At 39.8% G+C, this 92425-nt stretch carries 105 protein-coding genes; 38 read left to right on the top strand and 67 right to left on the bottom strand.

Annotated features, from left to right (window positions below; translation table 11 throughout):
- Positions 1-315: 315 nt before the first annotated feature.
- The gene (locus J2X07_RS17995; RefSeq protein ID WP_310261993.1) at positions 316-1179 is read right to left on the bottom strand and encodes a nucleotidyltransferase-like protein; all 864 of its coding nucleotides are present in this window, start codon (positions 1177-1179) and stop codon (positions 316-318) included.
- Positions 1180-1298: 119 nt separating this feature from the next.
- Between J2X07_RS17995 and J2X07_RS17990 the strand changes: the two genes are divergently transcribed.
- Entirely contained in the window at positions 1299-1667 is a 369-nt protein-coding gene (locus J2X07_RS17990; protein WP_310261989.1) for a YgzB family protein, read from the top strand.
- A gap of 40 nt (positions 1668-1707) precedes the next feature.
- Here J2X07_RS17990 and perR read toward each other — a convergent pair whose 3' ends face one another.
- From perR to J2X07_RS17970, 4 genes are all read right to left on the bottom strand, one after another.
- Positions 1708-2139 (bottom strand): peroxide-responsive transcriptional repressor PerR, encoded by a 432-nt coding sequence (gene perR / locus J2X07_RS17985; protein WP_310261985.1) that lies wholly within the window; start codon positions 2137-2139, stop codon positions 1708-1710.
- A 106-nt stretch (positions 2140-2245) separates the two neighbouring features.
- Positions 2246-2794 (bottom strand): cob(I)yrinic acid a,c-diamide adenosyltransferase, encoded by a 549-nt coding sequence (locus J2X07_RS17980; protein WP_310261982.1) that lies wholly within the window; start codon positions 2792-2794, stop codon positions 2246-2248.
- Position 2795: 1 nt separating this feature from the next.
- The gene (locus tag J2X07_RS17975; protein ID WP_310261980.1) at positions 2796-3746 is read right to left on the bottom strand and encodes a D-2-hydroxyacid dehydrogenase; all 951 of its coding nucleotides are present in this window, start codon (positions 3744-3746) and stop codon (positions 2796-2798) included.
- Positions 3747-4009: 263 nt separating this feature from the next.
- Positions 4010-5119 carry an aminopeptidase gene (locus J2X07_RS17970; RefSeq protein WP_310261978.1) on the bottom strand — a complete coding sequence of 370 codons (1110 nt, stop codon included), beginning with the start codon at positions 5117-5119 and terminating at the stop codon, positions 4010-4012.
- A 142-nt stretch (positions 5120-5261) separates the two neighbouring features.
- Here J2X07_RS17970 and J2X07_RS17965 point away from each other — a divergent pair, with 142 nt between their 5' ends.
- The gene (locus tag J2X07_RS17965) at positions 5262-5441 is read left to right on the top strand and encodes an H-type small acid-soluble spore protein (protein ID WP_310261975.1); all 180 of its coding nucleotides are present in this window, start codon (positions 5262-5264) and stop codon (positions 5439-5441) included.
- Positions 5442-5468: 27 nt separating this feature from the next.
- Here J2X07_RS17965 and bcp read toward each other — a convergent pair whose 3' ends face one another.
- From bcp to J2X07_RS17950, 3 genes are all read right to left on the bottom strand, one after another.
- Positions 5469-5939, bottom strand: coding sequence for a thioredoxin-dependent thiol peroxidase (gene bcp / locus J2X07_RS17960; RefSeq protein WP_310261972.1), 471 nt, complete (start codon positions 5937-5939; stop codon positions 5469-5471).
- A 69-nt stretch (positions 5940-6008) separates the two neighbouring features.
- A complete protein-coding gene (locus J2X07_RS17955) occupies positions 6009-6425 on the bottom strand; it encodes an ion channel (RefSeq protein ID WP_310261969.1) in 417 nt (138 codons plus the stop codon).
- A 329-nt stretch (positions 6426-6754) separates the two neighbouring features.
- The gene (locus J2X07_RS17950; RefSeq protein ID WP_310261966.1) at positions 6755-7291 is read right to left on the bottom strand and encodes an NADPH-dependent FMN reductase; all 537 of its coding nucleotides are present in this window, start codon (positions 7289-7291) and stop codon (positions 6755-6757) included.
- Positions 7292-7457: 166 nt separating this feature from the next.
- Here J2X07_RS17950 and J2X07_RS19995 point away from each other — a divergent pair, with 166 nt between their 5' ends.
- Positions 7458-7682, top strand: coding sequence for an ArsR/SmtB family transcription factor (locus J2X07_RS19995; protein WP_396194587.1), 225 nt, complete (start codon positions 7458-7460; stop codon positions 7680-7682).
- 19 nt (positions 7683-7701) lie between these two features.
- Here J2X07_RS19995 and J2X07_RS17945 read toward each other — a convergent pair whose 3' ends face one another.
- Genes J2X07_RS17945 through J2X07_RS17935 form a run of 3 tightly spaced genes read right to left on the bottom strand, consistent with a single transcriptional unit; the run spans position 7702 to position 10297 of the window.
- Positions 7702-8490, bottom strand: coding sequence for an ABC transporter permease (locus tag J2X07_RS17945; RefSeq protein WP_310261963.1), 789 nt, complete (start codon positions 8488-8490; stop codon positions 7702-7704).
- Positions 8491-8496: 6 nt separating this feature from the next.
- Positions 8497-9288: an ABC transporter permease gene (locus J2X07_RS17940; RefSeq protein ID WP_310261961.1), complete on the bottom strand. Its 792-nt coding sequence runs from the start codon at positions 9286-9288 to the stop codon at positions 8497-8499.
- Positions 9281-10297, bottom strand: a complete 1017-nt coding sequence (locus J2X07_RS17935; protein ID WP_310261958.1) for an ABC transporter ATP-binding protein — start codon at positions 10295-10297, stop codon at positions 9281-9283. The genes J2X07_RS17940 and J2X07_RS17935 overlap by 8 nt, the downstream gene beginning before the upstream one ends.
- Positions 10298-10500: 203 nt before the next feature.
- Between J2X07_RS17935 and J2X07_RS17930 the strand changes: the two genes are divergently transcribed.
- From J2X07_RS17930 to J2X07_RS17920, 3 genes are all read left to right on the top strand, one after another.
- A complete protein-coding gene (locus tag J2X07_RS17930; protein WP_310261955.1) occupies positions 10501-11787 on the top strand; it encodes a glutamate-1-semialdehyde 2,1-aminomutase in 1287 nt (428 codons plus the stop codon).
- A 194-nt stretch (positions 11788-11981) separates the two neighbouring features.
- Positions 11982-13052, top strand: a complete 1071-nt coding sequence (locus J2X07_RS17925; protein WP_310261953.1) for an FUSC family protein — start codon at positions 11982-11984, stop codon at positions 13050-13052.
- A 352-nt stretch (positions 13053-13404) separates the two neighbouring features.
- Positions 13405-14340: a nuclease-related domain-containing protein gene (locus J2X07_RS17920; RefSeq protein ID WP_310261950.1), complete on the top strand. Its 936-nt coding sequence runs from the start codon at positions 13405-13407 to the stop codon at positions 14338-14340.
- 37 nt (positions 14341-14377) lie between these two features.
- Here J2X07_RS17920 and J2X07_RS17915 read toward each other — a convergent pair whose 3' ends face one another.
- The 8 genes from J2X07_RS17915 to J2X07_RS17880 form a co-directional block, all read right to left on the bottom strand.
- The gene (locus J2X07_RS17915; protein WP_310261947.1) at positions 14378-15289 is read right to left on the bottom strand and encodes an ABC transporter permease; all 912 of its coding nucleotides are present in this window, start codon (positions 15287-15289) and stop codon (positions 14378-14380) included.
- Positions 15290-15302: 13 nt separating this feature from the next.
- Positions 15303-16307: an ABC transporter permease gene (locus J2X07_RS17910; protein ID WP_310261944.1), complete on the bottom strand. Its 1005-nt coding sequence runs from the start codon at positions 16305-16307 to the stop codon at positions 15303-15305.
- 101 nt (positions 16308-16408) lie between these two features.
- The gene (locus J2X07_RS17905; protein ID WP_310261942.1) at positions 16409-18004 is read right to left on the bottom strand and encodes an ABC transporter substrate-binding protein; all 1596 of its coding nucleotides are present in this window, start codon (positions 18002-18004) and stop codon (positions 16409-16411) included.
- Positions 18005-18060: 56 nt separating this feature from the next.
- Positions 18061-19035 (bottom strand): ABC transporter ATP-binding protein, encoded by a 975-nt coding sequence (locus J2X07_RS17900; protein WP_310261939.1) that lies wholly within the window; start codon positions 19033-19035, stop codon positions 18061-18063.
- Positions 19010-20020, bottom strand: a complete 1011-nt coding sequence (locus J2X07_RS17895) for an ABC transporter ATP-binding protein (RefSeq protein WP_310261937.1) — start codon at positions 20018-20020, stop codon at positions 19010-19012. Before J2X07_RS17895 ends, J2X07_RS17900 begins: the two co-directional genes overlap by 26 nt.
- 511 nt (positions 20021-20531) lie before the next feature.
- Positions 20532-22265 (bottom strand): ABC transporter ATP-binding protein, encoded by a 1734-nt coding sequence (locus J2X07_RS17890; RefSeq protein ID WP_396194595.1) that lies wholly within the window; start codon positions 22263-22265, stop codon positions 20532-20534.
- Positions 22266-22463: 198 nt separating this feature from the next.
- Positions 22464-22991 carry a nucleoside tri-diphosphate phosphatase gene (gene ntdP, locus J2X07_RS17885; RefSeq protein WP_310261932.1) on the bottom strand — a complete coding sequence of 176 codons (528 nt, stop codon included), beginning with the start codon at positions 22989-22991 and terminating at the stop codon, positions 22464-22466.
- Between the two features lie 360 nt (positions 22992-23351).
- On the bottom strand, positions 23352-23522 hold the full coding sequence (locus tag J2X07_RS17880; protein ID WP_310261930.1) for a gamma-type small acid-soluble spore protein: 171 nt from the start codon (positions 23520-23522) through the stop codon (positions 23352-23354).
- Between the two features lie 144 nt (positions 23523-23666).
- Between J2X07_RS17880 and J2X07_RS17875 the strand changes: the two genes are divergently transcribed.
- Positions 23667-23891 (top strand): hypothetical protein, encoded by a 225-nt coding sequence (locus J2X07_RS17875; protein WP_310261926.1) that lies wholly within the window; start codon positions 23667-23669, stop codon positions 23889-23891.
- A 223-nt stretch (positions 23892-24114) separates the two neighbouring features.
- Here the strand turns inward: J2X07_RS17875 and J2X07_RS17870 are convergent, their stop codons facing one another.
- From J2X07_RS17870 to J2X07_RS17860, 3 genes are read right to left on the bottom strand one after another with little or no spacing between them, the layout of a single operon-like run.
- Positions 24115-24870, bottom strand: a complete 756-nt coding sequence (locus tag J2X07_RS17870) for an SDR family NAD(P)-dependent oxidoreductase (RefSeq protein ID WP_310261923.1) — start codon at positions 24868-24870, stop codon at positions 24115-24117.
- Entirely contained in the window at positions 24867-25982 is a 1116-nt protein-coding gene (gene mutY / locus J2X07_RS17865; RefSeq protein ID WP_310261919.1) for an A/G-specific adenine glycosylase, read from the bottom strand. The genes J2X07_RS17870 and mutY overlap by 4 nt, the downstream gene beginning before the upstream one ends.
- Before the next feature lie 2 nt (positions 25983-25984).
- The gene (locus J2X07_RS17860) at positions 25985-26299 is read right to left on the bottom strand and encodes a hypothetical protein (RefSeq protein WP_310261915.1); all 315 of its coding nucleotides are present in this window, start codon (positions 26297-26299) and stop codon (positions 25985-25987) included.
- 33 nt (positions 26300-26332) lie between these two features.
- On the opposite strand from J2X07_RS17860, the gene J2X07_RS17855 reads away from it, so the two are divergent.
- Complete coding sequence (locus J2X07_RS17855; RefSeq protein WP_310261912.1) at positions 26333-27334, top strand: metal-dependent hydrolase; 1002 nt, start codon at positions 26333-26335, stop codon at positions 27332-27334.
- A gap of 14 nt (positions 27335-27348) precedes the next feature.
- Here J2X07_RS17855 and J2X07_RS17850 read toward each other — a convergent pair whose 3' ends face one another.
- On the bottom strand, positions 27349-27615 hold the full coding sequence (locus tag J2X07_RS17850; protein ID WP_310261909.1) for a YfhJ family protein: 267 nt from the start codon (positions 27613-27615) through the stop codon (positions 27349-27351).
- A gap of 101 nt (positions 27616-27716) precedes the next feature.
- On the opposite strand from J2X07_RS17850, the gene sspK reads away from it, so the two are divergent.
- Positions 27717-27872 (top strand): small, acid-soluble spore protein K, encoded by a 156-nt coding sequence (sspK, locus tag J2X07_RS17845; protein ID WP_310261906.1) that lies wholly within the window; start codon positions 27717-27719, stop codon positions 27870-27872.
- Between the two features lie 39 nt (positions 27873-27911).
- Positions 27912-28079 (top strand): YpzG family protein, encoded by a 168-nt coding sequence (locus tag J2X07_RS17840; RefSeq protein ID WP_077364736.1) that lies wholly within the window; start codon positions 27912-27914, stop codon positions 28077-28079.
- Positions 28080-28318: 239 nt separating this feature from the next.
- Here the strand turns inward: J2X07_RS17840 and J2X07_RS17835 are convergent, their stop codons facing one another.
- Positions 28319-28630, bottom strand: coding sequence for a YfhH family protein (locus tag J2X07_RS17835; RefSeq protein WP_310261901.1), 312 nt, complete (start codon positions 28628-28630; stop codon positions 28319-28321).
- 66 nt (positions 28631-28696) lie between these two features.
- On the opposite strand from J2X07_RS17835, the gene J2X07_RS17830 reads away from it, so the two are divergent.
- A complete protein-coding gene (locus J2X07_RS17830) occupies positions 28697-29368 on the top strand; it encodes an SDR family NAD(P)-dependent oxidoreductase (RefSeq protein ID WP_310261897.1) in 672 nt (223 codons plus the stop codon).
- On the opposite strand, the gene recX is transcribed toward J2X07_RS17830, so the two are convergent.
- The 3 genes from recX to J2X07_RS17815 form a co-directional block, all read right to left on the bottom strand.
- The gene (gene recX / locus J2X07_RS17825; protein WP_310261894.1) at positions 29355-30170 is read right to left on the bottom strand and encodes a recombination regulator RecX; all 816 of its coding nucleotides are present in this window, start codon (positions 30168-30170) and stop codon (positions 29355-29357) included. The two genes, J2X07_RS17830 and recX, sit on opposite strands and share 14 nt — an antisense overlap.
- A 178-nt stretch (positions 30171-30348) precedes the next feature.
- Positions 30349-30558, bottom strand: coding sequence for a CstA-like transporter-associated (seleno)protein (locus tag J2X07_RS17820; RefSeq protein WP_310261891.1), 210 nt, complete (start codon positions 30556-30558; stop codon positions 30349-30351).
- Positions 30558-32657: a carbon starvation CstA family protein gene (locus J2X07_RS17815; protein WP_310261888.1), complete on the bottom strand. Its 2100-nt coding sequence runs from the start codon at positions 32655-32657 to the stop codon at positions 30558-30560. The genes J2X07_RS17820 and J2X07_RS17815 overlap by 1 nt, the downstream gene beginning before the upstream one ends.
- Positions 32658-32755: 98 nt before the next feature.
- On the opposite strand from J2X07_RS17815, the gene J2X07_RS17810 reads away from it, so the two are divergent.
- From J2X07_RS17810 to J2X07_RS17790, 5 genes are all read left to right on the top strand, one after another.
- On the top strand, positions 32756-33664 hold the full coding sequence (locus tag J2X07_RS17810; protein WP_310262004.1) for a TIGR01777 family oxidoreductase: 909 nt from the start codon (positions 32756-32758) through the stop codon (positions 33662-33664).
- A gap of 32 nt (positions 33665-33696) precedes the next feature.
- Positions 33697-34827 carry an amidohydrolase gene (locus J2X07_RS17805; RefSeq protein WP_310261886.1) on the top strand — a complete coding sequence of 377 codons (1131 nt, stop codon included), beginning with the start codon at positions 33697-33699 and terminating at the stop codon, positions 34825-34827.
- A gap of 253 nt (positions 34828-35080) precedes the next feature.
- The gene (locus J2X07_RS17800) at positions 35081-35641 is read left to right on the top strand and encodes a GNAT family N-acetyltransferase (protein WP_310261883.1); all 561 of its coding nucleotides are present in this window, start codon (positions 35081-35083) and stop codon (positions 35639-35641) included.
- A 443-nt stretch (positions 35642-36084) separates the two neighbouring features.
- Positions 36085-36243, top strand: a complete 159-nt coding sequence (locus tag J2X07_RS17795) for a hypothetical protein (RefSeq protein ID WP_310261880.1) — start codon at positions 36085-36087, stop codon at positions 36241-36243.
- Between the two features lie 119 nt (positions 36244-36362).
- The gene (locus J2X07_RS17790; protein WP_310261878.1) at positions 36363-36524 is read left to right on the top strand and encodes a YfhD family protein; all 162 of its coding nucleotides are present in this window, start codon (positions 36363-36365) and stop codon (positions 36522-36524) included.
- 234 nt (positions 36525-36758) lie between these two features.
- On the opposite strand, the gene J2X07_RS17785 is transcribed toward J2X07_RS17790, so the two are convergent.
- The 5 genes from J2X07_RS17785 to J2X07_RS17765 form a co-directional block, all read right to left on the bottom strand.
- Positions 36759-37316: a maltose acetyltransferase domain-containing protein gene (locus J2X07_RS17785; protein WP_310261873.1), complete on the bottom strand. Its 558-nt coding sequence runs from the start codon at positions 37314-37316 to the stop codon at positions 36759-36761.
- Between the two features lie 18 nt (positions 37317-37334).
- Positions 37335-38726 (bottom strand): 23S rRNA (uracil(1939)-C(5))-methyltransferase RlmD, encoded by a 1392-nt coding sequence (gene rlmD / locus J2X07_RS17780; RefSeq protein ID WP_310261870.1) that lies wholly within the window; start codon positions 38724-38726, stop codon positions 37335-37337.
- 134 nt (positions 38727-38860) lie between these two features.
- On the bottom strand, positions 38861-39673 hold the full coding sequence (gene pdaA / locus J2X07_RS17775; RefSeq protein ID WP_396194573.1) for a delta-lactam-biosynthetic de-N-acetylase: 813 nt from the start codon (positions 39671-39673) through the stop codon (positions 38861-38863).
- A gap of 421 nt (positions 39674-40094) precedes the next feature.
- Positions 40095-41642 (bottom strand): fumarate hydratase, encoded by a 1548-nt coding sequence (locus J2X07_RS17770; protein ID WP_310261867.1) that lies wholly within the window; start codon positions 41640-41642, stop codon positions 40095-40097.
- Between the two features lie 112 nt (positions 41643-41754).
- Positions 41755-41946: an SE1561 family protein gene (locus J2X07_RS17765; RefSeq protein ID WP_310261865.1), complete on the bottom strand. Its 192-nt coding sequence runs from the start codon at positions 41944-41946 to the stop codon at positions 41755-41757.
- A gap of 133 nt (positions 41947-42079) precedes the next feature.
- On the opposite strand from J2X07_RS17765, the gene yfkAB reads away from it, so the two are divergent.
- Positions 42080-43198, top strand: coding sequence for a radical SAM/CxCxxxxC motif protein YfkAB (gene yfkAB / locus J2X07_RS17760; RefSeq protein ID WP_310261863.1), 1119 nt, complete (start codon positions 42080-42082; stop codon positions 43196-43198).
- Between the two features lie 100 nt (positions 43199-43298).
- Positions 43299-43628, top strand: a complete 330-nt coding sequence (locus tag J2X07_RS17755; RefSeq protein ID WP_310261860.1) for a winged helix-turn-helix transcriptional regulator — start codon at positions 43299-43301, stop codon at positions 43626-43628.
- A 32-nt stretch (positions 43629-43660) separates the two neighbouring features.
- On the opposite strand, the gene J2X07_RS17750 is transcribed toward J2X07_RS17755, so the two are convergent.
- Both J2X07_RS17750 and J2X07_RS17745 read right to left on the bottom strand, forming a co-directional pair.
- The gene (locus tag J2X07_RS17750; protein ID WP_310261857.1) at positions 43661-44497 is read right to left on the bottom strand and encodes a YfkD famly protein; all 837 of its coding nucleotides are present in this window, start codon (positions 44495-44497) and stop codon (positions 43661-43663) included.
- A 332-nt stretch (positions 44498-44829) separates the two neighbouring features.
- Positions 44830-45213, bottom strand: a complete 384-nt coding sequence (locus tag J2X07_RS17745; protein ID WP_310261854.1) for an OsmC family protein — start codon at positions 45211-45213, stop codon at positions 44830-44832.
- 88 nt (positions 45214-45301) lie between these two features.
- Between J2X07_RS17745 and J2X07_RS17740 the strand changes: the two genes are divergently transcribed.
- Entirely contained in the window at positions 45302-46480 is a 1179-nt protein-coding gene (locus J2X07_RS17740; RefSeq protein ID WP_310261851.1) for an MFS transporter, read from the top strand.
- 121 nt (positions 46481-46601) lie between these two features.
- Positions 46602-47051, top strand: coding sequence for a TlpA disulfide reductase family protein (locus J2X07_RS17735; RefSeq protein WP_310261849.1), 450 nt, complete (start codon positions 46602-46604; stop codon positions 47049-47051).
- 85 nt (positions 47052-47136) lie between these two features.
- Here J2X07_RS17735 and J2X07_RS17730 read toward each other — a convergent pair whose 3' ends face one another.
- From J2X07_RS17730 to J2X07_RS17720, 3 genes are all read right to left on the bottom strand, one after another.
- Positions 47137-47607 (bottom strand): VanZ family protein, encoded by a 471-nt coding sequence (locus tag J2X07_RS17730; RefSeq protein ID WP_310261845.1) that lies wholly within the window; start codon positions 47605-47607, stop codon positions 47137-47139.
- 92 nt (positions 47608-47699) lie between these two features.
- Positions 47700-48296, bottom strand: coding sequence for a DedA family protein (locus J2X07_RS17725; RefSeq protein WP_310261843.1), 597 nt, complete (start codon positions 48294-48296; stop codon positions 47700-47702).
- 266 nt (positions 48297-48562) lie between these two features.
- Complete coding sequence (locus tag J2X07_RS17720) at positions 48563-49438, bottom strand: YihY/virulence factor BrkB family protein (protein ID WP_310261840.1); 876 nt, start codon at positions 49436-49438, stop codon at positions 48563-48565.
- Positions 49439-49607: 169 nt separating this feature from the next.
- Between J2X07_RS17720 and J2X07_RS17715 the strand changes: the two genes are divergently transcribed.
- A complete protein-coding gene (locus J2X07_RS17715) occupies positions 49608-49862 on the top strand; it encodes a GlsB/YeaQ/YmgE family stress response membrane protein (protein ID WP_310261837.1) in 255 nt (84 codons plus the stop codon).
- A gap of 219 nt (positions 49863-50081) precedes the next feature.
- Here the strand turns inward: J2X07_RS17715 and J2X07_RS17710 are convergent, their stop codons facing one another.
- From J2X07_RS17710 to J2X07_RS17645, 14 genes are all read right to left on the bottom strand, one after another.
- The gene (locus J2X07_RS17710) at positions 50082-50507 is read right to left on the bottom strand and encodes a GNAT family N-acetyltransferase (protein ID WP_310261834.1); all 426 of its coding nucleotides are present in this window, start codon (positions 50505-50507) and stop codon (positions 50082-50084) included.
- Between the two features lie 27 nt (positions 50508-50534).
- Positions 50535-51005 carry a low molecular weight protein-tyrosine-phosphatase gene (locus tag J2X07_RS17705; RefSeq protein WP_310261998.1) on the bottom strand — a complete coding sequence of 157 codons (471 nt, stop codon included), beginning with the start codon at positions 51003-51005 and terminating at the stop codon, positions 50535-50537.
- Positions 51006-51210: 205 nt separating this feature from the next.
- The gene (locus tag J2X07_RS17700) at positions 51211-51918 is read right to left on the bottom strand and encodes an ABC transporter ATP-binding protein (protein ID WP_310261831.1); all 708 of its coding nucleotides are present in this window, start codon (positions 51916-51918) and stop codon (positions 51211-51213) included.
- Between the two features lie 11 nt (positions 51919-51929).
- Positions 51930-52706: an ABC transporter ATP-binding protein gene (locus J2X07_RS17695; protein ID WP_310261828.1), complete on the bottom strand. Its 777-nt coding sequence runs from the start codon at positions 52704-52706 to the stop codon at positions 51930-51932.
- Between the two features lie 12 nt (positions 52707-52718).
- Entirely contained in the window at positions 52719-54008 is a 1290-nt protein-coding gene (locus tag J2X07_RS17690) for a branched-chain amino acid ABC transporter permease (RefSeq protein ID WP_310261826.1), read from the bottom strand.
- A 10-nt stretch (positions 54009-54018) separates the two neighbouring features.
- Positions 54019-55005 carry a branched-chain amino acid ABC transporter permease gene (locus tag J2X07_RS17685; protein ID WP_310261824.1) on the bottom strand — a complete coding sequence of 329 codons (987 nt, stop codon included), beginning with the start codon at positions 55003-55005 and terminating at the stop codon, positions 54019-54021.
- 93 nt (positions 55006-55098) lie between these two features.
- Positions 55099-56286 carry a branched-chain amino acid ABC transporter substrate-binding protein gene (locus J2X07_RS17680; RefSeq protein ID WP_396194592.1) on the bottom strand — a complete coding sequence of 396 codons (1188 nt, stop codon included), beginning with the start codon at positions 56284-56286 and terminating at the stop codon, positions 55099-55101.
- 282 nt (positions 56287-56568) lie between these two features.
- Positions 56569-56970, bottom strand: a complete 402-nt coding sequence (locus J2X07_RS17675) for a secondary thiamine-phosphate synthase enzyme YjbQ (RefSeq protein ID WP_310261818.1) — start codon at positions 56968-56970, stop codon at positions 56569-56571.
- Positions 56971-57092: 122 nt separating this feature from the next.
- Entirely contained in the window at positions 57093-58154 is a 1062-nt protein-coding gene (gene rsgA, locus J2X07_RS17670) for a ribosome small subunit-dependent GTPase A (protein ID WP_310261815.1), read from the bottom strand.
- A 575-nt stretch (positions 58155-58729) separates the two neighbouring features.
- A complete protein-coding gene (locus J2X07_RS17665; RefSeq protein WP_310261814.1) occupies positions 58730-59788 on the bottom strand; it encodes an SDR family NAD(P)-dependent oxidoreductase in 1059 nt (352 codons plus the stop codon).
- A 707-nt stretch (positions 59789-60495) separates the two neighbouring features.
- A complete protein-coding gene (locus tag J2X07_RS17660) occupies positions 60496-60669 on the bottom strand; it encodes a hypothetical protein (RefSeq protein WP_310261812.1) in 174 nt (57 codons plus the stop codon).
- 2 nt (positions 60670-60671) lie between these two features.
- A complete protein-coding gene (locus J2X07_RS17655) occupies positions 60672-61277 on the bottom strand; it encodes a redoxin domain-containing protein (protein ID WP_310261808.1) in 606 nt (201 codons plus the stop codon).
- A gap of 282 nt (positions 61278-61559) precedes the next feature.
- Positions 61560-62552 carry a hypothetical protein gene (locus J2X07_RS17650; RefSeq protein WP_310261807.1) on the bottom strand — a complete coding sequence of 331 codons (993 nt, stop codon included), beginning with the start codon at positions 62550-62552 and terminating at the stop codon, positions 61560-61562.
- A 62-nt stretch (positions 62553-62614) separates the two neighbouring features.
- Complete coding sequence (locus J2X07_RS17645) at positions 62615-63469, bottom strand: hypothetical protein (protein ID WP_310261805.1); 855 nt, start codon at positions 63467-63469, stop codon at positions 62615-62617.
- Positions 63470-63699: 230 nt separating this feature from the next.
- Here J2X07_RS17645 and J2X07_RS17640 point away from each other — a divergent pair, with 230 nt between their 5' ends.
- Positions 63700-64431: a Bax inhibitor-1/YccA family protein gene (locus tag J2X07_RS17640; RefSeq protein WP_310261803.1), complete on the top strand. Its 732-nt coding sequence runs from the start codon at positions 63700-63702 to the stop codon at positions 64429-64431.
- Positions 64432-64710: 279 nt separating this feature from the next.
- Here J2X07_RS17640 and J2X07_RS17635 read toward each other — a convergent pair whose 3' ends face one another.
- The gene (locus tag J2X07_RS17635) at positions 64711-65358 is read right to left on the bottom strand and encodes a hypothetical protein (protein WP_310261801.1); all 648 of its coding nucleotides are present in this window, start codon (positions 65356-65358) and stop codon (positions 64711-64713) included.
- A 63-nt stretch (positions 65359-65421) separates the two neighbouring features.
- Positions 65422-65574, bottom strand: a complete 153-nt coding sequence (locus tag J2X07_RS17630; protein ID WP_310261798.1) for a hypothetical protein — start codon at positions 65572-65574, stop codon at positions 65422-65424.
- A gap of 470 nt (positions 65575-66044) precedes the next feature.
- Here J2X07_RS17630 and J2X07_RS17625 point away from each other — a divergent pair, with 470 nt between their 5' ends.
- Positions 66045-66233: a hypothetical protein gene (locus J2X07_RS17625; protein ID WP_310261796.1), complete on the top strand. Its 189-nt coding sequence runs from the start codon at positions 66045-66047 to the stop codon at positions 66231-66233.
- A gap of 308 nt (positions 66234-66541) precedes the next feature.
- Here the strand turns inward: J2X07_RS17625 and abc-f are convergent, their stop codons facing one another.
- The 7 genes from abc-f to J2X07_RS17590 form a co-directional block, all read right to left on the bottom strand.
- Positions 66542-68182 carry a ribosomal protection-like ABC-F family protein gene (gene abc-f / locus J2X07_RS17620; protein ID WP_310261794.1) on the bottom strand — a complete coding sequence of 547 codons (1641 nt, stop codon included), beginning with the start codon at positions 68180-68182 and terminating at the stop codon, positions 66542-66544.
- A gap of 276 nt (positions 68183-68458) precedes the next feature.
- On the bottom strand, positions 68459-68902 hold the full coding sequence (locus J2X07_RS17615; protein ID WP_310261791.1) for an Hsp20/alpha crystallin family protein: 444 nt from the start codon (positions 68900-68902) through the stop codon (positions 68459-68461).
- A 12-nt stretch (positions 68903-68914) separates the two neighbouring features.
- Positions 68915-69115 carry a spore germination protein GerPB gene (locus J2X07_RS17610; RefSeq protein ID WP_310261788.1) on the bottom strand — a complete coding sequence of 67 codons (201 nt, stop codon included), beginning with the start codon at positions 69113-69115 and terminating at the stop codon, positions 68915-68917.
- Positions 69112-69507: a spore germination protein GerPE gene (locus J2X07_RS17605; RefSeq protein WP_310261786.1), complete on the bottom strand. Its 396-nt coding sequence runs from the start codon at positions 69505-69507 to the stop codon at positions 69112-69114. The genes J2X07_RS17610 and J2X07_RS17605 overlap by 4 nt, the downstream gene beginning before the upstream one ends.
- 10 nt (positions 69508-69517) lie before the next feature.
- Positions 69518-69688, bottom strand: coding sequence for a spore gernimation protein GerPD (locus J2X07_RS17600; RefSeq protein ID WP_310261784.1), 171 nt, complete (start codon positions 69686-69688; stop codon positions 69518-69520).
- A complete protein-coding gene (gerPC, locus tag J2X07_RS17595; protein WP_310261782.1) occupies positions 69663-70292 on the bottom strand; it encodes a spore germination protein GerPC in 630 nt (209 codons plus the stop codon). The genes J2X07_RS17600 and gerPC overlap by 26 nt, the downstream gene beginning before the upstream one ends.
- A gap of 55 nt (positions 70293-70347) precedes the next feature.
- Positions 70348-70569 carry a spore germination protein gene (locus tag J2X07_RS17590; RefSeq protein WP_310261779.1) on the bottom strand — a complete coding sequence of 74 codons (222 nt, stop codon included), beginning with the start codon at positions 70567-70569 and terminating at the stop codon, positions 70348-70350.
- A 157-nt stretch (positions 70570-70726) separates the two neighbouring features.
- Between J2X07_RS17590 and J2X07_RS17585 the strand changes: the two genes are divergently transcribed.
- From J2X07_RS17585 to J2X07_RS17575, 3 genes are all read left to right on the top strand, one after another.
- Positions 70727-70945 carry a spore germination protein gene (locus J2X07_RS17585; protein WP_310261776.1) on the top strand — a complete coding sequence of 73 codons (219 nt, stop codon included), beginning with the start codon at positions 70727-70729 and terminating at the stop codon, positions 70943-70945.
- A 12-nt stretch (positions 70946-70957) separates the two neighbouring features.
- A complete protein-coding gene (locus J2X07_RS17580; RefSeq protein WP_310261775.1) occupies positions 70958-71446 on the top strand; it encodes an Hsp20/alpha crystallin family protein in 489 nt (162 codons plus the stop codon).
- Between the two features lie 186 nt (positions 71447-71632).
- Positions 71633-71974 (top strand): DsrE family protein, encoded by a 342-nt coding sequence (locus J2X07_RS17575; RefSeq protein ID WP_310261771.1) that lies wholly within the window; start codon positions 71633-71635, stop codon positions 71972-71974.
- 186 nt (positions 71975-72160) lie between these two features.
- Here the strand turns inward: J2X07_RS17575 and J2X07_RS17570 are convergent, their stop codons facing one another.
- The 3 genes from J2X07_RS17570 to J2X07_RS17560 form a co-directional block, all read right to left on the bottom strand.
- A complete protein-coding gene (locus tag J2X07_RS17570; protein WP_310261769.1) occupies positions 72161-73084 on the bottom strand; it encodes a S66 peptidase family protein in 924 nt (307 codons plus the stop codon).
- A gap of 143 nt (positions 73085-73227) precedes the next feature.
- Entirely contained in the window at positions 73228-73596 is a 369-nt protein-coding gene (locus J2X07_RS17565; RefSeq protein ID WP_310261767.1) for a YggT family protein, read from the bottom strand.
- Positions 73597-73651: 55 nt separating this feature from the next.
- The gene (locus J2X07_RS17560) at positions 73652-74470 is read right to left on the bottom strand and encodes an aminoglycoside N(3)-acetyltransferase (RefSeq protein WP_310261766.1); all 819 of its coding nucleotides are present in this window, start codon (positions 74468-74470) and stop codon (positions 73652-73654) included.
- 245 nt (positions 74471-74715) lie between these two features.
- Between J2X07_RS17560 and J2X07_RS17555 the strand changes: the two genes are divergently transcribed.
- The 4 genes from J2X07_RS17555 to J2X07_RS17540 all read left to right on the top strand — a co-directional run bounded on the left by J2X07_RS17555 (position 74716) and on the right by J2X07_RS17540 (position 79037).
- Positions 74716-75468: a DeoR/GlpR family DNA-binding transcription regulator gene (locus J2X07_RS17555; RefSeq protein ID WP_310261763.1), complete on the top strand. Its 753-nt coding sequence runs from the start codon at positions 74716-74718 to the stop codon at positions 75466-75468.
- Positions 75465-76382, top strand: coding sequence for a 1-phosphofructokinase (pfkB, locus tag J2X07_RS17550; RefSeq protein ID WP_310261760.1), 918 nt, complete (start codon positions 75465-75467; stop codon positions 76380-76382). The genes J2X07_RS17555 and pfkB overlap by 4 nt, the downstream gene beginning before the upstream one ends.
- Positions 76383-76389: 7 nt before the next feature.
- Positions 76390-78264, top strand: a complete 1875-nt coding sequence (locus J2X07_RS17545) for a PTS fructose transporter subunit IIABC (protein WP_310261756.1) — start codon at positions 76390-76392, stop codon at positions 78262-78264.
- A gap of 164 nt (positions 78265-78428) precedes the next feature.
- Positions 78429-79037 carry a GNAT family N-acetyltransferase gene (locus J2X07_RS17540; RefSeq protein WP_310261753.1) on the top strand — a complete coding sequence of 203 codons (609 nt, stop codon included), beginning with the start codon at positions 78429-78431 and terminating at the stop codon, positions 79035-79037.
- A 27-nt stretch (positions 79038-79064) separates the two neighbouring features.
- Here the strand turns inward: J2X07_RS17540 and nhaC are convergent, their stop codons facing one another.
- Positions 79065-80465 carry a Na+/H+ antiporter NhaC gene (gene nhaC, locus J2X07_RS17535; RefSeq protein WP_310261751.1) on the bottom strand — a complete coding sequence of 467 codons (1401 nt, stop codon included), beginning with the start codon at positions 80463-80465 and terminating at the stop codon, positions 79065-79067.
- Positions 80466-80640: 175 nt separating this feature from the next.
- Between nhaC and J2X07_RS17530 the strand changes: the two genes are divergently transcribed.
- On the top strand, positions 80641-80820 hold the full coding sequence (locus tag J2X07_RS17530; protein ID WP_310261748.1) for a hypothetical protein: 180 nt from the start codon (positions 80641-80643) through the stop codon (positions 80818-80820).
- Between the two features lie 299 nt (positions 80821-81119).
- Here J2X07_RS17530 and treR read toward each other — a convergent pair whose 3' ends face one another.
- The 3 genes from treR to treP all read right to left on the bottom strand — a co-directional run bounded on the left by treR (position 81120) and on the right by treP (position 85398).
- Positions 81120-81839, bottom strand: a complete 720-nt coding sequence (gene treR / locus J2X07_RS17525) for a trehalose operon repressor (protein WP_310261996.1) — start codon at positions 81837-81839, stop codon at positions 81120-81122.
- Positions 81840-81864: 25 nt separating this feature from the next.
- A complete protein-coding gene (gene treC, locus J2X07_RS17520) occupies positions 81865-83550 on the bottom strand; it encodes an alpha,alpha-phosphotrehalase (RefSeq protein WP_310261745.1) in 1686 nt (561 codons plus the stop codon).
- A gap of 438 nt (positions 83551-83988) precedes the next feature.
- On the bottom strand, positions 83989-85398 hold the full coding sequence (treP, locus tag J2X07_RS17515) for a PTS system trehalose-specific EIIBC component (RefSeq protein WP_310261742.1): 1410 nt from the start codon (positions 85396-85398) through the stop codon (positions 83989-83991).
- Positions 85399-85708: 310 nt separating this feature from the next.
- Between treP and pdxK the strand changes: the two genes are divergently transcribed.
- The 7 genes from pdxK to J2X07_RS17480 all read left to right on the top strand — a co-directional run bounded on the left by pdxK (position 85709) and on the right by J2X07_RS17480 (position 92181).
- Positions 85709-86521, top strand: a complete 813-nt coding sequence (gene pdxK / locus J2X07_RS17510) for a pyridoxine/pyridoxal/pyridoxamine kinase (RefSeq protein WP_310261740.1) — start codon at positions 85709-85711, stop codon at positions 86519-86521.
- Between the two features lie 356 nt (positions 86522-86877).
- The gene (locus J2X07_RS17505) at positions 86878-87228 is read left to right on the top strand and encodes a YojF family protein (RefSeq protein WP_310261739.1); all 351 of its coding nucleotides are present in this window, start codon (positions 86878-86880) and stop codon (positions 87226-87228) included.
- A gap of 15 nt (positions 87229-87243) precedes the next feature.
- Positions 87244-87888, top strand: coding sequence for a bacillithiol biosynthesis deacetylase BshB2 (bshB2, locus tag J2X07_RS17500; RefSeq protein WP_310261737.1), 645 nt, complete (start codon positions 87244-87246; stop codon positions 87886-87888).
- 204 nt (positions 87889-88092) lie between these two features.
- Complete coding sequence (locus tag J2X07_RS17495) at positions 88093-88368, top strand: spore morphogenesis/germination protein YwcE (RefSeq protein WP_310261735.1); 276 nt, start codon at positions 88093-88095, stop codon at positions 88366-88368.
- A 293-nt stretch (positions 88369-88661) separates the two neighbouring features.
- The gene (gene proB, locus J2X07_RS17490) at positions 88662-89798 is read left to right on the top strand and encodes a glutamate 5-kinase (protein WP_310261732.1); all 1137 of its coding nucleotides are present in this window, start codon (positions 88662-88664) and stop codon (positions 89796-89798) included.
- Between the two features lie 53 nt (positions 89799-89851).
- Positions 89852-91123, top strand: a complete 1272-nt coding sequence (locus J2X07_RS17485) for a glutamate-5-semialdehyde dehydrogenase (RefSeq protein WP_310261729.1) — start codon at positions 89852-89854, stop codon at positions 91121-91123.
- 89 nt (positions 91124-91212) lie between these two features.
- Positions 91213-92181: a nuclease-related domain-containing protein gene (locus J2X07_RS17480; protein ID WP_310261727.1), complete on the top strand. Its 969-nt coding sequence runs from the start codon at positions 91213-91215 to the stop codon at positions 92179-92181.
- The last annotated feature ends 244 nt before the right edge of the window (positions 92182-92425 follow it).

The following is a 92425-nucleotide window of genomic DNA, read 5'->3' as shown; positions in this document are numbered from 1 at the left end:
GTATTAGGCACGCCGCCAGCGTTCATCCTGAGCCAGGATCAAACTCTCCATAAAAGTGTTTGTCTTGCTCGTTTTTAAAACTGACGGAATTAATTTAATTCCTTACCTATTTCTTTTGTTCAGTTTTCAAAGAACTTGTTTTTCATTGCCGCTCGTTTTGGCGACTTTATTAGGATAGCATCTTAAAAATAAGATGTCAACCTGTATTTTTGAAAATGTTTCCCGCCTGCAACAATGTTTCCGTATGTCGCAGCGACAAGAAATAATATATCACGGGATTAATATACAGGTCAACACCTTTTTGTAAAATAGTTATTATTTTATAGCATAATAGCGATGGAACAAGCCTTTGCTCTTTGTTTCTTTTTTTATTGTCTTAATGTACCCCTTATCTTTTAAATGGGAAAGCAGCAATGGAAGGTCAATCGAATAATCACGAATCTCCCCATGCTCCATCAATTCATGGTAGGCCCATTCCTGTTTTTGTTTCAAGATTTCTAATAGATGATTAGCACCAAGTTTAGTTTTTGAAGATAGTGAGAATTCGGAAGCTAATAGAAGCAATTCAAGACGTTTATCGATTGTTTCATCTCCTGTCACGAGTTCCTCATACAGCTTGAAAATTTCCGGCTGTATCATCTTAACCTGGTTCCATACTGTAACTTCTGGATAATAACCATGTTCGATAATGGCAAGACGCGCTAAATGGTGAAGTGAATGCATTATGTTGTTAAATGCATCGAGGTACTGACCAGAATGGAATAATTCCTTCCCGTCATTATATCTTCTAATTAGTTTTGCAAACTCTAATCCGATCTTGTGCGTTCTTTCCTCTACAGGAAACTCATGCAGCCTGTCCCGTAATCTTGTAATGTACTCGTTGCGGTTAAATAGAACTTTTCCGTTCATTACCCAATCGACAGCTCTTTTATTAGAGCCAAGCATGAGCCAAGAATTCAATAAACTCTCAGTAACAATATGTAAAGCCGCTGAACCAGTTTCAAACTCATAATGTTTAATCATAAAGGACTGTTCTGCTTCTTTTACTATAATAAGAAGAATACAGTCAAAATGATCGGTTCCCGGGCTAAATGATTTGTTCTTTTCAACAAATATAACACCTAAAGTATTTTCGTTGCTGGCTCTTTCTTGATAAAGGGGGCGCAAAATATCTTCCATAAAGGTCATCTCCCATTTTCACAAAATCTTGTGTGTAATCATTCAACACGAAATAACAAAATCCTTTTTCTTTTCCTATATGTTCATATGTTATACTAATGAACGTAGGAGGGACAGGTATGATAAAGTATACGAGCAAAATTAATAAAATACGTACGTTCGCTTTAAGCCTAGTGTTCATCGGTATTATCATTATGTATGCAGGCCTGTTTTTTAAGACAAGTTTTGTAGTAATGTCTATTTTTATGCTAGTTGGATTTTTAGCAACCATCGCCAGCGCAGGAGTTTATTTTTGGATTGGAATGATTTCAACACAAGCTGTTCAAGTCAAATGTCCGAATTGCGGAACAGTGACGAAAGTCCTCGGACGAGTTGATGCTTGTATGTCTTGCAACCAGCCGCTGACATTGGACAAAAATCTTGAAGGCAAAGATTTTGATGAAAAATATAATTCCAAGCGCTCAATGCGAAAGGAACAGGTAAAATAGATAAAGCTGACATTCCGGTTAAGGAAGTCAGCTTTTTTTATTAGTGTTTTCTTTTGCAATCCGGGCAAACTCCGTAAATCTCCATCCGGTGACGCCCAACCTCAAAGCCTGTAACAGATTCAGCAAGACTTTCTACTTCGTCTAAACCAGGATAATGGAAATCAACTATCTTCCCGCAAGAATCACAGATGATATGATAGTGATCTGTAGTTACACAATCAAATCTGCTAGATGAATCTCCGTAAGTGAGTTCTTTAACAAGACCCGCTTCTTTAAAGACACGAAGGTTATTATAAACAGTTGCTACACTCATATTAGGAAATTTCCCTTCTAAAGCCTTGTATATTTCATCGGCTGTTGGATGGGACATGGATTGGATGAGATGCTCTAAGATAGCATGACGTTGCGGAGTAATCCGAACTCCAGCACCTTTTAAGTTGTCGATTGCAGCATTTATCTTAGCACTTGACATCATCATCACCCCATTTCTTTAAGAATTCTTACTTTATAATCGTTATAATTAGTCTACTTGTTATCTACAGGTTTTGTCAATTGAAGTGTATGAAAATCCCTTTGTATTATTCGTTTTCTTCGTGTAAAACGGGTTCGTTCATGTTCATTTTTTCATTCACATATCTTGCTGCTACAAACAGAAAGTCTGATAGACGATTTAAGTAAGACATGACGAGAGGATTCACACCTTCAACAGCAACTGCCAGTCTTTCAGCCCGACGCGCGATTGTTCGTCCAGTATGAAGAGCACTGGCTGCCGGAGTCCCTCCCGGCAGGATGAATTGTTTTAAAGGTTTTAACCCCTCTTGCCATCTATCAATTGTCTGTTCCAGAAACTGAACATCTTCTTCTTTTAGCTTCCACGCTACCTCTTTCCCTGCAGGTGTCGCAAGTTCTGCCCCAACATGAAATAAAACGGTCTGAACCTTTCTCATAACGGTTATGGCATCTTTTGCCCATTCTTCATCCGGGAGAAAACTGACACCCAGTCCGATCATGCTGTTCGCTTCATCACATGTACCATATGCTTCAACCCGAATATCATTTTTAGATACTCGTTCACCAAAGATTAATGATGTTGTTCCTTTATCACCTGTTTTTGTATAAATTTTCATCTTAATACCCCCGGTCGTACGGTATAATGTTTACCATGTCGGATAACTGATTTTTCAAGTACAGCTTGTAGTTCATTGAGAATATCTCTAATGCCCTTGCTTGATATTGTGGAGAAATACCTGATATATGCGGTGTAATCGTTACGTTCTCCATATCCCATAAAGGACTGTCTTCTGCCAAAGGTTCCTTTTCAAAAACATCGAGTACGGCATGACCGATTTTTTGTTCTTTTAATGCGGCAATAAGGTCACCTTCAGCTATCGTCGTACCTCTTCCTATGTTGATCAGAACACTTGTCGGCTTCATTAGTGAAAATGAATCTGCATGAATAAACCCTTTCGTCAGATCTGTCGAAGGTAGCACATTTACGATAAAATCACTTTCTTTATAAAGCTGTTCAATTCCTTCTTGGTCAACGATTATATCGAAATGGTCTACCGATTTACCGCTGCGGTTAAAACCAATCGTTTTCATTTGAAAGGCTTTTGATAATCTTGCTATTTCTCCGCCTATCGCACCGGTCCCTAATATCCCAATCGTTTGACCTGAAATCTCAGTCATCGGCACTTTGCGATCCCACGTATGCTCTTTTTGCTTTTCCATCATCTCTTTTGCTTTACGGGAAACTTGAAGCATCATCGATATCGTATATTCGGCCATAGGTGTTTTATGAATGCCTCTTGCATTTGTGATAAGGATGTTTCTTTTTTCTAGCGCATCAAACGGCATTTTATCAAGTCCGGCGGAGATAACCATTATCCACTTTAAGACTTTAGCCCGATTAACCAGTTCCTCATTTAAATCTTCTCCAAAAGTAATCAGTATTTCTGCATGCTCCAGATCTGCAGCTGCTTCTTTCATTTTATTGTAAAAACGAAACTCTGACTCCGGGAATTCTTTCTTAAGGTTCTCTTTTATATCATCCTTTAGTCTTGCACTTGAAAGTATCATCAGTAAACACCTTCTTATCTGTTTTATAAAATACAAAAAGCGGGACAGTTCATCCCGCAAATCATTGTTTTGTTAAGGCTGTTTTCGTGAACTTTGTTGCTACAAGGGCTCTTTTTCAGAAAAAACGTTTCATTTAAGTCATTTCGTAATTACACTTCTTGGGCAAACTGATTGGAGCGCCATGGAGGCTCACCTCACACCCCGCGGAAGCGAGCGACCTGGAGCGGAAATCAGTTACTAACAATTAGCAGTGCAAAAAGATTTTACTTAAGGTTTTCTGGATTTAGTCCTAGAAGTTCTGGCAGAACAAACAAACCGTCTTTTCGGATTAAGACATCATCAAAATACAGTTCTCCTCCGCCGTATTCCGGACGCTGAATTAATACCATATCCCAATGGATGGCTGATTCATTTCCGTTATTCGCATCTTGATAGGCTCTTCCCGGTGTAAAGTGGATGCTGCCGCAAATCTTTTCATCAAAAAGGATATCCCCCATCGGATGCTGGATCAGAGGATTGACACCGATAGCAAATTCTCCAACATAGCGCGCACCTTCATCTGTGTCAAAAATTTGGTTCAGCTTTTCTGAATTGTCGGAAGTCGCTTCGACAATTTTTCCATCTTTAAATGTTAAACTCACATGATTGAATGTTGTCCCGTGGTACGGGCATGGTGTGTTATATGTAATTTTTCCGTTTACACTGTCTTTTACTGGCGCTGTGAAAACTTCCCCGTCAGGAATGTTATTTTCACCGGCACACATAACAGCAGGAATCCCTTTTATAGAGAAAGATAAATCTGTACCTGGTCCTGTAATGCGGACTTTATCTGTTTTTTCCATTAGTTCATGAAGCGGCTTTTGGGCTTCCGCCATTGCTTTATAATCAACATTACAAACATCCAGCAGAAAATCAGTGAACTTTTCAAAACTCATTTTCGCCATTTGCGCTAATCCCGGTGTAGGGTAGTTTAGCAATACCCATTGACGGTCATTGATGATCAAGTTCTGAACGGGTCTGTTTAACTCACTTTTCATCTGGAATACTTCGCTTGAAACATCCGTAAACTCTGCATCATTATTTTTACATTGAATTGAGATGTATGCATCTACATCCTCCATACGTGCCAAGTCCCATTTCACTTGTGGCTCCGTATGCTCTTTTGATGAACCAAGCATCAGCTCTCTTGAGATCTCTTCGTCTGCTAACTGAACGTATGGATATGCTCCTAATGCATATGTTTCTCTTACAAGTTCTTTTACGAGCGGCTTTCCAGCAATGAACGATGTGATCAGAAGTTTCTGACCTTTTTCTAGTTTTAGTGAATGCGTTAACAATGTTTTAGCGAGTGTCGTTAACCTTTCATCTCTCATATTTTAAACCCCCATAATTATCTGTTATAAAATTCACACAATTTCATTCTATCATGCGAATTGTTTCCCTGCCTATATTTTATATTAAAAGCATAATATTCCTTATGCTGCAGCATAATAACAAGCGTGGAGGTGAATGAAAATGAACGTATCGCGTGCTCAGCAGATCATTCAATCTGAAAAAGAAATCGAAGTATTACATAACGGAACTCCGGTTTGGCTCCAATCAGTAGACGAAAGCAGCCAGACAGCAAGAGCATATACACAAGATCAGCCAGACAATGAAATGAACATTCCGGTAAATGAACTGCACGAAAGCTAAAAAGCCCCAAAGATTAGGGGCTTTTTTCTATGAAAGGTTTTCTTTTATATACTCCAATGCTTCTTGTACGTGATCCTTTACCTTTACTTTTCGATATTCCTTTGCGATATGACCTTCTCTATCGATAATAAATGTAGACCGTTCAATCCCCATGTATTCCTTGCCGAAGTTCTTCTTCATTTTCCATACTCCATATAATTCTGCTGCTTTGTTTTCTTCATCTGCTAACAGTAAAAATGGAAGACCGTGCTTTTCAATAAACTTATCGTGACGCGATATGGGGTCTGGTGAAACGCCCAATATAACTGTGTTTTGGTTTTCGAATTTTTCGTGCATATCTCTGAAATCACACGCCTGTGTCGTACAACCTGGTGTCATGTCTTTCGGGTAAAAATACAAGACAACGTTTTTCCCTTTAAAATCCGATAACTGTACTTCCTGTCCGCTGCTCGCAGGCAGTTTAAAATCAGGTGCTTTAGCTCCAATCTCAACACTCATCTGGCGACCTCCTTAAAATCATTCTGTTTTAAGGGTAGCCCATTTCCATCATTTCAAACAACTATTTTGCTATTTCGTCATTTTGTTGTGCTGAATAACAGACGTCAGCACAAAGGCGATCGGCAGCAAATATCCGATCAATGCTTCAAATGTAGCAATCCACCTTCCTAATCCAACAGGTACAATATCTCCATACCCAACAGATAAGATCGTAGAACTGCTGAAATAAATACATGCTTCAATAAAAGTAAAAAAATTAAATTGGCTCCACTCCATTTTCAAAACCGGATAGCCCATCAAAGACAGCAGTGCAAATATTAACCCAAAACCACAAATAATGGTTCCATATACAATAGCTAAAACAAGAAGGTGACTTGCCGGCATTAGATGTTCTTTAATTCCAGGATGTTTGAATAGCATCATAATACTTCTGCCAATTATCATTAAAGTTACGATAAGTAAGATTATTAATACGACGTCTTCCATAAAATCCACCTCAACACATCATATGAAGCGTAATTCAGGAATAGGACAAACATAGCTTCAAACATGGGGTCTGACCCCTAACAATTTATTCCCCTTACGTTTTTTCAGTTTTTGCTTTAGAAGATCTACTCGATTTTCAGCCTTATTTTTGCTCGTTTGGATTTCGGGCTCAATTATTAATAAGTTATTTCCCGCTTTCACTACAAGTTTTAACAACGAATCCCCATACATTCCCAAAAGGGCACTCCACTCCACCTCAACAAATGCACATAAAAAAACTCCAGGCACCGCAATCCTGCGGCCCCTGGAGTCAACTTACTCATCCGGATCTATTTTTTTGAAACGAGCTCTGTTAAATCTTTAAGCTGTGTTGCTAGTTCTTTTACACGGGTTTGTGCCAGCTCATCTACAAGCACGTTTCCTTCATCAAATGCAACTGGATCTGCTACATATTGATCTGGCAGCACGAGACTGTAAACACCGCGCAATACTGTGCGTAGATTTGTTAACGCGTTGACTCCGCCTTTTCCTCCGCCGGCTGCAACTGCAATGGCAGAAGGTTTGTTTCTAAAATGCTTTCCACCTAAGAAGTCGAGAGCATTTTTTAAAGCACCGCTAATTCCGCTATGATATTCGGGACTCGTAACGAAGAAGCCATCTGCTTCTTCTGCATAAGCTGATAACTTTTTCACGACTTCGTTCTGAGCTGTAGACTCATCCCCAGTAAATAGCGGCAGTATATCATTGCCCACATCAAAGAATAAAACTTCGACGTTCATTTCACGCAATACTTCTGCCGCATATTGTGCGATCCCTCTTGTTCTGGATTCCGCTGTCGGACTTCCACCTATAACCATGATCTTCATATATGTCACCTTCAATTCTGCTAGTTTCATCTCTAGTATTATCATAACTTGTTATTTTGTTAAAACAAAATAGCTCAAAAGTATAGATTATTGCATTTTTATTGTTGACATCTGAATCTTTAGAATGTGAATTATTTGTAATTTTGGGATTTTAAAAAACTTAGTTTTGCTATTAAAAGCTTTAAGCGGATTAAAAATACTTCAAGATTTGCTACATCACCCCTACAGCACGAAACAACTTGCTTATAGATTAGGTTTAACCGAAGCTACTGTTTCGAGTCATCTTAAGCTTTTGCTTTCCTGCGGTCTTACAGAGTCTCAAAGAAAAGGCACGCAGAGAAAAATTCAGCAAAACGAACCATGCCGCAATAAAAAACCGCTCTCCAAATGAATTGGGGAACGGTTTTATTTTAATTTCCTGCACCTCTATATTTCGTTACTCCAATGTTCCAAAGAACTACGGCGATCATGAAAAACACAAGTCCCACCACAGGTGTTAAGAAAGCAAACACATACCAGTTTTCACGCCCTAAAAAGTAAGATGCAGGATATACTCCAACAAACGCAAAAGGCAAGATCCATGTTAAGACATATTTTATAATATTGTTATAAATATTAACCGGGTATCTTCCATAGTTCCCGATATTGTACATCATTGGCATGATATCCGTTTTCGAATCTGACCAAAAACCGATTGTAGCAAGACTGATAAAAATACCCGCATATACGAGTGCACCGCCTAAAACCAGCAGAATGAATATAAATGGATCATACCAGTTTATATCCAGTCCTAAATCCCCTCCAGCATAAAACATAACGATCAAACCGGTACCCACTCCAAAAAGGGATTCCAGCTCCATCCTCTCTAAAACAATTTGAAAAAGGCTGTGAACGGGCCGAGTCAGAATTCGATCCAGCTCACCTTTTACAATATATCGATCCGTAAAATCCCAAATATTAAAGAAAGAAGAGAAAATCGAAAACGGCACGAGAAAGAATCCATAGATGAATATCATCTCATCTTTACTCCAGCCTGCAAGCAATGATGTATGACCGAAAACGACAAGTATGAAAACGAGGTTAACCGCTTGAAACAGAAAATCGGAAAAGATTTCGACCACCATATCCGCACGGTAGGTAAATCTTGTTTTTAAATATTGCCCTGCGTATTGAAAAAACACTGAAACATAATCCCTCATTGAATTCTACCCCCCTTGTACCACGAGTTGTCGTTTTGCTATCGTCCACAGCACATATATAGGAAGAATTAATATGAGCGACCATACCGCCTGAGTGGTCAGCGCTTGTAAAATTTCATTTCCTTTAAATCCTTCAGTAAAGATCATGCTTGGAATATAGCTGATCCCTTGAAACGGTAGATAACTCATGATGTTTTGTGCCCACATCGGATAAAAGCTGATTGGAAGGATCAACCCTGAAAACAGATCAATGACTACCCGCTTTGCACGAATCAATCCGTCGTTATTAAATAAGAAGAACGTTGCAATTCCGGCGAGCAAGTTAATTTGTGTATTGATAATAAAACTTAAAATAAGAGATAAAAAGAAAAAGAGCCATGTCGCTGCATGTGCAGATAAATCAACAGGAAAAACGAGCGTTACGATCACCATACCTGGAACAGAGAAGAACAAAATACGGAAAATCCCCTCACCGAGCCCTTGCATCATCTTCATATTTAAATAAGGATAAGGACGAACCATTTCTACAGCTACTTTTCCTTCCTTAATCTCCATCGCAATTTCTCGGTCGATGTTGTTAAAGTAAAAGGCGCGTGCCATCCAGGCAACGGCAAGATAAGTAGTCATCTGAGTAATGGAAAGCCCCTGGATGTTCTCTTTTCCGCCATAGATCGCATTCCACAAAAAATAATACGCTCCGATGTTGATGCTGTAGATCAAAATACCACTGTAATAGTTTGTTCGGTAAGCAAGCATCATTAAAAAGCGAATCCGGATCATTTCAATATACTTACCCATGACGAACAGCACCTTCAACGTATATGTTACGGATGATTTCTTCCGTCGAAATCTCAAGAATTTTTAAATCCGCAATTTTTTTAGCAGCTGTAACTTTTCCGATGACTCCTGAGATCACGGTTTCATCACTATCAACTGATGCTACCCAAACAAGATCACTTGCACCTTTTTCCCATACAACAAGATGTTCCTTTGTTAAGCTCTGCAGCTCTTCAATCGTTGCCTTTTCACTGAATTGGAACTGAATTTGCTTACCTTCTGCCCAGTTTTCGCGAAGTTCTTTTAATGGTCCATCATAGATGATTTTTCCCTCATCAAGCATCACAACGCGTTCACATAAAGCTTCAATATCTGAAAGATCATGTGTCGTTAAGAGTATCGTTGTTCCGTATTTTTTATTTATCTTCTTCAAAAACTCGCGAATTTTAAGCTTTACAAGGACATCAAGCCCGATCGTCGGCTCATCCAGAAACAATAGTGACGGATTATGAATAAGTGCCGCAGCCAGTTCACATCGCATTCTTTGTCCGAGCGATAATTTTCTGACAGGCTTATCGAGCAGCGGTCCGATATCAAGGGTTTCAATCACATCATTCATATGCTCCTCATACTGCTGATCAGAAACATTATATATTTTCTTTAACAGTCTGAATGATTCTTGAACGGCAATGTCCCACCAAAGCTGGGAACGCTGACCAAACACAACCCCGATCGTCTTTACAAACTTCTCCCGCTCTTTATGCGGGTTCATTCCGTTTACGACAATCTTGCCGTCTGTCGGTGTTAAAATTCCAGTAAGCATTTTAATCGAAGTAGACTTCCCTGCTCCGTTTTCACCGATATAGCCGACCATCTCTCCTTTTTTAATCGAAAAAGAAATGTCATCTACCGCTGTTTTTATTGTGTAATTCCGTGTAAAAAGGTCTCGAAAGGCACCCTTTAAGCCCTGTCTGCTCGAATAAGACTTAAATTCCTTTTTAAGATTTTGAACATCTATAATATTTTCCATATATAAAGCCTCCAAATTGAAAAAACATAATGACGATTTAAGTAAAGAAAGAAATAAGCGACTAGCATAGTTTATCCTAACACCATGTCCAAACTCAACTACTTAAGAATGTGTGGTACAGTTTCCCACCCTGTTTCCTCCGATTATTCATGCTACAATACTAATTGGTATCAATTAATCGTAATTTTAGGAGGAATACATATATGAAGAAAACTCAATCAGAAGCGCTTTATGAAGAAGCGCTTTTACATATTGTCGGGGGAGTCAACAGTCCTTCCCGTTCATTTAAAGCGGTTGGTGGAGGCGCACCTGTTTTCATGGAACGTGCAAAAGGTGCATATTTTTGGGATGAGGACGGAAATCGCTACATCGATTATCTTGCTGCATATGGTCCGATCATTACGGGACATGCGCATCCGCACATTACAAAAGCAATCACGAAGGCTGCCGAAAACGGAGTCCTCTATGGTACACCAACCTCCCTTGAGGTCAAGTTTGCTAAAATGTTAAAAGAAGCTATGCCTGCTATGGATAAAGTCCGGTTCGTGAATTCAGGGACAGAAGCCGTAATGACAACCATTCGTGTGGCACGCGCCTATACGGGACGCGATAAAATCATCAAATTTGCGGGATGCTATCATGGCCACTCAGACTTAGTTTTAGTAGCTGCTGGGTCTGGCCCCTCTACTTTAGGCACTCCTGATTCAGCAGGTGTTCCAAAAAGTATTGCACAGGAAGTCATCACTGTACCTTTTAATGATGTGGAGGCATACCGGTCCGCCATGGAAAAATGGGGCGATCAGATCGCAGCTGTTTTAGTGGAACCGATCGTCGGAAACTTCGGAATCGTGGAACCAAAAGAAGGATTTTTACAATCTATTAATGACATCACTCACGAACATGGTGCGCTTGTCATCTATGATGAAGTCATTACAGCTTTCCGTTTCATGTATGGCGGTGCTCAAGACTTGCTTGGTGTTAAACCAGACATGACCGCACTCGGAAAAATCATTGGCGGCGGCCTCCCGATCGGTGCATACGGCGGTAAAAAAGAGATCATGGAAAAAGTTGCTCCGCTAGGACCTGCTTATCAGGCTGGAACGATGGCTGGCAACCCAGCATCCATTTCAGCTGGAATTGCTTGTTTAGAAGTTTTGCAGCAAGAAGGTGTTTACGAGGAAATGGATCGCCTAGGTGCCATCTTAGAAAAAGGATTAGCTGAACAAGCTGCTAAATACAATGTTTCAGTGAGCATTAACCGCCTAAAAGGAGCATTAACGCTTTATTTTACAGACGAAAAAATCGAGAACTATGTTCAAGCTGAAGCAACTGACGGCGAAACGTTCGGAAGATATTTTAAACAAATGCTTAATGAAGGAATCAACCTTGCCCCATCTAAATATGAAGCTATGTTCTTAACTACCGCTCATACAGAAGATGATGTTATGGCAACAATTGAAGCTGCAGGAAAAGCCTTCAGCCGTCTTTAAAAATTAAGAGAGAATCCGTCCTAGCACGGATTCTTTTTTGCGTTTAAGGGCAAAACAAGTAATGAAATGTCTTTAAGATTCATAGCGTATAAATGTGTAAATTTCACAAATCCGTACTTGAAAAAACAAAAGAAACAGTATATAGTGTTTGAGATTATTAACATTTTTTTATTCAGAAAGGAATTATTTAAGCTATGAAATTAGGAGCCCGAATGATTAAAACGGGTCTAGCTATATCTTTAGCCATCTATTTGGCGATGATGTTTCATTACAATCATCCCGTATATGCGGCAATCGCTGCAACATTTGCGATACAGCCATCCATTTACAGATCTTATCAAACCATTTTAGAACAAATCCAAGGTAACCTGGTTGGTGCGATTTTTGCTATTATTTTTGTACTTTTACTTGGCAACAACCCCTTTGTCATTGGATTTGTAGTCGTTCTTGTCATTGCAGCCCACTTAAAGATGAAGATTGAAAAAACAATTCCATTATCGATCGTAACCGTAATCGTAATAATGGAAAGTCATTCAGTAAACTTCATCAGCTTTGCTGTTGATCGCTTTTTACTCGTAATGCTCGGTGTCTTTTCAGCATTCATCGTTAACTTGGTGTTTATGCCGCCTAAATATGAAACAAAACTCTATTACAAAATCTCAGGTCATACCGACGAAATTATCAAGTGGATTCGCATGATTACGAGACATGCCTCAGAACATATTGCGATCAAAGAAGATTTAAATCATTTTAAAGAAAATCGATTTAAAATGGATCAATATTATCTTTTATATCAAGAAGAGCGCACTTATTTTAGAAGCAACAAATATTCAAAAACGCGGAAACTTGTGCTTTACCGTCAGATGATCCACACAACCAACAAAGCACTGGAATTATTGAAAAGCCTGCATCGTCATGAAAATGAATTGTATAACATGCCGGAACCTCTTCAAGAACTGATTCAGATCAAACTCGACGGGCTTACAAATTTTCATGAGCAGATGCTTTTGAAATACACAGATAAAATTAGAGCACAGCATACGATTGATATGGATGAAGAAATCAGTAAAAAATCACTGATGAAATGTTTTATGAACTATTACAGCAGTCCGGAAAATGAAGAGTGGATTAATCTATTCCCAGTCTTTGCTCTCATTATGGATTATAGTGATCAGTTGGAACATCTGAACCGACTAGTCGAAAGCTTTAAGAATTATCATCAAGACGACAGTGAAGTACAGCTTCCTCAAAGGGAAGATTTATAGAAGCGGAGACCAGCTTTCAATTGCGAAAGCTGGTTTTTTGTTGTGGATTTGTTTTGTGGGGTGTCGATTTGATGGTCATTTGAGTTTGTCGATTTTTGTATGATTGTGTCGACTCGGGAGTATTTCATAAAAACTCGGTGGATTATGAATAAATGTCGGTGGTTTATCTGCATTTTCCGGTGGATTATAGCTAAAACTCGGTGGATTAATCTAATTACCCTTCAATTTTGAGCAAATCCCTTTTTGTATTTTATAAAAATATGCAGCAATATTAAGTTCTACATTTCAACTAAAAACGAAAGGAGATGTTTTTATAAAAAAACAACGAAAAACACCAATATTTATTATTAAATTGTCTGCTTTAGCTAATAGACTGCCTTTAACTCATATTAAAAAGCAAGAAATTCTAGAAGATTTGCGTAATTTCACTTCGGGATTTAAAGGGGAGCAATCATTAGAATTTTTTTATCGATACTTACCTAAAGATCAGTTTCAGCTTCTACACGGTATAAGAATTGAATATGATGATTTTCACTTTCAAATGGATTCGCTCATAGTTACTCCTTCGTTTATACTGAATCTTGAAATTAAAAACTGGGGTGGCAACATTTACTTCGATGACCGCTTTTCACAAGTGATACGAACATTAGATGGAAAGCAGCAGTCTTTCACAAATCCTATTGAACAGGTTAAACGGCAAAATTACCATCTCTCACAACTTTTACTTCAGCATAAGTTTCGGTCCATTCCCGTTGAACACCTTGTTATAATGACAAATCCAAATGTAATTATAGAAGCTTCTTCTACTTATAAAGAAGCATACAAAAGTGTAATTAAAAGCCATGTGCTTCAAAAAAAATTTCAAGAATTCACTCACTTATATGAAACCCCAATCTTTTCCTCAAAACAAACTAAAAAATTCATTAAATTACTTAGTAAACTTCATTGTGAGTATAATCCGGATGTATGTGAAAAATATCAAATTACCAAAGATGAATTAATCACCGGTGTTCTTTGTCCAAGTTGCGATCACTCTGTAATGAATTATGTAAAAGGTAATTGGTGGTGTTCTATTTGTAGTTTCAAGTCAAAAACAACACATATCTATGCTTTAAAAGATTACGCTCTCTTAATCTCATCGATGATCACAAATCAAGAATGCAGGAATTTCTTACTCTTGGATTCTAGGAGCAAAACTAATCATCTCTTATACGCTCTTAACCTCCCATCCACTGGTTCAACTAAATCACGTCAATATGACCTTGCGCCACTTATAAAAGAAAAATAAAAAAGGCTTGGCATCTGCCAAGCCTCGTTATCCTTTTTTAGCTCTTCATCCGTGGATCCAGTGCGTCCCGCAATCCATCCCCCATCAGGTTGAATCCGAGTACGGTCAGCATAATGGCAAGTCCCGGGAACAATACAGTCCACGGTGCCTGAAGGATGTAGTCTTTAGAATCTGCAAGCATTTTACCCCATTCTGGTGTAGGCGGCTGTGCACCCATTCCCAGAAATCCAAGAGCAGCTGCTTCAATAATAGCTGTTGCAATTGCGAGGGTTCCTTGAACAATAATCGGAGCCAGGCTGTTCGGTAGAATGTGGTGAACGAGAATCCGCGTATCACTCATACCGATCGCTTTTGCAGCGGTAATATACTCTTCTTCTTTTACGCTAAGAACTCTCGAACGGAGCAAACGCCCGAATGTCGGCACGTTAATAATCGCAATGGCGATCAGCGCATTTTTTAAAGATGGCCCAAGAACCGATACAACTGCAATTGCCAGCAGGATACTTGGGAATGCCAGCAAAATATCAAAAATACGTGAAATGATGCCATCCACCCATTTTCCATAAAAGCCTGCTAAAATGCCAAGCAATGAACCTACCATAACGGATCCCGCTACTGAGAAAAAGCCAACCCATAACGAAATTCGAGCTCCATAAATGATTCTGCTTAATATATCACGCCCGAACTCATCGGTACCAAACCAATGTGCAGCATTCGGTGCGATATGTTTATCACCTAATTCAACATCACTATAATTATATGGTGCTAAAAGAGGGGCCAAAATGGCGATCAATATAAACATAGCAACAATTGATAGACCAACGAGTGCTATTTTATTCTTTTTGAAACTTCTCCACGCATCTTTCCAAGGAGAGACAACTTTATCTTCTACTGGTACCACTACATGCTGAGGAACTACGGGAGGTGTTGATCTGGCTAGTTCTGACATGCTCTAATCCCTCCTACTTAAATTTAATTCTCGGATCAATTGCTGCATACAGCAAATCAACGAGTAGATTAATGAGTACGAATATTGTAGCTACGACAAGGATACCGGATTGAATAACAGGATAATCCCGATACGAAATGGCATCGTAAATGTACGTTCCAATACCCGGCCAGCCGAAAATGGTTTCAGTTAGAATCGCTCCGCCTAGAAGCAAACCTGTCTGTAATCCGATAACTGTTACAACTGGAATCAGGGCATTCTTTAAGGAGTGCTTGTACACGACCCAGAACATTTTCATCCCTTTTGCTCTAGCTGTACGAATATAATCAGAACGCATTACTTCAAGCATGCTTGAACGTGTCATTCTCGCAATAATCGCCATTGGAATCGTTCCAAGTGCCACACCTGGCAGGATAAGATGGCGAATAACATCTAAGAACTGATCCATTCTGCCTTGCAGCAGTGTATCAATTAAATATAAATGCGTAATCGGATCTACCGGAACACGGATATTATCCCGTCCTGTTGTAGGCAGCAGATCTAAATGGATCGAGAATACATATTGTTCCATCAAACCTAACCAGAAGATCGGCATAGAAATACCGATTAGTGCAACTACCATTGCGATATAGTCGAACCATGAGTTTTGGAACCACGCTGAAACGATACCCGCATTAACACCGATTACGATAGCAATAATCATAGCTACAAGTGCTAACTCGATCGTCGCTGCTAAATATGGCCAAACTTCTTCAGAGATTGGTACATTCGTCTTAAGGGATACACCTAAGTCTCCTGTAAAAAGACCTTTTAAATAAGAAACAAATTGTGTATACCATGGCTGATCTAAACCAAGCCGATGAGTTAAAGCTGCAACCGCATTTTTTGTGGCCTGCTGACCTAAAATTAATTGTGCTGGATTCCCCGGAATAGCACGAATCATCATAAAAACAATAAATGTCATCCCTAAAAGTACCGGGACAAGTGCTGCTAACCGCCTGATGGTATAGGCAAACATAAGGTCACCTCTTTCTTCGAAGTATTACGAATGTGGTAGGTATTATGTGAGTTAAATAAAAAGGGGAGCAGGCTTATAAAGTCCATACTCCCCGCCATTTCTTATTTGAAATATGTGTCCGCGAAAGACTGAGAACCTGTAGGATGTGGAACAAATCCTTTGATTTTGCTCGCTCCAGCTAACTGAGGCTTAGAGTGAACAAGCGGTACCCACGGTGCATCTTCATGAATGATTACTTGTGCTTGTTTGTAAAGTTCAGCACGCTTGTCTTCATCAGCTGTAGTTTGAGCTTCTAAAAGCAGCTTGTGAACATCTTCATTTTTGTAGCGAGAGTAGTTGTTAGAGTCGATTGTGTCTTTATCAAGAAGCGTATAAAGGAAGTTATCCGCATCTCCGTTATCACCAGTCCAGCCTAGCATGAACATTGGCGCTTCACCTTTTTGTACTTTTTCAAGGTAAGTACCCCACTCAAACGTTACGATGTTAGCTTTAATGTTAACTTTTGCAAGCTTTGCCTGGATTGCCTCAGCCACTTTTTGGCCGTTCGGCATGTATGGACGTGATACTGGCATTGCCCAAAGATCCATTGTGAATCCTTTTTCTAAACCAACGCTCTTTAGAAGTTCTTTTGCTTTTGCTTCATCATACTCATAATCTTGAATATCATCATTGTATCCAGCGATTGAAGGAGGCATTGGGTTTTTAGCCGGCTCTGCAGTTCCTTCATAGAAGTTATCAATAATCGCTTGCTTGTCGATTAAGTGGCTGATCGCCTGACGAACTTCTTTTTTATCGAATGGCGCTTTTTCAACGTTAAATCCTAGGTAACCAACGTTCATTGAAGGACGTTCGAACAATTGAAGTTTGCTGTTTCCAGAAACAGATTTCATATCAGATGGATTTAATCCATCCATTAAATCGATCTCACCTTTAGTTAAAGCGTTAAGACGAGAAGAGTTATCTTTAATTACTTTGAAAGTTACCCCATCAAGCTTAGGAAGATCTTTATCCCAGTAATCGCTGTTCTTTTCTAAAACGATTGTATCGTTTTGTTTCCAGCTCTTGAATTTGAAAGGTCCAGTACCAACTGGATTTTTGCTTAACTTATCACCATCAAATGATTTCGGGCTCGCGATTGCGAACGGGCTCATTGCGATGTTCTTTAAGAAAGGAGCTTGAGGCTTGCTCAAAGTGAACACTACTTTGTAATCACCATCAGCTTTTACATCTTTAATAACATGACCTGGGTCTCCTTCAAATCCGCCAAACATAGATCCGTAGTAAGCGAATTTTTCCCCATCTTTACTTTGTGCCCAACGGTCAAAGTTCTTTACAACCGCATCAGCGTTGAATTTTTCTCCATCATGGAATTTAACGCCTTCACGAAGTTCGAATGTGTATGTTAAACCATCTTTTGAAATATCCCATTTTTTCGCTAGACCAGGCACGATTTCCATGCTGTCTTTTGCGTAGTTTACTAGAGGCTCATAAATTTGTTCTGTTACGATGAAAGATTCGCCATCTGTAACAACCGCAGGGTCAAGTGCAACAGAGTCACCGCCGCGTCCATAAATCATGACATTGTTTGGATCGACTTTATCGTCTCCGCCTTTGCCGCTCTTACTTGAAGAACATCCAGCTAAAGCAAGAGATAAAGCAAGCATTAAAGCAAATAATGTTACTAAACTTTTCTTCATCTTCTTTCCCCCAGTTCTCATTGTTTTAGTGCCCTTTTTATATGTACGCAATGTGCCTATTCGTATAAATGGCATGATGCGTAATGGCCTTCAGCTACTTCCTTCAATACAGGTTTAACAGTTCCGCAATGATCCATTGCCTGCGGACACCTTGTGTGGAAAGGACAGCCCTTTGGCGGATTAGACGGACTTGGTACATCACCTTGCAGAATGACACGATCCTTTTTATGTTCAACATCAGGAACAGGAACGGCGGACAATAATGCTTGAGTATATGGATGCTTCGGGTTGTCATAAAGCTTTTCACTATCTGCTAGCTCTACGATATGCCCTAAATACATAACACCTACTCTGTCACTTATGTGCCGCACAACTCCTAAATCATGTGCAATGAACAAATAGGTAAGATCGAATTCCTTCTGTAAGTCTTGCAAAAGATTCAATACTTGAGATTGAATGGAAACATCCAATGCTGAAACCGGCTCGTCCGCTATGATCAGCTTCGGATTTACAGCAAGTGCTCTCGCAATCCCTATTCGCTGACGCTGTCCTCCAGAAAACTGGTGCGGATAGCGTTTGGCATGCCAGCTGTTAAGTCCAACAACCTCCAGCAATTCTTTTACACGCTTCTTTCGTTCGGCTTTATTTTTGACTCCATGAACGATCAAAGGTTCTTCTAAAATTTTCTCTACCGTATGACGAGGATTTAAGGAAGCAAAAGGATCCTGAAACACCATTTGCATTTCCCGGCGTTTCTTTCTCATTTCACTTGTGGATAATTTTGTAATATCTTCGCCCTCGAAATAGATATTTCCTTCTGTCGGTTCTAAAAGTCTGAGAAGCATACGGCCAGTTGTTGATTTTCCGCATCCGCTTTCACCTACAAGCCCGAGGGTTTCACCTTTGTTTATAAAAAAGGAAATCCCATCAACCGCTTTTACTTCACCGACCTGTTTGCTGAGCACCCCGCCCTTTATCGGAAAGTGCATCTTTAAATTTTCTACTTTAACTAATGGCTGCGTCTGACTCATGCAGTTCCACTCCTTTCTCATCCTCATAAAGCCAGCATCTCACTTGATGATTGCCATCATGAGTTTTGAGTTGAGGAGTTTCTGCGATACATCTCGTGCCTGCATGCTCACATCGAGGTGCAAATGAGCACCCGGTTTGAATCGTTCCCGGTTTCGGAACGTTCCCTGGAATGGAGTAAAGTCTTCCAACTTTCTCTCTCATATCCGGAACAGACTTAATCAGACCCACCGTGTAAGGGTGCTTCGGGTTCTGGAAGATCGTCTTCACATCCCCCTCTTCCACCACTTTTCCTGAGTACATTACGACGACACGCTCACATATTTCAGCAACAACGCCTAAATCGTGTGTAATCATCATGATCGCTGTATCAGTTTCTTTATTTAATCGTTTCATAAGGTCTAAAATTTGGGCTTGGATCGTCACATCTAGTGCAGTTGTAGGCTCGTCCGCGATGAGAAGCTTAGGCTCACAGATCATCGCCATGGCAATCATGACACGCTGGCGCATACCGCCAGATAGCTGATGCGGGTATTCCTTTACAAGCTCTTCTGCTCGAGGAAGTCCGACGAGTTTTAGCATTTCAACCGCTTTTCCCCATGCTTCTTTTTTTGACCATTTTCTATGTATGCGTAATGATTCGATAAGTTGATCACCAATTGTAAAAACCGGATTCAAACTTGTCATAGGCTCCTGAAATATCATTCCGATTTCATTGCCTCGTATTTGCCGCATTCTCTTTTCTGGTGCCGAAGCAAGATTTTCGCCTTTAAAAAGGATTTCTCCTTCGATTTTCCCAGGTGGGGTAGGCACAAGTCCCATTACAGATAAAGAAGTCACGCTTTTTCCACAGCCCGATTCTCCTACAATGCCCAGCACTTCACCAGGATTGACATGAAAATCGACACCGTCTACAGCTGGAATCTCTCCATCATCTGTCAAAAAAGAAGTTCTTAAGTTCTTTACTTCTAAAACGGGGTTCCCCATTGAGATCTCACTCCCTTCTCTAAGCTGCCAAATTTCCTAGAATATTACTTCTCTGTTGAGAATTATGACACTACTCTGACATTTTGACAATATTTAATTTTCAGAATAATCGACAAATACATCATTAGGTGTAGTTCGTAAGTATTAGGTTTTCCTGTAAAAAATACCCTTTTTTGCACAAAAAAAGATTGGCCGGAGTCAACCTGGAAGTAATTGATTTCCGTTTCAGGATAATCGCTTTCCGGGTGGTGTGCGGTGAGCCACCTTGGAGCTTTGCACCTTTAGGGGTCTCACCTGTCAAACTTCTCCCGCATCGCAGAACACGGGAGGCTACGGCAGCGATTATCGCACGAAGAAAATGTGAATTTCATTTTCGAGGAGTCTCACACATTAAACTTCAATCAACTTTTCAATGAAGATTCTTTACGAAAGTGACCTAATAGCAACAATCTCCTATTAAAAAAAGAGAGAAAATAAAATGGCCCAAAGCGGTTCATGCCGCTTTGAGCCTTTAAGTCAATTGCTGGAAAGTAAAGAGGTCGTAATACGCTCCTTGTTTTTCCATTAGTTCTTTATGTTTTCCGATTTCTGAAATTTTGCCATGTTCGATTACAACGATTCGATCTGCATGCGTAATGGTTGATAATCGGTGAGCTACAATAAAAGTCGTGCGATCTTTAGCTAATTTTTCAAGCGCTTCTTGTATCAGATGCTCACTTTCAAGATCTAGTGCGGATGTTGCTTCATCTAAAATTAATATTGGCGGATTCTTCAAGAAAACCCTGGAGATCGCCACACGCTGCTTTTGACCGCCAGACAATTTCACACCGCGTTCGCCTATTTTCGTGTGATATCCATCAGGAAGATTCATGATAAATTCATGGGCATTTGCTGCCTTAGCAGCTTGAATTACTTCTTCATCTGTAGCCTCGGGATTTCCCATTAATATATTGGCACGGACAGATTCACTGAAAAGAATATTATCTTGAAGCACCATACCGATGTTGTCCCGAAGTGTTCTCATCTGATAGGAACGGATATCTGTTCCGTCGAGAAGAATGCTTCCTTCCGTCACATCATAAAAACGCGGAATCAAACTAATTAGTGAAGATTTACCTCCTCCGCTCATTCCGACAAGCGCAATCGTTTCACCTGGTTGTACAGATAAAGAAATATGATGGAGCACATCTTCTTCCTCATCATTATAAGAAAATGATACATTTTGAAATTCTATAGCTCCCTGAACATTTTGCAGTGGTTTAGCTCCTGGCGAATCCTCAATATCATATTTCTCGTCCAAAAATTCAAACATCCGGTCCATTGAGGCAACAGATTGTGTAAGTGTTGTTGAAGAATTCACAAGCCTTCTAAGCGGATTATAAAGTCTGTCCATATACGCGACAAAAGCAACGAGCGCTCCGATCGAAAGGTCTCCTTTTATCCCTTGATAAGCAGCAAATCCGATAACAAGCAAAGGCGCAACGTCTGTTACAGTGTTTACGATCGAAAAGGTTTTCGCATTCCATCTCGTATGATCCATTGCACGATCTAAAAAATTCGTATTTCGTTTATCAAATTGAGTTTGTTCATAATCTTCAAGCGCAAAACTTCGAATAACAGACATGCCTTGAACCCGTTCATGCAAATGACCTTGCACTTCTGCTAACGCTTGCGAACGGTCTTTCGTCAATTGACGGAGCCGTGCGTAAAAATATTTTACTGAAAACGCATAGACTGGAAGCATGGATAATGCCACGATTGTCAGCCAAAAATCCATCGAAAACATAATAGCAACAGCGATTACAATCGTCGCCATATCCAGCCAAACATTCATAAGTCCTGTTATGACAAAAGTTTTCGTTTGTTCCACATCATTAATCACACGTGAAATAATTTCTCCTGATTTGTTGTTCGAATAAAAACGAAGGCTCAATTTCTGGATATGATCAAACATTTTATCTCGAATGTCATACAAAATTTTGCTTCCTACCCACTGTGCGTAATATTGTCTCCAATATTCAATCGGCGGCCTTAAAACAACAAAAACAACAGATGCTCCACCCATCAGCCAAAGCAGCTTCGTCATTTTTACATCCATCGGCAACTTGGTTTGAATAATATTATCTACAACGTATTTTAAAATAAGCGGCGTGAGTAAGGGAATCCCAAACTTCGCAAGACCAATTAGGATTGTCCAGAAAATCTGCCACTTATATGGTTTTACAAATGTTAGGTAACGCTTCATGCTTTTATCCAATCTTCATCACACCATTTCATTGTCCAGCTTCAGTTCCCAGAGAATCGATGTCACATTTCTCTCCTTCTCAGGATACAAAATGCGTATCCCCGATCCGGAGATTATGTGCTTGTCGTCTCTTAAAAGGCGCCTCAGCATTTCTTATAAAAAAAAGAATAACCTGCTGATATCAACAGGTTTTCCTTTTTAACGGAATTCTAAATATCTTTCGTACCATTGTTCTACGAAGCCAGGTTCGAATGGTCCCTTTTTTTGCGTAATCATTAAAATTAAATCTTGCAGGTTTTGTTTAATAATTGAATCCAGCTGACTTGGATAACGCATCATTCTTTTATGAAGATCGTATTCATCCTCATCAAGTAAGATATAAGTACCATCTGGAAAAACCTTTATATCCAGGTCGTAATCAATGTATTTTAATGCTTCCTTGTCCCACATAAAGGGTGAGCCTAAATTACAATAATAATAAATACCGTCTTCTCTTAACATGCCAATTACGTTAAACCATTGCTTTGAATTAAAATAACAGATCGCAGGCTCTCTCGTACGCCATTGCCTGCCGTCAGATTCTGTTACTAAAATTCTGTCATTGCCACAGATCACCTGACTTGGAGTGCCTTTTAGGATAACCGTATCTTCCCAGTTTCTGTGAAGATAGCCGTTATGCTTATAGCTTTGAATATTGATTATACTTCCGGTTGCAGGAAAACTCATCTCTCTCTCCTTTCTGCCCGAGTTCCGGAAGCTAATGTGTTACCTATTAAGTTCGCAGCTCCTTTCTCCTAACTTTTTATCGGTAATTCACCAGCTCCATGTTAAAACCTCGTTCTTAATAATTTTTGTTGATCCCGTTCATTTCTTTTTTCCAAACACGCTTTTTTTCTCTACTTTATTATATCGTTTTAAGAATAGTTTGGAAATGTACTTGTCCCTGTTTTTTTAATTTTTGCGCCTTTTTTCTGATAATTCCACTCTTTATTAGTATTCCCAGCGGTTATGTATAGAAAACGTAATGAAAATAAGAAACCAAAAAATGCCCCCTAGTGATTAGGGAGCATTTCTGGATAGAGGCAACTACTGTTGGTTCTTACGTTGTTGAGACTGTTGGTTTTGTTGTTGAACTTGTTGAGCGTTAGTTTCGCTAGCAAATTCAGTTCCGTAAGATTGACCAGCTTGTTGTTGAGCGTTTTGCTGCTTTTGACGAGCAGCTTGTTGTTGTTGTTTTTGTTGTTGTTGTTTGTCCATGATTATCACCTCCACGAATAATAATTTACCCATGGAATTCAGGTTTTATAAGGTGTTTTTTTATTTAGATTTTTCCAGTATTAAAAAATTTGAAAATGGGGGATAAATGAATGATTGAACTATTTCTTAAGGAGGTGTGGAATCATGTATGTTGGTAGAGATATGACAGAACTTGCGATGATCAGCAAAAATGATTGGAAAGACGAAGAACTTGCCTTTTTTCATCATTCTTTACAGCAGATTGCTCCTTATTTAAACGAAGAAGGAACGGTGATACACAGAGAGATCATTAAAGAAATTGAGTCCAGGGGCGGATTAAACCGCGGTGAGGCCGATTATTCTCACGGAACAGAAACGAAATATGATTAATGATGAATAGGTGAACCCCCAGTGACCCAGGGGTTTTTTCATGTTTGAGAGCGCATTATTTCCGTATGGCGCGCATATTTTCCGTATGGCGCGCATATTTTCCGTATGGCGCGCATATTTTCCGTATGGCGCGCATATTTTCCGTATGGCGCGCATATTTTCCGTATGGCGCGCATAAAAACAAGCCCCTGCGCTTCGCTGGGGCTTGTTTTTACTCTTTTACTTAAAAATTACTATAGGATTGCCCGCCATCCACATTCAATGTACATCCGACAACCCAAGATGCTTTTTCAGAAGCTAAAAATACAGCCACGCTCGCTACTTCTTCTACTGTTCCAAACCGGCCTGCTGATATATGCTCATCAACGAATGCATGGATTGTATCTGGATCTTGTTCCAATCTTTTTTTCCAGTTGCCCGTTTCATGCAAAATGGAACCGGGTGCAATTCCATTTACTCTTATTCCTTTTTTGATCATTTCGTCACTAAATGATTTCGTAAACGAAATCAACGCAGCTTTACTCGCATTGTAAGTTGGCTTCCCGCCAGATTCCCGGCCAAATATGGAAGAAATATTGATAATGGAGCCGCCAGCCTCATTTCCGATCATCACTTCAGCCGCTTTTTTACTTAAATCAACTGAAGACAGGAAATTCAGATGCATCGCTTCTTCAAACAACTCCATACTCGTTTCCATCACAGCAGAACCGTTGCTGCCGCCTGCGTTATTAACTAAAATGTCAATCGTTCCAAATTTCTCGATGAAATCTTTCATAACCCGCTCCCGGTCACGTGCATCTGTTACATTACCTGGAAAGATTTCAATGCCCTCTTTTTGCGTTGCTTTCAAATCGTCTATATTTCTGCCCATTATTCCCACTTTTGCGCCTTCATCAAGGAAAGCATAAGCGATTGCTTTACCAATACCTTTTGAACCGCCAGTAACAAGAACGGCTTTTCCATTCAACTCTAGATTCATACAAATATTGCCTCCTTTACTAAGCGGATAATTTTTTGATGTGATACAGGAAATGGATAATTCTCAAGTTCAGCTACAGTTGCCCATCTCCACTCTGCCGGAAGTTTTTCAGACTCAGATGTTAGTTTCCCTTGCCATACATTAATTTCCCATTTTAGATGAGAAAAAACATGTTCAATATATCCTGTTTTTTCATCGAATATTGCTTTTGCAAAAATGTTTTCTTCTACATATTCTGCTAATGCATTCGTTTCTGCATCCTTTTTTGCTTGTATATATTCCGTATTTGGAAATTCCCACATGTTCGCGAGCAACCCTTCTGAAGACCGTTTATGAATAAGTACTCGTCCATCCGAGCCAACAATGATTCCCGCTGCCATATTAGCTTTTCTAACTTTTGTCTTTCCTAATTTAACGGGAAGCTCGTTTTGTTTCCCTGCTTCAAATCCTTTACAGAGCTCCCTCATCGGACAAAGCAGGCAAGCTGGTGATTTAGGTGTGCAAATTAATGCTCCCAATTCCATAAGACCTTGATTAAAAGAAGATGGATCTTCGTGTGAAATCAGTTCACGCACGGCACTTTCAAAAACCAGACGCGTTTTAGGCTTGCTGATATCCTCTTCAATTAACAAAATTCGGCTAAGGACTCGCATGACATTTCCGTCAACTGCTGGTTCAGGAATACCGTAAGCAATACTTAAAACTGCCCCGGCTGTGTATGGACCAACCCCTTTTAAACTCGAAATTTCACGGGGGTCTTTTGGAACTTTTCCGCCATAAGCTGCACAGACTTCTTTTACTGCGGTTTGTAAGTTTCGAACTCGGGAATAATAACCTAGACCCTCCCAAGCTTTGAGAACTTGTTCTTCATCTGCATCAGCTAGATCTTGAAGTGTCGGAAAAAGAGTTGTAAATCGTTCGAAATAAGGGATAACGGTGTCTACCCTCGTTTGCTGCAGCATAATTTCAGAAACCCAAACACGGTACGGATCTTGATTAAGACGCCAAGGCAGCGTCCTTTTGTTTTCACTGTACCAGTTGAGTAAAGACTGCTGAAATTGTTTCACATATGACTTGTTGAGGGAAAATATATTAGTAATTGGTGATTTCACTTTTAAAGAACTTCCTTTGCATTCATTTTTTCAAATGCCCAACAATGTATTTTTTCGAAGCCGCCTGTAATAAAGGGCTGGATCATTGAATAAACAGGATGATCGGGCGATGTACGTTTCGATTTCATGGACTCATAAGCTGCCATATCCAGTAATTGAAAGCATTCAACATAAAGTGTTTGCTGGTCTGCTGCTTTATACCATTGAATATCTGCAGCACCAGACTTCTTTAGTTCATGAATCACGGAAGACATCGCACGTTCATACGATTGATAAGTATCAGGATTCACTTTATATTCCATAAAAACAGTTATCATTTTAGCACTCCATTCCTTAAGGAGGTGGTGGCCATGGATACAGGCACACATATTGTGATGGGATTGGGTTTAGGCGGTTTAGCCATGCTGGACCCTGCTATAGCTCATGATCCTGCCACATCCCAAGCTATACTAGCCGGGACACTTATCGGTTCCCAGGCTCCTGACTTTGACACGATTTTAAAATTAAAAAACAATGCGGTCTACATCCGTCACCATAGAGGCATTACACATTCATTGCCTGCACTCGTTATTTGGCCGCTTTTATTATTTGGCATCATCTCACTGTTTGTTCCTGATGCAGATAATGGAAAGCTTTTGTTATGGACAGCCATAGCTGTATTTTTGCATGTATTTGTAGATATTTTCAACGCATACGGAACACAAGCTTTATATCCTGTTTCGAAAAAATGGATCGCATTAGGTGTAATCAGCATTTTTGATCCGTTTATCTTTTTCCTGCATGTAGCAGGATTACTGCTTTGGTATGCGGGCGTTAACCCTGGTTATACCTTTCTCGTCGTTTATACCATACTCGTGTTTTATTACATTTGGCGAATTGCGGCTCGTGTTCATGTAAACAAAATCGTTAAGCGGAAAATTCCTGAAGCAGTTGAAATCTATGCCAGCCCTACTATCCGCTGGGGGCAATATCATCTCGCCATTAAATCAAAAAGCGAATTCTTTGTGGCTGGTTTAAAAAATGGAAAAGTAACGGTCTGGGATACTTTTGATCACGTTCCAGTTCCAAAAACAAAAATAATTGAAGCCGCAAAAAAAGATCGAAACATTTCGGCATTCCTTTCCTTCTCACCGGTTAATAGATGGGAAGTTGAAAAAAATGATCACGGACATATCGTTCAATTTATCGATTTAAGGTATAGAAGTAAGGGGCATTATCCTTTTGTGGCCATGGTCCAATTAGATGAAAACTTGAATATCATCACCTCATACACTGGATGGGTATATTCAGAGGACCGGTTAAAAAAGAAAATGGACTTCTCCCCATTAGATTTAATCAACAATAATGAATAAGGAAAGAGACGGGCTTAATGAATAGGCCCGTCTTTTTTGATGAATCGCTGAAATTTAGGGTTATTTGAAAAATACTCATGAAGCTTATGACCATATGAATTGATCAGCTGTGTGACCATTTTTTCTGTAACATCCTGCCCTTCATAATCTCTGCCAGCTTTTGCACGAGTGGATTCAAAATCTTCCCATAAACCTTCCACCCATTCCCTTGCTTCCGCATAACTCAAGCTTGGGTTCTTTTCTTGCAGTTGTTTAGCTAATCTGTCGAATCTCTCTTCCATTATTCTCCCTCCATAACCATTTTTTAAGGATTTTACCGTCACATAAAGGTTTCTATCACGTTCCATACTAGTTGAGAACCGATTTAAAGGAGGGAAAAACAATGCGAAATAAATCGAAAAACTTCCCAAATCGGATCTCCTTCTCAGGTGAGCCGAGATCAAAAGAAGAATTCTCTTCTAAACGGCCAGATGGGACAACACGCGATCATCCGCAGGAGCGCATGTTCTTGTCCAATCAACACCGAGACGATCAGTAACTCTTGCGGTTATGAATTTCACTCTGGGGGGTGAATCAGATGAACAAGAAAGACTACTTCTCATCAACCCGATTTAACGGTAAGTATTCTGACCCCTTTCACTCACCGCGTGCTAACTCGAAACATGCGTATAACCAAGTGAACGGGGAAACCCAGCAAGCATTAAATAACTATGTGCTTGAAATTCAAACACGTAAGCGTTCATAGTGATGAATAAAGAAGCGTGTAAAGCGCTTCTTTATTTATTGTAAGCTTTGTTTTTTGAAAGAGGTTAATCTCCGCTCTTTGCGGCTCGCTTTCCGCAGGGTGTGCGGTGAGCCCGATCATTGCCTAGCAACATTGATTGGTCTCACCTGTCACACTAATCCTGCAGGAGTCTCACCACAGCGCTCCAATTAACTTTTCAAAGAAGAAGTTCCCAAACATCTCAATAAGTAGAACCTTATTTATGGTTGTTCAAGCACCGAAATCGGAAGCGCCTCTAATGTACTTTGTTTATTTTTATAGCCCCAGGCAAAAATACCGTTTAAGTACAATACCGAAAATGTTGACTCGGGATCACCTTGAATGCCATATTCTTTTCCGCTCTCTATAGAAGCTGGGTCAATCAAGTAACTTTTACCCATCGCGATTTTACGTTCATATACAGCGTACTCGCTTACCATACCCATCTGCTCGGCCTTTTGTGCCTTCGCACGTAAGGATGCGATTTCAGCTTTAATCTCAATTTCAGTCATTTCACTGAACCTTTTTTCCATTTGAATTCTTCCCTTCTTTTCTGTACGCTGAAACTTGATTTTGTTAAATACATAGGAGTGATCATATTGAATAAAACAGTAATTATAACAGGCGGCGGTTCAGGTCTTGGGTACGCCCTAGCCAGGCAATACTGCAAAGACTATACTATTTGTCTCATTGGCCGTACTGAATCAAAATTGCAGCGCGCCGTTGAAACTCTTTCAGAAACAAAAAATCGCATAACTTATAAAGTTTGTGATGCTACAGATCCGCAGCAGACAGAAACTGTACTGCGCGAAATATTTCATGAAGAACAAGTCCATATGCTAATCAATAACGCTGGAATGGGTGTATTTGAATCCTTGGAAACACTCACCTCATCTGATATTGAACGAATGGTTGAAACGAACGTATATGGCACTATCTTTCCGACGAAAGCAGCATTCCCTCTTTTTAAAAACCAAGGCTTCGGCAAAGTGATGAACATCATTTCAACCGCAGGATTACGCGGAAAAGTGAACGAGTCGGTCTACTGCGCAACTAAGTTTGCTGTTCGAGGTTTTACAGAAAGTCTTATGAAAGAATGGGAAGGAACAAACATCTTTCCAACAGCTGTATACATGGGTGGAATGGATACACCATTTTGGGATAAAACGGATCATATTAAGGACCGTTCACGCTTAAAATCCCCTGCTATGGTAGCTGAATTGATTTACAGCGAAGATGATAACAGATCAGAAATTTTTATTGACCGTTAAAAAAGTCGCTGTTTAACACCTCAGAAATAACTTCAGAATTAAAGCCCTTGCCGAATAAATATCGTTTCATGCGAGCCTCATACTCATACCCGCTGTATTTTTTATACTTTTGGTGTGCTTTATTTGCATGATATTGCAGGGCTTCTTTTTCTTCCTCTGCACTTTGGCTGATCTCAGCTTTTTGAAATGCCATTTCAATGACTTCCCAACTGAATCCTTTTTGCTGCAGCTGCTGGGCTATTTTTTGTTTTTGCTCTTTTTCAGATCGCTTTGCTCTTCCGGAAAATTGCTTTTGTATAAATTTAATACTCGCTTCCAGCTGCTGATCATATGAAAACTGATCAAGTGCACCTTGTGCATCATTTTCTCCGATGCCTTTTTTCTTAAGTTCCTGACGGATCGCACCAGGACCTTTAAAAGATGTATTCATCCGGGTCTTCACAAATGAATCTGCATAGCTTTTATCGTTTGCAAAATTGTATTCCGAAAGTTTTTCAATGACTCTTTTTATGGTTTGTTCAGCGACTTCCTTTTTTTCTAAATATGCTTCAATCTCATGCACAGTCCTCATTCGGAATGACAGATAATGAAGCGCTTTGTTAAAGGCTTTGCGATACTCATCTTCTGACAGGATCTCATCCCATTCTTCTTCATTAATCTCCATGCCTTTTTGAAGCTGGAACCTAATAAGAACATCAGCATCTACACTAAAGGCAAATTCTTCTTTAGCACCTTTTTGAATAAAAACGTTAAATCGTTCGTCGTTCTTTTGTTGAGCAGAAATCCTTGTAATAACAGCCATCTACCCACCTCTTTTCACACAATAGTGTACCATAACTGCTTGTTTAAGATAAAAAGAAGGATTTATATTTTTGGGTGTTGTGAAAGTAGTTGTTTATAAACAGTCCTAAAACAAAAAAACCGGCCCGAATTTCCGAGCCAGCTTCCTTGATAAAAGTGCAACCTGCACTTATAGCTGTTTAACAGCAGCGTTTTGCATTCGGACCATATTTGTTTTCAAGCAATTCTTCAAAAAATTCCTTCTCGGTCGGAGGAATCTGACCGGGATGCTTTTCTTGAACGTGTCTTACATATGCTTGGTAATCAGGGAGGTTCGATATCCCTTTACTGATGTATGAGATGATCTGCAAGACATGTCTTATTTTTCCCCATACGGTTTGCACATTCATTAAACTTCACCTAACTTAGTTTGAATAAACGGCTCCTCAGTTGTTTCTAACGGTTTTTCACTCTTTAATGCTTTATACCAGATTCTCATAGCATCAATGAGTACGCCTATGATAATCAGCATAAAAATGGCTGTTAAATAAGCATTCAGCGTATTGTTAAAAACAAGGCGGTGAGCGGCTTCTATCGTCGGAACGGTAGGTGGAAGCTTACCGCTTGCAGCTGCTTCTTTCATCACCTCAGCTTGCTTTAAGAAACCGATCTTCGGTATGTCAGAGAATATTTTTTGCCAAGCTGCATAGAACGTTACAATCATCAGCCACGCTAACGGCACGAGTGTAACCCAAACATATTTTTTCTTGCCCATTTTTAAGATAACAGTCGTTGCGACAATCAATGCGATTGCAGCCAGCATCTGGTTCACGATCCCGAACAGCGGCCAGAGGGTATTAATGCCTCCAAGTGGATCCGTTACTCCAACGACCAAGAAATAACCCCATCCTGCAACAACGAGCGCACTTACAAAGTAAACGGCAGGCATAGAATCTGTTTTTCTTAATGGTTTAAATACTTGTCCCAGCAAATCTTGCAGCATGAATCGGCCAACCCTCGTACCTGCATCAATGGTAGTCAATATGAACACCGCTTCAAAAAGTATCGCAAAATGGTACCAGAACCCCATCAGCTTAGGGCCGCCGATAATCTGGGAGAAAATTTGCGAGATCCCTACAGCGAGTGACGGAGCACCTCCTGTTCGGGATAAAATGGATTCTTCATTCACATTTTTAGCGAGTTCATTAATATCATCTGCAGAAATGGTGAATCCCCAAGATGAAATTGTCGTAGCTGCAGCAGTAACATCTGCTCCAATCGCTGCCCCAGGCGAATTAATCGCAAAATACAATCCTGGTGTTAATAATGTAGCCGCGACCATCGCCATAACAGCAACAAATGATTCTGTCAGCATTCCGCCATACCCGACCATAGGTGCATGCCTTTCATTTGCGATCAGTTTTGGAGATGTACCTGAAGAAATCAGCGCATGGAAACCTGAAACAGCGCCACATGCAATAGTTATAAACAAGAAAGGAAACAGATTACCTGCAAAAACAGGTCCTGATCCATCAACAAATTTAGTGAGAGCAGGCATCTGAATCTCTGGCATTACAATCAGGATTCCTATTGCCATCATTCCGATTACCCCTACTTTTAAGAAGGTACTCAAATAATCCCTCGGTGCCAGCAGCATCCATACCGGAAGTACCGAAGCAAGGAATCCATAAATGATAAGCATCCAAGCTAAAGTTTCTCCATCAAATGTGAAAAGCGGAGCAAGTGTTGCAGAGTCAGCAACCCATTGGCCGCTTATTAAAGCAAACACTAATAAAACAAAACCAATAATTGAAGCTTCCCCTACTTTTCCCGGTCTTATATAACGCATGTAGAAGCCCATGAATAGTGCAATGGGTATCGTCATAGCGATTGTATATGTTCCCCAAGGGCTTGATTTAAGTGCATTTACAACAACTAGTGCGAGTACTGCTATTAAAATAACCATAATGGCAAAAACACCAATAAGAGCTAATATACCGCCAACCGGCCCGATTTCTTCTTTTGCAATCTGACCGATTGATTTACCTTTACGGCGCATGGAAATAATTAAAATAACAAAATCCTGTACGGCTCCGGCTAAAACCGCACCGACGATAATCCAGATCGTTCCCGGCAAAAAGCCCATCTGAGCGGCTAGAGTCGGTCCAACAAGAGGTCCTGCCCCAGCTATTGCAGCAAAATGATGCCCATAAAGAACCCATTTATTTGTCGGCACATAATCTTTACCGTCATTGTACCTTTCAGCTGGTGTTGCATTATTTTTATTCAGGCTGAAGATTTTATTAGCAATAAAACGTGCATAAAAACGGTAAGCTATAGCATACGTACACAGAGAAGCTACTACAAACCAAATCGCATTGATTTTTTCATCCCTTTGAAACGCGATGATCGAAAGTGCTAAGCCGCCTGCAAGTCCAATCGCAATCCATAAGAGCGCTTTCAAAAAAGGGTTTTTCTTTTTTGCTGGCACATTTCTTTGAAGCTCCATAAACTTCCTCCTTAAATAAAATGGTATGATTATATGTACAAGTTGGATTATATCAAATTTTCTAAATATTTGGATAAAATTATTTTTAGTGAGGTGAGCTGCTTTTGAGAAGAATCTTAATCTCAGGAGGAAGCGGATTTGTCGGAAATGCGATTACTCAACTCTTTACAGCTTCTAATGATGAAGTATTCATTTTGACAAGAGGAGAAAAAAAATCTAATCATCCGAAAATAAAATATGTGCAGTGGATGAACGGAAATAACGCCGCTGAACAAGAACTGCCTCAAATAGATGCAGTTATCAATCTTGCTGGGGAGACCATTAATGGAAGATGGACCAGCGAGAAAAAACAAGCCATCTTAAACAGCCGGTTAAAAGCAACAGAAGAGCTGCTGAGTATTGTAAAAAAGATGGACACACCCCCTCGGGTCTGGATTAACGCTTCAGCAATCGGCTATTATGGAACATCACAATCAAAAGTTTTTACAGAAGCTGAAGAAACCCATGGGACGGATTTCCTTGCAGAAGTCGTCAAGGCATGGGAAACAAAAGCAAAGGAAGCTTCATCAATAGGCTGCCGAACTGTCATAACCCGATTCGGGCTTATTCTTGGAAAAGATGGCGGAGTTCTCCCGCAATTAACCCTTCCCTATCGATTTTTTGCTGGAGGAACGGTCGGATCAGGAAATCAGTGGGTTTCTTGGATCCATATCGATGATGTTGCAAGGCTTATGAAAGAAACATTTGATAATGAGGGTTATAGTGGTCCGGTAAATGCTGCATCACCTAACCCGGTTACGATGAAAGAATTTGGAGAAATTATTGGCGGCGTTTTAAAGCGCCCCCATTGGCTCCCTGCTCCATCCTTTATGTTTAAGCTCGTATTTGGTGAGATGAGTATGCTGATTTTAAAAGGGCAGCAAGTGTTGCCTGAGAAAGCGATGGACAATGGTTTTACTTTTAAATATCCTAATTTAAAAAGAGCTTTACAAGACTTGTTACAATAAAAGAAAAAAATATTTCTTCAGGTGGATCTCATATGAAAAAATTAATTCAAAAAGCAAAAGTATACCCCATTACAAGCGGCATTTTAGAGCAAGGGGATGTGCTCATTGAAAACGGAAAAATTTCTGCAGTTGAACGCTCAATTGAACCAACATCCGAGATGGAGATAATATCCGCAGAGGGTCATCATCTTCTTCCTGGATTTATTGATGTCCATACCCACTTAGGTCTTTATGATGAAGGTACGGGCTGGGCAGGAAATGATGCGAACGAGACTCATGAAGTCTTGACGCCTCATATCCGTGCAATCGACGGCTGCCATCCATTAGATATTGCCTTTAAAGATGCAGTAAGATACGGAATTACAACAGTTCATATTATGCCTGGCAGTGCGAATGTAATCGGCGGAACAACGTCTGTTATCAAAACTCATGGTCAGGATATCCGAAAGATGATCATTAAAGAAACAGCCGGACTTAAAATCGCATTAGGTGAAAATCCTAAACGGATCCACAGCGGCCAGAATAACGATTCGATTACGCGTATGGGAATCATGGGAATGCTGCGGGAGGCCTTTTATGCCGCAAAAGATTCCGCTTATCAGGATAATTTAAGGGTCGCTCCGATCGCAGCAGCTCTTAATCGTGAAATTCCTGTTCGTATCCACGCTCATCGTGCAGATGATATCCTTTCAGCAATCCGTTTTGCTGAGGAATTTAATTTGGATTACCGCATTGAACATTGTACCGAAGGGCATCTTGTAATCGACTCTTTAAAGAATTTAAATTTACAAGTAAGTGTTGGACCAACTCTTACACGAAAATCCAAAATCGAATTAAAGAACAAAACTTGGGACACATATCGTATACTATCTGAAAATAATGTCGAAGTTTCGATTACGACAGATCATCCTTATATTCCCATTCAGTATTTGAATGTTTGTGCAGCCCTTGCAGTCCGTGATGGATTAAGCGAAAAGAAAGCGCTTGAGGGGATCACGATCGCACCTGCAAAAAACCTGGGAATAGCGAATCGTGTCGGAAGCATCGAACCTGGAAAAGATGCTGATTTATGCCTCTGGACAGAGCATCCGTTCCACTATTCAGCAAACCCGATTATGACCATAATCGACGGAGAAATAATTTACAAAAAATCAACAAAATAACTATTTTCTTTTTTAGAAAAATGAATTATGATACAAATAGAGCCACACGCGGATTTATGAAAAATCCGGTTTATTTAATCGGTGCTCTACACTATTTTAAAACTATATTTATAAAATTAAATATTGAGCAAGGGAAGGCAATTGGTGCGCCACCAGCTATGACTGGTCCTAGTGGGTTCGATTCCCACCCCGAATTAATTTTTATTCTTAATTCGAGGGTGGGGGATAATTCTGCCCTCTAGGAGGGGTTAAATTGTTGAAAAAGCGTGATTTAACGGAGAGTCATGTTCTTTACAATTTAATGGTGCACCCAGAAGTCTTCCCTTTTGTACGCCAAAAAGCTGCTTCTTTTGAGGAATTCATGTTCCTAACGAAGCAAACGCTAGAGGAAGAAGAACAAGGAAAGATTATCTCCAGAACGATATTGGATGAGTGGCAAAATCCAATCGGCACCATTAATTTATTCGATGTTCAAGATGGCTACGGGTTTCTTGGTACATGGATCGGCCAGCCCTATTTTGGAAAAGGCTATAACAATCTAGCAAAAGAAGCTTTCTTTTCAGAATTGTTTTATGAAAAAGAGATCCACACCATATTTATGAGAATCCGCAAGCAAAATATTCGTTCTCAAAAAGCTGCAGAAAAAATACCTTACGTGACACTTGCAAATGAAACACGTAAAGATGTATATGACCAGCTCAACCAGGGACAGGAAATTTACAATCTTTATCAAATCGAAAAAGATAATTATTTAATGCATCAGCTTCGTACACAGCCGCTTGAAGTTGCAGAAGAGCATTTAAAGGAAGCATAATACAGGTAATATCTAATGTTGCCTGCACATACTAACACCACCTTCGCTTTTTTGAAGGTGGTGTTTTTTAATAAGGCTGTTCCGCATACTTTGTTGCTCTTGAAAGTGGTTGATTCCGCTCCAGGATGCTCGCTTTCCGGGGGGTGTGCGGTGAGCCTCCTAAGCGCTTTGCACTTACAGGAGTCTCACCTGTCTAGCTACAACGGTTAGCCCCTCGAGGTCAAAAGTTAAATGGTCCTGAAGGCAAAAAGCGCCTTCTTACCCCATTTCCCTTTTGCTTGTCGGGGCTGTATAAACCGTTTCCGCTTTTCGTTTGTCCCACTGATCCCGCAGGAGTCTCGTATCTTGCACTTCGATCAACTTGTCAATGGCGAAAAAGACAATACGGTCAAGACCAACAATCTTTTTAGAAAAATTCATAAATAAATAAGGAGGAATTCACAATGCAAAACAACAAACAAACAGCAAAAAACCGCAACAGTGACCTAACTAAAACACAAGAAGTCACTTATGCACAGGAGCTAAAATCTTCTGCAGCTTCTACAAACAATCCTGGTATGGACGGATCTGAACAAGAACAAACGAATGAAGATAATTCATAAATAGGATAAAAATTCCTCTTATATCTCTAGACAAACTGCACATCCTATTATTGAGGACGAGTTCCTCACTGCTTTTGATTTACGTTTCAAACATTTAGTATCTTTAAGGAGGTATTTTTGTGGAAAAACGTAACCGAAAGAACCCATCTCGCACAAATGCTGCAGCTTCTAATGCTAACGGACTTGACGTCGAGTACTCAAGTGAACTGGCAGATCAAAACGATCTTGAAGCTAAAGCTCGTGCACAAGCAGCTGACCGACGCCAAAAAGGCAGTCGCTAAGCAAAAAGACCTGCTATTTCAGCAGGTCTTTTTTGTAATATAGAGATACAAATACCTATTTATCCTGTGGATAAAGTTATACACAACCATGTGGATAATGTGCATAACGATATCGTCCAAAATATAAACTTTTATTAAACCTGTGCAAAAGTATGATGTTATGCACAATTTTTGTGGAAAACACTGTGGATATTGTGTATATTTCTGAATTTTTAAAGATATAAAATTATTATCTTAAATTAACCTCTTAATAACTTTTGCCGGATTACCGCCAACGACTGTATTACTATCCACATCTTTAGTCACGACTGCACCTGATGCTATCACTGCATTATCCCCGATTTTGACACCGGGATTAATAATGGATCCGCCGCCGAGCCATACATTATCACCAATTTCAACTGGTTTTCCAAATTCAACACCTGAATTTCGTTCAACAGGATCTAATGGATGAGTCGCTGTATATATGTGAACACCCGGGGCTATCATGCAATTATCCCCTATTCGGACTTTACACACATCTAGAATGATACAATCAAAATTCGCGTAAAAGTTTTCTCCCACATGAATGTTATATCCATAATCACAGCGAAAATTGGGCTCTATCCCAATATTTTTTCCTGTTGAACCGAAGAGCTCCTTTAACAATTCAGTTCGTTTTTTCAGCTCTTCTTCCGTTGAATTATTGAATAGTCTCGTTAGTCTTCTAGCATTTTTCCGGTCCTTTATAAGCTGGAGATCATCAGGGCGATAAAGCTCTCCATCAATCATCTTTTGTTTTTCTGTTTTCATGTGAATCTCCTAATTGAATCAGGCTTGTCCTTTATACACAAGTGTACAAACGGCTTCAACTTGGGCTGTTTGCGGAAACATATCCACAGGTGTTACTTGTTCCACAGCAAAACCTTTACTTATCAACATGTGGACATCCTTCGCAAGTGTCGAAGGATTACACGAGACGTAAACCATTCTTTTCGGCTTTACTTGTACTACTGTTTTTAAAAACGTTTCGTCACATCCGGTTCTAGGCGGGTCAACGACAACTACATCTGGACGCCACCCTTCTTTTACCCATTGAGGAAGAAGGTGTTCTGCTTTTCCTGTTTCATATTTCGCATTTTTAATACCATGTTTTTTGGCATTTTTTTGTGCATCTAAAATGGATTCTTTTATCATATCCATTCCTCTTACTTCTTTTGCACCTGATGCAAGCCACATACCGATCGTTCCAGATCCACAATAAGCATCCACAACTTTCTCTTTCCCTGTAAGCTTTGCTTGCTTTTTTACCTCTTCATACAGCTTCACCGTCTGTGAAGGGTTTAATTGAAAAAAGGCTCGTGCAGATAGTTCAAAGCTTAAGCTTCCTAAATGCTCAGTAATTGTTTCTTTTCCGTAAATACCTTCAGTTTTATTTCCAAAGATCAGCGAAGTCTTCTCATCATTTACGTTCTGAACAATAGATGTAACTTGTGGAAGCCGCTTTTGAATCTCATTAAAGAACAGCTCTTTTTTCGGAAACTCTTCTTTAGCTGTAACTATTACAAGCTGAATTTCATCTGTTTTAAAAGCTGTACGCACTACAATCGTACGGATAAAGCCGGTGCGTTTCTTTTCGTTGTACACTTGGATATTTAAATCTTGGATAATTTGTTTTACTTTATTCGTAACAATATTTGTATCTTCATGTTGAACCAGGCAGTGATCGATATTGATTAATTTATGAGTGTTGCTGCTGTACAATCCGGCAATAACATTTTGATCGATTTGTCCAACCTGAAACTGACTTTTGTTTCGGTAAGACCATGGTTCTTTCATCCCTATTGTTTTACCGATTGACAACTCATTTTTAGGAATTTTAGTATACCGTTCGAATGCTTGGCTAACGAGATCCCTTTTCTCTTTCAGCTGTGCGGAATAATCTAAATGCTGAAGCTGGCAGCCGCCGCATGTCTCATATATGGGGCATGGCGGCGTTACCCGGTGTTTCGATTTCTTTTTGATTTTTTTGATTTTTCCTTCGCCGCGGTTCGGGAATACTTTTGTGATTTCAACCTCGATTTCTTCACCAGGCAAGGCACCTGGCACAAAAACTACCTGACGTTTATAAAATCCGATTCCTTCACCATTAATTCCGATACGTTTAATGTTTAATGGGAAAGTTTGGCCAATATTCATTATGGGGTTTACCGCTTTATTCATTATTTACTCACTCATTTCTTCGCAAAAAGTCGCTTTTCTTATTGTAGACGAAATAGCTGAGTTCTACCAACATTGTTATGGCCGAGGAAGTCGAGACGTAAAAAAGCACCTTAGCTTAATCACTAAGGTACTATTTACGGTCTTGTTAAAATGGGTGACACTGAACTTTTCATCTGCAGGTCATCAAGACTTTTAAATGTGTAGCCTCTTTTCTGCAAAGCTTCAATGACTCTCTCTAATGCATCTGCATTGTCTTTTGAAACAGTATGCAGCAAAAGAATACTGCCTGGATGGATTTGCTTTGAAATCTGGTCATAGGAATATTTCCAGCCGCGCTGTTTATTCGTTTCCCAATCGAGGAAAGCAAGTGACCAAAACACATGAGTATACCCTTCCTTTTTTGCCAGAGCGATTGTTCTTTCACTGAATACCCCTCTTGGCGGCCGAATATACTTCATTTCTTTTTGTCCGGTTATCTCCGTATATCTCAACTTAACCTTTTCTAATTCATTAACTAATCGCTCGTCAGATACTTGTGTCAGATCTGGATGATGATATGAGTGATTGCCGACTATATGCCCTTCTTCAGCCATTCGCTTTATTAGGTGAGGGTGGGTTTTCATAAATTGTCCGGTTACAAAGAAGGCAGCAGGCACTTTTTTACGCTTTAAAACATCTAGCACATCGTCCGTATATCCATTTTCATATCCATTATCGAACGTTAAATATATGTCTTTTTTGGCGGTATCGCCTAGAAAAAGGCTATCGTATTTTTTTACAAGTTCCATATACCTTGAATCCGTGACTGGCGGCTTCTCTTTCCCCTTTTTCTCAAAGTACCATTCCAGCCGCTGATTGGATAAACCTCTTTGCGCAAAAGAAACTTCTGTCTGTACGAAAAACATGAGCGGAATTAATAAAAAGCAAAGGAGCCGATTGATCTTCATTTCATAATTCCTCCTTCAAACGACAGCCTATACCTTTATTGTGCAGTTAAAAAGCAAAACCATGCTAGGTATTATAAGGAAAGTGAATGTTGGCTGATTGATAAGCGTCGAATCTCTTCGTCATTTTTGTTTTCTCGGTGCTCATATAGGAGAACTACAATCCGCGCCTCGAAAACTTCACTTCCTCGACTTTCTCGGTTCTGAATCAACAAATAATTTTAGTTAATGAAATTTCAGGGATTAAAAGTGGAGAAAAGTCCAGAACCTTTCACTTCAATTAACTTTTCAATAAAGAACTCTAAAACCTATCTGCAGCAACAGTCTTTTAGAAAAAAGCCTTTAGAAAGGATCCTTAAAAAAGAGCACAAAAAAAACCTTAAAGATCGCAAAAGCGCACCTTTAAGGTCTCCATTCCAGCCTTTTAATTAAATACTGGTTCTTTAAACTGCTCTAGTTTTTGCAGAGAAGACTTCTCAACGTGTTCGTGTAGGCTGTTTCCGTGGGAGTCCATCGTCACTACAGCAGTAAATCCATTAACACGGATATGCCACATCGCTTCTGGAACACCGAATTCCATAAGATCAACGCCTTCCACTTTTTCCATACATTCCGCATAGTATTGTGCTGCTCCGCCGATCGCATTCAAGTAAACTCCGCCATGTTCACGGAGAGCAGCGAGGGTTTTTGGACCCATACCGCCTTTACCTATTACAGCGCGGATTCCAAATTTCTTCATAATGTCGCCTTGATAAGGTTCCTCACGAATACTCGTTGTCGGACCGGCTGCCTTAACAACCCAGTTGCCTTCTCCGTCCTTCGCCATTACAGGTCCGCAATGGTAAATAATTTGTCCGTTCAGATCAATTGGAGCCGGGTTGTCCATAAGATGCTTATGAATCGCATCGCGGCCGGTATGCATCATACCGTTGATCGTAACTACATCTCCAACCTTTAATTCACGAATTTGCTCTTCTGTAATTGGAGCTTCCAATGTAATGCTTCTTGTCTTTTCTTCTTGCTGTTCTACAGCTGCAGCTGCTTCTTCCTCAGCTTTAGTAAAATCAACCGTTTCGCCTTCTTGGTACAGCCATTCTGTGATCTCGCCTGTTTCAGGGTTCAATTTTACACCTAAACGGCGGTAAGCCCAGCAGTTGTACGCAACAGAAACAAAGAAACTCGCAGGAATACGGTTAATGACACCGACTTTGCATCCAAGTAAAGTCGTCTCTCCGCCAAATCCCATCGTTCCGATTCCAAGCTTATTCGCATTTTCCATCACATATTCTTCAAGCTTGCGCAGGTTTTCGTTCGGATTCACATCATCAACAGAACGGAAAAGCATCTCTTTTGCCAGTTCATATCCAGATGTGCGGTCTCCCCCGATTCCTACACCGATAAAACCAGCACTGCAGCCTTGGCCCTGTGCTTGGTAAACCGAGTGCATGATACATTTACGGATTCCATCCAGATCACGTCCAGCACGGCCTAAGCCTTCTAATTCTGCGGGAAGGCTGTACTGGATGTTTTTATTTTCACAGCCGCCTCCTTTTAAAATAAGGCGAGCATCAATGTAATCCTTTTCCCATTGTTCAAACTTAATAACCGGCGTGCCATCACCTAGGTTGTCACCACTATTATCACCTGTGATGGAATCAACTGAGTTTGGGCGCAGCTTCGTATCCTTTGTTGCATCTGCGATCGCATTACGAATCGCTTTTTTCATCTCTATTTGGTTTGCGCCGACTGGCACTTTAATTTTAAATGTAGGAAGTCCAGTGTCCTGACAAATCGGTGAAACATTCTCGTCAGCTTTTAAAATATTATCTGTGATCGTATCTAAAGACATCGCAGCACGAGTACCCGCGTTTTCTTTTAGCTTCGCTGCAAGAATGGCACGGCGTACATCTTTTGGCAATTTGGTTGAAGTTTCGACAATCAGTTTGTACATGCTTTCCTGAAATTTTTCCATCTCTCCACTACCCCTTTATGACATGCTTTGTAAGCGTGAACATTTTTTGTTTTATGCTTTCTTACAGTATAACAAAAAAACCCGTTCCTTTAATACAGAAACGGATTTCATTCTACTGTTCTTCCCAGTCATGACGGAATTGCTTACACTTCATTTCCAAGTCGTCCAGCATTCCAATAATTTTGTCGATTTCATCGATACCAGCAGTCTCAGCATCAATAGCATCTAAAACATCCATTAATAAATCGATGCGTGTTTTTATATATTCCTTTTGAGAGGATTTATCTTGAATAGAGTTACCCATGGTGATCTCTCCTTTCCATCCCCTCTACTTTAACAAGGTAAGACGAATTTGCCAACAACATTATCCTTTTTCTTTAAGAGTTGTTCAGTTAAGATAAAGAATGTCCATTTCGTCTAGAAGGAGATTATTTAAAATGGTATTAAAATTAAACCAAAAACCGATAACCCCATTGCACGATCCATGGGAAGCTTATTTGGATATGGAGACTTATAGCAGCCTTAAACTGTCTAACATAGAGATTACAACCACAACTCTTTGCAATATGCGATGTGCTCACTGTGCAGTAGGTTATACCCTGCAAACAAAGGACCCTGAGCCGCTGCCTTTAGAATTAATCATTAAAAGACTTGATGAGATTCCAGATCTTCGTGCATTCAGTATAACTGGCGGCGAGCCGATGATGTCTTTAAAATCAATAAAAAATTATGTGGTGCCTCTTTTAAAATATGCTTTAGAACGTGGTGCACGAACGCAGATCAATTCTAACCTTACTTTGGATTTAGCACGCTATGAGTTGATTATTCCCTATTTAGATGTCCTTCATATCTCCCATAACTGGGGAACACTGGAGGAGTTTTCTGAAACCGGATTTGCCATGATGGAGAAAAAACCAACATTGAAACAAAGAGAAGCTTATTTTTCTCGCCTTACCGAAAATACTCAAGCCTTAACAAAAGCAGGTGTAATGGTTTCAGCTGAAACGATGCTGAATAAAAGGACGCTGCCCTATCTTGAAGAGATACATAAACACATTCTTGAAATGGGCTGTCAGCGCCACGAAATTCATCCGATGTATCCTGTTGATTTTGCAAGTACACTCGAATCCATCAGCTTAGAAGAAATGCGGGATAGTATTCATAAGCTTCTCGATATCCGTGATAAGAAAGTGTGGATGCTTTTCGGCACACTTCCTTTCTATGCTTGTTCAGATAATGAAGAAGATTTGAAATTACTTAATCGGCTGCGTAATGAGGAGAATGTCACAGTAAGGAACGACCCAGATGGACGGTCTCGTTTAAACTTGAATATTTTTGACGGAGATATTATCGTGACAGACTTTGGTGATGCTCCTCCACTCGGAAATATAAAAGATACAAGTCTTTTGAAGGCTTATGAAACGTGGAATAAATCTAAACTAGCGAAAGAATTAAGCTGCCATTGTCCTGCTGTAAAATGTCTCGGTCCGAATATACTCGTGAAACATTCATATTATCCTGAAACAGCATTCCTCTCTAGACAAGCAAAGCTTTAAAGCGTTAAAAAGTTATAAACTTTACAAAAGTAAGTTTAAAACGTATAATTAACGGTAATTACTAAAGTCATTAAGCATTGTGATATAGAGGTGAGGGTTTATGGATTACAACACGATGTGTCCGAAATATGAAGTGGCTATTGAGATAATCGGTAAAAAATGGACAGGACTCATCATTCGTGTTTTGATGGGCGGCCCTAAGCGTTTTAAAGATATTAAGTCACAGATCCCTGAGATGAGTGACCGTATGCTGACTGAGCGCATGAAAGAATTAGAATCCGTTGGAATCGTAAAGCGCTCCGTTTATCCAGAGACACCAGTTCGTATTGAATATGCATTAACGGAAAAAGGAAATTCTTTAAAAACCATTATTAATGAAATTCAAACGTGGAGCGAACAGTGGGTTGACCATTGTTCAGCATCCGAATAAAAAAAGGACAGCAGATAAAAATGCTGTCCTTTTTACATATTTCCTGCATGAAACCGGAATGATACGTGATCTTGTACCGGAATCCAAGCTCCTATGCCCTGCTGTGTAACGTTTTGAACGAGGATTTGTCTTTTTCCGCCTTTTAAGACTATATAAACTTCACCGTAAGTAACACGTCCTCTTTCATTTACAGCGGGTACATAACTATATAAATACCCTACCTGCTTCGGAGATACATGGTATGTGTTCGGTTTTTTTGTTCCTGCCCCTACCGCTGTAGAAAAAGCAAGAGGCAATCTGGACTTTTCAGCTGCAGAAATCAGCATCATCTTTTGAACGGCTTCGCTATTCGGAATCGCAGCAGTTAATCCGCCGGAAACTTTTTTATACGCCGTTTGATTGTAAGACAATCTAGCGACTGCTTTAGCACCGCGATTGTCTAACCGATTCATATTGATTTGCTGATGCTCCCAGTTAACAGTCGTTTCAGTGGATTGATACGACAACGGCCACTGACCTAAGTAAATTTTCGCACGGTACCAAAAAGCTACTTTTGAAGCATTTATGCTGGATTCATTTAAAAGACGAATCAAATCTGGGTTTGTAATCGGTACTTCTGATGTTTTCAGCATTGCCTTTGCAAGCTTGCTTGGCTCCAAGTAAGGCAGATCTTGTGCTGAATTCGGGTACGTGTTTTCTTTAGAAATGCTTACGACTGTTCCCGGTACTTTTATCTCAGCTTGTTTTACGATTTGTTCCGGCGCCTTCTCTGCTGGCTTTGGTTTTTCCGAAGATTTCTCGGCCGCAATCGCTTGGCTGGCGAACGCGAATAGCATAACGAAAATAATAATAAAAATTCTCTTTTTCATAAAATCCTCCTTTCCCCTATTTTTTTCTTTCCGTTAAAATTTATCCTCTCCATCCAGCCACTTTAGCTCGGGTATTGTTGGAAATGGATTTATTAATCCTGACAAATAAAGCTCGTTTCACCTGAGCTGCACATTTCTGTTAACAACCTGAAAAAAATAAAGCTTATCCCGTAAAAGCGAATTAATAACCTGTAAAAACAGATGATCATTCAGGAAAATCCCATTTTAAACCCTGAAAAAAGATTAGCTCAAAACTTACATGTCCATCCCTGCCAAATAAAAAATGCTGACCCTCGATTTTCCCCAGGGCCAGCATTTTTCTGTGTTTTTCATTAAGATTTGATTTCAAAGCTTTCCGTAATTTCGATACTGTCTTTAACTGATTGAACCATTGAACAGTTTTTCCGAGTAACTACCAATGCTTTCTCTACTTTTTCATTCGTTAACTCTTTGCCCGCAATCGTAAAATGAAGATGAATATGTGTCACTTTATTCGCTTCCTTTTCATCTCGTTTTACATCAGCAGAAACTTGTATATCATCGAACGGCAGACGCATTCTCTCTAATACTTTGCGCAATACTCCCCCGCTGCAGACCGCTACAGAAGAAACAAGTAATTGATAAGGTCTGAATCCGTAATCCTCATTGCCGCTTATTTGAAGTGTTCCATATTCAAATGTTGTTTCAAAGCCGTTTTCTTTCATTTTAAAATTCATCGTCAGCCTCCAGAATAAAAACTTTTGTTCAAATTTAATTACCATTCATTGTACAATAGCTGTAGTTTGATTTGAAAAGGAGATGCTCATGCAGCTTTCAACGTATAAATTTTCAGTTTTAGTCAGCATTGTTTTTATATCTGGTTTTGCACAAGGAATGCTGCTTCCTTTAATTGCAGTCATTTTTGAGCAGAGTGGAACATCCGCTTCATTGAACGGATTTCATGCGACAGCTTTATATATAGGTATTTTATTGGCTTCACCTTTTATCGAAAAACCGCTTCGGAAATTTGGATACAAACCACTTATCCTTATTGGATTGGTTGCGGTCATTTTAAGTTTTTTCTTATTTCCATTTTGGAAAGTATTCTGGTTTTGGTTTGTCTTAAGGCTGATCATCGGAATCGGAGATCATATGCTGCATTTTTCAACGCAGACATGGATTACGTCAAATAGTCCTGATGATAAACGCGGACGCAACATTTCTATTTATGGTATTGCATTCGGGGCAGGATTTGGAATTGGCCCTTTAATGACTAAGCTGCTAGAAGTAAATGCCAACCTTCCATTCTGGCTTGCAGCAGGACTTTGTTTCCTATCCTTTTTGTTAATGACTTCTATCCGCAATGAAAAGCCTGAGACAATTACAGCGAAATCAGCGGGCATCACGGCTTTATCCAGATATAAGAAAGTAATTAAAATTGGGTGGGTATCTTTACTTCCGCCTTTTGCCTATGGATTTCTGGAATCTACTCTCCACGGCTCATTTCCTGTATTCGCTCTTCGTAACGGAATCAGTCTTGACTGGGTAGCTGCAGTTCTGCCTGCATTTGTATTAGGCGGTCTATTGTTTCAGCTTCCGCTTGGTATTTTAAGCGATAAGATGGGGCGTAAACCGATTCTCATTTTCTCATTCCTGTTTGGTTTTTTCTCGTTCTTAGGTACATTTTGGGCGTTGCAATCGTTCTGGCTGCTTTTTTCACTTTTCTTTTTATCCGGAATGTTTACAGGTTCAATGTTTTCGATGGGCATCGCCTACATGAGTGATCTGCTGCCGAAATATGATTTGCCGGCTGGAAATATTTTAGCAGGAATCAGCTTTAGTATAGGGAGCATGGCAGGACCATTAATCGGGGGCAGTTTTATTAATTTATTTCATGAAGGTGCTTTTGTATTTTCAATTTGCGGAATGTTATTTGTCCTCAGCCTTCCCATTTTGTTTATAAAAGCTGAAACAAAAGAGAAACTTCAAACAAAAACAGCTTAAATACAATAATTTTCTTGTTTTAACTCATATTATAAAAGCAGGAATTTTGACTTTAATAGCTCAATCTTTAAACTAGAAGTAGCTGAAATTTTTACTATTTTAGATAATAAGGAGCGATTTGATGAGATTACGTGCAGATATGCCTGAGTTTAATGGTGCTACGGAGTGGATCAATGGAGAAGTAAACAAAAGTGATCTTATTGGGGACAAACCTACATTAGTTCACTTTTGGTCAGTAAGCTGCGGTTTATGTAAAGAAGCCATGCCGAACATCAATAAATTCCGCGACGATTTTAAAGATGAACTTAATGTCATTGCCGTTCACATGCCTCGTTCAGAAAAAGATTTAGACATTGAACAAGTAAAAGAAGTGGCTGGTGAACATGATATTACTCAGCCTATCTTTGTCGATAACGATCATACATTAACTGACGCCTTTGAAAATGAATATGTACCTGCTTATTATGTATTTGATGCTGAAGGAAAACTGCGCCATTTCCAAGCAGGCGGAGATGGTATGAAAATGTTGACAAAGCGTGTTAATCGCGTACTAGGCAAGGAAACGAAATAAATCCCCAAAAAAAATGGTTGGTGAAGTAAGAGATTTGAATCATTACCAACATACAAAAACACCGGGAGCAACTGCACCCCGGTGTTTATTTTTTCTTTTTTCGTTTGAAGAGATTGCGTTCGATTAATCTAAACATAAACGCAAAAACTTTATAAAGGATCAATCCCACTAACGCTCCAAAACCATTTAGTAATATGTCGTCGATATCAAAAATCCGCTGTGCATATTCATACTGCAGGTACTCAATTACAAAACTTGTACCAAATCCGATGACAAACATGACACGCCACGAATTAAAGAAACGAAATACTAATGGCAGCAGCATTCCGAGCGGAAAGAATAATAATACATTTCCGATCACATTCTTAAATATTAGCCAGTAATCTCCGCTTCTCCACATCAGACGGATGCTATCAAACAATACTAGGTTTGCCGATTTTCCGTATACATAATGGTTAAACGTGAATAGTGTGACATAGATAAGAATGGCAAAGTACACAGCAAAAACCAGTGCACCGAAAATGCTAAAAATACGTCTTATTCTTTTCGAGTTCACTGCCTTCTCCTGCCTTTAAATAAAAATTTCCATTAACGCCTTATATAGTTTACCATGTAAAGTTTTTATGAGATACAGGAAATTCTTATTAATTATGAAGCCAATTTCTTTCTCGTTTTCTTAAATAAAATAAATAGTACAACTGAAACAACAATGACTGCAGCCACTGGCAGCATATACTCCTCAGACCTCGCTCCTACGCTTTTCCAATTCGGTCCGAACTTTTGGCCAAGATAAACATAAAATGCCGTGATTGGAAGCATCGCAATAAAAGTATACATAGAGAATGCCCAAACATTCATTTTAGCCATCCCGCACGGTATCGAAATGGTAGTCCTGACGCCAGGAAGAAATCGGCCAAAAAACGCGACGCCTGCCCCGTACTTTTCAAAAAAACGGTCTGCAGCATCTATTTCTTTTTCTTTGATTAAGACATATTTGCCGTACTTCATCAAAAACGGTCTTCCTCCATAACGCCCTAATGCGTATAATGTTAACGGGCCAAATGTACCGCCAATTGTTCCGGCTAAAACCGCCAGCCAATAGTTCATATCCCCTTCATATACCCAATATCCCGCAAGCGGCAATACAAGCTCAGCAGGAACAAATTCAAATGTTAAAGCAGCAACTAATCCAAAATAAGAAAATTGCTTCAAGAAGTCAACAAATGAGAGTATCATTCCTTCCATCTTGTCCCCTCCTTATCTGTCCAAAAAGATGACGGAAATCATTATAGCACATACGTTTAATCACGAAAAAGGATTCAATAAAAGAAAAAAAGCCGCCCGATAACGGACAGCTTTTCATCATTAATGAAAGTTATTTTTCTTGTTCGCACTGCTGCTTGTCTTGTGCTGGCTTTCATTTTTGTTGTTCTTACTCTTGTTTGTATTTTGCTTATTGCTTTTTCCCATGGCAATAATACCTCCTTAAGTAAAGGTATTACTAGCTTTTCCTACGATTCAGCCTTTAACAAGCCCCTTTTCTTGGCAAAATCAATTTTGTATTTATGGAAAGTCGCATTGAGAACTCCGCCCGAGAGGAGCACCAGCCCGGTTAAGTAAAACCAAAGCATCAATACAATAATGGCTCCAATACTGCCATAAGTTGCTGAATAATTTCCAAAGTGATCAATATAAAACGCAAACCCCAACGATACAATTTGCCATAAGAATGTTGCCACGAGTGAGCCGTACCAAATTTCGGTAAATTTAAGCTTCTTACATGGTGCTAAATAATACAATACGGAAACAACAGTAGAAATCAGCAAGAAACTTATTATCCACCTTAGAACTCCCCAGATCTGCATAAATTGCTGATCAAGCCCTAAATATGAAAAAACAATATTACCGAGCATTTTACCAAATACAGGGAAAACAAGTGCTACGATAAAAGCAAACACGACTCCGATAGTTAAAAATAAGGCGAGCAATCTCGTCTTAATAAATCCTCTGCATTCCTCTACTCCATATGCTTCATTCAGTGTTTTAATAACAGCATTAATGGCGTTTGAAGCAGACCATAAAGTGGCTATGATCCCAATGGACAACAGCCCTCCATTTCTTCCCTCTAAAACCGTCTGCAGATTCTCCCCAACAGAATCCATCGCATCTGAAGGAACATAATGTTCGAGAAGATCCAGTGCCTCAGCAGGTTTAATAAAGAACGCTCCAAGTGTTAATAAAAAAATAAGGAAAGGAAATAAAGATAGTAGAAAGTAATAAGCAAGCTGTGCTGCAAGACCTGTTACATCACCTCTTTTAAATCCGTGGAAAAATTCAATCCCAAATGATTTTGCTTTCATGTGTTTAAGAATATGCCATAACGTCAATGGTTTCTCACCTCTAACTTCTTTTATTTATGTTTCAATTATCATTCCCTTTGAACAATGTTATAAAAACTTCTTTTCACTTTTGTTTAGATTTTTTGAGAATGGGTAACTTAAAAGTAATTCAATATTAGCAACACCAAACTTTAAAAAAATGAAGGAGGAAATTCAAATGAGTTTTTTATGGGCACTTATTATAGGAGGAATTATTGGTTGGTTAGCCGGTCTTTTAACTGGTCGTGACGTACCGGGTGGTATTATCGGTAACATTATCGCTGGTTTCGTTGGTGCATGGTTAGGTGGACTTGTACTTGGTGACTGGGGTCCTACAGTAGCAGGATTTGCAATTATTCCAGCTATTATCGGAGCAATCGTAGTTGTACTTATCGTAAGCTGGATTATGCGCAGTATGCGTAGCCGTGCTTAATACATTGAATACAAAAAACCGTCCCATATAGGGGCGGTTTTTTTGTTTCTCTTAGGGCTGCATGTGATGAGGTTTTTTTGGAGAGTGCCTTTCGCGCGTATTTTTCGTATGGCGCGTTCAGCGAGTATAAATCTCGCGGAACTCGCAGCTTTAAACAGTAAAAACGCTCTGAGAAAGCGGATTTCCCGCTTCAACAGGGCCTTTTTTCCAAATAAAAAATTAAAATCGCTTTTTAAATACGTAACTCGGCTTATCATAATGCATTTTTTGTTCATAGAAGCGATGTGCATCCACACGCTCAATGTTGGAGCTTAATGTGACACCATTGCAATTGTTCTGTACCGCAAAGGATTCGATAAAAGCCAGCAGCTCTTCTCCATAACCTCTCGATCTTTCTTGAGCATCCGTAATAAGATCATACAAATAAACATGTTTTCCATCATAAAAGTTCGTCAGCATCGCAAATCCTGCAAGAGCCACTATTTTCTCGTTATGATAATTGGCGATTAATGTATAGCCTTCTTTTTGCATTTGCTGAAACATTTCATAAAATAAAGCTTCAGAAAGATGAGTACGAAGCTGGCTCATTACAGGAAATGCTGCCCGAATTTCATGCTCCATTGATAACTGTCTAATCTCTCCCATCAATTGTCCTCCGATGTAATGCGATTATTAAAGCGATTCTCGATTTTTTATTTCTACAAGCAGCCTCTCACATCCTGCTCTGACCATTTCATATACTTCATGAAAATTACCTGTAAAATAGGGATCAGGTACATCTTCACTTTCGTAATCCGGAACAAAATCCATCAGCCTTGCGATCATTCCTGTTTTGGATTGACCGGCCATTCTGTGTAGGTTTCCAATATTTTCAGCGTCCATTCCAATAATGTAATCAAACTGAGTTAAGTCATTTGTTTTAATCTGACGTGCCTTTTGACCTTCAAACGAAATTTCGTTCTGAGTCAAAATATTTCTTGTTCCCTCGTGAGGAGGCTCACCCGCGTGCCAGTTCCCTGTACCTGCAGAGTCAATCGATATAGCATCTTCAAGTCCTTCTCTTTTCACCAGATTACGAAAAATCGCTTCAGCCATCGGAGAACGACATATGTTTCCTAAACATACAAAGAGTACTTTTACCATCATTACACCCCCCCTTCTTATTCCTATTAAAGGTATTACAATTTCAGTCATTTTAAAAGAAGATGATGCCGGATTTTTTTTAGTTTTTTTATGAAAGTTGTTGATTTCCGCTCCAGGTCACTCGCTTTCCGCGGGTAACATATTTTAACTGTCAGCCCTAAAAAAAATAACCTGAGCTGTTATAGCCAGGTTATTTTCTGCAGATTTAGGCGAGATATGCTTCCCGGACCTGATCATTTTTAATCAAATCTGCTCCCAGCCCTGTCATTACAATTTCACCCGTCTGTATTACATATCCGCGATGAGCAACCTGCAAGGCCTGATAAGCATTTTGTTCGACTAAAAGAATGGTCATTCCTTCTTTATTAAGATCACTGATAATATCAAAAATCTGTTCCACAATTACAGGTGCCAGACCCATTGAAGGTTCATCCAGCAATAATAAACGCGGTTTAGACATTAAGGCGCGGCCCATCGCCAGCATTTGCTGTTCACCGCCGCTCATAGTTCCGCCTTTTTGAGTAAGCCTTTCATGAAGTCTTGGAAAATATTCAAAAACGCGATCCATGCTTTCTTTAATGTCTTTTTTGTCCTTTATCGCAAAAGCTCCCATTTCAAGGTTTTCTTTTACAGTCAGTTTTGGAAAAATTCTTCGTCCTTCCGGTACGTGGGCGATCCCAGTCTGCGCAGTAATATGAGCGGGCTGTTTAGATATATTTTTATCTTCATATAATACTGTTCCGGTTTTCGGAATCACTTGGCCGCTTATCGTTTTTAAAGTTGTTGATTTCCCTGCGCCGTTACAGCCGATAAGCGTCACGATTTCACCTTTTTCAACCTTAAGACTAATCCCCTTTAGCGCATGAATTCCACCGTAGAATGTATTAACATCATTTAATTGTAAAATACTCATCGTTCTCCTCCTTACGCTGGTGTTACTGCACTTTTTCCAAGATAAGCTTCGATTACTTTTACATTATTCCTGATTTCAGCAGGTTTGCCTTCAGCAATTTTTTCCCCGTGATCCAAGACGACAATATGCTCTGAAATTTCCATGACGAGCTTCATATCATGCTCGATCAAAACAATGGTTACGTCCAGCTCTTCTCTCATACGGTGGATAAACTCGGTTAATTCTCTTGTTTCTCTCGGATTCATTCCAGCTGCAGGCTCATCCAGAAGCAGCAGCTTGGGATTAGTTGCGAGCGCACGAGCGATTTCCAGTCTCCGCTGTGCACCATATGAAAGATTTTGTGCATCTTCATTTAAATGACGTGCAAGACCTACATATTCCAGCCAGTGATACGCTTCTTCCTGAGCACGTTTTTCTTCTTCACGAACACCTTTTGTTTGAAATAACGTCGTAACGATCCCTGCTTTTAACTGCTTGTGAAGTCCTACCATTACATTTTCCAGAACGGTAATGTTTGAAAAAAGGCGGATATTTTGAAACGTACGTGCGATACCCTGTCTCGAGATTTCATGAGGCTTTAATCCGATCAATGATTTGGAGCCTAACTGTACATTTCCTTTATCCGGCTCATACACACCCGTGATCAAGTTAAAAAATGTTGTTTTACCTGCTCCGTTCGGACCGATTACAGCGGTAATCGATCCTTTTTCTACTGTCATATCGACTGAATTGACTGCTACTAAGCCGCCAAACTGTTTGTATAGATTACTAACTGTTAAAATCGACATTGCCACGCCCTCCTAAGCTTGAAATCCCTTATCTTGATCGATTGTAATTTTCTCTTTCCGATGGTTTTTCGCGCCTTCTTTTAAAGCATTTTCATCGAAAACAGGATTTTTTGCAGGAATCAATCCTTGAGGACGATAGATCGCGAATATGATTAAGATTGCTCCAAAGATAAAGCGCTGCATCTTAGCAGGTGCCAGTGCTTCCGGGAAGCTGATCACGCCGTCCATGTTTAACTGGTTCAAATAATTTGTTACTTCAGTCAGGACTTGCAGATTAAGAATTGTAACGACGGCAGCACCGAGAATAACTCCAGGTACACTGCCCATTCCCCCAAGGATAACCATTACAAGAATCGTGATCGATTCTAGCAAAGTGAAGCTCGTAGGATCAACAAACGTTTGTTTTGCCGCGAATACTACGCCCATCATTCCAGAAAAAGAGGCACCGATCGCAAATGCCAAAAGCTTTGTACGCACTAAATGGATGCCCATTGATTGTGCAGCAATCTCGTTTTCTCTTACAGCTTTCCAGGAGCGGCCGATTTTTGAAAACTCGAACCTTCTCACAGCAAGAATGACAAAGAGAAGAATCCCCAGCACAATATAGTAAAACTGATTAGGATAAATAAATTGAAAACCAAAAATTTCAGGTGGCTGAACCGAAGCTAAACCCATTGCTCCGTTCGTAATATTTACTGGCTTATCAAGGTTATTAAAAACAATCCTGATGATTTCCCCGAATCCTAGTGTAACAATCGCCAGGTAATCCCCTTTTACACGAAGAACAGGAATACCTAATAAAATTCCGAAAAGCGCAGCAATAAAACAGCCGATCAGAATAAAAATCCAAAAGGTCCCGCCTGATAAAGGAAACGTTCCAAACGGCATAAAATTCGCTGCTTGACCGGTTGCGAAAATACCATACGTGTAAGCTCCGATTGCAAAAAAGGCAACAAATCCAAGATCTAAAAGTCCCGCCAGCCCCACTACAATGTTAAGCCCAAGAGCCATCGCCACATAGATTCCTACCACTGTAGCAACTTCCATGTAAGACTGATAACTCGGTCCCGTACTTGCAACAAAAGGTATGACCCCAACGAGCACCACGCCGGCGATTACCCATTTTAACCGGTTTGATAGATCCGTATAGTAAAGCAATAATAACGAGAAAAGCAGGAGCAGAAATGCGGTGACAGACGCCTGTGCCAAGTACAAACTCAGTGAAGTTACCAATACATAAAGCACGAGCAAAATGACCTGTGCCATTTTATTTCCTTTTAGTTTACTAGTCAGCTTTTGCATGGATTTTCACCTACACTTTCTCTGTAACTGCTTTTCCAAACAGTCCTTCTGGTTTGAAAATAAGAACAACGATTAAGATGGCAAATGCAAAAACATCTTTATACTCTGCACCGAAAACGCCGCCAGTAAGAAGCTTAAGGTTAGATGCCGCGAACATTTCTAAGAGACCGAGCATGATACCACCAGCCATCGCCCCGCGGATGTTTCCGATTCCGCCTAATACTGCAGCTGTAAAAGCTTTTAACCCTAAAATAAATCCAATATACGGATCGATCGTTCCATACTGTACTGCAAATAGGACGCCAGTAGCTCCGCCAAGTGCAGACCCGATAAAGAAAGTTAATGAAATGACTTTATTTACGTTGATTGACATGAGTGATGCTGTCTCACGGTCTTGAGCGACAGCTCTCATCGCCATTCCCCATTTTGTCTTATTTACGAAAAAGTCCAGGCCGATCATCATAATGACGACAGCAACAACAAGAATTAAAGTTGAAGTCTTAAAAAAAGCATCGCTGAAACTTGAAGAAAGACTGGAAAACTTAATCGTGAATTTCTCAGTAAACATCGATGGACCTGTTAAAATATAATTGCCGCGCTTATATTCAGTAATAAAACGAACCAAATCCTGAAGCAAAAAAGAAACGCCGATTGCTGAAATTAACGTAATGAGCTTAGGTGAATTCCTTAACGGCCTGTATGCCAGCCGTTCGATTCCGACTCCCATGAACCCCGTTAAAATGGAAGTGGCGATTAATACAAGGATTAAAGCAAGGATTGCAGGCATCGAGGCAATCCACCCCATCCCTGTCATCAGAATAAGCATGGCAACACCAATGAACGCTCCTGTCATAAAAATTTCACCATGAGCAAAATTGATCAGTTCAAGAATTCCATAAACCATCGTATATCCAAGTGCAATAACTGCATAAATAGCGCCAAGTGCCAGACCATCAACAAGCACTTGAGGCAGGGAGTGCAAAATGTCAGCTAACATAACTTTTCCTCTCTTTCACAACTAGGATGTATGTACGGAAAAAAGAAGAGGGAGATGGCCATTAGGGTCACTCCCTCTCGTGTAAACATCGGTTTACTTACTAATTTCGCCGTCTTGAACACCAGGATATTTAGGTTCGCTGAATTTATAAATATAAACTTTCGCGTACTTGTTATCCCCCTTATCATCAAAACCAACTTTTGTTACGACACCTTGGAAGTCTTGTACTTTACGAACTTCTTCTGTTACCTTTTCACGAGCTGGCAGCTTTCCATCATTTCCTTTAATCGCTGCTTCAAGACCTTTTAGTAGAACGCTCATGGAATCATAGCCATAAGCAGAATAAGACTCGACGTTCTTATTGAATTTTTCTTTATACTTAGTAGAGAATGCTTGTCCTTCAGATGTTTTGCTAGCATCAGCCGCTACTGAAGTATAGTAAACGTTCTTAACTGCATCACCAGCGATTTCAACTAAAGTAGAAGAGTCCATTCCATCTCCGCCCATGAATGGGATGTCAATGCCTTTATCACGAGCTTGTCTGATTAATTGGCCGCCCTCTGTATAAAGTCCGCCAAAGAATACTAAATCAGGCTTTTTGGATAATACTTGCGTAAGAACACCATTAAAGTCTTTTTCTCCAACCGTGATTCCTTCATAGCCGACTACTTCAGCACCGGCATCTTCAGCTGCTTTTTTGAAGGCATCCGCAAGACCTGTACCGTAAGCTGTTTTATCTTGAACAACAAAGATTTTCTTTGCTCCCAGCTTGTTGATAGCATAATCTGCCCCAGCAGGTCCTTGGAAATCATCCCGTGCACAGATACGATTTACCGTTTTAAGTCCGCGATCCGTAACTTCGGTAGCCGTATTTGCTGGAGAAACCATTGGCACTTTGTATTTTTCATAAACTTCAGATGAAGGGATAGATACACCTGAATTCAAGTGACCGACAACTCCTAAAATTGCCTTGTCAGAGCCGATAATGTTAGCATTAGCTACACCTTTTTTCGGGTCACCCTGATCATCGTAAGGAACAAGCTGCAGCTTATATCCTAATTTATCAAATTTGTCTTTATTCTCTTCTAATGCAAGCTGTGCACCTAATTTAATAGATTCACCGAGTGTTGCACTTCCTCCAGATAACGGAGTTTGTGTAGCGATCTTAATCACTTTCCCGCTGCCTCCACCGCTGCTCCCAGAACCGCCTGACGCATTACAGCCTGCTAAAAGACCTAAAGATAAAGCAGAAGCTGCTAATACTTTTAACCCTCTTTTCATCCCCACGTAGAAATCCCCCTTGTTAGAAAATTTAGATAATTGCTACTATTTAAAAAAATATTACATGAATATTACTAGATAGACAACTAAAATTTAGAAAAATTAGATAATTTATTTTAATTTAAAATAAATTCCCTATTATTCAACAAAATGTCTTATGTATCGCTAACTTTAGCACTTTAGCAAAGAAAACCCCGCTGATTTCTCAGCGGGGTGAAGTTTTTATCTATAAAATTCCGGATGAATATTCAGGACTTTTCGACTGATAATTTCGACTCAAACCTATTTTTGTAATATCTTCACGTAATAATTTCTCTGTCTTGGACCATCAAACTCACAAAAATAGATGCCTTGCCATGTACCAAGCAGCATTTCTCCATTTTCAATCATTACCACTTGAGAGGAACCTACTGTACTCGCTTTTAAATGTGAAGCAGAATTCCCTTCCGCATGACGATATTTCGGATGTTCCCATGGATATACTTCATCCAGTCTCATCAGCATATCCTTAACGACGTCCGGATCAGCATTTTCATTAATGGTGATACCTGCAGTCGTATGAGGGCAATACACATAGAGAACGCCCTCATCAATATGCTGCTCTTCAACAAAAGCCTGCAGTGATGTCGTAATCTCGTACATTTCATCACGTTCGTGTGTTTGTATCGTAAATTTTTGAGCCACAAAGATCCCTCCTCTAGTATTCTATAATTGATGTTTCCCTAATTTTACTCCTTTTATCTCATAAGTAATATCAAAAAGCTGACACCCTGTTACAGAAGTCAGCTTTCGTTTAAAAATGAATGTTATTTTCGATGAACACGCGTACGGTCCCCAGCAATCTTTTTCCACTTCGCTCTTTCAGCAAGTGCAAGCTTTTGATCTTCTTTTCTGGCAAAGTAAGCCATCTCACGCTGAAGCTTTAAATAGCTGTTATATCGATCCTCATCCAGATCCCCTGTATCAATGGCAGATTGTACAGCACATCCAGGTTCGTTATTATGCGTACAGTCACGGAACCGGCATTCTTGAGCTAACGACTCAACGTCTTGAAAGCTTTGACTTAAACTGCTGTCCCCTTCCCATAGCTGAAGTTCTCTCATACCTGGAGTATCTATCAAGATCCCGCCGCTTTCTAAGACGAGCAATTCACGATGTGTCGTTGTATGTTTCCCTTTTCCGTCTTCTTCTCTTATTTCATTCGTCTTTAAAACTTCACTGCCGAACAGCTTATTTGCCAGCGTTGACTTGCCGACCCCAGAGGAACCTAACAGGGCTACAGTCTGCCCTTCTTTAATAAAATCAGAAAGTGCATCAAGGCCCATTCCTGTTTCTGAACTGACAGCGAAGACCGGAACGCCAAAAGCAATTGACTCCACTTCATCCATGATGGTTTGAATATCCTCACAAAGATCCGCTTTACTGAGCACAATAACAGGTGCTGCACCGCTTTCCCAAGCCATTAACAAGTAGCGTTCCAGCCGCCGCAAATTAAAATCTTGATTTAAGGCGTTCACTAAAAAGACCGTATCTACATTAGTCGCTACAATTTGTTCATCCGTTGTAACTCCTGCTGCTTTTCTGGAAAACTTGCTTTTTCTCGGTAAAATTCCATGAATGTAAGCTTTACCTTCTGAAGGAATCGCTTGAACAGCTACCCAATCTCCTACTGCAGGAAAGTCCTGTCTTCCTTCAGCGTTAAAACGGATTTTTCCAGTAATTTCACCAAGCAATTCGCCGCTTTCTGTTAAAACTCTGTATAGACCTTTATGTTCAATACTGATTCTCCCAGGAATCAGCGATTGATTTTCGTATTCTTTAAAAGACTCTTCAAATGTTTGATTATATCCTAATGATTTTAAATTCAATGTAGTACCCTCCGAATAAATGTTTGTTTTTTGGGGCTGTTTTCGTATTCATGTTGCTTTTGAAAGTAGTTGATTGCCATTTCAGAATGCTCGCTTTCCGCGGGGCAGACGGTGAGCCACATTCGTACGTTTTACGTATAAGTGTCTCACCTGCCCGCCTGTCCCGCAGGAGTCTCCCATCTTGCACTTCAATCAATTGTCATTGAAGTCAAATAATAAAATGCTTCAGCAGCAACAATCTTTTAGAAAAAGAGCCAATAAAAAAGAACCGTTCTTCAACGGTTCTTTACTGAAAATAAGGGTGCACAAACACACTTAATCCATATAAAAAACCATGAACTGATTGAACAGCCCATGGTTAAATGACAAATTTAAACGAAGAATTCTAATAACATACAGAAAAGTATTTATCTGCAGTTCTTCATTGTCCCAATAGGCTGTACACATATTACACTCTCTGACGTAAATCCATTAAGTTTTCTCATGATACATACCTCCTTGGGGTTTCAAAATTTTTAGAATATTATTTCCTTCTCCACTATATCAGTATATGCAAAATTTGTAAATAGATGAATTTATTTCGATATTAATTTTGGTTCTTTATAACTCGCAATGATCAGATTAATCATCTCTTCATCCATGGAGAGGGGTTCTTTATCAAGAGCTTTTAATAATTCTTGTGTATTTGTATCGTCAAAAACGATTTTGCGATTCAAATAATTTTTATAAACGTCGACCATCTTGTTCAAATTTTCTTCATCTTGATCTAAATACGGTTCATAAGAATATGGAGCTAGTTTAAATGGGTGCAGATCCGCTTTCGTTCTCATAATTTGAAAAACGTCTGCACTTAAAGGCGGATTGCTGTTTGTGATATGATAGATCTTGTTTTCTCTTCCTAATAACAAAGCATCCGATAATACATCCGCTACATAATCAACAGGTACTAAATTTTGAGTGCTTCCGTCCTCACATAGTAAGTGAAATACCTTATCTCCATGTCCTTTACGCTGAAAACGCTTCTTAAAGACTTCGAGGCTTCTCATCAACCCGTATAATGTAAATTTAGAATCGGCTTCTCCAGTTTTAGAATCACCAATAATGATAGCAGGCCTTAATATCGTTATATGGAAAAAATGCTGATATTCCATACATAGGTGCTCAGCTTTACATTTACTTTCTTCATAAGGATTGTTAAATGAGCTGCTTAATGGATGAAGCTCTTCCTTTGCAAACTCTTCTTTTCCGAGAGTGTATGCCGTACTTACATAATAAAAATGCGAGACGCCAAACTTCTTTGCTGCGTCCAGCGCATGCTTTGTACCTTCATAATTGATCGCAAAAAGTTCATCTTTTAAATCCTGATCGAATTTAACAAGAGCTGCCATATGATAAAACACATCTATATTTTGTGTTAATTCTTTCTCTGATTCTTTATCAATCCCCAAATTAGGGACTGTAATATCGCCTTTTATTACATGCACTTCGCCTTTAAATCCGGCTGTTTTTTTAAGTAATTCCTCTGCTTTTTGAAGGTTGCGAGCCAATACATAAAGTGTATGACCTTCACGAGCCAGATTTTGAATTAAACGTCCACCTAAAAACCCGGTTGCTCCGGTAAGAAATATATTCATTAAGCCTATCCTTCCTGTAACTTCATATTTCCTCCTTATAGTAACACAAGATTTTTATGTAGGTTGACTGCTTTTAAATTGTCACAGGAATTCACATCCTCCCATAAGGCAGGTTGGCAGTGGCGATGGATGTCGAATATGGCAGACACATGGTTATATCCTAAGGCTGTTTTCGCGTACTTTTTTGCTTTTGAAAGTAGTTGATTTTCGTTTTAGGATGCTCGCTTTCCGTGGGACGTGCGGTATTCGAGGAAGTAAGTGTGCTCCTGCGTCTGCAAGTATAACTATCGAAGCTGGCGTCCTCGTCGCATGCCTTGCATGTAGAAAATTCAGGTGGCTGGCACGCTACGCGACTTTGAATGGTCTTTCCTGTCACCCTAATCCCGCAGGACAAGGAAGGCAACGGCCGCAATATATCGCACGAAGAAAATGTGAAGTTTATTTTCGAGGAGTCTCGCACCTTGCACTCCAATCAACTTTTCAATGAAGTCTCTTTACGAAAATTATTTAAAAGCAACAATCTTTTAGAAAATAGCCTATCCTAATAAATGTGAGATTTTGTGAAATAAATTTTGGATTTTCATTAAAAAGTCTGGCATTTACCGTAAAACCTTTGGGATTCCGGTTCGAAAATGGGGGATGATCTTTTTAAAATAAAAAACCTTACTGTCTCACGATCAAAAACAGGAAGGTTTTTCGAAATTATGCTATTTTTTCTCTTCGGGCTTATCCATATAGATCGATGAGAGCCCGGTGTTTACTAATTCATTTAAATTGTCGTCTTTTCTACGTTCTTCACTGTAAAAAAAGTCATTTATTTCTTTCTCTGCACGAGCAGTAGAATTATCTTCATTTTTCTTGCGTTCTTGTTCCATATCCAAAGTTACGCTTCCTTTCCACATGTTTCGCATGCTTTAAATACATCTTCATACTGGATCCTCTCATTTGCATCAAACTTCTGATTGCAATATTTGATGATTCCATTTTTATCAATGACGAAGCAAGAACGATTTGCTGTTCCGTTTTCTTCGTTCAAAACACCAAACTCTTTCGTTACTTTTTTATGCCAATCGGCCAAAAGTGGATACGGAAGGGTTCCAAGGCTAGCAGAAAACACATTATGCGAATAAATATGATCTACGCTGATCGCAAGCACTTCAGTATTGGCATCTTTAAATCGTTGGTAATCCTCTTTCCAAGAGGTAATTTCCTTTATTCAGCCAGGTGTAAAGTCAAGTGGATAAAAGGCTACAAGTACATTTTTCTTTCCTCTGAAATCGCTTAATGAAATATCTTTTTTCAATGTAGATGGCAATGTAAAATCGGGTGCCAAATCGCCTGTTTTTAACAACGAACCACCTCCAATTTGCTTATTGCATTTAGAGTTCCCTTTTCCTTTAAAAGAAAACAGTAGAATATTTGGATTGTTGTTTAATACGAACAGCTGTTTTCGTAACCTTTGTTGTTCATAGGAGCAGTTGATTTCCATTTCAGGCTGCTCGCTTTCCGCGGGGCAGGCGGTGAGCCACCTTGGCGCCTTGTGTCTGTGGGGTCTCACCTGTCACGCTGAACCCACAGGACAAGGAAGGCAACGGCCGCAATATATCGCACGAAGAAAATGTGATCTTCATTTTCGAGGAGTCTCGCACCTTTCACTCCGATCAACTGTCAAAGAAGAAAAAAATAAGGAGGTTTGAAAGTAACAATTGATCGTTTAAAAAAGAGCAAAAACAAAAAAGCCAAGGAGCAAGTCCCTGGCTTTTCTAAAAAATTATAATGTAGAAACTTCAACTTCTACTTCATCATGGTCTTCTTCTGGTACTGCCGGTACATCTGCATCATCTGATGTGTCTTCTTTTAACGCATCTTCAAATGCTAAAATTGCCGCATTGATCGCTTCAAATAGTTTATCATTTTCATGAGCATTCTCAAGTACTAAAGAACGAATCTTCTTAAAAAGTGCCAAAACTTCTTGTACTTTTTCACCCTTATGAGATTCTTCCTTATCAGCATCTTCTTCATCTTCATGAGTTGCATCTTGATCGTCAGTCACTTGATCGTCTTTTTTAGCCTCTTCAGTGTCTGTTGCAGCAGGAGCTTCAACTTCAGTTGTATCTTTTTCATCCTCAACTGCAGGTGTTTCCACTACAACATCAGCAGATTCATCTTTTTTAGGCTCTTCTGCAGATGGCTCTTCTTTTTCTGTTTCACCTGCAAAAATGGCTGAGTTCGGATTAGCATGTAATTTTGCTGTTTCACTTGCATGTTCAGCACCTTGAGAATGGCTTTTGTCTTTGACCGGCTTCTCCGTTTTGACCGCTTTTTCTTCTTTTACTGGTTTTACGACTTTAACTGGTTTTTCTTCTTTAACCGGCTTTACGACTTTAGCTGGTCTTTCTGCTTTGACCGGTTTTACGACTTTAGCTGGTCTTTCTGCTTTGACCGGTTTTACGACTTTAGCAGGTCTTTCTGCTTTGACCGGCTGTTTTACATTTTCAGCTTTGTTACAGTTTCTTTCTTTTTCAGTCTTTTGCGGTCTTGCATGATTTTCATGTTTTGCATATCTGTCATGTCTTTCTCGCGCCGCAGGTTTTTGATTATGTTTTCCATAAAATTCGTCTTTTGCCTGCACGTGCCCTTGTGATTCTGTTCGGTCTCCATGATTTCCAGACGCTTCTGCCGATCCTGTACCTACTACTGCTGCAAGAGTTAATGCCCCAGCAAATACAAAAGATTTTACAAATACACGATTCATTTTTTTCATTTTTATTTTCGCTCCCTAATTTTCAAATGGTTTTTTTTAAAACACTTAATCTCCATGAAAAATTAAAGAGCTGATTTTGGCGGTTTTGAAGGCGGTGCGTTCACCCATTGACTTCTTAAGAGGTCTAATCTGCTAAAATACACAAAAACCTTTTCACCACTTTGAAAAATGATCGGCAAACCAAGACTCGCTTTTATGCTGGCATAGTTAGAAGCTCCTCCCCCTCCATCATTTGTCTGTGAAGAGTGAGTGGAATTCTGACCTGAATTAACAGGAATTACTTTTGTATCTTGTGTTTCTGGATCTTTCTCAAATGGACGGTCTAAAGGAACCTTTTGAACTCCTTGAATGTGTTCAGCGTGCACTGTTATCTTCTTAGAGTTAACAGCTGGTACTTGTGTTTCATGGTCTTCTTTATCCATCCGTTTATTTTTTACAATAGTTTGTACCGATTTATTTTCCGGTTTAACAAAAGGTTTTTCAGTATGTATCGGCAAAGGTGTCGTTCTCTTATGTATAGCAGGTTTAGATTCAACTACTGAAAGTTGATTCCTTTGATTTTCTTTCAAATCATTGTGATCATTCATATTCCTTTGTCTGTTTTGCTGAAATGATTTTGTCTGGTTAGGCACGGAATGTCTCTGACTGCCTTGAACGGGTTGTTTCACAGCACGGTTTTTGAACTGCGGTTTTGATGCTGAAACATTTTTGGTATTCGATCGTTTCACCGTCTGTTTATGCTCATATCTCGAACTGTTCCGCTCGGAAGTTTGTTTACTTTGTGTCGTAAACTGTTTATTCTGCTGTGCATTTGATTGATGGTTTCCATGCTCTCCTTTTTCAGCAAAAACGGCTGTTGGAATAAGAAGAACTGTTCCTGCTATCAAGCCTTGAATGAAGAGGTTTCGTATTCGCATCTTTTTCACCTCCCTTCTTTTATCTCTATATATTACATCCAATATATGTGATTTTTGTCGGTATATGTCCAAAATAGTCATTTTTCCCTAACGGACCAGTATTTCAAAAAAAATCAACAGGGATTTTGTCTTATAATGTTGAAAAGTTACATGTACAAACATGAAACTTTAACGAATCTAATTCGTATATTTGAAAATAAGAAAGCAGAAAGATCAAGGAGGCGGTTAGAATGAGAAGTGCAAATCCCGCATTGAAGCGTTCAACTTTTGAAAAATATAGAGGGATGTCATCGGGGAAAGAGATGACATTATCAGGAACGGTTTCTAAAACGTTTATCTTGCTGGTCATTTTGATGGCTTCGGCTTTTTATACGTGGCATCAATATAGTGTTGGTCATTCGGTTGGTCCTCTTATCATGATTGGTTTATTTGGAGGCTTAATTACTGCTTTGATCGTTTCTTTTGTGCCAAAAACAGCACCCTTGCTTGCACCTGTTTATGCAGCACTTGAGGGTCTAGCTATCGGAGGGATCTCCGCCGCTTTCGAATCACAATTTAACGGCATAACTGTTCAAGCAGTTGCATTAACATTTGGAACCTTATTAGCACTATTGTTTGCCTATGCAACTCGTATTATCAAAGTGACACACAATTTCAGATTAATCGTGTTTTCAGCAACAATTGGAATCATGCTTGTTTATCTGACAAGTTTTATATTAAGTTTTTTCGGAATGGCAGTTCCATACCTTCATAGCTCTGGACCTATCGGAATCGGAATCAGCTTATTTATTGTTGTAATTGCCGCGCTGAACTTGGTTCTAGATTTTGACTTTATTGAAAATGCTGCAAATCAACGAGTGCCGAAATATATGGAATGGTACGGTGCATTCGGACTCATTGTTACATTGATCTGGCTGTACTTCGAGATTCTGCATTTGCTTGCGAAATTAAAAGACAGATAATAAGCTGTTTTCGTATTCATTGGTGCTTTTTGAAAGAAGTTGATTTCCGTTTCAGGTTGTTTGCTTTCCGCGGGGCAGGCGGTGAGCCACATTCGTACGTTTCACTTATAAGTGTCTCACCTGCCCACCTGTCCCGCAGGAGTCTCGCACCTTGCACTCCAATCAACCTATCATTGGAGTCAAATTACAAAAATGTCCCAGAAGTAACAATCTTTTAGAAAAGAGCTTTTAGAAAACAGCAAAAATAGAAAAAGAGAAGCCAAATCCGGCTTCTCTTTTCTATGTAAAAATATGAATCCACCTATAAAACGACCAGCATCCTACCCCGATGTTCAGGAAAAATAATGCTGCAGCCATTGCTTTTCTGCCATCGTAAATATACTGAAGTGTATATAATCCGCTCCAAAGAATGAGGATAAGCAAAGACCAGACCAGCTTGGTGTAATCTCCCTGCATCACCGCTCCGTAGCTATAGAGCCACGTATACGTGATGAGCAGAAATCCCGTCAGGAAATAACCGCCATGAATGGTGAAGTTTAATTTTCTGCCCACGAAAGGAGCTGTTTTCGTGATTAAACTATACAGCAAGGCAAGACCGACTGCGAATTCAATGAAAAACACAGCTTGAAAAATTTTATAAAAAGAAACAGGCAGTACATAAAATGCATTCATCCAGAGAAGTCTGCTGAAAAAAAGCAGAAATAGCAATGCTATTACTCCGAATACAGATTGAAAGGTTTTGATTCCTTTCCATACGGTTAGGGACAGGATCGCCAATCCACTAATAAAAAATAGGCATCCTAGCAGCTTACTGGAAAACAGGATTAGAAAACTGTAAAAACAAAGCAGCAAGGCAAACGTGATATGAAGTATATAATCATATTTCGAGTGTTCAGCTTTAGTAAATATAAGGTTCGATTTCAACATGTTGCACCTGCCATATCAAGACGTGTCTATCCCATTTATCGTCTAAAATAGACATTCTTTTAATTATTCTTTCGGGACTTTCACCGCTCCCCGAATATTCCACAAATGAATAAGCTCCATCCGTTTCCTATATTGTTTCGCTTGAAGTCTTCCTTTTTTATATCTTCGTTTTAGAAGCTGCAAATAATCTTCAATTTTCAAATGATAATCATTCATTTTTGTTTACCCACCCTCATCAAATATCTTCATGTTATATTCCCAAATACCATGCATTCATAACGTGAAAAAAGAGAATGGATGTGTAATATTTATAGCAATTTTATCCAAGGCGGTTTTTGCACACATTGTTGCTGAAAGTGGTTGATTTCCGTTTCAGGATGCTCGCTTTCCGCGGAGCAGACGGTTAGCCCCTCGAGGTCAAAAGTTTAATGTTCCCGAAGGCAAAAAGCGCCTTCTTAGCCCATTTTCCTTTTGCTTGTCGGGTCTGATCAAACCGCTTCCGCTTTACACTCCAATCAACTTTTCAGTGATGTAACTGAAAAGTAAGCTTAAAAGCAACAATCTTTTAGAAAAGAGCTTTTAGAAAAGAACCTTATCTAAAGTTCCCTTGTCTGTGCTAACGTGTTAAATCCATCATTTTAGGACAAAATAAAACATCCTAAAACAAATGAAAGGATATTTGTAAAATGACGAATAAAGATAAATCACATGAAGGTAAGGACGAGCTTTATCTGGATATCGACCGCATGATTAATGAAGGGATGGCTGGCGGCACGATCGCCAATCCAGAAGATCTTAGACAAATCGGCTACGATACAGACATCACATCTCAAGAAGAACCGCCGAAAGTCGCAGGACAAGACGAAGATAAATAGAAGAATGAGGCTGACCCAAATTTCGCTTTGGCAGCCTCTTTTCGTTATTATTTTGAGCTGTGTCTTTTTCAGGTGTACACGGCCTATAGAAAAAGGCGTTTTTGTTCGTTAGCTGCTATTTTTTGTTTGATAGCCTTAACTTTTTGTTTGATAACCTTGCCTTTTTGTTTGATGAATCCTTATTTTTGTCTGATAAACCACTGTATATTAGTTAAATGTGTTTTCCTGAGGAAGATTAATCGTTTTCTCATGTCTCATAATTAAGGTTCATCTGCATCATTTCAAAGGTAGAGCACACTTTTTTCATCCTATTGTGCTTTTAGCAGGCGAATCTCCTTTAAAACCTCTAGATATCTTTGATCAAGTTGTCTTTTTTCCTCTTCTTTTTGGCACATCGATAATTGGCCAATCAATTCGGTCATTTCAAACTGCAGTTTCATAAGCTTTTCTTCGTTTTGAGGTTGTTTTTCATCCACTTTACTCTCTTTATTTTTAAATTCAGTATAGCTTCCTTCGAACCACTTCACCTTTGGAGGCTGAATCTCCAGTACATGTGTTGCCGTTCGTTCCATCAGCCTGCGGTCATGGGTAGCCAGAATAAATGTACCCGGATACGCCGCCAAAACTTCTTCCAATGCTTCACGTGTGAACAAATCCATATAGTTTGTCGGTTCATCGAGGAGCAGCAGGTTATAATCATTGAGGAATAGCTTGGCGAGTGCCGTCTTCATCCTCTCACCGCCGCTTAGCACCTCAACCTTTTTGAACACATCTTCCCGTCTGAAAAGGAGACGCGCTAGTATGGTTCTTACCCACGTTTCGTCATATAAGCTGTTTTCCATCACGTTTTCCAAAATACTTTTGGATTCATCGAGAATATTTAAATGCTGATGAAAATAACCGATTTTTAGCTGTTTTGATTTTTCTATTGCTTCATTGCCTTTATAAATTTGTTCTAAAAGTGTTGATTTCCCGGTTCCGTTCCTTCCTGTCAGCACGACTTTCATACCCGGTTTAACGGCGAAAGACAAGTTTCTGAAAAGGTGACGTTCACCAAACGAAATGGACAGATCCTTAACGGCTAATGCTTGTTTTCCGTGGATGACTGAAAAGCGCTGGATATCAAAATCAATTTGCGGTTCTTCTCGCGGTTTTTCTTTTTTATCCAGCTGTTCGATTCTTTTCTCGATGACCTTGACGGTTTTCTCCATCGATTTTTTCGCACCTTGCACCTTGCCGATTCCTAAGTTCGCTTCTTTATGAGACATGCGGGCAGGTTTATCTTTAACTGCTTTCGCTTTTGAAGCTTTATCAAACGCAGCTTTTTCCAGCCTTCTTTTTTCTTTTACATATTGATCAAACTCGAACTGCTGGCGCTCTTCTTTTTGTTTCTTTAAAACGAGATATTCTGAATAATTGCCGTTGTAAGCTGTAAAGGTTTGGTGATCGAGTTCAATAATTTTCGTACAGACCATATCGAGAAATGCCCTGTCATGAGAGACAAGGAGAACGGCTCCATTATAATGATTCAGCACTTTTGCCAGCTGATCCATTCCTTCAACATCAAGATGGCTTGTTGGTTCATCTAAAAAGAGAATGTCAGGCCGCTGCTCAAGTGCTGCAGCAATTTGTGTTCGTGTTTTTTCACCGCCGCTCATCGTCTCAAATGTTTTTCCATCTATGTTCCACTGGCTGGCACTTTTAGAAGTGATGCTTTGCTCTGTTTCCTCCAGCTGACTGACAACGGCGAATGTCCCGAAATGCTGAACCATCCCTGAATCTGCATGCTCAGCATAAGTAAGCAGCTTTAAGAACGTTGATTTTCCGGTTCCGTTTAGCCCTACTAATCCAATCCGATCTTTTTTATAAAGCTGGAACGGCTCTGTTTGCTTCAATATCAATTTACCTTTATACGATTTTTCCAATCCAACCGCTTCTAATAACAACATAAAAAAACCTCCTAGTTTCACTAGAGAGGTCTGCCCCAATACATATTTTCCAGCTGCCAAAAAGACCAAATCAAAAGGGTTTTTGGGCACAAAAAAACAGGTATGTTGTTGAGTCCTTAAAAATGGGCAGAGAAATCCTATCTAGCGTTCTACTTTTTATTTAAGTAATTGGCTAAAAGATAAGATTAATTGCGCATTGGACGTTTACACCTGTTCCTTCCGTTATTTTTCTAAATTGTAAGCGATAACCTAATGAGTCGTCAAGCCTATTTTTCATCATTCCTGTACCCATCTTAAATGCACTCTTTGCTGGTTCTCTGCCGCTCTATGATCTTTGAGCATGCGTATAAATAATAATCCCTTTCGATAAAAGGCTTGAATCGGCTCTTGAAGTACTTTAACCGGAAGATCGATCACTCGATTGAATTCTCCAAGCTGAAATTCTTCTTTATTTAATTTATAAGAATCAAGCACAATGGATAGCTTTCCCCGCACAGTCAGTTTAGAAGAATCGACGAATACTTCTACATCTTCAGTACGATTCAGCCCAGGCAAAGCAAGAACACAGCATATTTCCTGAGCTGTTTCATAAATGTTGCACAAAGGATCGTTATTTCTTGCTGCTTCAGCACTTGGAGGCTCGGCAGGTGCGAAAAATTGATCTCCAAAATATTGTTCGGCCATCCTTTTCCAATCCATCATTTGTTTCCATGTATCCATCCCATTCACCTCTTAAGAAGGCGGCCCAAGTGGTACAGTAGGAACTTCTGAAGGTGCGATTTGAGGAGCTGGGCCTGTGTATTTACCTGTGTTATATAATTGCGAGATCGGTTGAATCATACCTGCACTGCCAATCTGAAGCACAGAGGAATTTTGTATGCCATCTACTTTTAATTGCTGAATCACAATGGTCTGGCTGACGAATAGATTCATGCACCCTCCCCCTCATCACTTTGAAAAGGATTTTTCATATAGTTTCGGATATGTTTTACCCTCGATTGTAGAGTTATTTTATTTACCGATCCGATATGCACGACAGACGAACTGGAAACCCCTATGATATCGACTTTTCCTACTTGAATGAATGGAACTGCGTTGAATGTTTTCTTAACATTTACAGAAGGACATATAGGGACTAATACTTTCTGTTCAAAAAGATCATAATCTTTAAAGTTTAAGTTAAACGTCCCAAACATGGTGCTTTCCCGCTGAACCGCTAATACAGCCGCATATGATTCAATTTTTTCTGTATCACCCGACCTGAAAACAGATGCCGATGTTACGGAATTCACTTTGACTTCGTTAACAATAGAAGTTCTGTACATAACCCACCTCTTAAAACGGAACGAGTGATGTTCCTAAAACGAGCGATTCTGGCGGAGTATCAAAAGCGGAACCTAGGCTGATACAATCGACATCACCGATCAGCATTACAGAAGAGAGACCGACGCCTACGATATAGATTTCTCCTACGTACAACTCATGGTTGGTTACGTGATAGTTCACTGTCTTCACCTCCAGAATTCGACTTTGAATCTTTTAGATGAACGATAAATGTTTCAATTCCTCTATAAATATCTTCTTTCGTTTTTTGAATGATATCTTTTCGTCCTCTTTCATCCTTTGGTTCATACTTTGTTAAGTAATGTTTGATTCTTCCCGGGACTTGCCGCTGAACATCTTCCATAATAAAAATCCTGTATGCGTCATCTAACGGAACTTTCGTTTTTGTTTCAAGCGAACGTAAGTAAACCGGAACTTCTTTTACAAAAAATTCATCCATTGCCTTCAGCATTTCACGGTAGCTTGGATTTTCAATATTAGCGCGCATTTGCCGCTGAGGCGTCTGGACTGTATTTTGTCCGACAGTAAATTGCTCGATCATATCTTTACTATCTGCAGAATGACCGAGACCAATATGAAGAGTTCCTTCAAGTTTATCAATCTTTAATTGTTCAAACTTGTATTCTACTGTCTGAGGCTTATCATTTATTTCTTTTATCTGCTTTTTCAACTGTCTTACTTGCATTTCCAGCTCGCTTATTTTTTCATTTTGGTCATTAATCATCTGTTGAAGTTTATTTAAATAGTAATTGTTTTCCTCATGCATACGATCAGCTCCTTAGTAAGATTTATGCCATCTTAAGAAGGAATTTGCATATCATTTATAAATTACCCGTAGCGTTGCTGTCATTCACGTCTTGATCTTGCGTGTACGTTACATTGTAGCCATTGTGTACACGGAGGTTATCACCCGTGTTAAAAGAACCCGCTCCAGCATAAGTTTTAGAATAACTGACAGGACAAATCGTTTGAACGTCGCCAATATGGAAAACAGAACCACTCGATACTGAATTGACACTTATCGATCCTACGACTGCTGGCATAAGCGCTCATCCTTTTCCATTTCTACACACATTCTATGCATTCGCCTACATTTCGGTGACTCTGGAAACTCCTTTCACCTTTAGGCTTCTACCTACATAAGCTATTGCAAAGGACGACGTCACACTCGTTATTTTATACAAAAAGGGAGGTGTTAAGGTGCCCTGCTTGATTGTTGCACCAATCAACATAAATGCTGCAGAAGGAGTTGTGAACTTTGGTGATACCTTGGTGATCAATCCTAAAACGACAGGAAAAGGCTACAGTGGCTCCGGCGGCGGGAATACGGGCAATTTTATTCAAACAATAGCAGTCGTCAGTGCTACGAATACATTGGATCCAGATGTATTTGACTCTAACAATGCCGGAAATGCGTAGGAGGAATAGTGGATGTTTGGGAAAGGTCCTTTAATGCCTTTTTTTAATAACCGTTCTATGGATGACTGGCTAAAATCGTTTGAGCAGTTTGTGAATAAAGGGATGACTCAATTTGAGCAATACGCAGCGCAATTATCCTTTGAGGTAGATACAGAAGAAACCCCTCAAGATTATAGAATTTATGCGAATCTCAAAGAATATCAGCCTAAAGACATCAGCATCGAAATCCTCAACCAAGGTCTGCAGATAAAAGCTCAAAACGAAGAAGCCCAATCCGTCAAAAACAGCAAGACCGGTCAATTTCACAAAACACGTGCAACAAAGAAAACAGAGCGTTTTGTTCAAGTGCCTTTTACATTTCGAAACGAAGATGTCAACGCACAATACAACAATGGAGTATTAATGATTTCGGTCAGTAAAGCCGATCATGCAGCACCACCAAATCCGGTTGTACCGATAAAAGTAGTAACCGAAAGCGATGCTGATGATTTTGAAGAGTAAATATGAATGGCCCCTCTTATGGTATTAAGAGGAGCCATTTTCTTTTAACGTCCTAACGCAGGTGTCAGCCATACTTCACCTGTTCCTTCAAAATTCATATGATCATCCTCCTCTTACTCGCATACCTAATGGGTTTAACTCTACCTAAAGCATGGTATAATTCACATAAAAAGAGGTGTTTTAAGAATGCAAAACAAAATCATTCTCGTAACGACCGATTCTTTTGGTACTGGAAATGACTCAGCACTTGGTGAAAACGTTATGGAAACCTACTTCACCGTTTTAAAACAGCAATCAGATCTGCCTGCAGCGATCTTTTTTATGAATCGCGGGGTTTACTGCCTGACTGATCAATCCCTTTCTAGCGTCCATTTAAAAGAAATGGAGAAGAAAGGCGTAAAAGTTTTCGGATGCAAAACATGCGTCGATCATTACAACATCGAAAACGAAATGACAGCCGGTGAAATATCAGGAATGGCACATTTTGTAGAGCTATCCGCAAAATATGAAGTGATTACAATCGCATAAGTACATAAACAATGAAAAAAGACTCAAGAGGCAGCTTACTTAAGCTTTCTGAGTCTTTTTTGTTATTGAGTTGGCTGGTCAGATGATAGAATCCAACGGAAAATCGCAATAATTCAACGAGTTTCATTCATAATTCAACGGGTTTTCATGATATATCCCCGAGTCGACAAAACCCAACAAAATTATTTACACACTAACAGCAGGTTCCATCACCGTCAGCGTCTGGTTTATTGTATTCATATTCACCTTTGCTCCAATCGGTATCGCCGCTTTATAGTATCCGTGTGCTGTAGCAAGCCCAGTCATCAAAGGCTTTCCTAATGGAACTAAAAATTCGTCTATAACCTCTTCGTACGTTTTTCCATATGCCGCTTCACATTTCGTGCATTCTCCCATGATGATTCCGATGCAATCATCCAGCTTTCCTGCAATTCTCAGATGGGTGATATATCTATAAATCGTGTTCATCGGTTCATGCGTATCTTCTATCAATAAAATTTTCCCTTTTGTATCGATTTCAAATGGCGTGCCTAGTGAATCGACGAAAGAAGTCAGATTCCCTCCAACGATTTCTGCCGTTACATTCCCCGGCACCTTGCCGAGTAGAGGCATGCCTGGCGGATTCAGAATCTGCCGCGGCGAAACAAGAGTTGCGGTCGCAGAAAAAAACTGGTGATAGTTGTAATCGGGTGTCCCTCTCGTAAAATCGAGCAAAAGCAAACTTTGAAAAGTAGTTAAATTTGCATACTGATAGAGCACATTTAGAAGAATTGTAATATCGCTGTATCCGCTAATAATCTTAGGATTCTGCTCGATAACTGCAAAATCTAAATACGGAAGGATGCCAGCCACGCCTACACCGCCGCGTGTTGGCAATATCATTTTAACTTGTTCGTTTAGAAACATATCCATCAAATCTGAAGCCTGCTGTCCATCCGTCCCTGCAAGAAAACCGTTTGATGAATAAACATATTTTCCAACGACCACATTAAAGCCCCTGCTTTTTAAGTTCGCTATACCCTCATTTATAATGCTTGCCTCTAGAGGGCTTCCGATTGTCACAATACCAATCGTATCTCCTTGTCTAAGAACAGGCGGTTTGATTGCCATATACAGAACTCCCTCCAAAAGCCGCAAAATTTTAGAATATCTCCTATTACTATTCATATGTGTTTTTGAATCGGCTTGTGAGTGAGTGCAAAAAAAAGCTCATAAGGTATTGTTTTCACACCTCATGAGCATTTTTTATAATATTATCTTAGCCGATCCTCTTTAACAATTCTCTCTTCTCCCGTTGTTGGATCTTCTCTAATGACTGTTTCACGGTGTACGGTATTTTCCCTTCTTGGCGGAAACAGCTTTTTAAGCAGCATGCCTACCACCCCATAAACGATAATCGCTACAATCGTTGAAAGTTCAACCACAAATCCATTCGAAAGTTTGATATTCGGAAAGATTGCAGCGAACGGCAGAAGCAGCGGCTGGCTAAGGTTATATATAAGCTGGGCAAAAGCTGCTCCTTCGTTTGCATTAAGCAACTGAAAGATGAATCGTAAAACTAAAATAAGCTGAATAATACCGATGATAAAAGAAATAACAGTAGCGCCTGCGGAACGTCTCATAACAATTCCCTCTTTTCATTGGATTTGTTTTTAACATACCCCCAAGAGCGATTTATTAAGCATTCATCTGCGTCTTATTCGCTTTGTCATAGTTTTTCAGCCATTTTACCGTATAATCTACTAGTTCTTTTTGCGGGATCAGACGGCAATCAGCCATCCCGACTTTCCCTTTTAACACTGGGAGACTTTCCGATTCATAAGCTTTTCCGATTTCCTCAAAAAGGTCTTCTCGGTATACGGCTTGAGTGAACGTTCTCCATACTCTTTTTCCGTCTTCATAAAATGGCCCCCCGTTCTCTTCCGTTTTAGGGTGTGGGATACGATGTTCCGCTAGATGCATCGTAGTGTTTGAGTCATATCCTGCTCCCAGTAAAAGCACATAGCCGTTTAAACTGTACATTTTACCAAGCGGTGATTTTTCACCTAAAGCGAAATCAAGAGACTGACCGTTTATGATCTTTTCTTTATTTTTCCCCCACGCTGCAAAAGATTCAGTAGGATGATTACTTCTGATAACATCCGGAAACGTCCGAAATGCCTCTGCTATTGCCCCCATATAGTAGGTAGGTGTTATTGCAGGATCAAACGCAGGCATTTCATCACGAATAACCGGCCACCATTCTTTCGGAACTGGCGGGTTCATCCAGCCCGCAGGATCTGAATAATGAGCAGTATGTGCAGGCATGACAAGAGTACCTTCATCCGTAATTACATCTATTAAAGCCTGAACTACGGCAATTGGTCCCCCAACAACCCAGCCTAGAGACTTCAAACTGGAATGCGTAATAACCCTCATCCCTTTTTTAATACCAAGTTTTCTTAAATCTTCTGCAAGTGAATTCCTCGTCTTAGGAAAATCCGTATGCTGCTCCATATGTATCCATCCTTTTCAACCAATCCAAGTAATTTAGTAAATTGTCTGGGGTCTGTCCCGGGACAGACCCCAGACAATTCTGACAATTTATTATACCAATTTCAGCTTCTCAATGTCTTGAAAGTTTGATTGATTATTTGATTACATTTGGTTGTTATTGAACGTTTTTGATTGTTTATGATTGAAAATTGTAAGGGCTTACGTTACAATAACATCAACTAAAGATCTAAGTTGGAGGTGTACGGATGTTAACACCTGAAAGACATCGTAAAATCATTGACCTATTAGGTGAAAAGCAAGTAGTAACCATACAAGAATTAGTTGATGCTACAACCTCGTCCGAATCGACTATACGGCGGGATTTAAGTCAGCTTCAAAAAGATAAAAAACTAAAACGCGTTCATGGCGGAGCTTCCCTTTTCAACCAAAAAAGCGAAGAGTTGAGCGTCTCAGAAAAGGCAGCCAAAAATCTTACTGAAAAAGAAAAAATCGCACAATATGCAGCTAGTCTTGTGAAGAATGGCGATTGTGTTTATATCGATGCTGGTACAACAACATTGCAGATGATTCCGTATTTAAAAGGAAAAGACATCACAGTTGTGACAAACGGCATTTCACATCTTGATTACTTGAGTGAAAACGAGATTTCTACTTATTTGATCGGTGGCTTTGTCAAACCAAAAACGAAAGCCATCGTTGGCAGCTGTGCTTTAACTAGTCTAAGTTCTTACCGTTTCGATAAATGTTTTATGGGCATTAACGGTATCCATCTTGATTCAGGATATACAACGCCCGATCCTGAAGAGGCTGCTATCAAACATTTAGCCATTTCTTTAACACAAGAAGCATTTGTTCTTGCAGATAACTCGAAATTCAATGAAATCACTTTTGCCAAAGTAGCAGATTTAAATAAAGCAGTTATCATTACAACTGAAATGGATGAAGACCTTGCATATGACTATCAAGAAAAAACAGAAATAAAGGTTGTGAAGGCATGATTTATACATGTACGCTCAATCCCTCAATTGATTATGTTGCGAGCGTCAAGAACTTTAAAGAAGGACAGCTGAACCGCACAGAGACTGCTCAAATGTATCCTGGCGGAAAAGGAATTAACGTATCCCGTGTTCTTAAATATCTAGGCACTGACAGTACTGCCTTAGGGTTCATAGGGGGTTTTACTGGAGACTTTATTCGGGATTATCTTACGAATGCGCATATTTCAAACGATTTTATTCAAGTTCATGAACCGACTCGGATCAACGTGAAGTTAAAGTCTGATACAGAAACAGAGATCAATGGTCTTGGGCCTGATATTTCATTAGAGCAACAACAAGAATTAATAGAGAAAGTCCGTTCATTGGCAGCAGACGATATTCTCGTTTTGGCAGGCAGTATTCCTCCCTCTCTCTCTATAAATTTTTATGCCGAATTGTCTGCCATTTGTATGCTGCAAAATGTTCGAGTTGTCCTGGATACGACGGGAGAAACATTAAAAAAAACACTGCCTTACAAACCATTTTTAATAAAACCGAATCATCATGAGCTGGGAGATTTATTTGAAACGACCATTACAACCGTTGAAGATGCCGTTCATTACGGTAAAAGACTGCTGGATGAAGGTGCTCAAAATGTCATCGTATCCATGGCTGTTCAAGGAGCTGTGTTTCTAAATCACGATCATGTTTTATTAGCAAATGTACCTTCTGGAACGGTAAAAAACTCAGTCGGTGCAGGTGATTCTGTCGTTGCAGGATTTCTTTCTCAGATTACTCAGTCCGATGATATTATTTTAGCTTTCAAAACCGGGGTAGCTTCCGGAAGCGCTACAGCATTTTCAGAGGACCTTTGTACAAAAGAACATATGGAGAGCTTACTAAAAGAAATTAAAGTACAGAAGCTAAGGGGGTAAGATTTATATGAAGATTACAGAATTGCTGACAAAAGAGACGATTATTCTGGATCTGCAGGCGCAAGCCAAGGAAACGGTTATAGATGAACTGATTGATAAACTGCATAGTGCAGGCAAGTTAAACAATAAAGAAGATTATAAGAAAGCCATTTTAGCAAGGGAGAGTCAAAGCACCACAGGGATCGGTGAAGGCATCGCTATCCCCCATGCAAAAACAAATGCGGTAAGCGAGCCAGCTATTGCTTTTGGCCGTTCCGTTCAAGGAATTGACTATGAATCTCTTGATGGTAATCATGCTCATTTGTTTTTTATGATTGCTGCTTATGAAAACGCAAACAATGATCATCTGCAAACATTATCCAGACTTTCAAGCTTTTTAATGGATGCTGAATTTAGAACGAAGCTTGAGTCTGCTTCAACGAAAGAAGAAATCTTGGAAGCGATCGATTTAAAAGAAAAAGAAATGGAAGCTGAAAACGATCCGGTTGTCTCATCCTCCCGGCAACAAATCCTGGCTGTAACAGCTTGTCCGACAGGTATCGCTCATACTTATATGGCCGCTGATAGCTTAAAAGCGAAAGCAAAGGTAATGGGAGTAAATTTGAAAGTCGAAACGAACGGATCAAGCGGTATAAAAAACGCGCTCACGAAAAAAGAGATTGAAGAAGCAGATGCCATCATTGTTGCAGCAGATAAGCAAGTGGACATGGCACGATTTGATGGCAAACATGTGATTCAAGTGCCCGTGGCGCAAGGAATTCGAAAGCCTAAAGAACTCATTCAGCAAGCTCTTGACCAAGATGCACCTGTATATAAAAGCAATGACTCTTCATCCCGCGAAACGGGTAATAAAACGAAGAACGAAAGAAGCGGATTTTATAAGCATCTGATGAGCGGTGTATCCAACATGCTGCCTTTCGTTGTCGGCGGGGGTATTTTAATCGCAATCTCCTTTATATTTGGAATAAAAGCATTTGATCCGAAAGACCCTTCTTACCACCCGATCGCTGAAGCACTTCACACAATCGGCGGAGGAAATGCGTTTGCTCTTATGATTCCAGTCCTTGCTGGTTTTATAGCGATGAGTATTGCAGATCGGCCCGGCTTTGCACCTGGTATGGTCGGCGGTTTGATGGCTGCTACTGGCGGAGCTGGATTTTTAGGAGGCTTGATCGCCGGTTTCTTGGCAGGTTACGTGGTTATTGGGTTAAAGAAACTTTTTAGCACGCTTCCGAATTCATTGGAAGGCATTAAACCTGTCCTGCTTTATCCGCTGTTTGGTATTTTACTGACTGGACTTATTATGATGTTCGTCGTTATCGACCCTGTCAAAGCACTGAACGACGTCCTTACTGTCTGGTTAAAAGGAATGGGAACGGGAAATCTTGTTCTTCTCGGATTGATTTTAGGCGGCATGATGGCTGTTGATATGGGCGGACCGATAAATAAAGCCGCATTTACTTTTGGTATTGCGATGATCGACGCAGGAAACTATGCTCCGCACGCAGCAATCATGGCAGGAGGAATGGTACCTCCTCTTGGTTTAGCTTTATCTACTACCTTTTTTAAAAAGAAATATACAAAAGCTGAAAGAGAAGCCGGAAAGACCAATTACATCATGGGTGCTTCCTTTATTACAGAGGGGGCAATTCCTTTTGCAGCGGCCGACCCTGCTCGCGTAATTCCAGCAGCAATCATCGGTTCAGCAGTTGCCGGCGCTCTTTCCATGGTGTTTGGCATTGGCCTCCCTGCCCCCCACGGTGGAGCATTTGTGATTCCGATTGTTAACGGAAACCCGCTATTATATGCAGCAGCTATCGTAATCGGGTCCATCGTTACGGCGACAATCGCTGGTATGTTAAAAAAAGAAATAAAAGAATGAATATAGAAATAAAAGCTGGCTCATTACACAAAATGGGTCAGTTTTTTTATGCCGACGTTTTTTAAGTTTCCGACCTTGTCAGGTTGATATCTATCTTTTCTTTACGTTTTCTTAAACTTCTATATAATGTAAATAATTAACTAGAGACATTAGGGGTGGATTTGATGGAGGTCGAAAGTATTTTTGGCAATTTGCCTGTCATTGAAACAAAACGGCTTATTTTAAGAAAAATTACGGTGGAAGATGCTGAGGATATGTTCTATTACGGCTCCAATGATGAAGTATCTAAACACGTTACGTGGCATACTCATCAATCGTTATCAGACACAAAAGAATTTATAGATTTTATTTTAAAGAAATACGAAAATAAGGAACTGTCTCCATGGGGCATTGAACTTAAAGAAAATGGAAAGTTCATTGGAACGATTGATTTTGTTTCCTGGCAGCCTAAACAGAATAGTGGTGAAATCGGCTATGCCATTTCTCATGATTATTGGGGCAAGGGCATCATGACAGAAGCAGTTAATGCGGTAATCAAATTTGGTTTTGAACATATGGATTTAGTGCGTATCCAAGCACGTTGCTTTGTTGAAAACATCGGTTCAGCCCGCGTAATGGAAAAATCGGGCATGTCATTTGAAGGGATTGCTAGAAAAGCCTTTTTCGCCAAAGGAAAACATCACGATTTAAAGACGTACTCGATTTTAAAAGAGGAATTCGAACATTATAATGATTTAAGTAATGTAAAACACACAAAAAGCGCTCGTATTTGAGCGCTTTTCATATGAACAATATTCATTTTATGCCGCAGTCTGTTTTTCCACTTTCTGAGCAGTTTTCGGCTGAACACTCCAGCCTGTATAAGCAAAAAGAAGCGTGAACATGGGTGATAGCCATAAGAATAGGGCAAATGGGATATATTCAAGGACAGACACCCCAAGAGTTGAAGCAAAGAATGCCCCGCTCACACTCCAAGGAACAAGAGGATTTACGAGTGTTCCGCCGTCTTCTAGCGTTCTGGATAAGTTTTTTAAAGGAACACCTGACTTTTCATATGCATCTTTTAACGCCTGACCCGGTAAAAGAATCGATAAGTACATCTCCCCAGCCAGCAAGTTGATTCCAACAGATGAAGCTAATGTTGTTACGATGAGTTTCCCAGCATTTTGAGCTGAATTTTTTACAGAAGCAAACAACAGATCAAACAAGCCAAGTGCCTGGATAACACCGCCTAATGCTAATGCTATTAAAATTAAGGAAACTGACCACATCATCGACAAAAGTCCGCCTTTATTTACGATCGTGTCTACTGCTTCGTTTCCTGTTTTCATCTGTAGACCGTTTTGCATAACGTTCATCACTTTTTGGACAGTTAAATCAGGAATCAAAATGAAAGAAATAGCGATTGAAACAAGAACACCTGTTAATAGCACTGGCATGATCGGCAGTTTGCGAAACGCCAACACAAGCACGAGTAACGGTGAAACCAGCGTTAACGAATGTATTGGAAATTGATCTGATAGCACGGATTGTATTTCTTTAATTTCTTTAAAATTAGTAGCGCCCGCCCCATCTCCTCCTAACACATAGAACGCGATCGCCGTAAGAATTAATGCTGGAACTGTTGTCCACATCATATGACGGATATGATCAAACATATTTACTTCTGCAATACCTGGTGCAAAGTTGGTTGAGTCTGATAAAGGTGACATTTTGTCTCCAAAACAAGCTCCAGAAACGATAGCACCTGCAGCTAAGGCAGGATTCACACCTAGCACGTGGCTGATTCCCATCAAAGCTACCCCAACAGTTCCTACAGTCGTAAAAGAACTGCCCGTAAAGCTTGAAACGAGTATCGTAATAAATAGTGCACTTAAGGCAAACCATTCAGGCTGAATAATATCCATGCCGTAAAAGAGCAATGTCGGCACTGTTCCGCTTAGCATCCAGCTAGCGATGACGAGCCCAACCGTTAATAAAATAAATATAGGCTGTAATCCCGATACAATTCCATTAATAATGCCCTTTTCAATCGTGTCCCACTTCGCTCCAAAAAGAGCACCAATGGCCGATATTAATATTAAAGAAGTCAGCAGTGGGATATGTGGCTCCACTTTTATATATACAAGACTAGTGAACATTACAGCGAAGATCGCCGCAAAAATGACTAGTGCAACTGGTAAAGTCATTTGTTTCTTCATGTTAAATCTCCCCGTTCGATAATCTACATCCGCCTCATTATTCACTTGCATGCTTAAACGCTTTTATGCGTTGAAGTACAGCGGTAACTGTTTAGAATACTATCGGACTTTACAGAAGCTGTCAACACCTAGAGAGTGGTAAATTAAAGAAAGTCAATTTGCGTGGGAGTTTACGATGTACAAAATCAGAAGTTCTGTTAAAGCATTAATCATTCAGGAAAACCGTTTACTTACGATAGAAAAACAAAAGAACGGGATAAAAAAATACATCATCCCCGGCGGCGGTCAAGAGTTTAACGAAACTTTAGCCGATGCTGTTAAACGTGAATGCATGAAGAAATCGGTGTCAAAGTGAGGGTTGGGGAGTTAATTTGGGTTCGTGAATTTATAATTAAAACCACGTTCTGTTTCAGCCTGAAAAGGAAGAAACGCATATCGTTGAGCATATCTTTAAAGTTACTTTAGAGAAATGCCCAGAGAAGTTCACTCCAGCAGAACGCTTCCGATTTCAGCTTTAGATGATTATAATTTTTATCCACGCGAGCTGATTAAACGCATTCAAGGTAAATGTTACGGAATCTGCAACATATATAGGGGATATTAATTAGGATAAAACAAAAAAGCGAGACCGCATTCTGGCCTCACTTCTTTCTTCTATCTTCCCCGCCTTGCAAAATCCACAAAACGGAACTTGTCCAGCCTGTGTCGTGATTCCGTGTATTGAAAAAGGTTGGCATCATTTAAATACACATAGTTCTTCACCACAACAATATGCTGAAAACCGTCCAAATCAAGCAATCGCTTATCTTCATCAGTACAGTTCTCAACTACTATCTCTTTTTTCGCGAAGCTGATCTTCAGCCCAAGTTCTTTTTCCAAATAAGCGTAGATCGACTTTTCCGCCACTTCTTTAGAAAAGGTTGGAACGTATTTTTTTAAAAAGAAATCTTTATCCAGAATGATTTTTTCACCATCAATTTGCCTGGATCGAATCACTTTCCATACTTCATCATCTGGTTCAGCCTGAAGCTGCTGCTGTAAAAAATCATCAGGCTGGATCAAACCAAAATCATGTACAGTCGTTACACTGCTTTTCCCCATTGATTCTGAAAGCTCTTGAAAGCTTACAAGCCCTGAAATAGGAAAACTCAGCTTGTTGTTTTCTAAAACGATGGAGCCCTTCCCACGGATTTTTTGAATAAATCCGTTTTGAGATAAAAGGTTTAATGCTTTTCTAACGGTTTCCCTTGATGTTTCATAACGATCAGCAAGCTCGTGTTCAGAAGGCAGCTGCGTGTTGGCTGGGAATAAACCATCTTTTATTTGACCCGTAATTTCTTGATAAATTTCTTGGAATTTATTTTTTCTTGTCATCATCTTCACCACAATTATTGTAGCACTATTTTTTCAAGTGAAACACGACAGATTCATACGGTCTCAGTGTAAATTTTGTGAAATCCGCTGGCACTGAATCGTAATTGCTGATCAGTACATTTCCTGAATACCCTTCAATAGAAGCACCTTGAGGAAGAGAAAATACTGTTTCTTTACCGTAAAAATTATTAACGACTAGCAGTTTTTCATCCTTACTGTTCCTTACGTACGCAAAAATTCCAGGATGATCCTTCAAGATCAGTTCATAATTTCCGTGTGTTATAACCGCAAGTTCTTTACGCAGCATGTTCAGCTTTTGATAATGGTAAAAAATCGATTGATTATCCTTCACAGCCGCTTCAGCGTTGATTTCTTTATAGTTCTCTGCAACAGGAATCCACGGTGTGCCTGTTGTAAATCCGGCATTCACTTCTCCATTCCACTGAACTGGTGTTCGTGAATTGTCACGTGATTTATGCTTTAAAATCTCTAAGATTTCTTCTTCGTTACGGCCTTCTTCTTTAAGCAGTCGGAACATGTTTAATGACTCAACATCACGATACTGGTCAATGGATTCGTATTTCGGGTTTGTCATACCGAACTCTTCTCCTTGATAAATATAAGGTGTTCCTTGCATCATATGAATGGCAGTAGCGAGCATTTTTGCCGATTCCACGCGATACATGCCATCATCTCCATAGCGGGATACGATGCGAGGCTGGTCATGGTTGCACCAGAAAAGCGCATTCCAGCCCCCTCCTTTATGCATTTCAATCTGCCAAGTCGAGAGTATGTCCTTCAATTTTAAAAAGTCAAAATCAGCGATACTCCACTTTTCACCGTTCGGATAATCCACTTTCAAATGATGAAAGTTAAACGTCATGCTTAATTCATTCCGCTCAGGATTTGTGTATTTCACACAGTTGTCAATCGTCGTTGAAGACATCTCTCCGACCGTTAAAACATCGTACTTGGAAAAAACTTCTCGGTGCATTTCCTGCATGTACTCGTGTACTTTTGGACCGTCTGTGTAAAACTTGCGTCCATCTCCAGGAGAGACAGAACCATCATCGTTCGGAAAATCCTGATTTTTTGAAATCAGATTAATAACATCCAAGCGGAAGCCATCGACCCCTTTTTCAAACCAGTAGTTCATCATTTCGTATACTTTTTGACGAACCTCTTCGTTCTCCCAGTTGAGATCAGCTTGCGTTACATCAAATAAATGAAGGTAGTATTGTCCTGTTTTTTCGTCCAGCTTCCAAGCAGAACCGCCAAACTTAGATACCCAATTGCTAGGTTCACTTTCATCCACAGGATCTTTCCATATATAAAAATCATGATACGGATTATCCTTTGATGAGCGTGACTGTTGAAACCATTCATGTTCAGTGCTTGTATGATTCACAACAATGTCCATAATGATTTTCAGATCTCTGTTATGTGCTTCCTTCAGTAAACGGTCGAAATCGTCCATCGTCCCGTACTCTTCAAAGATTTTGTAATAATCACGGATGTCATATCCATTGTCACGCTGTGGAGAATCATAAATTGGTGTAAGCCAGAGCACATCCACTCCAAGCTTTTTTAAATAATCCAATTTATCAATAATGCCTTGAATATCACCCGTACCGTTTCCAGTCGTATCATTAAAGCTTTTCGGGTAGATTTGATAAACCACTGATCGTTTCCACCAAGGTTCTTTTTTCATTTATGTTCACCGCCAAAATGTTTTTGTAAACTTGTTTTCGTTAACTTTGTTGCTTTTGAAAGTTGTTAATCTCCGATTCAGGATGCTCGCTTTCCGCAGGGCGTGCGGTGAGCCCCCTTGACGTTTTGCGCCATAAGTGGTCTCACCTGTCTAGCTGCAGCGGCTAGCCCCTCGAGGTCAAAAGTGTAATGGTCATGAAGGCAAAAAGCGCCTTCTTAGCCCATCTCCCTTTTGCTTGTCGGGGCTGAACAACCCGCTTCCGTTTTTCGGACTGTCCCGCTACACCTGCAGGAGTCTCGCACCTTACACTTCAATCTACTTGTCATTGAAGTTAAAGTACAAAAATACGCCAGAAGCAACAATCCTTAGAAAAGGGTCTTTTGTAATGAAAACAACCGTTTGGCATACGCCACCCGGCTGTTTCTGTTAAGTTGTATTTTAAGCCTTTTTATCTTTTTTTACTTTTGCATAAATAAATGTTAATACGAACGGTACGACGAGCGCGATTGCCATCCCGATAAAGAATGACACCCAGCTGCCTGGCAAGATCGATAGGAATCCAGGAATCCCGCCTACACCAATTGATGACGCTCGTACACCAGCTGTAGTGATAACAATACCTGCTATAGCAGAACCGATCATCGCAAAAATAAATGGATACTTAAAGCGTAAGTTCACTCCGAACATTGCTGGTTCTGTAATACCGAGATAAGCTGACAATGCTGAAGTTCCTGATAAACCTTTAAGCTTTTCGTCTTTTGTTGCAAAGAACATCGCAAGAGCCGATGAACCTTGTGCAATGTTAGACAATGCAAGAATCGGCCATAAGAATGTTCCGCCTGTATTCGAAATCAGCTGCAAATCGACAGCTAAGAACGTGTGATGCATGCCTGTTACAACGAGAAGTGAGTAAAAACCGCCATAGATCAGACCACCTAACCATGCATAATTATGAAAAATCATAACGAAAAAGTCTGTAATCGCATTACCAATTGAAAATGTGATAGGACCAATAACGATGAATGCTAAAAACCCTGTGATTAATAACGTGATCGGTGCAACAAGAAGCAATTGCAGAGCGTCTGGAATTCGTTTCTTCAAGAATAGCTCAATTTTCGCTAAAACCCATGATGCGATCAATACCGGCAATACTTGTCCTTGATAACCTACCTTTTCTACCGGGAGACCAAATAGATTCCATGTCGGAATACTTTTTGTCTTCCCGTAATCCCATGCGTTGAGTAGATCTGGATGAACAAGCATTAATCCAAGAACGATACCAAGAAGCGGACTTCCGCCAAACTTTTTAACAGCGGACCAGCCTATTAATCCTGGCAAGAAAACAAAGGCTGTATTAGCAATTAAGTTAATAATACCGGCGATATCTGCCCAGTTTTGATGAACATCAATAAATGATTTTTTATCATAAAAAATTCCGGGACCCGTCAAAATATTGTTAATCCCCATCAATAGACCTGCTGTTACGATGGCAGGAAGAATCGGAATAAAAATATCCGCTAAAGCTTTAATCGCTCTTTGCAGCGGATTAAGCTTTTTGCTTGCTTCATCTTTAATATCTTCTTTTGAAGCTCGTCCACTACCGGTGATATCGATAAATTCGTTATAAACTTTATCGACTGTACCCTGTCCGATGACAACTTGATATTGACCATTGGCTGAGAAAGAACCTTTAACAAGATCGATGCTTTCGAGCGCATCCTTATCCACTTTTCCTTCGTCATTTAATGCTAAGCGAAGTCTCGTAACACAATGTGTTGCAGCTGATATATTTTCTTTTCCGCCGAGAGCTTGTACGATCTGCTCAGCCGATTCACGAATCTTACTCATATTTACAACCTCCTAGTAACCGTTTCCAAAACATATTAAAAAAAGTATTATGTTGCTCTTTACCCTTATTTAGGTTGTTATGAAAACAATATCTTTACTCAAATTATATTTTGAAGCGTTTTCAACACCATCTAAAACTTGTATATACATATTACAAATAAAGCTTATCTTGTATATACAAATCCGTCAACTATTTAAATTCAGTTGGTCATTTTTACCTTTCAAATCTCTACTTTTTCTTTTCCCATTTTCTTTTGTTATAATTTAATAAAGATAATAGAGATTAACGTAAATAAAAGGAGATAAGATGATGTCACCTAAAAAAGCACTTACAATCGCAGGTTCTGATACTAGTGGAGGCGCGGGCATACAAGCCGACCTCAAAACCTTCCAGGAACTTGGTGTATATGGAATGAACGCATTAAACGTCGTTGTTGCACAAGATCCGCATCGCGACTGGTTCCACGAAGTATTTTTGCTTCCCATCGATTTGTTCAAAGCACAGCTTGAAACCGTTATTTCAGGAATCGGTGTTGACGCACTCAAAACAGGCATGCTCGCTTCAGTTGAAGTGATTGAAACAACGGCTCAAATGATCGAGAAGCATTATCTTCAAAACGTAGTTGTAGACCCAGTAATGGTTTGTAAAGGCGCAGAACCGATTCATCCAGAATTGGCAAGCACCTTGCAAAACGTACTTGTCCCAAAAGCGACTGTCGTTACTCCAAACCTTTTTGAAGCAGCACAATTAGCCGGAATGCCTCCAATCACAACAGTAGAACAAATGATGGATGCTGCTCATAAAATACAGTCTAACGGCGCAAAATACGTTGTCGTAAAAGGCGGCGGAAAGCTCGATCATGAAAATGCAGTAGATGTTGTATATGATGGCAATGAATTTGAAGTGTTAGAGTCAGATCGTATCGAAACAACTTGGACACATGGAGCAGGATGTACGTTCTCTGCTGCAATTACAGCTGAACTTGCAAAAGGAAAGCCTGTCCGCGAAGCGATTTTAACAGCTAAAGATTTTATTTCAGAAGCGATTTCAGCTGGGTTCCAATTAAATCAATACGTTGGACCGACTTGGCATGGAGCTTACCGCGAAAAGTTAAATAAATAAGGCTGTTTCCTAATAGAAGTGGTTTTGTGAAAGCAACCTGTTGATAGAGCAGTTGATTGGAGCGGAAGGTGCGAGACTCCTGCGGGATTAGTAGGACAGGTGAGACCCCGCAGGTGCTTGACGCCGAGGAGGCTCACCGCCTACCCCGCGGAAAGCGAGCATCCTGGAGCGGAAATCAACCACATCCCTTTAGCAGTAAAAACAACAAAGTGAACAAAAACAGCTATAAATTATAAACCACGAGTGAGCTGATCTTTATGGATCGGCTCTCTTTTTATAGGTCAGGCATATGTTTCACGTAAATGAAGAATTTGAATTATAATAAGAACAACTATTTTTTACAGGAGAGTGATGGCATGCAGCCAATTCAACCTCAAGATGTTCAGTCCGCCTTGGACGAACGTATAGGTAAAGAACAATATTTACATTTAGAAACGACTAATGGCGCATATGCCAATCACAATAACGATGCTGTCTTAACCGTCAATGCTTATATACGAAATGGTAAAGTGCGGTATACTACCGGCAAAATTATGGGTGATGGTCCTTATAGAGTCGGCTTGAAAATTGATTTAGGATGGATTTACGCAGAAGGGCTGACACATTGGGAGATTGATTCAGAAGGCCGCCTGCTGATGGCAGGTCATGATGCAGAGGGCCGTTTAGCACTGGCACTTCAGCTAAGTTCAGCTCCATTTGATGTTTAAGGGAGGTTTTTATAGATGAAAGACCATTTATTAGTGATCTTCCCCCACCCAGACGATGAAGCGTTTGGTGTATCAGGAACGATCGCACAGCATACAAAGCAAGGTTTGCCTGTTACGTATATTTGCCTGACACTCGGTCAAATGGGTAGAAACATGGGGAATCCGCCCTTTGCTACCCGTGAATCTTTACCATTAATTAGAGAAAAAGAACTAGACGATGCATGTGCAGCCATTGGTATTACAGATGTTCGAAAGTTTGGACTCCGCGATAAAACGATCGAATTTGAAGACGAACAGCTTTTAGCAGAGCGATTCCTGACCGTCATAGATGAGGTCAAACCGACAAAGGTTATTACGTTTTACCCGGGATACAGTGTCCATCCAGACCATGAAGCAACAGCAAGAGCAGTTATTAGAGCTGTTCGCAGTCTTCCAGAACTGGATCGTCCTGAGCTTTTATGTGTAGCTTTTGCTAAAAATACAGTAGAAGACCTTGGAGCACCTCATATCGTTTCTGATGTTTCTGACGTTTTTGAAGAAAAGATGAACTGTATTAAAGCACATCGATCTCAAACTCAATTATTAGTTAATAATGTTGAAAAGGATCCAAAAATGCTGGAATGGGCTCAAAATGAAAGATTTTATCGATATCCTCTATAATTAGAACATACTAGAATTCGTTGCCCGGATAGGGTTTCGGATTCTTTTTTATATAGACAATAGTTGAATTTTCAAAAAAATACAGGAAAACGTGTGGTAATCTTCCCTTATTGTGGTATACTAATTGTAACAAATCGTTCACAATTTAGACGCTATATTGTCAAAATTGAAAGCGCGATCATTAATTCAAGGGGTTGATCAGTAATGGATGTTTTTATGGTTTATCTATTTGTAGCGACAGCCACGCCGTTATTCTTATGGAACGATAGCCGCAAACTTGCACTCTTGCAAACGCCGTTCATCGCCCTGTTATGGACATACGTCGGACTGTTCATGGCTTACGACCATCTTAATCTGTTTGTTCATGCATTCTTTATCACCGTTTTCATCGCTAACGTATTTTTTGCTCATTACGCAGCGTATGTTGTTTGGGGCCGTCCATATTTGGCAAAACGCCGAATGGAAAAGGCAAAACTATAATTTTAAATTATTCTCCCCCTCTATTCATTTAGCGGGGGATTTGTTTTTTTATGAAAAACCCCACAAAAAAATAACCCTGTATAACATGCCATAACATTCTCTCAGCCTCCTTCACCTCCTTTATTATAAATAACCCTTTTTTCTTCCGTTTTCTTCACTTTTTGACCGTTTTCTACACTATCTCACCAAACCCTGTTGTCAATCACTCGTGCCTTCGTTATACTCATTACCGTTGTATTTTTGACCGGAATATTTATATGAATTGACAAAAAACAGGAGTGATTATTCTTTATATGTCTTTACATGAATCAACAAATAAACGGATTGTCGTAAAAATTGGAAGCAGCTCATTAACGAGTCGTCTTGGAGATATTAGCAGACGTAAATTAGAACGTATTGTAGATGAAGTCGTTTCATTAAAAGATGAAGGCTATGAAGTATTACTCGTTTCATCTGGTGCAGTCGCAGCAGGATATCGCCGTTTAGGCTGTCTTAACCGCCCTACTTCATTAGCTGAAAAACAAGCCGCCGCATCAATCGGTCAAGGCTTGTTGATGGAAGCTTACTCAGAGCGCTTTATTTCACACGGCTATACGGCTTCACAAATTTTGATCACAAGAAGTGACTTTTCAGATCGTGACCGTTATCACAACGCGCGAAATACAATTAATGTTCTTTTAGATCGCGGAATCATCCCGATTGTGAACGAAAATGATACGGTAACGGTTGAACGTTTAAAATTCGGAGATAACGATACACTTTCCGCTAAAGTGGCAGGATTGGTCGATGCTGATCAGCTCGTTATTCTTTCAGATATAGATGGTTTATATACAGAAGATCCAAGAAAAAATCCAGAAGCTAAATTACTAAGAAAAGTTAGGGAGATAACTCCAGAAATCGAGGAATCTGCAGGTGAACCTGGAAGTGCAGTCGGTACAGGCGGTATGCGCTCTAAGATCGATGCGGTCAAAATTGCGATGGCTTCTGGCATCTCATCGTTCCTTGGTAATGCCGTAACACCTGACATTATCCATCAAGCAGTAAAAGGCAATGCCAGAGGAACGTACTTTGTTCCTGAAAAGAATGCATTTAATCTGGATATGAAACGTCAATGGATCGCTTTTCATTCCGGTCCTGAAGGTGAAATTACAGTTTCCAATAAAGCAAAAGCTGGCATTGATGAACTTCAAAGCCTCTACCCTACAGGAATTCGTTATGTGAGCGGTCATTTTAAAAAGGGCTCCGTTGTTCGCATCAAAGACTTGGATGGAAATGAAATCGGTCTAGGTGTCTCAAACTATTCTTCCAAACAGCTTATTAAAATCAAAGGTTTCTCCTTGGATAAAATGACAGACGAAATCGGTCCAGAAGAAGCCATTAACAATCAAGATCTCGTGTGCCATACACGATTAGCCGCACCGATTCTTTAATTGAAATTTTAGTAAAGTTAAACAAGTGTTTAATACTAAATGGGAGGCGTTGGATGAGTACTTTACAAAGTACAACCAAACAACTAAACGTAAAACAACAAGCGAAACTTGCACAGAAAGCATCTAAAAAGCTGGCATTATTAACGGAAAAAGAAAAAAACGAAGCTTTACTGACGATTGCAGATGTACTTGAAAAAGATTCCGCTTATATTTTAGAAGAAAACAAAAAAGATTTATCAGCAGGCGAAAAAAAATGTTTCTCAGAAGCTTTAATGGACCGTTTACGCTTAACAGCTGATCGTGTAAAAGATTTTGCGGACGGTCTGCGTGAAGTTACGGAATTGCAAGATCCAGTTGGAGAAATTTTATCCGGCTGGACGCTTGATAACGGACTTAAAGTAGAACAAGTACGCGTTCCGCTTGGCGTCATCGGAATGATTTATGAGGCTCGACCAAACGTGACAGTGGATGCGACTGGCCTTGCACTGAAATCAGGTAATGCCATTGTTTTAAAAGGCGGGTCTAATGCGCTGAACTCAAACAAAGCGATTGTAGCCGTTATTCATAAAGCATTAGAAAACACAAAAATACCAGCAGAAGCTGTTCAATTTATAGCTTCAACAGATCGTGAAGCTGCAGGTCAGCTATTTACGATGAAAGAACACATCGACGTTCTTATTCCTAGAGGCGGCGGTGCTCTTATTAAAACGGTCGTGGAGAATGCGACAGTTCCTGTGCTGGAGACTGGTGTCGGGAATTGCCATATTTACGTCGATCAGTTTGCAGATGTTGAAAAAGCTTTAGCTATTTTGGAAAACGCAAAAACGGACCGCCCTGCCGTATGTAATGCAGCTGAAACGTTTATTTTTCATGAAGCATGGCTCGAAACGAACAAAGATAAAGTTCAAGCCCTCTTTGAAAAGCACGGGATCGAAGTCCACGGTGACGAAAAAGCAGCCGAATTGCTTCCAGACGTTATTCCGGCTAATGAAAAAGATTGGGTAGAAGAGTATTTAAGCCTAGCAGTTGCGGTAAAAGTCGTAAGCTCCGTTGAAGAGGCCGTGACTCATATTGAACGATACGGTACGAAGCATTCAGAAGCTATTGTTACGGAAAACAGCGAGAATGCCCAACTCTTCCTGAATGCTGTCGATGCAGCCGCTGTATACCAAAATGCCTCAACTCGTTTTACAGACGGCTCAGCGCTTGGATTTGGGGCTGAGATCGGCATCTCAACTCAAAAACTGCATGCTCGCGGTCCAATGGGATTACCAGCATTGACTACAATTAAGTACCGCATGACAGGTGACGGTCAGGTAAGGTGAATAGGATATGTAAGCAGTCCCTTTTAGGGGCTGTTTTTTGAAGGAAAATGTATTTTTAAAAAGAATAGTAAGAAAAAAGGAGGTATTGAATGTTAGTTAAAGATCGTTCAAAATCAATTAGGATTAAAAAGATGGAAGTTTTGCAAAGGCGATTGGTTTACCACCATCCGAAGTTATTGTCTATAGAAGATGAATTAGGTGGAAGGCTCTACGGGCATTATGGAGAGCGCTCTAATGATTATTTTTTAAAACCGCTGATTAGCAAAGGTTATTCCGTTATTCATGATTTGAGACTTGATGCTTACGAAAGCTTTTTCCAGATTGATACCCTTCTCATATCCCCTTGGTATTTCCTTATCCTCGAAGTGAAAAACATCTCTGGCACACTAATTTTTGACCATCTCAATCAAGTGATCCGCCAAAAAGAAGATGGCACCGATGAAGCTATTCCCAATCCTATTTTCCAAGTGAAACGCCAGCAATCTCATCTAATTGAATGGCTTGCCCGAAACCGTGTCCCGCAAATTCCCGTTCACTCCCTTGTCGTTATGAGCAACCCCAAAACAATCATTAAAGCCCCTCCCACTCTTAAAGAAGTAAAAGAGAAAATCACTCACAGCCCATATCTCCAAGAACGAATTAATTTGATTGAGAAGCTGCATCCCACCGAGAAGTTATCAAAAAAAGAAATAACGAAGCTAACCAAGACAATAGTACGCCAGCACAATCCCGAAAATCCTGACTTATTAAAAAGGTTTCAGATTGAAGAAAAAGACATTATCAAAGGGGTTTATTGTACTAAATGCTTTCATATGCCTGTTATGAGGAAGTATGGTGCATGGTACTGTATGAAATGTTCCTATCAATCTCCAGACCTTCATATTCCCACTTTGAATGATTACGCGCTTTTATTCGGAAACACCATTTCAAACAAGCAATTTTGCGACTTTCTTCAATTATCTTCTAGGCATGTAGCCAGAAGACTGTTACTAGATATGGAACTAGCGCATATTGGCAGTAATAAAAATCGAAAATATATACTGCCTACATTGATGTAATAAAATATGCGCGCTTATTTTTCGTATGACGCGCATATTCTCCGTATGGCGCGCATATTTTCCGTATGGCGCGCATATTTTCCGTATGGCGCGCATATTTTCCGTATGGCGCGCATATTTTCCGTATGGCGCGCATATTTTCCGTATGACGCGCATATTTTCCGTATGACGCGCATATTTTCCGTATGACGCGCATATTTTCCGTATGACGCGCATATTTTCCGTATGACGCGCATATTTTCCG

The organism is Fictibacillus barbaricus (assembly GCF_031457135.1).
Taxonomy (GTDB): Bacteria; Bacillota; Bacilli; order Bacillales; family Fictibacillaceae; genus Fictibacillus; species Fictibacillus barbaricus_A.
The sequence above is the reverse complement of the archived record's forward strand: the minus strand, read 5'-3'. Positions and strand labels throughout refer to the sequence as shown.

Excerpts from the sequence above, each read along its gene's own strand:
- J2X07_RS17995 (WP_310261993.1), bottom strand. The coding sequence starts at position 1,179 with ATGGAAGATATTTTGCGCCCCCTTTATCAAGAAAGAGCCAGCAACGAA.
- J2X07_RS17990 (WP_310261989.1), top strand. The coding sequence starts at position 1,299 with ATGATAAAGTATACGAGCAAAATTAATAAAATACGTACGTTCGCTTTA.
- perR (WP_310261985.1), bottom strand. The coding sequence starts at position 2,139 with ATGTCAAGTGCTAAGATAAATGCTGCAATCGACAACTTAAAAGGTGCT.
- J2X07_RS17980 (WP_310261982.1), bottom strand. The coding sequence starts at position 2,794 with ATGAAAATTTATACAAAAACAGGTGATAAAGGAACAACATCATTAATC.
- J2X07_RS17975 (WP_310261980.1), bottom strand. The coding sequence starts at position 3,746 with ATGATACTTTCAAGTGCAAGACTAAAGGATGATATAAAAGAGAACCTT.
- J2X07_RS17970 (WP_310261978.1), bottom strand. The coding sequence starts at position 5,119 with ATGAGAGATGAAAGGTTAACGACACTCGCTAAAACATTGTTAACGCAT.
- J2X07_RS17965 (WP_310261975.1), top strand. The coding sequence starts at position 5,262 with ATGAACGTATCGCGTGCTCAGCAGATCATTCAATCTGAAAAAGAAATC.
- bcp (WP_310261972.1), bottom strand. The coding sequence starts at position 5,939 with ATGAGTGTTGAGATTGGAGCTAAAGCACCTGATTTTAAACTGCCTGCG.
- J2X07_RS17955 (WP_310261969.1), bottom strand. The coding sequence starts at position 6,425 with ATGGAAGACGTCGTATTAATAATCTTACTTATCGTAACTTTAATGATA.
- J2X07_RS17950 (WP_310261966.1), bottom strand. The coding sequence starts at position 7,291 with ATGAAGATCATGGTTATAGGTGGAAGTCCGACAGCGGAATCCAGAACA.
- J2X07_RS17945 (WP_310261963.1), bottom strand. The coding sequence starts at position 8,490 with ATGAGGGATTATGTTTCAGTGTTTTTTCAATACGCAGGGCAATATTTA.
- J2X07_RS17940 (WP_310261961.1), bottom strand. The coding sequence starts at position 9,288 with ATGGGTAAGTATATTGAAATGATCCGGATTCGCTTTTTAATGATGCTT.
- J2X07_RS17935 (WP_310261958.1), bottom strand. The coding sequence starts at position 10,297 with ATGGAAAATATTATAGATGTTCAAAATCTTAAAAAGGAATTTAAGTCT.
- J2X07_RS17930 (WP_310261955.1), top strand. The coding sequence starts at position 10,501 with ATGAAGAAAACTCAATCAGAAGCGCTTTATGAAGAAGCGCTTTTACAT.
- J2X07_RS17925 (WP_310261953.1), top strand. The coding sequence starts at position 11,982 with ATGAAATTAGGAGCCCGAATGATTAAAACGGGTCTAGCTATATCTTTA.
- J2X07_RS17915 (WP_310261947.1), bottom strand. The coding sequence starts at position 15,289 with ATGTCAGAACTAGCCAGATCAACACCTCCCGTAGTTCCTCAGCATGTA.
- J2X07_RS17910 (WP_310261944.1), bottom strand. The coding sequence starts at position 16,307 with ATGTTTGCCTATACCATCAGGCGGTTAGCAGCACTTGTCCCGGTACTT.
- J2X07_RS17905 (WP_310261942.1), bottom strand. The coding sequence starts at position 18,004 with ATGAAGAAAAGTTTAGTAACATTATTTGCTTTAATGCTTGCTTTATCT.
- J2X07_RS17900 (WP_310261939.1), bottom strand. The coding sequence starts at position 19,035 with ATGAGTCAGACGCAGCCATTAGTTAAAGTAGAAAATTTAAAGATGCAC.
- J2X07_RS17895 (WP_310261937.1), bottom strand. The coding sequence starts at position 20,020 with ATGGGGAACCCCGTTTTAGAAGTAAAGAACTTAAGAACTTCTTTTTTG.
- J2X07_RS17890 (WP_396194595.1), bottom strand. The coding sequence starts at position 22,265 with ATGAAGCGTTACCTAACATTTGTAAAACCATATAAGTGGCAGATTTTC.
- ntdP (WP_310261932.1), bottom strand. The coding sequence starts at position 22,991 with ATGAGTTTTCCTGCAACCGGAAGTATAATCAATATTCAAAGCTATAAG.
- J2X07_RS17880 (WP_310261930.1), bottom strand. The coding sequence starts at position 23,522 with ATGGACAAACAACAACAACAAAAACAACAACAACAAGCTGCTCGTCAA.
- J2X07_RS17875 (WP_310261926.1), top strand. The coding sequence starts at position 23,667 with ATGTATGTTGGTAGAGATATGACAGAACTTGCGATGATCAGCAAAAAT.
- J2X07_RS17870 (WP_310261923.1), bottom strand. The coding sequence starts at position 24,870 with ATGAATCTAGAGTTGAATGGAAAAGCCGTTCTTGTTACTGGCGGTTCA.
- J2X07_RS17860 (WP_310261915.1), bottom strand. The coding sequence starts at position 26,299 with ATGATAACTGTTTTTATGGAATATAAAGTGAATCCTGATACTTATCAA.
- J2X07_RS17855 (WP_310261912.1), top strand. The coding sequence starts at position 26,333 with ATGGATACAGGCACACATATTGTGATGGGATTGGGTTTAGGCGGTTTA.
- J2X07_RS17850 (WP_310261909.1), bottom strand. The coding sequence starts at position 27,615 with ATGGAAGAGAGATTCGACAGATTAGCTAAACAACTGCAAGAAAAGAAC.
- sspK (WP_310261906.1), top strand. The coding sequence starts at position 27,717 with ATGCGAAATAAATCGAAAAACTTCCCAAATCGGATCTCCTTCTCAGGT.
- J2X07_RS17840 (WP_077364736.1), top strand. The coding sequence starts at position 27,912 with ATGAACAAGAAAGACTACTTCTCATCAACCCGATTTAACGGTAAGTAT.
- J2X07_RS17835 (WP_310261901.1), bottom strand. The coding sequence starts at position 28,630 with ATGGAAAAAAGGTTCAGTGAAATGACTGAAATTGAGATTAAAGCTGAA.
- recX (WP_310261894.1), bottom strand. The coding sequence starts at position 30,170 with ATGGCTGTTATTACAAGGATTTCTGCTCAACAAAAGAACGACGAACGA.
- J2X07_RS17820 (WP_310261891.1), bottom strand. The coding sequence starts at position 30,558 with ATGAATGTGCAAACCGTATGGGGAAAAATAAGACATGTCTTGCAGATC.
- J2X07_RS17815 (WP_310261888.1), bottom strand. The coding sequence starts at position 32,657 with ATGGAGCTTCAAAGAAATGTGCCAGCAAAAAAGAAAAACCCTTTTTTG.
- J2X07_RS17805 (WP_310261886.1), top strand. The coding sequence starts at position 33,697 with ATGAAAAAATTAATTCAAAAAGCAAAAGTATACCCCATTACAAGCGGC.
- J2X07_RS17795 (WP_310261880.1), top strand. The coding sequence starts at position 36,085 with ATGCAAAACAACAAACAAACAGCAAAAAACCGCAACAGTGACCTAACT.
- J2X07_RS17785 (WP_310261873.1), bottom strand. The coding sequence starts at position 37,316 with ATGAAAACAGAAAAACAAAAGATGATTGATGGAGAGCTTTATCGCCCT.
- rlmD (WP_310261870.1), bottom strand. The coding sequence starts at position 38,726 with ATGAATAAAGCGGTAAACCCCATAATGAATATTGGCCAAACTTTCCCA.
- pdaA (WP_396194573.1), bottom strand. The coding sequence starts at position 39,673 with ATGAAGATCAATCGGCTCCTTTGCTTTTTATTAATTCCGCTCATGTTT.
- J2X07_RS17770 (WP_310261867.1), bottom strand. The coding sequence starts at position 41,642 with ATGGAAAAATTTCAGGAAAGCATGTACAAACTGATTGTCGAAACTTCA.
- J2X07_RS17765 (WP_310261865.1), bottom strand. The coding sequence starts at position 41,946 with ATGGGTAACTCTATTCAAGATAAATCCTCTCAAAAGGAATATATAAAA.
- yfkAB (WP_310261863.1), top strand. The coding sequence starts at position 42,080 with ATGGTATTAAAATTAAACCAAAAACCGATAACCCCATTGCACGATCCA.
- J2X07_RS17755 (WP_310261860.1), top strand. The coding sequence starts at position 43,299 with ATGGATTACAACACGATGTGTCCGAAATATGAAGTGGCTATTGAGATA.
- J2X07_RS17750 (WP_310261857.1), bottom strand. The coding sequence starts at position 44,497 with ATGAAAAAGAGAATTTTTATTATTATTTTCGTTATGCTATTCGCGTTC.
- J2X07_RS17745 (WP_310261854.1), bottom strand. The coding sequence starts at position 45,213 with ATGAATTTTAAAATGAAAGAAAACGGCTTTGAAACAACATTTGAATAT.
- J2X07_RS17740 (WP_310261851.1), top strand. The coding sequence starts at position 45,302 with ATGCAGCTTTCAACGTATAAATTTTCAGTTTTAGTCAGCATTGTTTTT.
- J2X07_RS17735 (WP_310261849.1), top strand. The coding sequence starts at position 46,602 with ATGAGATTACGTGCAGATATGCCTGAGTTTAATGGTGCTACGGAGTGG.
- J2X07_RS17725 (WP_310261843.1), bottom strand. The coding sequence starts at position 48,296 with ATGGAAGGAATGATACTCTCATTTGTTGACTTCTTGAAGCAATTTTCT.
- J2X07_RS17715 (WP_310261837.1), top strand. The coding sequence starts at position 49,608 with ATGAGTTTTTTATGGGCACTTATTATAGGAGGAATTATTGGTTGGTTA.
- J2X07_RS17710 (WP_310261834.1), bottom strand. The coding sequence starts at position 50,507 with ATGGGAGAGATTAGACAGTTATCAATGGAGCATGAAATTCGGGCAGCA.
- J2X07_RS17705 (WP_310261998.1), bottom strand. The coding sequence starts at position 51,005 with ATGGTAAAAGTACTCTTTGTATGTTTAGGAAACATATGTCGTTCTCCG.
- J2X07_RS17700 (WP_310261831.1), bottom strand. The coding sequence starts at position 51,918 with ATGAGTATTTTACAATTAAATGATGTTAATACATTCTACGGTGGAATT.
- J2X07_RS17695 (WP_310261828.1), bottom strand. The coding sequence starts at position 52,706 with ATGTCGATTTTAACAGTTAGTAATCTATACAAACAGTTTGGCGGCTTA.
- J2X07_RS17690 (WP_310261826.1), bottom strand. The coding sequence starts at position 54,008 with ATGCAAAAGCTGACTAGTAAACTAAAAGGAAATAAAATGGCACAGGTC.
- J2X07_RS17685 (WP_310261824.1), bottom strand. The coding sequence starts at position 55,005 with ATGTTAGCTGACATTTTGCACTCCCTGCCTCAAGTGCTTGTTGATGGT.
- J2X07_RS17680 (WP_396194592.1), bottom strand. The coding sequence starts at position 56,286 with ATGAAAAGAGGGTTAAAAGTATTAGCAGCTTCTGCTTTATCTTTAGGT.
- J2X07_RS17665 (WP_310261814.1), bottom strand. The coding sequence starts at position 59,788 with ATGAATATATTTCTTACCGGAGCAACCGGGTTTTTAGGTGGACGTTTA.
- J2X07_RS17650 (WP_310261807.1), bottom strand. The coding sequence starts at position 62,552 with ATGAAAAAAATGAATCGTGTATTTGTAAAATCTTTTGTATTTGCTGGG.
- J2X07_RS17645 (WP_310261805.1), bottom strand. The coding sequence starts at position 63,469 with ATGCGAATACGAAACCTCTTCATTCAAGGCTTGATAGCAGGAACAGTT.
- J2X07_RS17640 (WP_310261803.1), top strand. The coding sequence starts at position 63,700 with ATGAGAAGTGCAAATCCCGCATTGAAGCGTTCAACTTTTGAAAAATAT.
- J2X07_RS17635 (WP_310261801.1), bottom strand. The coding sequence starts at position 65,358 with ATGTTGAAATCGAACCTTATATTTACTAAAGCTGAACACTCGAAATAT.
- J2X07_RS17630 (WP_310261798.1), bottom strand. The coding sequence starts at position 65,574 with ATGAATGATTATCATTTGAAAATTGAAGATTATTTGCAGCTTCTAAAA.
- J2X07_RS17625 (WP_310261796.1), top strand. The coding sequence starts at position 66,045 with ATGACGAATAAAGATAAATCACATGAAGGTAAGGACGAGCTTTATCTG.
- abc-f (WP_310261794.1), bottom strand. The coding sequence starts at position 68,182 with ATGTTGTTATTAGAAGCGGTTGGATTGGAAAAATCGTATAAAGGTAAA.
- J2X07_RS17615 (WP_310261791.1), bottom strand. The coding sequence starts at position 68,902 with ATGGATACATGGAAACAAATGATGGATTGGAAAAGGATGGCCGAACAA.
- J2X07_RS17610 (WP_310261788.1), bottom strand. The coding sequence starts at position 69,115 with ATGAATCTATTCGTCAGCCAGACCATTGTGATTCAGCAATTAAAAGTA.
- J2X07_RS17605 (WP_310261786.1), bottom strand. The coding sequence starts at position 69,507 with ATGTACAGAACTTCTATTGTTAACGAAGTCAAAGTGAATTCCGTAACA.
- gerPC (WP_310261782.1), bottom strand. The coding sequence starts at position 70,292 with ATGCATGAGGAAAACAATTACTATTTAAATAAACTTCAACAGATGATT.
- J2X07_RS17590 (WP_310261779.1), bottom strand. The coding sequence starts at position 70,569 with ATGCCAGCAGTCGTAGGATCGATAAGTGTCAATTCAGTATCGAGTGGT.
- J2X07_RS17580 (WP_310261775.1), top strand. The coding sequence starts at position 70,958 with ATGTTTGGGAAAGGTCCTTTAATGCCTTTTTTTAATAACCGTTCTATG.
- J2X07_RS17575 (WP_310261771.1), top strand. The coding sequence starts at position 71,633 with ATGCAAAACAAAATCATTCTCGTAACGACCGATTCTTTTGGTACTGGA.
- J2X07_RS17570 (WP_310261769.1), bottom strand. The coding sequence starts at position 73,084 with ATGGCAATCAAACCGCCTGTTCTTAGACAAGGAGATACGATTGGTATT.
- J2X07_RS17565 (WP_310261767.1), bottom strand. The coding sequence starts at position 73,596 with ATGAGACGTTCCGCAGGCGCTACTGTTATTTCTTTTATCATCGGTATT.
- J2X07_RS17560 (WP_310261766.1), bottom strand. The coding sequence starts at position 74,470 with ATGGAGCAGCATACGGATTTTCCTAAGACGAGGAATTCACTTGCAGAA.
- J2X07_RS17555 (WP_310261763.1), top strand. The coding sequence starts at position 74,716 with ATGTTAACACCTGAAAGACATCGTAAAATCATTGACCTATTAGGTGAA.
- pfkB (WP_310261760.1), top strand. The coding sequence starts at position 75,465 with ATGATTTATACATGTACGCTCAATCCCTCAATTGATTATGTTGCGAGC.
- J2X07_RS17545 (WP_310261756.1), top strand. The coding sequence starts at position 76,390 with ATGAAGATTACAGAATTGCTGACAAAAGAGACGATTATTCTGGATCTG.
- J2X07_RS17540 (WP_310261753.1), top strand. The coding sequence starts at position 78,429 with ATGGAGGTCGAAAGTATTTTTGGCAATTTGCCTGTCATTGAAACAAAA.
- nhaC (WP_310261751.1), bottom strand. The coding sequence starts at position 80,465 with ATGAAGAAACAAATGACTTTACCAGTTGCACTAGTCATTTTTGCGGCG.
- J2X07_RS17530 (WP_310261748.1), top strand. The coding sequence starts at position 80,641 with ATGTACAAAATCAGAAGTTCTGTTAAAGCATTAATCATTCAGGAAAAC.
- treR (WP_310261996.1), bottom strand. The coding sequence starts at position 81,839 with ATGACAAGAAAAAATAAATTCCAAGAAATTTATCAAGAAATTACGGGT.
- treC (WP_310261745.1), bottom strand. The coding sequence starts at position 83,550 with ATGAAAAAAGAACCTTGGTGGAAACGATCAGTGGTTTATCAAATCTAC.
- treP (WP_310261742.1), bottom strand. The coding sequence starts at position 85,398 with ATGAGTAAGATTCGTGAATCGGCTGAGCAGATCGTACAAGCTCTCGGC.
- pdxK (WP_310261740.1), top strand. The coding sequence starts at position 85,709 with ATGTCACCTAAAAAAGCACTTACAATCGCAGGTTCTGATACTAGTGGA.
- J2X07_RS17505 (WP_310261739.1), top strand. The coding sequence starts at position 86,878 with ATGCAGCCAATTCAACCTCAAGATGTTCAGTCCGCCTTGGACGAACGT.
- bshB2 (WP_310261737.1), top strand. The coding sequence starts at position 87,244 with ATGAAAGACCATTTATTAGTGATCTTCCCCCACCCAGACGATGAAGCG.
- J2X07_RS17495 (WP_310261735.1), top strand. The coding sequence starts at position 88,093 with ATGGATGTTTTTATGGTTTATCTATTTGTAGCGACAGCCACGCCGTTA.
- proB (WP_310261732.1), top strand. The coding sequence starts at position 88,662 with ATGTCTTTACATGAATCAACAAATAAACGGATTGTCGTAAAAATTGGA.
- J2X07_RS17485 (WP_310261729.1), top strand. The coding sequence starts at position 89,852 with ATGAGTACTTTACAAAGTACAACCAAACAACTAAACGTAAAACAACAA.
- J2X07_RS17480 (WP_310261727.1), top strand. The coding sequence starts at position 91,213 with ATGTTAGTTAAAGATCGTTCAAAATCAATTAGGATTAAAAAGATGGAA.